Here is a 115,343-nt window from a genome sequence, read left to right as displayed (position 1 = left end):
CAGGCCGCGGACCTGCCGTTCCAGGTGCGCCGGGTCGCGCAGGGCCAGCAGGTCGAGCAACTCGGCCCGCCACATCTCGTGGGTCAGGTACGCATCCGGTAGGGCGGCGAGGATGCGGTCCAGGTCACGCAGCGCGTCCAGCCGGTGCACGGCGGTCCGCAACGCCTCCCGGCCCCGGGCATCCGGCCCGGCGGTCGCCCCGGTCGGCCGGTCGTAGCCGATCAACCGGCGGACCAGCTCGACGGACTTCACCCCGTCCAGGCCGTCCTGCACGATCCGGTGGATGTCGGCGACGAGCCGCTCGGCGTCGACCTGCCCGGCGCTGCGCCGGCGGCGGTCCCACGGCTCGGCGAGGGCGCCCACGCCGGTGTAGCCGCCACCGAGCACATCCTCGGCCGGGATGTTCTCCTCCAACCGGTCGAACCAGCTGCCCTGGTCCAACCGCCGCCACCGGTCCTGCGCGGCCAGCGGGAGACTACGCAGCAGCAGGTACGCGAAACGGGCCTCATGGTCGCGGATCGCCCAGTCGAACACCCCGTACGACAGCAGTCCCTCCACCCGGGACAGGTTGCGGTGCTCCGGGCGGGCGGCGAGCACGACCAGCAGCCGGGGGCCGAGCGGCGCGTCGACCCGCTTCTCCTCCCACGGCAACTGGTCGAGCAGGGTGTCGAGGTGACCGCTGTCGTCGAGCTGGCGGACCGCGTACCGCAGCCTCGGACCCGGCTCGGGCGGCCCGGCGGCGGCCGACGCGGCCGTGGCCGGGGCACCGGCGGTGGGTGCGGCGGGGGCCAGGTCGGCGAGCTGGCGCAGCGCCTCGTCGGCCCGACGGTCACCGATCGACCGTTGCACCCGCCGCAGCAGGGCGGCCAGATCGGCGTCCCGGTCGAGGCGGGCGTCGTCGGCCGACGCCCCACCCAGGATGGTGACCTGCTCGCGCAGGGCGTCGGCGTCGTTGCCCGCCGGGGGCCGCTCGGCCAGCAACGCCCGGAACTGCGCCTTGCGGTCACCGCCCAGCAGCTCCCGCAACACACTGGTCCGCAGGGCCCGCAGCACGTTCAGCGCGGTGCGCCGCTGCACCGGGTCGAGCCCCTCGGCGCTCAACCCGTGCACGTTGTCGGCTTCCAGCACCCGCAGCAGGTAGGGGGTCTGCCCACCGAGGGCGGCCAGCGCGGCACGCGGGTACGCCCGGTGGTGGTCGTCGTCGAGGTTGCCGGCCAGGTCGGTGCGCCGGGGCGCGGGCAGGCTGTGCACCAGGCTGCGGGCGACCACGAACGGCAGGGTGTCCAGGATCCGCAGGCAGCCCCGCACGTCGTCGCCGGAGACCCAGAGGCCGTCGAGCAGGTCGACCATGCGGGCCCGTTCCGCCCGGTACCGGCGCTCCACCAGCGCGCCCAGCTCCGCCTCCAACGGGCCGGTCCCGGCCTCGTCGGCCGGCGCCCGGTCGGGGGCCGGCGGGCTGGCCGGGCGCGGCGGGGTGGCGACCGCACCGGTGTCGGCGGCGACCACACCTGCCGGCAACCGGGCCACCGGCGTCCACAGTGCCCGCCCGGCCGAGGCGGCGTCGGCCAACGCCCGCGCCTCGCCCTCCGGGTCGGTCGCCCGCTGCCCCGGGTACGCCGTGCCGGCTGTCGCCTGCGCCAGGTGCCCCAACTCGTGCACCAGCAGGGCCCGCCCGGCCGCCCGGGACGGGTCGAAGCCCGGGGCCAGGTGCACCGCGCCGTCGGCGAGCAGCCCGCGCGCGCCGTGGTTGGCGGCCCGTCGACCCGCCGCACCGAGGTGCACCCGTACGGCGTCCGGCCGCAGCCCCAACGACGGGGCGTACCGGTCGACCAGTTCACGGGTCAGCGTGGCGAGGGCGTCGTCGCGGCCCGGTGCGGGTTGCGTCGTCGGTGGGGGAGCCCGGTGGGCGGCAGTCTCCCGGGCGGCTCCCGCGCCGGTGGCCGGGTCGGGGCTGGTCATCGGCCCACCCCCGGCAGACCCAGCCGGGCCCAGATCGTCTCGGCCAGCGCGGTCGGCAGGTCGTCGCCGGCGGATGGGGCGCTGGCCTGGGCACCGGCCGACGGCAGGCCACGGTCGGCGATCAGCCGGCTCAACCGGGCGCCCACCTCGGCTGCGAGGGTGGCGTCGACCGGCCCGTCGACGCCGGTGAGGACCAGCCGGCGGATGTCGACCTCGACGGTCGTGACCTCGATGTTCATGACCACAACCCGGGGTCGGCGGGCCGGTCGTGCTTGGCGTACTCGGCGGCGACCGCGTCGAGCACGTGCCGCATCCCGACCGGGTCACCCTCCCCGGCGGCGACCAGTGCGGCACGCAGCGCCACGGTGTGGATGTCCCCACCGGTGAGGTCCAGCGCGGCGAGGCGGGGCAGGTCCAGATCGGCGGTGGCGACCGCGGCCGGGAAGGCCCGCCGCCACAGGCCGGCCCGCTCGGCGGGACCGGGGTGTCCGAACGGGACCACCACCCGCAGCCGACGCAGGAACGCCGGATCGATGGCGGTGCGCATGTTGGTGGTCAGCACCGCCACGCCCCGGTACTGCTCCATCCGTTGCAGCAGGTACGACACCTCGATGTTGGCGTACCGGTCGTGGCTGTCGCGTACCTCGGAACGGCGGCCGAACAGGGCGTCGGCCTCGTCGAACAGCAGTACGGTGCCGCCCCGCTCGGCGGCGTCGAAGATCCGCCGCAGCTGCTTCTCGGTCTCACCGATCCACTTGCTCACCACGGTCGCCAGGTCGACCCGGTGCAGGTCCAGCCCGAGTGCGCCGGCCACCACCTCGGCGGCGAGGGTCTTGCCGGTGCCGCTGGGCCCGGCGAACAGCGCGGCCACCCCGAGACCCCGGCCGGTCCGACCGGCGAAGCCCTGCTCCGCCAGGAGGGCCCGGCCGGCCGCCGCGGCGGTCAACTGACGTAGCTGGGTCAGGGCGGGGGCGGGCAGCACCAGGTCGTCCCACCCGGCCCGTACGTCGATCCGTTCGGCCAACCCGTCCAGGTCCCGCCGGACCCGCTCACGGACCAGCCCTCGCGCCACCGCCACCGGGTCGACGGTCGGACCGGGGACGGCGGGGGCGGCGGAGTCGAGGATCTCCCGGTGTCCCAGGTCGAACTCCCGGGCCAGGACGGCGGCGGCTGCCGCGGCGCGACCGGGCAGCGACTCCCGCCACAGCGCCCGCTGTTCGGCCCGGGACGGCCGGTCCACCGTCGGCCCGGGGGCGACCCCGTCGAGGGCGACGGCGCGGGGGACGCTGACCACCACGTCACCGACGAGCCGGGCCAGCAACTGCGCCACGGCGGCGCCCACCTCGGGTGGCTCGTCGCCGGTCAGCTCGACGACCAGCACCGGATCGGCGAGCACCACCTCCCGGTTCCACAGCCGGGCGAACGCGTCCCGGTCGGTCACCGCGCGGGGCAGGTCGGCTGCGGCCACCCGGTGCCCGACCCGGCCCACCGTCGCGCACGCCGCCGCCAGCACGTCGACCCGGTCGGCGGGGTCGGGCCCGCAGACCCGCAGCGGGCGACGGCCGCCCTGCCAGGCGGCGCAGAGCTGCTGCGCGGCCCGGCGACGGCTGGCCGGCAGGACGGCCGGCGGCGGGGGCAACGGCACCAGGTAGGGCCGCAACCGTTCGTCGAGCCGCCCGACGCCGCGCAGCTCGTGCAGGACCCGCTCGTCGACCCGCAGCGGGGCGTGCGGCAGTGGCCCCTCACCCAACTCCACCAGCCGCGCCGCGCGCAGCGGACGGTCGGCGGCGAGGGCGTCCCAGTGCCCGCCGGGCAGGGCGTCCAGGCACCAGGCGAAGGTCGGCGGTCGGTCGAGCAGACCCAGCTCCCCGGCGACCGAGGCGACCAGCACGTCACGTTCGAAGGCGGTCAGCCCGAATCCGGTGGCGATCCGGTGCGGGGTCGACCCGTCGGCCGCGCCGTCCGGGGCCGGTTCGCCCTTGAGGAGCAGGTGGATCCGCTCCACCTCGGCGGCCAGCCCGCCGTCGTGCCCGGCGGCCGGCGGTGGGCCGGGCCAGCGGGCGGCCGGGCGTGGGGCGGGCATCACAGCACCACGGCGGGGCCGTCGTACCGGCCGGTCGGGTCGGCGTGCAGCGGACTGTCCACCCCGTCCACCCGCAACCGGGCCAGGTAGGTGCCGGCGGGCAGGTCCTGGAAGGCGAAGCTGATCCGCCCGGTGTGCTGCCCACCGGACGGCACCCCGTTGTCGGCCGGCGCGGCGAGCACCGTGCCACCCGCCCCGGTCAGCCCGAGGGTGACCTGCTGGCCGGCCTCGACCTCCGGCACGACGTCGACGGTGACCGTGCCGGTACGCAGCACCACCCCGTCGACCGTCCGGCTGGACCCGACCACCACGTCGCCGGGGGCGACGGTGATCGTCGGCCGGTAGCTGACCGGTACCGCGTCGGAGCTGATCGCCGGCCGGGGCGTGGGTGGGTCGCCCAACGCCACCGAGTGGGTGACGACCAGGCCACGGACCCCGGCCGCGACGGGCCGGTCGAAGGCGGACATCGGCAGCCGCAACTCACCGGCCGAGGCGGTGGCCGGGCTGGCCGAGGCCGTCCCGATCCGGACCCGGACGTCCGGCCCGGCCAGGTTACGGCCGGTCACCACCAGCGTCGCACCGGCCGTGACCGGGGTGCCGGTCGGCCCGTCGGCGCGGACCAGGTCCACCTCGGGGCCGTCGACGTCGACGGTGCCGGCGGTGACCGCGCGGACCGGCAGGGGCTCCCGGGCACCGCGCAGCGGGTCGATCAGCACCACCGACACGTCGAAGAAGACACTGCTGCGGTACGGCGCGCTGAACGCCGACCAGAGCCGGAAGCTCTCCTCCCCGCCCGGGCTGTTGGTGACGCTGACCCGGAGCAGCTCAACCTGCTCGGCGAGGCGGGAGTCGGCCACCGCGGCGGGCAGCGTCGGGTCGGGCGGGTCGGGGGCGAGTGACCGGCGGATCGTCGCCCGGGTCAGCACCGGCGTCTCGTGCAGCATCGCCAGCAGGTGGCCGAGCAGGATCTCCCCGGTCAACGGGTCGTGGCCGTAGACGCTGGCCACGTAGTGCAGGTCGACGCCGAGCGGCGGCGCGGCGACGTCGTCCCCGCCGGTGCTGCGCGGGGGCGGGCCGAGGTTGGCCCAGGTCGGGTTCCGGGTCACCCGGCTGAGGAACAGGTTGACCTGGTTGCCCTCCTGGTTGCCGACGGTCACCCGGTCCGGTGGGCCCGCCGAGACGGAGACCCCGCCGACCGCCGACGAGGCGCCGGTGGCCCGCAGGTAGGCCATCAGCTGCCCGCGCAGCACGGCGGTGACGGCGGCCAGGGCGTACCCGGTGCTCATCGCGGCACCCCCGCCCCGCGCAGGTACGACTCCAACTCCGGTGCCGGCCCCGCAGCGACGGCTGGGGCGGCGGTGGCCGGTGTGGTGGCCGCCGGTGCGGTCGCGGGCCGCCGGTTGCCGGCGAGGCGTACCTCGATCCGGTCGATGTGCACGTGCACGGTGACCGGCTCCGGGCTCCGGGCGGTGGCCCGGGTGACCGGAGGGCGGTGCCCGGGAGCGGCGGGCGGTGCGGGAGGCGGCACGGTGCCGGCGCGCACCGGCGCGACGGCCGGGGGCGGGACGACGGGGTGCGGGGCGGGGGTGTGGGCCGGCGGCCGGTCCGGGTGGTGGTCCCGGCGGGATGGCTGCGGGGACCGCTCCGCGGCGGCGGGGGTGGCCGGCGGCCGGGGCGGCGTGGCCCGGCCCGTCGGCACGCCGACAGGCGGGGTGGAGCCGGAACCTGTCGCCGGAGCGGGCAGGGGTGCGGGTGCGGGTGGGCGGGTCGCCGCCGCCGGGGTCGGCCCGGCCACCTGGCGTTGCCGCCCTGCGGCGTTGCTGCCCTGCGGTGGCACCGGGTGCGGTGGTTCGGGGGCCGGCATCCGTGCGGCCGGTGGGGCGGGTGTCCCCACCGGGCCGGGCGGTGCCACCGCGACGTGGGGGTGGGGCGTCGGCGACGGGTCCGGCACCGGCGGGGTGACCGGCCGGCTGGCCGGCGGGGGTGCCGTCGACTCCTGCTCGTCGGCCAGGAACCCGCCCACCTGCGGGGTGTCCGGTTCGAAACGCCCGTGGCCGCGCGGGCGCAGCCGGGGGGCGGTGCCGACGGCCAGCGCCGCCAGCGCGGCCAGGTAGCCGGTCACGGGACCCGCTCCAGGTACGCGGCCCGCCGGTGCGGGCCCAGCCCCAGCACCTGCGCCTCCGACCAGCCGTAGGCCCGGGCGAGTCGGTGCACCTCGTCGAGCAGCCGGCGGACCCGGGTGTCGGCGGCCTGCCACGCCCAGGCCGGCACGTCCAGCAGTGCCTCGGTGCTGCCGCCACAGCCGGGACAGGTAAGCGTGACCGCGACGACGCCGAGCGGGTCGCGTTCGGCCATCGCCTCGGACACCGCCGGCAGCGCGGCGGACGGGTCGGCCAGCGGCGGGGTGGCGTCGAGCAGGCAGGCGTCGAACAACCACCGTTCGGCCGCCGCCGCGTCGCCGGCCCGGGCCGCCCCGGCCAGGTCGGCGGTGGTGGGCAGCCGCAGGCTCAGCAGGTGCCCCCGCCAGGTGAGGGTGAACGGCCCGGCGGCCCGGTCCGCGTCGGTGCGGTCCGGCGCGGCGGCCAGCAGGTCGGCGACGCTGAGGGCCACCTCCAGGTGCTCCGGGCAGGCCCGGCAGTCCACCGTGGCCGCCACCCGGCCGCCCGTCCAGTCACCGGCGGCGGCCAGCAGCAGCGCCGTCACCTCGCCCACCGGCAGCCGGTCGGCGTCGGCCCGGCCGAGCAGCAGCAACCCCCGGACCGGCGCGGGCCGACCGAGCGCGCTGTCCCAGGCGTCGACCAGCGCCACCTCGGTCAGCGGCGGCCCCCCGGTCACGACCCGAGCCGGGGTTCGGCCGGTTCGGGCACCGCCTCGTCGCGTTCCCAGCCCTCGTTCTCCAGTTTGATGTGCTCGATCGCCACCGCGTTGGCGTTGGCGTCCAGCTCCGGCAGCGCCTGGTATTCCGAGACCCAGCAGCGGAACAGCCGGTACGACTGGGCGACCTGGCCGGCCTCGTTGAGCAGCTCGATGGTGATGTCCCGGCGGAAGTCGGCCAGGGACACCTCCGAGCCGAGCCCGGCGTGCAGCGCCCAGATCCGTCCGGCCCACTGGGCGAATTCGGCGTCGTGGGTCAGCCCCCGCTCCAGGGTGACCGCCTCGAACTCGGTACGCCCCGGCGACTTGTGGCTGGTCGAGGCGTTGCCGCCGTCGCGGTGCTTGACCACCTCGGTGGTCCGTTTCAGCGCGCTGACCTTGCTGACCCCGGCTACGTAGCGGCCGTCCCACTTCACCCGGAACTTGAAGTTCTTGTACGGGTCGAAGCGCGTCGGGTTGACCGCGAACTGCACCATGACTCACACCTCTCAGGACGGGCTCTGGCCGGCGAGCTGCTGGATCCGCACGATCACGAACTCGGCGGGTTTGAGCGGGGCGAACCCGACGACCACGTTGACCACGCCGCGGTCCCGGTCGTCGCTGGTGGTGGTCTCCGCGTCGCACCGCACCAGGTACGCCTCGCGCGGCGTGCGCCCGGCGAACGCGCCCTTGCGGAACAGGTCCTGCATGAACGACGTCAGGTTCAGCCGCAGCTGTGACCACAACGGCTCGTCGTTGGGCTCGAAGACGGCCCACTGGGTGCCCCGGAAGACGCTCTCCTCGACATAGAGCGCGAGCCGTCGGACCGGGGTGTACTTCCACTGGCTGGCCAGCACGTCCGCGCCGGCGGTGGTGCGGGCGCCCCAGTTGACGGTGCCGGTCACCGGGAAGGTGCGCAGGCAGTTGAGCCCCAACGGGTTGAGCACACCGTTCTCGGCGTCGGTCAGCGGATAGACCAGGCTGGTCACCCCCCGCAGCTGTGCCTCGGTGCCGGCCGGTGCCTTCCACACGCCCCGTTCGGTGTCCTGGCGGGCGTACAGGCCGGCGAGGGTGCCGCCGGGGGCGACGGTGCGGGGTCGGAAGCCGTCGGTGGGGTCGGGAATGCGCAGCCGGGGGAAGTGGGCCACCGCGTTGGGGCCCTTGACCCCGAGTTGGTTGATCCAGTCCAGGGCGCGGTCCGGGTCGTCCACTCCCGGCGGCGGGTCGACCAGCAGGACCGCCCGCCGCCGTTCGCAGACGTCGTAGGCGGCCGACCAGACCGCCTCCGGGTCCAGCCCGCTGTCGACGACGCCGGGGTCGCCGTGCTTGGCGCGGGTGGCGTCGGGGATGCAGAGCAGGTTGAACAGGTCGGTTTTGAGCAGCGCGTAGATGCCGGTGTAGGCGGCCTCGCTGCCGATCAGCGCGCCGGTGCCGGGCAGGGTGGTGCCGTCGGAACCGGTGACCAGGTCGCCCTGCCCGAGCCGCTTGACGCCGACCGGGCTGATCCGGCCGACGTTGGTGGCAGCACCTGACAGGCCCAGCAGGGCCGCGCCGTCGGCCACGTCACCGGCGGGGGTGACCCCCGCGACGGTGAAGGCGGCGTCCACGGCCGCCGGGGCGACCAACGCGTCCACGTCGCCGAGGACGCGCAGCCCACCGGCGGCGGTGGGTACCACCCGGACCCGCAGGCCGGCCGCGCCGTCGGCGGCGCCGAGCGCCGTGTTGACCTTCCGCTGCAGCAGCGCGGCCACCCCGGCCGGGGAGGACGGCAGCCGCTCGCCCTTGGTCAGCACGGTGACGGTCACCGGGGCGACCGCCGGCACGGTCTTGGCGGGGTCGTTCGGGTCCGGTTTGGTGGGCCGGTCGGGCTGCACGGTGAGCCGGTAGTTCTTGGCGGCGTCCACCGTGGGCGTGCCGAGCGCCGCGCCGACCGTGCCGCTGGGTACCGGTCGTCCCGCCCCGGCGGCCCCGGCCCGTGCCCGGACCAGCGCCGAACCCCGGTCCGGGTCGTTGAGCAGGGCCACCGCGTACGCGGCGCTGGTCGGGTCGGCGGACAGACCGGTGAACCGTTCGGTGTCGCCGGTGGCGGTGTCGGTGACGGTCAGGTTGAACGACGTGGCGTCGGCGGCCCCGTCGTGGTCGACGTCGACGAGTAGTCCGCTGCCCCACGCTCCGGTGCTCGTCGCGTCCAGCAGCAGCGCGGACTTCGCCCCGGCGCCGACCTTGTCCAGCAGGGTCACCGAGGCGGCCCGGGCGTCGACGCGGGGCACCCGCACGACCAGGGCGGCGGCCCCGCCGTTGCGGAAGAACTGCTGCACGGCCAGGCTGAGTTCGGAGTCCCGGTCGGCCCCGCCGAACCGGCGTTCGAACTCGCCGAAGGTGTTCACCCGGACGGCCCGGTGCTCCGGTCCGGTCCGGACGTATCCCACGAAGGCGGTCACCCCGGTCGCCACGCCGATGACGGGGCGGACGGAACTCGCGACTTCCTCGATGTACACGCCGGGATAGCTCGGAGTGACGGGCATGACTACCTCGTCTCGCAGTGGCGGGTCGGCTGTTGTCACCCTCCGCTCATGCCGTACCCACCTCTAGCGGGCACCCGACTACGTCGCGTCAGCTACCCGACACCCGGTGCCGTCACCGGTTCACGGAGACGAGTTGTCGGTGCGCCGGCCTCCGGTCCCCTCCGGCACGTGTCCCGCCGGTCACCGGTAGAGCTGAAAGTTGTCGAATTCGAAGACGCCGGTGCTCGTCGCGATGACGCCGCTCTGCCCGTCGGTCAGTTCCTCCGCCGGCACCGTCTTGACCCGGGTGTCGTCGAGGTAGAGGTCGAGCCGGTCGCCGTGGCCGACGATCCCGATCCGGTTCCAGCCGCCGGGCCGGATCCGGTCCGAGGCCTCGGTGAACCGGTAGGACAGTCCGCCGCCGCTCGGCCGACGGACGGCGAACGAGTAGGTGCCGTCGGGCGAGACCAGGAAGGCGTAGTACGCCCGGGGTTGCTCGGTGGTCCGGTAGAGCAGGCCCGCCGAGCTTGCCGGGGTGCCGTGCTCGGGAATCCGGACGTCGACGGTGACCGGTCGGTCGGCGGCGTCGAGCGCCGTGCCGGTGCGGTGGTCCCGGACGCTGACCCAGTGGTAGCGCACGGCGTTGCGGTCGGCCCGGTTGGTGAGCCGGAACAGGCCGTTGCCGGTGTCCACCTGGGTGGTCCAGGCGTCGTCCGGATCGCGGTCGCCGTCGGGGTCGGTCCAACTCGCGTAGTACCGGTCGGCTTCCTGCGGGTCGGCCAGCGGCGAGTTGAACGACTCGGAGAAGGCCGACTCGGCGAAAGGCGAGGACGGGGGCCGGTGCGGGATCAACGTCACGACACCGCCCACCACCCCCACCGCCCCGGCGAGGACGGCGACGACGGTCGGAATGGACCGGACCAGTCGTTGTCGGCGCGTCGGTCGGGCGTCGACCGGCGGCTCGTCCGCGCTGCTGCCAGGGGGACCGGAGTTGCCGTCCCGGTCGTCGGGGCGGGCGGGTTCGGCGTCGACTGCCCGTTGCTGTTGCGCGCTGCGCTCCTGTCCGGCGGGGCGCTCCTGTCCGGCGGGGTGCTCTTGGTCGGCGGGGCGCTTCTGGTCGGCGGGGCGGTCCTGCGTGCGACGCGCCGGGTCGACGGCGGCGTCTTCGGTGTGGTCAGACGCTGACATGGAGTAATCATGTCAGGCGTGCGCAGCCGTTCACCCCGGGCGACCGTCGGCTACTCGACACCGGCCGTCGGGAGTGGATGAGCATGCGGCGAGATGACCGGCGGGGCTGGCCGCTGCCAGGATGCAGTGAAAGACGTCAATCCCGTGGGGCAGGGTGGTGGGTCATGGGTTCCGGGTTGTCGCTCGCCCTCTTTCCGGTCGCCCTCGGCATCGTCATGCTGGGCATCGGTCTCAGCCTGACCGTCGAGGACTTCCGCCTGGTGGCCCGCCAGCCCCGGGTGGTGCTGATCTGCCTGGGTTGCCAGATGCTGGTCCTGCCGGCGATCTGCCTGGGCCTGGTGGCCGCCTTCGGTCTGCGCCCGGAGCTGGCGGTGGGGATGATGCTGCTCGCCGCCTCGCCGGGCGGCAGCACCGCCGGTCTCTACAGCCACCTGTTCCGGGGCAACGTCGCGCTCAACGTGTCGTTGACCGCGATCAACTCGGTGCTGGCCCTGTTCACCCTCCCGTTGATCGTCAACCTGTCGGTGGCCGGTTTCGTCGGTGCGGACAGCACGATCGGCCTCCAGTTCGGCAAGGTGGTGCAGGTCTTCGCGCTGGTCCTGATCCCGATCGCCATCGGGATGTTACTGCGGCGTCGGTTCACCGCCTTCGCCCTGCGGATGGAGCGCCCGGTGAAGATCATTTCCGTGCTCGTCCTGGCGGTGATCATCGTGGGGGCGGTGGCCGGCATCAAGGACGACGTGCTGGCCACCCTCGGGGAGCTCATCGGGGTCGTGGTGCTGTTCAACCTGACCAGCCTCGCCGTCGGCTACCTCGCGCCCCGGCTGCTGCGGGCCGGGCACCGGGACTCGGTCGCCTCATCCTTCGAGATCGGCCTGCACAACGCCACCCTGGCCATCACCATCGGGATGAGTCCGACCCTGCTCGACAACGCCACGATGGCCATGCCGTCGGTGGTCTACGGCAGCCTCATGTTCTTCACCGCCGCCGCCTTCGGGCTCGTCGTCGCCCGTCGCTCCGCCGCCCCCTCGTCCACCGTCGCCGGGCAGACGGGCCGACGGACCCTCCGCTGACCCGTCCCACCGGCCGGGGCGGTGGAGCAGGATGGGTGCGTGCAGATCGAACCGGTCGTCCCCGCACCCGTCCAGACGTTCCCCCGTACGCTGCTGCGCCAGCGGTGGGCGGACCTGACCTTCCTGCACTGGGCGGTCGCCCCGGAACTCGTCGCGCCGCTGCTGCCGGCCGGTACCCGTCCGGACACCGTCGACGGAACCACCCACGTCGGACTGATCGGCTTCCGAATGGTCGGCCTCGGTTTCGGCCGGGGGCCCGCCGTGCCGTACCTGGGGACCTTCCGGGAGACCAACGTGCGGCTCTACTCGGTGGACCAGGCCGGTCGGCGGGCCGTGGTGTTCCGGTCCCTCGACGCGTCCCGGCTGATCCCGGTGCTGGTCGCCCGGGTCACCCTGGGGCTGCCGTACCTGTGGTCGGCGATGCGCCTGGACCACGACGGTGACCTGCGCAGCTACCGGTGTCGTCGGCGCTGGCCAGGGCCGGCCGGGACGACCAGCCGGATGGTGGTCCGGGTGGGTGCGCCGATCCACCGGCCGACCCCGCTGGAGCACTTCCTCACCGCCCGGTGGGGCCTGCACACCCGGGCGTACGGGCGCACCCTGCACCTGCCGAACTGGCATCCGCAGTGGCCGTTGCACCGGGCCGAGCTGCTGCACCTGGACGACGAACTGGTCACCGCCGCCGGACTGCCGGCGCCGACCGGACCGCCGGTCAGCATGCTGTACTCACCCGGCGTGCCGGTCCGGTTCGGTCCACCGGTCGTCCTGCGCCGGCCCCGGTGACCCGGCGGACACCCGTCGGATCGGGCGGACGCAGCGGGACTCCGGTTGACCCTGACACGGTGTCAGGGTCGACACTGCGTCGGGGAGGTGGTCCGGATGACCAGATCGGAAGTGGACCCGACGCGGGCGCTGCGGGGGCTGGCGAGTGGTGACCCGTCGGTGCGGCTGCGGGCCGCGCTGGCGGTCGGCACCACCCCCGACCCGGCTTTCGTCGACCCGCTCGTCGCCCGCTGCGGGACCGAACCGGACTTCTCCGTCCGCGAGATGTTGACCTGGGCGCTCACCCGTCACCCGCCGGAGGCGACGGTGCCCCGGCTCGTCGCCGCCCTGGGGTCGACCCGGGCGCAGACCCGCAGTCAGGCGTTGCACACGCTGTCCAAGATCGGGGACCGGCGGGCCTGGCCGGCGATCACCCGGGCCCTGCTGACCGACCCCGACGACGAGGTGGCACGCAGCGCCTGGCGGGCGGCGGTCGCCCTGGTGCCCGACGGCGCGGGGTCCGGACTGGCCGAGGTGCTGGCCACCCAGCTCGGGCGGGGCGACCGGGCGACGTGGCTGAGCCTCAGCCGGGCGTTGTCCGCGCTCGGCGAGGTCGTCCCGCCGGTCCTGCACGCCGCCGGGACGCATCCGGATCCCCGGGTACGCGCGCACGCGGCCGCCACGCAGCGGCTGTTGCGCGACCCGGACGCCGGATTCGAGTTCTCCCTCGGGGAGGCGACGCGCATCGTGGCGCTCGGCGGGACCGGCGGGCCGGGGTGAGGCGGTGCTGATCGGTGACGTGTCGCGACGCTGCGGGGTCAGCGCCCGGATGCTCAGGCACTACGAGTCGCTCGGACTGCTGCGACCGACCGGTCGTAGCGGCGTCGGTTACCGCGAGTACTCCGGCGCGGACCTTCGCCGGATCTTCCACATCGAGAGCCTGCGCTCGCTGGGGTTGTCACTGCGGGCGGTGGGACGGGCGCTCGACGACCCCGCCTTCACCCCTGCGGAACTCGTCGACGACCTCATCCGGCAGACCCGGGCGCGCATCACCGCGGAGCGGGAGCTGCTCACCCGCCTCCGGCGGATCGACGCCGCCGGGCCCGCCGACTGGCAGGACGTCCTGCAGGTCGTCGCGCTCCTGCGCGACCTGGGCTCACCGCGCGCGGAGCAGCGTCAACGCGCGGCGCTGGCCTCGGTCGGTGAGGTACCGGTGCCGGTGGAGGCACTGGTCACGGCGGTGCTGGACGAGTCCGACCCGAACGTCGCCGGGGCGCTGCGCTGGGCGCTCGCCCACCTGGGCGTCGACGGGTTGCCCCTGCTGGCGGAGGGGCTCGACGCACCCGAGGCCGGGGTGCGGGAACGTGCCGTCCGGGCCATCGTCGAGATCCCGGGTGGGGACGCCACCGCGTTGCTCCGCGACGCCCTGCGCCACCCGGACCCCGTGGTCGGCAGGTACGCGGCGCTGGCGCTCGGCGTCCGTGGCGAGCCCGACGCCGTGCCGACGCTCGTCGACATGGTCGTCGCCGAGGTGAACGACGTCGACGCCGCCGACGCGCTGAGCGCGCTGGCGACCGATCCCGCCACGGCGGAGCGGATCGCCGCGCGCCTGATCGGCCTGCTCACCCAGGCAGATCTCGGGGCGTCGGCACGGCGTCGGCTGATCCAGGCGCTCGCGGACATCCCGGGGGACACGACGTCGGGGGCCCTGGCCGGGCTGACCGGGGACGACGACCGGGTCGTCGCGCTCACCGCGAGCTACGTGCTCACCCTCCGCGCCGCCCCCGACGGCCGCTGAGCGCCGGCCGGCGGAGGCGGCCGGCCCATCCCCTGCCCCGTGGCCGGGGAGGGGCGGGCCCGCGTCCCGTGCGCCGGTCACCGGGCGCGGCGGTGCCGGGCGAGCAGCGTCCCGGCGCAGAGCACCGCCAGCAGGCCGCAGGCGGAGCCGGCCCACTGGTTGTCGAACACGGTCGTCAGCGCCGCGTTGGCGGCGAGGCTGACGACCAGCACCAGCCACAGCAGCGGGCGGAGCAGGTCGGCTTCCGGCTTGGTCGGGGCGTCGGCGATGCGGTACGGATCGGTCATGGCTGCCTCCTCGGGCGGCGGGTGTTCGACCAGGTTGACGCTAGGCGTGGCGGTGGGTCGGGCACGATCCCGCCAGCGCGACCGGCGGCGGTACAGCAGGCGCTACTTTCCGCGCCGACGGTGCCGGGCCGCCCGCCCGGTGGCCTATGTTGGCGCGGGAGGTCTTCCGATGACACACCTGCGGGACCGGGCTCGTGCCTCGGTCGACGCCCTCGAACACCTCGTCGGCGGGTTGGCCACCGCACTGTTGGCGTTGGCTGCGCTGCTGTGGGTGTTGCTCGTCGCGACGGCCTGCCTGGTCTGGGTGGGGCTGCCGGCGGCACCCGGCGCGCTGCGGGCGGTACGCTCGGTGGCCGACCGCGAGCGTGTCCGGCTGTCCCGCTGGGGCACGCAGCTCCCCGCCCCGGGCCCGGTGCCGGCCGAGCTGCGGGTGGCGGTGCGCGACCCGTTCGTCCGGCGGGAACTCGGCTGGGTCGCGCTGCACGCGGTCACCGGCCTGGCCAGCGGGCTGCTCGGCCTCGCTCTGCCGCTCTACGCCGTGCAGGACCTCACGTTCCCGCTGTGGTACCGGCTGCTGCCGCCCGGGGCGGGGGCGCCGGGGATCGTCTGGTGGCGCATCGACGGGCCGGCCGAGGCACTCCTGGTCGGGTTGCTCGGGTTGGGCTGGCTGGTCGCCGTGGTCGCGCTCGGTCCGCCGTTGGCCCGCCTCCAGGCCCGGCCGGGACGGTGGTTGCTGCCTCCGCCGCCGGGCATCGACCTGTCGTTGCGGGTCGCCGAGTTGACCGCCACCCGGGCTGCGGCGCTGGACGCCCACGCGGTGGAACTGCGTCGCATCGAACGTGCCCTGCACGACGGCACCCAGAACCGGCTGGTCGCGGTCAACGTGCTGCTGGGGGCGGCCCGCCGGGCGGTGCGGCGGGACCCGGACCGGGCCGACGAGATCCTCGGGCGGGCGCAGGACGCGGCGGAACAGGCGCTCGGCGAGTTGCGTACCGTGGTGCGGGGCATCCTGCCGCCCGTGCTGGACGACCGGGGCCTCGCCGGTGCCCTGGCCGGGCTGGCCGGCAGTTGCGCGGTGCCCTGCCGGCTCACGGTCGACGTGCCGGTACGCTGCGCCGTCTCGGTGGAGGCCACCGCCTACTTCGTGGTGGCCGAGGCGTTGACCAACGTGGTCCGGCACAGCGGCGCGGGTCGGGTCGACGTGACCGTACGCCGCGAGCAGGGCCGGTTGTCGGTGACCGTCGAGGACGACGGGCGCGGCGACGTCGACGAGACGCGCGGCTCGGGGTTGACCGGCATCCGTCGGCGGGTCGGGGCGTACGACGGCCGGATGACCCTGACCAGCACCAAGGGTGGGCCGACGAGACTGGAGGTGGAGTTGCCGTGCGGATCGTGATCGCCGAGGACGACCCGCTGCTGCGGGAGGGGCTGGCGCTGCTGCTGCGGGCGGAGGACCTGGACGTGGTCGCCACGGCGGGCAACCCGGGTGAGTTCCTGGCCGCGGTCGACGCGTACGCGCCGGACGTGGCGATCGTGGACGTGCGGATGCCGCCGACGCACACCAACGAGGGCATCGTGGCCGCGGTGGAGGCCCGTCGCCGGCAGCCCGGCCTCGCGGTGCTGGTCCTTTCGGCGTACGTGGAGCAGGCGTTCGCCACCGACCTGTTCTCGGTCGGTGCGGTCGGGCTCGGCTACCTGTTGAAGGAGCGGGTGGGTCGGGTCGAGGAGTTCCTCGCCGCGCTGCACCGGGTCGCCGACGGCGGCAGTGTGATCGACCCGGAGGTGGTGGGGCAGTTTCTGGCCCGCCACCGCAGGCCGGACGCGGCACTGGGAGAGCTGTCGCCGCGTGAGCGCGAGGTGCTGGGGCTGATGGCCGAGGGGCTCGGCAACACGGCGATCGCCGAGCGGTTGTACGTCACCGAGGGCGCGGTGCACAAGCACATCCGCAGCATCTTCGCCAAGCTCCAGCTGCCCCCCGACGACCGGGCCGACCGCCGGGTCACCGCGGTGCTGCGCTACCTCGACGGCGGCCGACGGTAGCGCCTGCGGTGCCCCGGCCCCGGCCGGCACCGAACTGGCGCTGGGCGCCCGGCTGAACCGACTGCTGATCGGCGTGCCGGTGGGCTACGGTGCCGAGTTCTGTCGGGGGTGCCGCCTAGGCTGACCGGATGATCGACCGGCGGCAGGTGCTGCATTTCCGCGCCCGCGCACAGCAACTCGACCGGGCCGAGAGCACGCTGGCGGACACCGCCGTGCTCGACCTCGGGGTGCAGGACACCGGCCCGGACGGCGGCCGGTGGGCCCTCGCGCTGCGCGGGGTCGAGGTGACGGCCCCGGTCGCGGACGACCTGATCCTGCTCTGGACCGCGCGCGGTGCGCCGCACCTCTACCGTCGCGCCGACGTGGCCGAGGTGGCGGGGGCGGTCGCGCCGTACTCCGAAGCGGACGCGGCCAAACGCATCTACGACGCCGCCCGGCCGCTGAAGGCCGCCGGCATCGGCATCCTGGCCGCCCTCGACGAGGTGGCGGCGCGGATGCGGGACGTGGTCACCACCCCGACGGTCAAGGGCGACGTCTCCGGGCGGCTGGCTGCGCTGCTGCCCGAGCCCTACCTGCGGTTCTGCCGCCCCTGCGCCGCCACCCACCTCTACGAGATGCCGTTCCGGCTGGCGGCCGTGCGGGCCGGGCTGGAGCTGCGCCCCGGCACCTCGCCACCGGTCCTGCACCACATCCCCGGGTTCACCCGCCCCGCCCCGCCCGGCGACCGGTTCGACCTGGTCCGCGCCTACCTGCGGCTGCTCGGCCCGGCCACCCCCAAGCAGGTCGCCGACTACCTCGACGCCCCGGTCAGGGACGTGCGGGCCCGCTGGCCGCAGGACGTGGTCGAGGTACGGGTCGACGGGGAGGCCCGCTCGCTGCTCGCCGCCGACGAGCCGGCGCTCGCCGGTGCCGCCGACACCACGGCCGTGCGCCTGCTCGGCCCGTTCGACCTGTTCCTGCAGGCGCGGGACCGGGCGACCCTGGTGCCGGACGCGGCCCACGCCAAGCAGTTGTGGCCGGTGCTGGGCCGCCCCGGCGCCGTCCTGGCCGGTGGTGAGATCGTCGGCACCTGGCGGCCCCGTAAGACCGGCCGGGCGCTGACACTCGCCGTCCAGCCATGGCGGAAGCTGTCCGCCGCCGTCCACGACGCCATCGTCGCGCAGGCGCAACGCCTCGCCGCCCACCGGGACCTCGCCCGCGTCGACGTCGACGTCGACGTGCCGGGCGGAGTTTGACACCGGCCCACGGCAGCGGGGGAGGATGAGGCGTGCGGGTCCCTCTTTCCACACCACCGGCCATCCCCGCCGGGGCCGTCGCCGCCGGTGTGCAGCCGACCCTCACCGCGCCGGGTGGCCTGGTCCTGCGTCCCTGGGAGCCGTCCGACGCCCCGGTGTTCCTGGCCGCCTACCGGGATCCGGAGATCCGGCACTGGCACACCCGTCATCCGGCCTCCGAGAGTCAGGTCCGGCAGTGGTTCGTGGAATACCAGCAGGCCTGGGCGCGGGAGACCGGTGCCAGTTGGGCGGTGACCCGCGACGGCGTCGAGGTGCTCGGCCGGATCGCCCTGACCAGTATGGATCTCGATGACGGTGTCGCCGGGTGCGCGTACTGGGTGCTTCCCGCCGCCCGCCGGGCGGGGGTGGCCTCCCGGGCGTTGACGGCGCTTGGCGACTGGGCGCTGGACGGGGCGGGCTTCCACCGGCTGCACCTGGACCACTCGACCCGTAACGTCGCCTCCTGCCGGACCGCGCTGCGCGCCGGGTTCCTGCTGGAGGGCACCAAGCGCAGCGACGCCGTGCACGCCGACGGTCGGCACGACATGCACCTGCACGCCCGCATCCGGGGCGATCGACCAGCCGGCTGACACCGGCACCCCGGGCCAGGGGCGGTCAGAGCCAGCCGTTGGCGCGGGCGGTGTGGGCCGCCTCGATCCGGTTGCGGGTGCCCGTCTTGCCGATCGCAGCCGACAGGTAGTTGCGGACCGTGCTCTCCGACAGGTGCAGTCGGGCGGCGACGTCAGCCACCGTGGCACCGTCAACGGCGGCGACGAGCACCTCCCGTTCCCGTTCGGTGAGCGGGTTCGGGCCGGTCGCCAGGGCCGCCGCCGCCAGCGCCGGATCGATCACCCGCTCACCGGCGAGCACCCGGCGGACCGCCACCGCCAACTCCTCCACCGGCCCGTCCTTGACCAGGAATCCCCGCGCCCCGGCCTCCATCGCCCGGCGCAGGTAGCCGGGCCGCCCGAACGTGGTGAGGATCAGGACCCGGCAGGAGGGCAGCTGCTGCCGCAACGCCGCCGCGGTGTCCAGCCCGCTGCCGGCGGGCATCTCGATGTCCAACAGGGCCACGTCGGGGCGGACCCGCAGGGCCGCCGCCAACGCGGCGGTGCCGGTGCCGGCCTCGGCCACCACCTCCATGTCGGGTTCGAGGTTGAGCAGCAGGGCCAGTGCGCCGCGCATCATGCCCTGGTCCTCGGCGAGCAGCAGCCGGATCATCCGCGCGCCGCCCCGTGCGTGCCGGTGGGAATCCGGGCGGTGAGCCGCACACCGCCGCCACGGACGGAGGTGACGTGCAGTTCCCCGCCCGCCCGTGCGAGCCGTTCGGTGAGACCCCGCAGGCCGTTGCCCGGCTCGGGCCGGCCGCCGACACCGTCGTCGCCGATGGTCAGCACCGACTCCTCGGCGTCGGCGCGCACCTCGATCTCGCAACGCGACGCACGGCTGTGCCGCAGCACGTTCGTCACTCCTTCCCGCAGCACCCAGCCGAACGCGTCGTCCGCCTCCACCGGCAGCGGCCGGCCGGGTTGCCGCACGGTGACGGTGATTCCGCCGTCGGCGAGGGCGGTCCGGGCACCGTCCAGTTCCCGATCGAAGCTGCGGTCCCGGTAGCCGGTGACCGCCTCGCGTACCTCGGCGAGCGCGGTACGGCCGATGCGCTCGATGTCCCGGGCCTCTGCCGCTGCCCGCCCCGGATCGGTCGGGACGAGCCGGCGCACCACCTCCGCCTTCACCACCACGAGTGACAGTGTGTGGCCGAGGAGATCGTGCAGGTCCCGGGCGAACCGTAGCCGCTCCTGCTCGACCGCCGTCCGGGCCAGCTCCTGCTGGGTGCGGCGCAGCTCCGCCACCAGTCGGGCCGTCCGGGTGAAGGCCAGGGTCATGGTGCCTGCCAGCACCGTGATCAGTGCCGAGGCGGCGATGTCACCGACCGGCACCCGGTGCGCCACCCCGATCATCAGGACGGCAGCGGCACTGCCGCCTACCCAGGCGAACCCCCGGCTCGGCCGGACCAGCCCGACCGCACCGGCCGTCGCGACGTACGTCAGCAGGATCAGCCAGCCCTGCGGGCCACCGGCGTACGCGCCCGCGAGGCCCACCCCGAGCGCCGCGAACACCAGCAGGCCGAGGTGGAACAGCACGGGCGGCACCACCAGGTCGGCCACCGGCACCGCCACCAGCGCGAGGTAGAGCAGCGCGAAGGTGACCAGCCCGACCGCCGCGACCGCCGTCGGGCGTACCTGCCCCTGGACGATCGCGGTGGACGGTGGCAGCAGCAGCCAGAACCAGAGCGTGTGCGACGCCACCAGCAGGAGTCCCCGCCGCCGGCGGCGGCCGGTGGCGGGGGCCGCGATCGTGGCACCGGGCATGGTCGACACCGTAGCGGGAGCTCAGCGACGCGCGGTCGACCGGCGGTACGCCACCGCGGCGAGCACCCCGAAGGCCACCGTCCACCCGGCGAGCACCGCCAGTCCGGTCGGATCGGGGGTCAGGCCGGCCGCCGTACGCCAACCGAGTTCGGCGAACCGGTACGTCGGCAGCGTGTGTGCCAGGTGCCGCAGCAGGTCGGGGAAGTACGCCGCCGGCACCAGCAGTCCGCCGAGCACCGACAGGCTGAGGAAGGCGAGGAAGTTGACCGGCTGGGCGAGCTGCGGGGTGAGGCCGTACCCAATGGCGAGCCCGAGCAGCGCGAACGGCACCGTGCCGACCCACATCAGCACCAGCAGGGCCGCCCACCTGCCGGCGGGTAGCTCGACGTGGTGCTGGAGGCGTCCGGCGATACCCACCGCGACCAGCGACGGCACCCCGCTCACGGTGCTGACCAGGGCCTTCACCGCGACCACCCGGCGGGGGGACAGCGGGGTGACCCGCAGTTGGTGCAGCCAGCGCACCGCGCGTTCCTGGGCCACCGACGAGCCCACCGAGAGCACCCCGGCCATCGCGCCGTAGCCGGCCAGGCCGACCATGAGCGCGGCGGCGGCGGTGACGCCCTCCAGCCGGTCGCCCGCCGGAAGCAGGCCCGAGAAGATCACGTAGGTGACGACCGGGCCCAGCACGGTGAACAGCGCCAGCCGCGGGTCCCGGGCCAGGCGACGTAGCTCGAAGCGCAGATAGGCGCGCATGTCAGTGATTCCCTTCCGCGCCGGTGAGGGTGAGGAAGGCCGCCTCCAGCCCGACGCCGGTGACCTCCAGGCCCCGGAAGCCCCGGTCGGCGGCCAGGGCCAGCACGGTGGCGTCGGCGTCGTCGGTGGTGAGCGCCACCCGACCGCCCCGGACCTGCACCGACCGGACGCCGGGCAGCAGGTCGAGGCCCGCCACCGACCCGTCGGCGAGGTCGAAGGCCACCGTTCGGCCGCCGGCCACCGCCCGGATCTCGGCGGGCGGGCCGTCGGCCACCACCCGACCGCCGGCCAGCAGCACCACCCGGTCGGCGTACTCGTCGGCCTCGTGCAGATGGTGGGTGCTGAACAGGACGGTGTGACCGTCGGCGGCGTACCGGCGGATCGCCGTCCAGAACGCCTGCCGGGCGGCGACGTCCAGCGCCGCGCTGGGCTCGTCCAGGACCAGCAGGTCCGGGTCACCGGCCAACGCGAAGGCGAACCGGGCACGCTGCGTCTCACCGCCGGAGAGCCGGTCCAGCCGGCGGTCGGCCAGGTCGGTCAGCCCGGCCAGCGCGAGCACCCGGGCGGTGTCCAGCGGCCGGGGATACAGCCCCCGGGCGAGTGCGACCAGGTCCCGCACCGTGGCACCGGGGACGAAACCGCCGTCCTGCACCATCGCCCCGACCTGGCCGGCCCGGACCGCCTCGCCCGGTGACCGGCCGAACAGCGTCACCGTTCCGGCGTCGGGTGGGGCGAGTCCGAGCAGGAGCGAGATGGTGGTCGTCTTGCCGGCGCCGTTGGGGCCGAGCAGGGCGACCGTGCTGCCCGACGCGATGGTCAGGTCGATCCCGTCGACGGCCCGGACGGGGCCGAACCGCCGGGTGAGCCCGGTCAGGCGTACCGCGGTGTCATCCATGCCCGTCACGCTAGGCAGCCGGGGCCGCCGAGGGCAGAGCCGGCGATACCCGTCCGGCCAGGACAAATGTCCCGGCCGCGCCCGCGTCGGCGGGCCGGTGTCGCCCCGCCACGGCCAGCGGGCGTCCGACCACGACGCACCGGTCCCTGGTCACCTGCCCACCGCGCCGGGATCCATCAAGGACCGCTTACACCGCCGTGCTTCGCCGCCGCGTCGACTTTACGGATGATGTCTGTCGACAGGGGACCCGTCATAGCGTGTGCTTCTCCGGGACAGCCCGGCGTGGCCCACGAACGCCACGCCATCCGGCCCGTTCCTCTTACCTGGTGAAGTGAGGCCCACTCGATGACGGTTCCACCCCCCGATCCCGCTGGTCGCGGCCGCCGCCGACTGGCCGGGCTCCTCGCCGCGGTGCTGGTCGCCACCGCGCTGCCGCTGACCGGCGGCACCGCGGCGGTCGCCGCGCCGGCCGGCTCCGGCCCCTGGCGGCAGCTGCCGAGCGAGCCGTCGGCCAACGCCCGGGACGGGCGTACCCCCGACATCCGCGCGGAGCGGTTCACCGCGTACACCCTGGACCGGGCCGCGTTGGCCGACACCCTGGCCGACGTGCCGGCCGAGCGGGCCGGTACGGCCCGACGGTCGCAGTCGGCGCTGACCGTCGCGTTGCCCACCCCCACCGGGGGCTTCCAGCGGTTCGCCCTGGTCGACTCGCCGGTGATGGAGCCGGGGCTCGCCGCCCGGCATCCCGAGATCAGCACGTACGTCGGCCGGGGCCTGGACGACCCGACGGCGACCATCCGCGCCGACCTGACCCCGCTGGGCTTCCACGCCTCGGTCCGGTCGACCGGCGGCAGCTGGTACCTCGACCCGTACTACCACGGCGACCAGAGCGTCTACGCCAGCTACTACGCCCGCGACCTGCTCGACACCGACCCGGCCATGGTGGAGCGGGAGGACGTCGCGGCGGCGGCCGGGGCGCTGACGCCGGAGGTTACCGCGGACGAGCCGGTAGGTCCGCCGGTCACCCTGCGCACCTACCGGCTGGCCCTGGTCACCGACCCGTCGTACGCCACCTTCTTCGGCGCGGAGAACGTCACCGCGGCGAAGGTGACCCTGATCAACCGGGTCACCCAGATCTATGAGGACGAGACGGCGATCCGGTTGGTGCTGGTCAACGACACCGACAAGACCAACCTGAACACCGCAGCCCTGGCCACCGAGGCGAACGGGCCCTGTGGCACGGCGGCCTGCTACACCCCCACGCAGATCTCGTCGTGCACCAGCTCGCTGCTCAACCGCAACCGGATCGTGCTGGGCCAGCTCGTCGGCGCGGGCAACTACGACGTCGGGCACATCGGCCTGGGCCTGCCCGGTGGCGGCGTCGCCGGCCTCGGCGTGGTCGGCCTGGACGGCAAGGCGCGCGGCTGCACGGGCCTGCCCACCCCGGTCGGTGACTTCTACGCCGTCGACTACGTGGCACACGAGATCGGCCACCAGTTCGCCGGCAACCACACCTTCAACGGCACCCAGTACAACTGCTCCGGCGGCAACCGTAGCGCCGCCAACTCCTACGAGCCGGGCAGCGGTTCGTCGATCATGGCGTACGCGGGCATCTGCCAGCAGGACAACCTCCAGCCGCACAGCGACCCGTACTGGTCGCAGCGCAGCTACACCGAGATCAGCACGTTCGTCACCGGCACCCGGGCGGCGCTCAACGAGGTGCAGACCGTCTCGCTGTCCGGCTTCGACACCGACGGTGACGCGTTCAGCATCAGCTACGCGGGGCAGTCGTCGGTGCCGGTGGTGCGCGGCGGCAACTACACCGCGGCCGGGATCAAGGCCGCCATCGAGGCGATCACCGGTTGGCCGGCCGGGGCCACCGTCAGCGTGACGGCCTTCGGTGGGCTGGGCGCGCCGAACGACACCGGCTTCCAGGTCACCTTCGGTGCGGGCCCGCTGGCCGGGGTCGACGTGTCGTCGCTCGGTCTCACCGACACCGTCGGGATGACCGGCTTCGTCGGTGAGACCGCCCGGGGCGGTGCGGCCGGCAACAACGGTTTCCAGACCGCGCAGACCGGCAACCGGGCCCCCGTGGTCACCGTGCCGGCGGCGGCGCACACCATTCCGGCGCGGACCCCGTTCGCGCTGACCGGTAGCGCCACCGACGTCGACGGGGACACCGTCAGCTACCTGTGGGAGCAGAACGACCGGGGTGGCAGCACCGGCACCGCGCTGGTCAACAACACCAAGACCAACGGGCCGCTGTTCCGCCAGTTCGGCGTGGCGGCGGCGGTCAGCCCGACCGACACCCTGGAGTACCACTCGCCGGGGGAGAACGCGGTGAGCACCGACCCGACCCGGCACTTCCCCGACCTGACCCAGATCGCCGCGAACAACACCAACGCCGCCACCGGGGCCTGCCCGGCCGCGCCGGCCCCACCGGCCACCGGCGGGGCGAGCAACGTGCCCGCCGCGACGGTGGACTGCTACTCGGAGTTCCTGCCCACCGCCGACTGGGTCGGCGTGACCAACGACCGGACCCTGCACTTCCGGCTCACCGGCCGGGACCACCACCCCGGTGGCGGTGGCATCGGCAGCGCCGACGTGGCGTTGACCCTCGCCCCGGCGGCCGGCCCGTTCCTGGTCACCTCGCAGGCCACGCCGGCGGCCCACCTGGGCGGCGGCACCATGCCCGTCACCTGGGACGTGGCCGGCACGGACACCGCCCCGATCAACGTGAGCGAGGTGCGGATCTCGCTGTCCACCGACGGCGGGGCGACCTTCCCGCACGTGCTGGCGGAGAGCGTGCCGAACACCGGCGCCGCGACGGTGACCCTGCCGAACGTGGACACCGCCCGGGGCCGGCTGAAGATCGAGGCGGTCGGCAACGTCTTCTTCGACCTGAGCGACGCCGACCTCGCCATCACCCAGGTCCGCGCGGCCACCGTCACCTACACCGGTGACGCCCTGGCCGCCCCGGTGGACGACGCCGACACCACCGGCGTGCTGCTGCGGGCCACCGTGCGGGGTGGCGGCGGTGACGTCCGCAACGCCACGGTGACCTTCACCGAGGGCGACGAGACCCTCTGCACGGCGGTCGCGACGCCGTTCGGCGCGGCGGCGGACGACGGCTCGGCCAGTTGCCGCGCCGTGCTGCCGCACGGCGCGCACCCGGTCACCGCCACGGTGTCGGGGGCGTACACCGGCAGCGCGACGGCCATCGTCACGGTGGCCGGCGGGTACGGCCGGTCGGTCGCCGGTTCGGGCTACCTGAAGGGCGGGGCCACCGCCGGTGGTTACCCGCTCGACGACGACCGGCGCATCGAGGTGACCCTGGACGGCCGGATCAACAACGGCAAGAAGTTGGTCGGCAGCGCGAAGGTCGGCTACAAGTCGGGCGGCAAGCGGTACAAGTTCCAGAGCACCGCGCTGGAGTCGTTCGGTGTCACGGTGGCCGGGGAACCGGTCGCCGACCTGCGCTACCAGGTCACCCTGTACGACATCTCCACCGCGCAGGACCCGGTGGCGGTGGCGACCGGGCTGACCATGCGGGTGACCGCCACCGACCGGGGCGAGCCGGGCCGCCGCGACGGGATCGGCATCACCGTCTGGGACGGTGACCGGTTGCTCTTCTCCTCGGACTGGACCGGCGCGTCGACCCGGGAGGGCACCCTGACCGCCTCCGGTGGCAACCTCACCATCGGCTGACCAGGCGCACCGCGACACCCGGCGTCCTTCCCCGCCCACCCGGCGGGGGAGGACGCTGGTGTTCGTCCGGGCGGTGGGTGGGGCGCGTCGGGCACCCGGCACGATGAGGGGGTGACCGCCCCCGCCCGCGCACCGCTCGCCACCCTGGACGCGGTCCTCGAACGGCTTACCTACGTCAACGAGGAGACCGGCTACACCGTCGCCCGGGTCGCCACCGACCGGGGCTCCGACCTGCTGACCGTGGTCGGCGCGTTGCTGGGTGCGCAGCCCGGGGAGAGCCTGCGGCTGTCGGGACGTTGGTCGTCGCACCCGAAGTACGGCCGGCAGTTCGAGGTCGACTCCTACACCACCGTGCTGCCGGCGACCGTCCAGGGCATCCAGCGTTACCTGGGTTCCGGCCTGGTCAAGGGGATCGGGCCGGTGTTCGCCGAGCGGATCGTGGCGCACTTCGGCCTGGACACCCTGCGGATCATCGAGGAGGAACCGGCCCGGCTGGTCGAGGTCGCCGGCCTGGGGCCGAAACGCACCGCGAAGATCACCGCCGCGTGGGAGGAGCAGAAGGCCATCAAGGAGGTGATGGTCTTCCTCCAGGGCGTCGGGGTGTCCACGTCGCTGGCGGTACGCATCTTCAAGCAGTACGGCGACGCGTCGATCGAGGTGGTGACGAAGGAGCCGTACCGGCTGGCGGCCGACGTGTGGGGCATCGGCTTCAAGACCGCCGACACCATCGCCCAGGCGGTCGGCATCCCGCACGACAGCCCGCAGCGGGTGATGGCGGGCCTGCGGTTCACCCTGTCCGAGGCCACCGACTCGGGCCACTGCTACCTGCCCGCCCCGGCGCTCGTCGCCGACGCCACGACGATCCTCGACGTCCCCGGCGACCTCGTCACCCGCTGCCTGGACGACCTGATCGCCGAGGAGGGTGTGGTCCGGGAGCTGTTGCCCGGCGACGACGGCGAGCCGGTGCCGGCGGTCTACCTGGTGCCGTTCCACCGCGCCGAGCAGTCGCTGGCCACCTCGTTGCTGCGGCTGCTGCACGACCGGGCCGACCGGCTGCCCCACTTCACCGACGTCGACTGGCCCCGGGCGCTGGCCTGGCTGCGGGCGGTCACCGGCAACGATCTCGCCCCCGAACAGGAGCACGCGGTCCGGCTGGCGCTCACCTCGAAGGTCGCGGTGCTCACCGGCGGGCCGGGCTGCGGCAAGAGCTTCACCGTGCGGTCCATCGTCGCGCTTGCCGCCGCGAAGAAGGCCCGGATCACCCTGGTCGCGCCGACCGGGCGGGCCGCGAAGCGGTTGTCGGAGCTGACCGGGCACCCCGCCGCCACCGTGCACCGGCTGCTGCAGCTGCGTCCCGGCGGGGAGGCCGTCCACGACCGGGACAATCCCCTCGACGTCGACCTGCTCGTCGTCGACGAGGCGTCCATGCTCGACCTGATCCTGGCCAACAAGCTCGTCAAGGCGGTGCCACCGGGGGCGCACCTGCTCCTGGTCGGCGACGTCGACCAGTTGCCCAGCGTCGGTGCCGGGGAGGTGCTGCGGGACCTGCTCACCGCGTCGGCCGTCCCCCGGGTGCGGCTGACCCGGGTGTTCCGCCAGGCCGCCCAGTCGGGTGTGATCACCAACGCGCACCGGATCAACGCCGGTCGGCCACCCCTGCTCGACGGGCTGCCGGACTTCTTCCTGTTCGCCTGCGACGACACCGAGGCCACCGCCGCGTTGACCGTCGACGTCGCCTGCACCCGGATCCCCACCCGGTTCGGTCTCGACCCGCGCCGCGACGTGCAGGTCCTCGCCCCCATGCACCGGGGGCCGGCCGGTGCCGCCGCCCTCAACACCCTGCTGCAACAGCGGCTCACCCCGCACCGCGAGGGGCAACCGGAGCGGCGGATGGGCGGGCGGGTCTTCCGTGTCGGCGACAAGGTCACCCAGATCCGCAACAACTACGACAAGGGCCAGTCGGGCGTCTTCAACGGCACCCTCGGCATCGTCACCGCGATCACCCCCGAGGAGCAGACCCTCACCGTACGCACCGACGAGGACGAGAACCTCGACTACGAGTTCGACGAGCTCGACGAGTTGGCCCACGCGTACGCGATGACCATCCACCGCTCGCAGGGCTCGGAGTATCCCGCCGTGGTGGTGCCCCTGACCACCAGCGCCTGGATGATGCTGCAACGCAACCTGCTCTACACCGCCGTCACCCGGGCCCGGCAACTCGTCGTCCTGGTCGGTTCCCGTCGTGCGCTGGCCGCCGCCGTGCGTACCGTCGGCGCGGGTCGCCGCCACACCGCGCTGGACCACCGCCTCGGCGGATCGGCCGGATAGCGGGTGTGGCGCGCCGGGGTGTGGGGCACCCCTTCGACGGCCGCGCGCTCACCGCCAGCCGACAGCCGGCTGTCGCGCCGGCCACCGCCCGATGGCGGTGACCGGCGCGACGATCCGGTCAGGTGGTCGGCACCGGGGTCAGCGGTAGCCGGCGGCGGTGATGTTGGCCTGTACCGCGTTCTCGGTGGCGTCCGACGGGTAGCCGGCGACCATCGCGCCCTCGTAGAACGTGCCGGCGCTGAGGTTCGCGCCGCCGTCGGGCTTGCAGCAGTCGCCGCCGCTGCCCAGGATGATCGCGCCCTGCTTCTTCATCGGGCTGTAGCCGGGCGGCAGCGACCCGTCGTAGAGGGTGTAGAGGCTGCCGGACTGGGCGTTGCTGCCCTTGATGGCGAAGCGGGAGGTGCCGTTGTTCTTCAGGGTGGCGGTGACGAACTTGTGCGGGAACGCCCGCTGGTTGGGGTTCCACGAGCTGCTGCCGCCGGGGAACAGTCCCCACTCCAGGTCGGCCTGCACCCACGGGCCGGAGCCGGAGCAGCCGCCGAACCAGCACTGGGTGCTGAAGTTGATCGCGTCCATCGCCCCGGCGGCGTCGGCCTTGCGGGTGGTTTCGCTGTTGCCGTAGTCGAAGCAGCAGCCGTTGTTGACGTGGGTGCCGCTGGTGACCATGTACATGCCCTCGGGGGCCGCGCCGGTCGGGATGCCCGTCAGGTGACCGTCACGCCAGTAGCTGTTGCCCGGGTTGATGTAGAGCGAGTACGCCTTGGCGCCGCCCACCGTCAGCGACTCCGAGGTCGCGACCGCCGGCCGGCTCTGCGGCGACCCGGGAACCACGCTGGAGCCCTGGTACCACAGGTCGTTGCCGCGACCGGACTGGTCGAACACGACGGTCACCACGCAGGTGGTGCCGGTGCAGAACGCGTCCTGGGTCGCGGCGTTGGCGGTGCCGCCGGTGCCGGTCAGCCCGATGTTGCGGGTGGTGTTGTCCGAGGAGCGGCGTACCTGGTAAAGGTTGCCGGTGTACGCGGCGTAGAGCGCCCGGGTGGTGCTGTGCGCGGCCACGCACGGGGTGCCACCGGCGGCGTAGATGTCACACGGCAGGGCGCCTGCGGGCGGGGGAGTGGTCGGCGGCGGCGTGGTCGGCGGGGTGGTGGTGGGCGGGGTGGTCGGCGAGGTCCACTGCTGGTTGGCCTGACCGTTGCAGGTCCACAGCAGGATCTTGGTGCCGTTGGCGGTGCCGTTGCCGTTCGCGTCCAGGCACAGGCCGGACTGCACGCCGACGATGGTGCCGTTGGCGTTGACGTTCCACTGCTGGTTGGTCTGACCGTTGCAGTCCCAGATGATCGCCGCCGTGCCGGCGGTGGTGCCCCGGCCGGAGGCGTCCAGGCACTTGTTGCCGTACACGGTGAGCTGGCGGTTGGTCGTCCAGGTCCAGGTCTGTCCGGCGCCACCCTGGCAGTCCCACAGCTGGGTCTGGGTGCCGTTGGTGGTGCTGGCGTTGGGGACCTCGAGGCAGCGCCCGGAGGCGGTGCCGACGATCCGGGTGCTCTGCCCCGGCTCGATGGCGGCCAGCGCGGGCGCGGCGGCGGCCTCGGCGACCGGCGAGGTGACGCCGGGCACGGCCCCGGCGACGACGAGGACGCCGGCCAGCGCACCGACCAGCATGGTCAGCCGGTGCCGGCGGCGGTGGGGGAGGGGATCGCGGACCGGTCCTGATCCGCTCGGGGACGGGGTACGCACGAGGCGGCTCCTTGGTTCGTCGGCGGCGCGGCCCTGGCGGACCCGCCCTCGGGTGGTGGTGGCGAATCGGTTCGGGACCCCCTCAGGATCACCAAAAGAACGATAGAAATCAATTCGTAGGGTCGTCTGTGGTGGGGCGGGGTCGACGTCCGCGCGACCGGGTGCCGGTCGACCGGTCTCCGACCGTCGCTCTACCGGCCCCAGAGCCGCCAGGTCTGGTTGAGCGGGCTGCTCTGGCCCACCGGCTTGCAGGTCCACTGCAGGATCCGCGCCTGGGCGGCGGTGGAGACCCCGTTGACGTCGACGCACTTGTTGCTGTGCCGGGCGACGAGCTGGTAGTCGTGGGAGTCGTTGCCCCCGTAGGTCACCCGGCGCAGGGTGAACTGCTGGCTGGTGCCGTTCTGGCACGTCCACTGCTGCACGGCTGCGCCGTCGGCGGTGGACGCCCCGCTGACGTCCAGGCATTTGCCGCTCTGCTGGTTGACCACGGTGTACGTGTCGGCCACCCCGGCGACCGGGCGGAAGTTCCACAGCTGCTGGTCGCCGCCCTCGCAGGGGAACTGCTGCTGGGGGTTGCCGTCGGCGGTGCCCAGGCCGGTGTTGTCCAGGCACTGCTGGGAGTGCTGGGCCACCGCGACCGAGGTGAAGCCGGTCTCGGCGGGCGGCAGTACGGTGACGGTGTACGTGTCGTTCTGGTTGCCGTACGGCAGGGTCACCGAGACGGCGTTGTTGGTCAGCGTGAGCACGGTGTTCGACACCGTGACCGGCCCCTGCACCGCGCCACCGTTGTTGTACGGGATGCGCTGGGTGAGCACCCGCACCTGGTTGTTCTGCACGATGCCGCTGGTGGCGTCCAGCCGTTGCAGGTTGACGGTCAGGTTGCCGGTGGTCCGGCCGCCGCCGACCAGGACCCTCGCCACCCCGGTCGCCCGGGTGGCGAAGGCGTCGTAGGACTGGCTGGGGGTCACCGCGGCGATCTGCCCGGTCTGCGCGGCGTAGTAGCGGTAGACCCACCACTCGCCCTTGGGCTGGTGCTGGCCGGCCGAGTTGCGGATCAGCAGGTTGCCCAGGTCGTTGTGCAGGTTGCCGGCGCTGGCCCAGTTCGCCCGCAGGCCGTCCGCGCGGGCCCGCTCCAGCCGGGCGACGTACCAGGCCCCGTCCGCCGGGTTCTGCTCGTTGGACGCGCCGTACTCGTTGATCTGGTAGGGCCGGGGGTGGGCGATGCCACGCGCGTCGAGGGTGGCGTTGGCGGCGGCGACGTTGGCGACCGGGTCGCCGGGCAGCGAGTGCCAGCTGACGATGTCCGGCACCGTGTTGGTGGAGCGGACGAAGTCGAGGTACTGGTTCCAGAAGGCGTGGTTGGTCGACGGCACGCAGGCGCAGCTCGGCCCGACGATGAGCTGGGTGGGGAACTCCGCCCGCAGCCGCTGGTAGGTGCGTCGCCACAGTTCGAGGTACTGGGAGATCGGGCGGTTCCAGAAGATGGTGATATTGGGTTCGTTCCAGATGTCCCACTGCACGGTCAGCCCGGCCGCCCGGACGTCGCCGATGAGCCGGGTCAGGAAGTTGTCGTAGTCGGTCCAGTTGCCGTTGTCACCGGGGAAGCGGGAGATCCCCGCGCCGTCGGCGCCCCACAGGTCGTGCGGCAGGATGATGAACTGACCGCCCAGGGCGGCGGTCCGGCGGGCCTGGGCGAGGGTGGAGTTCCACCGGCGGTCGTAGTTGCCGCCGACCCAACCGCTGCCGGGCAGCTGCGCGCCGCCGGCCCGCATGTACTGGAACTTGACGTCGCGGTAGAAGTGGTCGGCCGGGCCGCTGGCGTTCTCGGTCATACCGTAGATCCAGCCGGAGGCGCGGTAGGTCGGCGTGCCGTCGGTGGCGGAGAAGTTGACGCTGATCGACTCGTCGGCGGCCTGGGCCGGGGTGGCGGCGACGGCGGTGGCGGCGACGGCGAGCAGGCAGACGGTGAGTCGGGTGACGATCACGCGGATTCGTCCGGGCCGGCTGCGCAGCGGGGTTTTCACAGGGCGGCTCCTTGGTGGGGCGCGGGGACGCTCTCCGGAGGGCTTCGCATGCGAATCGATTCGCAGGGATCGTAGGGTGAGCCAGTGAAGGATGTCAATAAGATGACAGGGCGGTGAAGTCGACGTTTCCGATGTCGATCACGGCTGTGGTGCCCCCTCTTGACCGTGTCGCCTCGCCAGACCTATGTTCGTCCGAAGGAGGAGCCGAACCGATTCGCCTGACGGTCGGGTCGCGCCCCCACCCGCGCGGCGCTCGTCCCCCCTCGCCACCGGACGTCGCCCGCGAATCGAGGCAGCAGGCGACGGCAACCAGCCGTCGGCGGTGACCGACCGCTGCCAACCTCGTGGCGATCGCCGAGGGGCCGGTTCGCGTCGCCCGGGCCCGGCCGGGACGTCGGATGCGCAAGGACCGACCACCGTACGACAGAGAGGGCGTCACCTGCCATGACCGTCGCACCGTCCGGTCCGGAGTTCTCCCTCCAGGACATCCCGTTCAGCTACCGAGGTTCCTGGCTCAACATCTCCCCGGTGGTGGCCGAGAAGACGTACGCCGACGATCTGCACCTGGTCTCCCACCAGACCGGGCTGCACCCGGTGCTCCGACTCGCCCCGACCGCCGCCAGCACGGTCGTGGCCACGCCCACACTGCTCACCTGGCGCAGCGGCACGGGCCTGGTCGAGGCCGGCTACGAGGGGCCGGACACCCTACGGCTGCGGGGCCGAGGGCTCGGACTGCGGATCGCCGCCGCAGCCGGGACCCTCACCCCGTTCAGCGGCACCTACCTCTACCGCGACCCGGTCGACGGGTCGGCCGTGTTCACCTCGTACGAGACGGGCCGCCGCTACCGGGTCACCGTGTTGTCCGGCCCACCGGGCGGGCTCGGGGGAGCGGAGGCGCTCGGCACCGCCGACCGCTGGCTGCACCTGCCCGCCGACCAGCCCTGGGAGATCGCGATCGAGGAGTACCGCACGGCCCGCCGCCCCTATGCCCGGTCCGGCACGTTCGACCAGCTGTGCCGCGACCGCGGCGTCGAGTTCACCGCGTTCGTCGACGCGGTCGCGCCCTGGCGCGGTGTCGACACCCCCGCCGCCGAGCTGGCCGCGTACGTGCTGTGGTCGGCCACCGTCGAGCCGGCGGGTTTCGTCACCCGGCCGGCCGTGCTGATGTCCAAGCACTGGATGGACAAGGTGTGGAGCTGGGACCACTGCTTCAACGCGATCGCCCTGGCGTCCGGCGAGCCGGAGCTTGCCTGGCACCAGTTCCAGCTGCCCTTCGACCACCAGGACGCCGCCGGTGCCCTGCCGGACTCGGTCACCCACTCGGAGGTGCTGCACAACTACGTCAAGCCACCCGTGCACGGGTGGGCCCTGCGGCAGCTGCGCCGCCGGCTGCCCACGCCGCCGGACCGGGTGGAACTGGCCCGGACGTACGACCGGTTGGGTCGGTGGACCCGGTTCTGGCTGGACGCCCGCCGCGCCCCCGGCCACGACCTGCCGCACTACCAGCACGGTAACGACAGCGGCTGGGACAACGCCACCACCTTCGACCACGACCGGGTGCTGGAGACCGCCGACCTCGCCGCCTTCCTGGTCAGCCAACTGCGCTGCCTGGCCGACCTCGCCACCGAGCTGGGTGAGCCCGCCGACCGGTGGTCCGCCGAGGCCGACCGGGTGCGCGCCGCCCTGCTGCGGGACCTGTGGGACGGCGAGCGTTTCACCGCCCGCAGCCCGCACACCGGTCGGCGACGGGCCAGCCGCAGCCTGCTCGACCTGTTGCCCGTCACCCTCGGCGACGACCTCCCCGAGCCGGTCACCCGGGTGCTGGCCCGGCGGGTCGAGGCCCACCTGACCACCCATGGGCTGGCCACCGAACCGACGGACTCGGCCCACTACCTCGCCGACGGCTACTGGCGTGGCCCGATCTGGGCCCCCTCCACGGTGCTGGTGGAGGACGGCCTGCGCCGGGCCGGGCACACCGTGCTCGCCGACGAGATCAGCCGGCGGTTCCTGGTGCTGTGCGAGAAGTCCGGCTTCGCGGAGAACTTCGACGCCGAGACCGGCGCGGGGCTGCGCGACCGGGCGTACACCTGGACGGCCAGCAGCTACCTCATCCTCGCCGCCGCCCAGCAGGGGCGCACCGGGTCACCGGCGGGGCCGACCCGGTGAACGTCGTGCCGCCGCCCACCCGGTGGTGGCACGGCGCCGCCCCGGGCCGGGGCGGGTCAGCGGGTCCGGGCCGGGCCGGTGCTCTCGCGCAACGAGATGGGCGGCGCGTAGAGCCGGTGGCGGGGGGTGCCGCCGGGTGCGGCGATCAGCTCCAGCAGCAGCGACACCGCCTCGGCGCCCATGTCCCGGGTCGGCACGTCGGCGGCGGTCAACGGGGGGCGGAAATCCTCCGCCCAGTGCTGGGCGGCCACGCCGGTGACGGAGAAGTCACCCGGCACCGACAGGCCGGCGGCGTGCAACGCGCGCTGCATGCCGGGCAGTGCCGCTTCGTTGATGGTGGCCACCGCCGTGACCTGCGGATGCGTCGCCAGCAGCTGCGTCATGCCCGCCTCGCCCGAGGCGGTGTCGTCGCCGCAGCAGACGTCGATGCCGGTCAGGCCCCGCTCGGCGGTGGCCGCTTGGAAGCCGGCCAGGGCACGGTGGCTGGGGCCGTAACCCGCCGCGACCAGCTCGGCGGAGCGGTTCACCAGAGCCACCTGCCGGTGCCCCAGGTCGGCCAGGTGGTGCACGCAACGGGAGATCAGGGCCGCGTAGTCGACGTCGATCCAGCTCATCCCGTGCGGCTCGGCCGTCCGACCGATCGTCACGAACGGCACACCGGCCGTCGCCAGCCGGGTCACCCGGTCGTCGGTCAGCCGGATCTCCATCAGTACCACCCCGTCCACCCGCCGCCCGGTGACGATCCGCTCGAACGACCGGTCGTGGTCGCCGCCGGACGGGGACAGCAGCACGTCCAGGTCGTGTCGGGCCGCCGCCTCGACGACGCTGGCGACGAAGCCCAGCTGCATGTCGGTCAGACGCTGGTTGGCCGGGGGGATCACCAGCCCGAGGGTGCGGGTGCGCCCCTCCTTCAACGCGCGGGCGCTGGCGTTCGGCCGGTAGCCCAGCTCGTCGATGACCGCCTGGATCCGTTGTCGGGTCGTCGCCGACACGGCCCGCTTCCCGCTCAACACATACGACACGGTGCTGCGGGACACTCCGGCCCGCCGGGCGATCTCCCCGATGTTCATGCCCGCCCTCAAGCCGAATTCCGCCACCGGCGCGGGAATGCGCCGTGTTTGCCGTGGAGCATAACCGCCCCGCAATTCCCGATCGGGGCAGGAACAGTTCCGCCGCCGTCCTCCGGGGGCAATCCGCCGATGTCCGGCGTTGCGTGGTGCGCAGGGCGGGGCGGACAGGGATCGCAGGGTGGCGCAATATATCGACAGGGGTTAATGTTAAAGATCTGACGTCTTATGTCAGGAGTGGGCGCGGCTGACGGATCGGTCCCGCAACCCCGTCGTTCGGACATGAGGCACAGCCGCGCCAGAGGCAGCCAGCACCGCACCCGTACCGTTCCGGAGAGGTTTCGATGAATGTGTTGAGAAGGCCCAGTCGTATGACGATCGCCGTGGCGACGATGGCGACCCTGGCCGTCGTCAGCGGCGGCTCCGTGCTGGCGGACGCGCCGGGCGCGCGGGCCGCGACCACCGGCCCGTGTGACATCTACGCCGCGGGCGGTACGCCGTGCGTGGCCGCGCACAGCACCACCCGCGCCCTGTACGGTGCGTACAACGGGCCGTTGTACCAGGTGCGCCGGACGTCGGACAACACCACCCGGGACGTCGGGGTGCTGAGCGTGGGTGGTGTCGTCGACGCCGCGACCCAGGACTCCTTCTGCGCGAACACGAGCTGCGTGATCACGATCATCTACGACCAGTCGGGCCGCAACAACCGCCTCACCCAGGCGCCCGGCGGCTACTGGCCCGGCCCGGCGCCGGGCGGCTGGGACAACCTGGCCGACGCGAAGGCCGCACCGGTCACGATCGGCGGCCGGAAGGCGTACGGCGTCTACGTCTCGCCCGGCACCGGCTACCGCAACAACAACACCAACGGTGTCGCCACCGGCGACCAGCCCGAGGGCATCTACGCCGTCGTCGACGGCACGCACTACAACCAGTGGTGCTGTTTCGACTACGGCAATGCGCAGACCGACGGTCAGGCCGACGCGCCGGCCATCATGGAGACGGTCTACTTCGGTGCCAACAAGCAGTGGGGATACGGTGCCGGCGCCGGCCCGTGGGTCATGGCCGATCTGGAGTGGGGGCTGTTCTCCGGGGTGAACGCGGGGTACAACAACATCGCGTCCATCAACCACCGTTTCGTGACGGCCATGGTCAAAGGTGAGCCGAACCACTGGGCGATCCGCGGTGGCAACGCCCAGTCGGGGGGCCTGACGACCTATTTCGACGGGCGGCGTCCCAACGGATACCACCCGATGAAGAAGGAGGGTGCGATTCTGCTCGGCATCGGCGGCGACAACAGCGTCTCCGGCCGGGGCACCTTCTTCGAGGGCGTGCTGACCTCGGGTTACCCGTCGCCGGCCACCGAGGACGCGGTGCAGGCGAACATCGCCGCGGCGGGATACGCGCCGGCCGGTGGCGGCACCCCCACGCAGAGCGTCCAACTCGTGGGCACCCAGTCCGGTCGCTGCGTCGACGTGCCGAACGGCAGCACCACCAACGGCACGCAGGTCCAGCTGTGGGACTGTACGGGTGGCAGCGCGCAGCGCTTCACCCGGACGGCGGGCCGGCAACTCCAGGTGTCGGGCGGCAAGTGTCTCGACGCCTCCGGGCAGGGCACCGGCAACGGCACCCAGGTGATCATCTGGGACTGTCACGACGGGGCCAACCAGCAGTGGAACGTCAATGCCGACGGCACCATCACCGGCGTGCAGTCGGGTCGCTGCCTGGACGCCACCAACGCGGCCACGGCCAACGGCACCAAACTCGTTCTCTGGGCCTGCAACGGGCAACAGAACCAGCAGTGGAGCCTGCGCAGCTGACCGCCACGTCGTAACCGGCCGGTCGGCCGCCTCGTGTCCTGCGCGGGGCGGCCCGACCGTTCGGTCGTGTCGCGCTGCCCGGCCCGGTCTGCGTCGTCGTCTTTCCTGCCTGTCGTTCCGCGTGTCACCCGGGGTTCCCGCAGCAGCAGATCGAAGGCTACGGTCCGAACTGGAACCAGGTGTCGTTGCGGCCCAACGACGTCGACACCCGCCACGGCTGCGTCGACACCCACGGCAGCGCAGACGCGTACGCCCGGGCGTGCAACTACGGCGGCTACCAGACCTGACGGGTGAACGGTGGGTGATCCGACCATGCGCTACGTCACTCGTCGATGCCTGGAATCTCGGGCGGTGATCTGTGAGGGTGTGCTCGGTGAAGCCGATACCGAGCGTACCCGAACCGCCGACGCTGGGTGCCGTCCTGCGTGGGTGCCGCGTGGCGGCGGGCCTGTCGATCGAGGCGCTCGCCGAGCGCTGCGAAGTCAGCGCCCGGGCGATCAGCGACATCGAACGCGACCGGGTCCGTCGCCCGCAACGGCGCACCCTGACCGTCCTGTTCGACGTTCTCGCCGTGCCGCACGACGAGCGTCGTCGCCTGGTCGAGGCCACCTCCGTGCGGCCGGCCGGCGCGGAACTGCCCGATCCGCCTCGCTACTTCAGCGGCCGGGCAGCGGAGTTGCGGACCCTGGGCGGCATCGCCCGTCGCCCGTCAGGTGACCGGCAGCAGGCCACCGTGCTCGTCGTCACCGGACCGGCCGGGGTGGGCAAGACCAGCCTCGTCCTGCGGGCCTCGGCCGACCTGGCCACGGACTTCCCCGACGGCCGGTTCCTCGTCGACCTGCGCGGCATGGACGACGTCCCGACCACCCCGGGCGAGGCGCTGCACCGGTTGCTGCGGGCGCTCGGCGTGCCGGAACAGCGGATCCCCGCCGGCCGCGACGAGCGGGCGACGGCGTACCGGTCGGTGCTGTGTGAGCGCCGGGCCCTGGTGGTGTGGGACAACGCCGCCGACGAGGCGCAGGTCCGGCCGTTGCTGCCCGGGGCCGGACGCAGTCTCGTGCTGTTCACCAGCCGGCGGCGACTCAGCGGTCTCGACACCGCACAGTGGCTGTCGCTGGAGCCGCTGCCGGCCGAGGACTCCACCGCGATGCTGCGGGCCATCGCCCGGCCGGTCGCCGTCGATCCGACCGAACTCACCGAGCTGGCCCGGCACTGCGGTCACATGCCCCTGGCGTTGCGCGTCACCGGGCAACGCCTGTCGGCCGAGCCGGGGCTGTCCGTCGCGGAGCTGAACCGTCGGTTCACCGGCGAGCAGGCCCGCCTGCGGGTCATCGACGCCGACACCGCCGGCATCCACACCGCGCTGAGCCTGTCGTACCGGCGGCTCGGGGACGACCTGCGGCGGACCTTCCGGCGGTTGTCGCTGATGCCGGGTCCGGACTTCGGCCCGGACCCGGTCGCCGTGGTCACCGACGGCTCCGACGCCGACGCCGAGAAACGGCTGGAAGCCCTGGTGGAGAGCGGCCTGGTGGCTGCCGTGCCGGCGGACCGCTACGGGCTGCACGACCTGGTACGTGACTTCGCCGTCGACCGGCTGACGGCCGAGGAGCCGGACTCGGCCGGCCCGTTGCGGGCGTCCTCGCTGCGTTGGTGGCTGGCGCGGACCACGGCGGCGGGGCGGCACTTCGAGCCGGACGGACCGCCGTCGCTGGCGGAGTTCGGGGATCGCGATGCGGCGACGGCGTGGCTCGACGCCGAACGGGGCAACTGGTTCGCGGCGTTGCGGTCGGCCGCCGCCGAGGGGCTGCACGAGCAGGTGCTCGACACCGTCGACGCGCTGCACTGGTTCTCCGACAGCCGGGTGCACCTCGACCTGTGGCCGGAGGTCTTCCGGTTGTCCGCCGAGTCCGCCGCCCGGCTGGACGACCCCCGCACCGAGGCGGTCCACCTCAACTACCTGTCCTGGGCGCAGGCGATCTGCCAGCGTGAGTACGCCGCCAGCGTGGCCACCGCCACCCGGGCGCTGGACCGGGCGGTCCGTGCGGGCGACCCGGCCCAGCAGGGCTGGGCGCTGCTCTACGCCGCCAGCGGCCACACCGGGTTGGGCGAGCACGCGGCGGCGCTGCGGCAGCGGCAACGGGCCTGGGTGCTGCTGCGACGTGCCGCCGATCCGGAGGGCCTGCCGCAGGCGATGGCCTCGCTCGGCTCATCGCTGCTGGCCCTCGGTAGACCCGTCGAGGCGCTGCGGGTGCACCAGCGGACGAGATGCCTGCTCCGCGATCCGCGCTATCCCATCGCGGCTTTCGCCCGGGCCGCCACCGACGCGTTGAACTGCCGGCGGATCGCCGACGATCTCGCCGTCCTCGGCCGGTGGCCGGACCGTGTCACCGCCCTGCGGGAGGCGGTCGCGCGGTTGCGGGCCAGCGCGATGCCGGCGTTCGAGGCCCTGGTGTCGGTGGAACTGGCCGAGGCGCTGCGCCGCACGGGGGAGACCCGGGACGCCCCGGCGTACCTGCGGCGGGCGATCGAACTGGCCGAGGATTGTGATGATCCGGACCTGGCCGCCCGGGCCGCGACGCTGCTGGCCGAGCTCTCCCGCGACGGCGTGGACCCGGGGTGAGGGTCAGGTGCCGGTGGCGACGCGGGCGAAGGCGCGTACCAGCGGGTGGGGCTCGTAGCGGTGCTCCCGGCCGGCCGTGACCCAGCCCCGTTCGGCCAGGTCGAGGAAGCCCGCCTCGGCGGGGACCGGACCGGCCGGCCGGGTCAGCAGCCGGACGGCCCGGCGGGCCCGGGCCGGCAGCCCCGCGTACGTGCGCTCGAACGCGTCGCGCACCGACAGGTCACCGGCGACCAGCGCGTCCAGGACCCGCTCCGGCCTGGCCAACCGGTCGATCAGCCACTGCGCGCTCCACTGCGGCCGGGTCAGCAGCCGGTTCGCGGTCACCCGCAGGGCAAGGGGCAGTCCGCCGCAGCCGGCGGCGAGCGCTGCGACCGCGGGTGCGGGCGCGGTGCCGTCCACCATCGTGTCGAGGGCGGCCCGGGCGTCGGCCGCCGGCAGGGGCGGCACCAGCCACCGGTCGGTCGCCGGGAGGTCCGCCAGCGGGTGCCGGCCGGTGATCAGGGTGACGCCGAGGGCGTCGGGCGGCAGCAACGGCCCGACCTGGCGGTCGTCGCGCACGTCGTCCAGTACGACCAGGATCCGCCGGCTGCGCAGCAGCTCCCGGTACGCCCCGATGACCACCGGGTCGGGCCCGTGCGTGGACAGGGCGGACGGTGGCAGCAACCGGCGGGCGATCGTCGCGGCGGTGGCGTCCGCGACCGGTCCGAGGAACCGCACCCCGTCGGGGAACCGCCCGGCGAGGTCGGTGGCGGCCTGCACCGCCAACGCCGTCTTGCCCGCCCCGGGCAGGCCGATCAGCTGCACCGCGTGGCGGTGTTCCAGCCGGGTGGCCAGCCAGGAGAGGTCGTCGTGGCGGCCGGTGAAGTGGGCGGTCACCCCGGGCAGACCGGTGAGCCCGGCGACCTGTCCGGCGGCCGGGCGCAGTTGGCCGGCATCCACCCCGTCCAGGCCCAGGGCCGCGCCGAGCGCCTGCAGGGTGCCGTGGTGCGGGCGGCGGATCCGGTGCCGTTCGATCCCGCCGATCGTCCGGGCGCTCACCCCGGAGCGGGCGGCGAGTTCGTCGATGGTCAGTCCGGCGGCCATCCGCAGTGACCTGAGCCGGTGGAGCTGTTCCTGCGTGTTGTCCCGCACCCCGTACCCCCGCCAGGACGACTGCTGTCCGGTCCAGTAGACGTCGCCGGGGCGGCACGTGGGGTGAGGTCATCGTCACACCGCGTTCCGGGGCTGGTGGGACGCGCGGTGGTGGCCGTCCGCCGTCCCGGCCTGCGGGAGGCGGGACGGCGGACGGGGCCGATCAGGAGGTGCCGACCCGCTGCCACTGCTGGTTGGCGGCGCTGCCGCAGGCGTACTGGATCACCCGCGCGCCGTCGGCGGTGGAGTAGCCGGTGACGTCCAGGCACCTGCCGCTGTGCCGGGCGACGAGCTGGGTGTAGTCGGAGCCCGCGTCGCGCAGCTGCCACTGCTGGTCGGTGCGCCCCGACTGGCAGCCGAACTGCTGCACCGGTGCGTTGTCGGCGGTGGAGCCGCCGGCCACGGTGAGGCACTTGTCGCTGTGCCGGGCGACGATCTGCACGTACCCCGAGCCCGCGTCGCGCAGCTGCCACTGCTGGTTGGTGCCGTTGTTGCAGGCGTACTGGGCCACGGCGGCGGCGTCGGCGGTGGACCGGTCGAGCACGTCCAGGCACTTGCCGCTGTGCCGGGCGCGCAGCGTGTCGAAGGTGTAACCGCCGTTGACCCCGGAGACCACGCCGGTGGCGGTGTCGATGGTCAGCTGCGGATACCAGCTCATGGTCAACGAGGTGGCGGTGGGGAAGTTCAGCGGCAACCAGACGTAGCGGGACTGGTTGACCGGGCCGCCCGTCGCGCCGGCCCACCGGTCGCCGAGATAGAGGTACGAGGTGGCGGCGCTGCCCTGCACCGGCAGCACGTACGCCGACTGGGAGTCGTAGGTGGTGCCGTCGGCGAAGTTCGTCGGGTTGGTCCAGGTGCCGCCGACGCTGCTGGCGGTGGCGTACCGGGCCTGGTTGGGCGACCAGCCGGTGGCGCCCGAGGTGACCAGGAAGTAGACCCCGTTGCGTTTGAACATCGCCGGGGCCTCCCGGTAGTTGTCCGGCCACAGCGTCCGCACCAGCGACGCGACCCCGGTGTAGTCGGCGGTGAGGCGGTAGATGTTCAGGTCCGCGTTGTTGCGGGTGGCGGAGATCAGGTACGCGGTGCCGTCGTCGTCGCGGAACACCGTCTGGTCCCGGGAGTCGTGGCCGAGCGGCCGGAAGCTGCCCAGGTAGCGGTAGTTGCCGTCGACCGTGCTGGAGGTGGCCACCGCGACCCGGGCCTGGTTGTAGTCGACGCCGTTCTCCCAGTGCATCCAGAGCACGTACTGGCCGGTGCCGGCGTTGTAGATCACCTTGGGGCGTTCGATGTTGGCCGTCGCCAGCTCACCGGCGGAGGACTGGGTGAGCACGTTGTTGCGGAACTCCCAGGTGCGCAGGTCGGTGGAGCGGTAGACCGACACGTACCGGAAGGTGTTGTTGGCGTTGCGGTTCTCGCCGAACCAGTAGTAGTAGTCGCCCACCTTGATCATGCCGCCACCGTGGGCGTGCACGCCGGCGCCGCTGGTGTCGGTGAACTGGGTGCCGTTGGCCACGGTGACGGGTGCGGCCCGCGCGGCCGGGGTGGTGAGGGTGAGTGGGGCGAGCAGGACCGCGCAGGCGGCGAGGGTGAGGGCGGTGACGATCCGGCGGAGGGTGGTGGGGTGGGGCGCGGCAGGCATGGCCGCCTCCTCTTGCGGTGGGCGCGAGGTGCCGCAGGGACGCGCGGGACCTTTTCTCGACCCTCACGATAAGCCGATCCACCGCTACATGCCCATACTTCGATGCGATTGCCGTCGATGTGTTGCGACCCGGGGTGGGGGCGCGGCCCGGATGGTCCATGGGTCCGGTCGTCGCGGTTGTCGAGATCGTGACGAATGATCTACGTCACATTGTGAAGCCTTTTCGCAGTGTCGGGCACGGAAGGCGCGTTCCGGGCCGAATCCCTTTCCCGCACCGCACATTTCGCCGCCGAACGCACTCGCAGCGGGCTGGTGGGGCCGTCGTCGGACTCCGATTCGCCACTCAGCGTAGTCGCGGCTCACCCGCGCGTGGTCGGGCGGTGTTGCTTGCCGTCCGACAATCAGCGCCTCGGTTTGTGCCGCTCACTACCCTGACCGATGATCCAGTGCCTGGGTACCGTCGACAGCGATAAGGGCTTCAGATGAGCAACAGTCACCCTCCGTACGGAGAACAGCCGGATCCGAACGTCACCCCGTGGAGCGGGCCGCCGGCGCCGGCCGCCGGCTACCCGGCGTACGGCCAGCCCGGTCAGGCCCCGCAGTACGGCCAGGCCCCGCAGTACGGGCAGGCCCCGCAGTTCGGTGTTCCCGTGCCCCCGCAGAAGTCGAACCGGGGCCTGGTCATCGGCCTCATCGTCGGCGCGGTGGTCCTCATCCTCGCGCTCTGCGGCGCCGGGATCGGGCTCGCCCTGGTCGGCGACGACGAGGCCGACCCGACGCCGGGCCCGGTCGCGACCACCGCTCCCGGACCCGGGACCGGCAGCGGCACGGACACCCCGCCGACCGCGCAGCCGTCCGAGTCGTCGCCGGAGCAGCCGAACAACAACAACGCGGTGACCGCGCGCTACTCCAGCGACCTGTCGTCGGTCTGCGACGGCAGCCCGATCCTCAACGCCGCCACCTACAGCGGCCCGACCACCGCCAAGGCGTACGTCTTCTCGAACAACCCGGAGCGGCCGACGTTCTGGTCGTCGAAGCTGGTCGGCTCCGACAAGCGGTACTACGCCAAGTCGGCCGACTTCACCACCGTGTCGGTGGTCGGCTGCATGTCGATGGTCCCGGGCAGCGAGGGCGCGCCCAAGAAGTGCGACTACAAGGCGAGCGACGGCAAGAACGTCAGCGTCTCCTACATCTCCTCGCGCTACCAGCTGACCTTCTTCGCCGCGAAGACGGCCGAGAAGATCGGCGACGGCGGGGTCGTCAACGCCCCGGCCACCCGGTGCCCGAGCTTCATCTCGTACAACAAGACGACGATGAAGGCGTACGCGGCGCCCGACAGCGGCACCATCGAGGCGGCCCTGGACAAGTTCCTGTCCTGACCGGCTCCTGACGGCGGTGCCGGGGGCGGGGGATTTCCCCCCCCGCCCCCGGCCTTCCGTCTCCCGCCGGATCAGGTGTTGACCGGCCGGCGGGCGACCAGCAGCACGTGCGTCACCGGCCAGTCCAGCGGGCTGCCGTCCAGCGCGGACAGCTCGGCGGTCGGCGCGAGCCGGTGGGTGACGATCCAGTCGTTGCGGTACGGGCCACTGGCGGGGTCGACCTCGAAGCCCACGTCGGCCAGCAGCGCCTTCCAGTCGGCCCACTCCAGCCCGCAGAACTCCTCCTGCGTCTCCGACAGCCAGTTGTCGGTGTAGTCCTTGCGGGTGAGGAAGTCCATCGCCGAGCCGAGCGGCAGCTCGACCACCGCCCCGGTGCCGTCGTCGACCGGGCGGAACCCGAACGGGAACCGGTAGTCGACGGCGAACTGGTCCAACCGGGCCCGCGTCGACAGCCCGGCGAGCCGCTCGGCCACCTGGTCGGCCGGCAGCGCCGCGAGGTCGGGGTGGGGCCGGGCCGGGTTCGCCCCGTCGGTCGTCGACAGCCGCAGCCGTACCGTCCGGTCCCGGCCGTCCGGTCCGCACACGTCACTGTTGATCCACACCCCGCCGGGCACCGTGTGGTCGTAGATGGCCTGCACGAACCGGCGCAGCGACGCCATCTGATCGCCGTACGACCAGATCTCGTGGGTCAGCGCGAAGGTCATCGTGGTGTCCACCGAGCGGGGTGCGAACACCGCCCCGCCGAGCACGTTGCGGCGGTAGAAGAACACGTTCGGGTTGGCGAAGAAGCCCTGCGCCTTCTTGTGCACGCACTCCTCGTAGAGGTGCCGGGCCACCTCGACCCCGATCAGGTCGCTCTCGCGCAGCGTCGGCTCCCGGTCGGCCAGCTCCAGCACCGCGCCCGCGCCGCAGCCGACGTCGACGATCCGGCCGGGCCGTACGTGCTCGCGCACCGCCGCCCACTTACGCTGCGCCGCGTCGGCGAACGCCTCGGCGTACGTGCGGTAGTCGCGGGTGGCGGTCAACCCGCCCTCGTCCCCGACCACCGGGTCGTTGACCACCGAGCGGACCAGGTCGTCGAGCCGGTAGCGGGCGTAGACGTCGAGGGTCGCCGGGTGGGCCAGCTCCCGCCACGACGGGTCGTCGGCGGCCAGCCCCAGCAGCACGTCCCAGGGCCGGGCGGGGGTCGGGTCGACGTCGGCCTCCACCCCGGCGATCGGGTACCCCAGCCGGGCGTACATGGCGGCCACCTGCGGGGTCGAGCAGGCGACCACGGTGTTCGCCGGCGTCAGCTCCAGGCCGGCGGTGGCCGCGACGTTCTTCAGGGTCACCTCGGCGAACCTGTCGGTCTCGGCGGTGTCGAAGACCGGCACCACCACCGACCGCAGCCCGGCCAGCACGCTGAACCGTTCGATCGCCGCCTCCCGCCGGTGGTAGGGGACCGGGTTGCGGCGGGTGTTCTCGTGGTTGGCGGAGGTGACCGCCCAGACCACGGTGACGCCGTCGTCGGTCAGCTGAGCGTTGCCGTCGGTGGCGGACGGTGCGCCGCCGCCCCCGGCGTGGTCGCCGTCGGCAGCCTCGTGGTGACCGCCGGTGGCGAGCCGGTGCAGATAGTCGGCCTGGAACCGGGTCAGCAGGTGATGTCGGCCGGGAAACAGCAGGTAGCGGGGCATGCACCGTTCCTAGCCGACGTCGGATCACCGGCTCCGCGCGGGGTGCCCGGGGGCGAGTGACCGGCCCGGGCATCCCGCGGAGTGCCCCGGGGCAGGTGGCCGGCCCGCCACCGTGCCGGATCGCCCGGGATGCCCGGGCGGGTGGGGGCGACGCCGCACGGCGTCGCTCCCACCCTGACGGGTGCTAACCCACCACGGAACGCAGCGGGACCTGTTCGGCCCGCAGGGTCCGCACCAGGTCACCCAGGAACGGGTGCTCGTCGACCTGGAGACCCGCCGGGTTGGGGATCACCAGGTACGCCGAGCCGCCCGCCACGGTGACCCGGGCGGTGTCGGTGTACCGCTCGACGACCGCCTCGGCGCGGGTCAGGTCACCGGCGGCCACCTGGAGGGTGAACGGCCGCCACTCGCCGCCCAGGTTCTCCGCCACCGGCGCCGCCGCCGCGGCGGCGCGGGCGGGGTCGACCGGGACCGGCGACGCGGTCCGGGCCGCCGGGCCGCCGCCCGGGTAGAGCAGCGCGTTGGCCACCAGGTGCAGACCACTCTCGTTGTACGCCCGGAACAACGGGTTGAACGCGAACAGCACCGCCCGACCGGCGCCGGTCGGCTCGTCCACCACCGCGACGGTGCCCTTGAGCGCGTCACCCTGCACGGTGTAGCCGTTGGCCCAGAAGGTGTCCCCGCTGGGGTAACGCAGCACGTTGCGGCCGGTGCTGCTCGGGGTGAGGATCGGGTCGTTGTTGTTGAACTCGAAGTCCTCCGCCGGCCGGCCCAGCCCGACCGGGCTGTCCGGGTCCACGTCGACCCGCAGGTGCGAGCCGATCACCGTGTAGCCGGTCGGCTTCGGCTTCTCGGTGGTGGAGGTGAGACCGGCGGCACGGGCCAGCCGGGTGCCCTCGTTGCGCAGGCCCAGGTAGGTGTGACCCTGGGCGATCCAGGCGCGCAGGTTGGCCTGCCCGGTCGCGGTCAGCCCACCTGTCGCGTTGCTGCCGTCCGGCACCAGCAGCACCGTGCGGCCGGTGAAGGCGGGGGTGTTGTCGTTGATGTCGGCGGTGGTGACCGGGGTCAGGTCGAGGCCCCACCGCTTGCCCAGCACGTACCGGGCCTCGCCGTGCGAGCCGGAGGTGGTGGAGATGCCGGTGCCCTGGAACAGGCCGACGTCCGGCCGGCTGATCGGGGTGCCGACCGCCGCCGTGGTGTACGGGGTGAGCGTGACGCCCAGCTTCTTGGCCGTGGTGTTCAGCTCCGGCGTCAACGCGCCGGCCGGCATCCCCACCTCGCCGCTGTCCAGGTCCCGGACCAGCTGCACGCCCTGACCCAGCAGGGTGAAGGTGAACTCGGCCGCGGCGGCGGAGTCCAGCGCGTAGGTGTAGGAGCCCTTCAACGGCGGCGCGGCGAGGATCTTGCCGCCACCGGTGTTCTGGATCTTGTCGATCAGCTCCGCGTTGGGCTTGACGTCCGCGCCGGTGTAGACGGCGTTGAGACCCATCAGCAGCGGGTTGCTCCACGACGACACGTCGTAGAAGTACGGGAACGGCGTGTACGGGTCCTCACCCATGATCGCCTGGATCCAGTGCTTCTGCGGCTGGTTCATCGGGATCCAGTACGACCCGACAGGCACGGTCAGGTTGGTCGCCGAACGGCCACCGAAGAGCTTCGCGGTGGGCAGCTTGACGGCCTTGCGGACCTGGTAGACCTCGACGTCCATCCGGCGCAGCCGCTCGACGAGCTGGCGGGCGTCGGCGAGCTGCCGGTCGGGCAGCAGGAAGTACGACCGGACGGTCTGCGCCGGCACCGGGAACTGCACGGTGTTGGTCGGCTGGACCACCTCGTTGGGCTCCAACGCGCCGGCCCGGCCCTGGGCGAGGGCGTCCTTCCAGACCTTGAACCAGCCGGTGAGCACCTCGACCTTGTGTGCCGCCGCCCAGCCCAGCGTCGACCACTGGGTGTGGAACTGCTGCTGCACCCGGTCGGCCACCGCCGACGAGCTGCCCTTCTCGAAGGTCATGCCGGCGGCCCCGAAGCCGGCGGCCGGCACCGTGTCGCCGTACCCCATGAAGAACAGGTCGTAGGTGGAGTAGTTGAAGTAGCACTCGGTGGTCACCGTGGCGTCACACGCGCCGTTGTAGCCGAAGCCGGCCTTGTTGGCCTCGCCGATCCGGTTGATCCAGTCGACCGCCTCGCCGGAGATCTCGTGGTGGATCGGGTCGGCGTTGGGCGGGAAGAAGTACTGCCGGCCACCCATCTCGTGCGCGTCGATGAAGACCTGCGGCGGGTACCTGCGCATCAGTTCGAGCTTGCCGTCGGTCTCCTGCTGGGTGCGGGCGAACCAGTCCCGGTTCATGTCGAAGCCGTACTCGTTCTGCCGGCGGCTGGCGTCGCGGCCGTCCGGGTTCTGCGTCGGCACGATGATCGTGACCAGGTTGTCGTTGCGCTGCTGGACCTCGCAGGACAGGCCGGCGGCCAGCTCGTACAGTGTCTTGAGGGCGGCGTCGGTGCCGCTCTTCTCACCGCCGTGCACGTTGGCCGTCACCCAGACGATGGCCGGCGCCGCCTCGGCGATCTCACCGGCCTGCTGCTGGTCGAGTACCCGGGGGTCGCGCAGCGAGCGGACGTCCTCGGCGATGCCCTTGAGCACGGCCGGCCGCACGTTGCGCTCGTTGGACACGATCGCGTACGGCAGCGGCTGGCCGAGCACACTGGTGCCCATCACGCCGGTGACGACCCGCTTCGACGCGGTGTCCACGGCGGTGAGGTAACCCCGCACCTCCTCGTTGGTGACCACCCGTTCCTGGCCGGTGCCGAGCGGGAAGCCGAGGAAGCTCTCCGGGCTGGGCACCGAGGCCAGCCGGTCGGTGGGATCGGTACTACAGGTCGTCGGGGGTGCCGCCGCGGCGGGCGGGCCGACCACCAGGGGGGTGATGCCGGCCAGCAGGACGATGGCGGCGGCGCTGGCCAACCGTGGGGAGGAGAGCAATGTGGAGCGGATGAGCGGAGTTCGCATGAGGCGTCCCGATTCCCTTCCCGGGAAATGAATCAAGGGCGCCCGGAGCGTATGACCTGCGCTTTCGGGTGGTCAAGATTCACAACCGGGCGGCGGTACGCGATCTGCCAATTGCGGCACGGCCGGCGCGACCCGGACGATCGGCGATCCACACTGGATCAGCCCTGGGCCGGCCGGCGGGCGGGCGTGGTGATCCCGGCGGGGGGACCGGCTGCCGGGCCCGTCGACACCGCGACGGTGTCGACGGGCCCGGTGGGTCAGCGCACCCGGACGAACACCGGGTTGGAGTAGAACCACAGGTCGCTCCACGGGCTCTCCAGCCCGTCGGCGAGCGGCTCGGCCTCGTCGGTGCTGGTGCCGCGTACCCGCAGGTAGCTGTCGGTCCCGACGTCGCGCAGGGTGTGCCGGATGACGTACTGCGCGCCCTGCTGCTGCCAGTCGCGCGGGCCGAACCGGGCCACCACGGCGGTGGTGGGGTTGGTGTCGGCGTCCCGGTCGACGCTCGGTCCGGTGACCTGTCCGACGATCAGGTCCACCCGCCGGACCTGCGGGCGGTCCCCGTTGCCGTTCGTCCCGGCCGGCGGCCGGAACCGGATCACGACGTCCACGTCGGTACGGTTGCGCCGGCTGACGGTGATGGTCTCGCCCGTTGCGGCCGAGTGCCCCTGGCTGCTGGCGGTGACGTCGAGCCGGTTGATCAGGTCGCCGGTGGTGACGAAGATCCGCCCGTGCCGCAGGCCGTCCATGATGTCGTGGTACTCCTGCCGGGCCAGCACGTAGGTCTTGCTGTACTCACCCGGCCAGAAGTCGGTGCCGCCCCGGGTCCAGTGCACGTGCGAGTCGGAGGTCGCGGTGATCCACCAGTGCCGCCCCTCCCCGAGCAGCGCGTCCCACAGCCCACCGACCCGGGCGGTCGCCTGGTCGTAGCCGCCGTAGGTGGGGTGGTTGCCGTAGCCGCCGCGCGCGCTGCCGTTGAGCGGGCCCGCCTGGTGGCCCGGGGCGCCCTCGAAGCCGACGTACACGTCCGGGGCCGCGTCGTTGCCGTTGCGGAACTCGTGCGGCAGGTCCTGGCCGTAGACCCCGAGCCCGGTCGCCGAACGGGAGGTGTGGTGGGCGATCACCAGTGGCTTGTGCGGCATGTTCCGCGCCACCTTGAGGAACTCCACCATCTTGGCCTCGGTGTCCCGGCCCGGGTCGGCCGGGAACGGGTCCCGCTTGGCGAACCGGCTCTCCAGCTCGAAGAGCTGCTTCGCCTCGTCGGCGTGCCGCGGGATCATCAGGGTGTGGTGGTCCATCGCCGGGGCGTCGAACTCCATCCCCCAGAACTGCAACACCTCGGGCACCAGGCGGCGCGACCGCAGCAGATCGGGGTACGCCTGCTCCAGGTTCACCTTGGAGTGTGTCGGTCCGCCGTGGTCGGTGCACATCGCCCAGGTCAGCCCGAAGTTCTTCGCCATGATCGCGTTGGTGACGATCGGGTAGACCGCGTCGGCGCCCTTGCGGAACGTCGGCGGGTTCGTCGAGGTGTCGAAGTCCCCGCTGTACTCGGAGTGGATGTGGTGGTCGCCGGCCCGCCAGACCCGGTTGTCGGGCCGGCCCGGGTCGGCCTGCGCCTGATCCTGCCGGTCCGGGTCGGCGTGGGCCGCCTCGACCCCCACGAACGGGCCGGCGGCGGCGAGCGTCGCGCCGACGCCCGCGTACTTCACCAGTTGGCGGCGCGACAGCTGACCGCCTGTGGCGTCCTCGGATTCCCTGTGCTGCACTGCGGAGCCTTCCGCTCGATCCGGTGGTAACCGTGTCGATCACGAAGCCTGAGAGAGGGCGGTGAACGGCCGTTGCACGGCGGTCGGGGGCGGCGTGAACGCCGCCCGGCCAGCCGAGGGCCGGGCGGCCGGTCCGCGCCCGAAGGTGGGCGTCCCGTCGCGTAGCGCGATGGGGGCATCCGATCACCGTCCGACCTGCGGCGACGTACCGACGGATCGGCAGCGACCGCGAGGGTCTCGGGTGGGCGTCGGCCGGCCCGTGGGTGCCGGGGCCGTTCGCCGTGGGATCACCAACCCCGCCGGCTGTACAAAGATCGACCGACGCGCGACGGCATCGCTCCGAGCGTCGAGCTGGTAGCCGTCGAGCCAGATCCAGCCGTCGTACGTGGGCCAGTCGAGCACCCGGATCACCCGGAACATGATCGGTTTGATGAACTGCACGCTGGCCGCCCGGGTCACCTGGAGCAGGTCACCGGAGCGGGGTGTGGTCACCGGGCCCACCCGATGAACCGCCGATACCACACGCCCGCCTGCACCCAGGTCAGATCCTCGGCAGCCCAGGTGAGATACGACGCCAGGTAGATCGTGAGGGAGACCGGAGCGCCGTCGAACTCCGCCCGCAGCTCCTGCCGTCGAGTGGCGCAGGGCCACGGGAGCGAGCAGCCCGCGCAACTCCAGATGGGCGGCACCGGGCTGTGGGCGGTCATCGTTCCTCCCTCGGCCAGTGGCCCCGATTGATCGGCACGCGGTGCCGGACCTGACAGGGCAGGTCGTTGCCGCAGCGGCAGACGATCTGCCTGCGGTCGGCGGACCACACCGGCCGATGCCTGCGCCGCAGTGTCAGCGCCACGGCGGTCAGGTACTCGACGTAGGTGACGCGTCCGCCCATCTGCCCCTCCTCATATGTGAGGGGCGTGGTAGCCGGGCCACGCACGGTCATCCGACCACCACACCCAGCGCCATCGTTCACCGCCGAGGATAGGAAATGCAATATTACATCTTGGATGAAACGCTAGAGATGGTTTCAGCTTGATAGGTTCTATTGCTAAGCGTGATGAGCAGGTGTTACATGCCGAGTGCAGATGTCGCCCGGTATGTAGTCAGGGAGGGGAGTGGTCAGTGACGATGGACACCGGCTCGACGGTCCCGAGGCGGCAGCTCGGGCGGTATCTTCGGCAACTCCGCGAGGAAGCTCGCATGACGGTGAAGGCGTCAGCCGATGCGCTGGAGTGGTCGACGCCGAAGATCTGGCGCATCGAGACCGGTGCAACGTCGATGCGGTCGCTCGACGTGGAGGCGATGTGCAAGGTCTACGGAGCGTCACCGCAGATCACCGAGGCGTTGATGGGCCTCGCCAAGGAGACGAAGGGACGCGGCTGGTGGCACTCCTACGGTGACGCCATCCCCGAGTGGTTCGAGTTGTACGTGGGACTGGAAGCCGCAGCCGCACGGCTCCGCAGCTACGAAACGCAGCTCGTTCCCGGCCTCTTGCAGACCGAGGCGTATGCGACCCGCGTCTTCGAGGTGGCCCGCCCGGATATGACCCGTGCGGAGATCGAGCGCGGTGTTGCAGTACGCCTCGGAAGGCAGGCGCTGTTGACCCGGACCACACCGCGCGCTCCGCAATTCGACGTCCTGCTCGACGAGGCTGTTCTGCGGCGAGGGGTGGACGCGGAACAGCTACAGCACCTGATCACGGTGAGCAGACAACCAAACATCGCCCTCCGGGTGATCCCGTTCACTGCGGGCCTGCATCGAGGCAACATGACCAGCGGCACGTTCACGGTTCTCGACTTCGCAAAGGGAGCTGAGCCGTCGATCGTCTACTCCGACAGCCTCACGGGTGCGCTCTACCTCGACAAGCCTGGTGAGGTCGCCGTGTACGGAGAGGCGTGGGCCATCATGGAGAAGCCGGCGCTGACCGAGGCGCAATCCCGCAAGCTGATGGCATCGATCGCAGAGGAACAGACATGACCCCGCTCACCTGGAAAAAGTCCACGCGTAGCAACGGAGGTGGAAACTGCGTCGAGGTGGCTACCCCGCCCCAGGTCGTTCTGGTCCGGGACAGCAAGGACCGGCAGGGGTCGGCGCTGACGTTCGGCGCGGATCAGTGGGGCGGCTTCATCGAGGGCGTCAAGACCGGCAGGTTCGACGCCTGAGCGATGGCCCCGGGTGTGGTCGTCGCCCGTACCCGGGGCCATCGCCTGCCGACCGCCGTGCGTCCCGGTCGCTCCCCGCCGCGCGGCGGCGACCACCGCGCCGCCGAATGTGCATACAGGTCGGAGATCGCCGATAGAGTAGCCAATCCGACAGTCTGCGGCAAAGTTCGCCATATAGGGTCTGAGCAGGGAAAACGCATCCAAGCGTCTCCCTTTGGGGTGGTCCGGGCCGCCGCCCCTGCCGAGCAACTCGCTCGCCTCCTACCCGAAAGGTTCTCCCATGCGCCATCTCCTCCATCGAGGGCTGCTGACCGGAGTGGCCGTCGTCGTCGGACTGTCGGCCATCCCGGCCCCGGCCGCCGCCGTGCCGGCCGGCCCGTCGTCAGGTGCTGCATCCGCCGGCCGTCCGTCGCTGGCCGCCGGCACCTGCTCGATCCTGTGGGACCTGCTCAACCTGGGTGGCCGCAACGGCCTCGTCGGGGTCGGCCTGACCGGGGACCAGCAACTCGTCAAGTTTGCGGCCAACCGGCCGAACCTGACCTGCACCATCGGCACGGTCGATCTACCCGGTGCCGAGACCCTGGTCGGCATCGACTACCGGGTCCAGGACGGCCGGCTCTACGGCGTCGGCGACGCCGGCGGCATCTACACCCTGTCCACCCGCGACGCCACCGCGACGCAGGTCAGCCAGTTGACCGTCGCCCTCAGCGGAACGTACTTCGGCGTCGACTTCAACCCGGCCGCCGACCGGCTGCGGATCATCAGCGACACGGGCCAGAACCTGCGGCACAACGTCAACTTCGGCGGGACCACCCTCGTCGACGGAACGCTCACCTTCCCGCCCGCAGTCGGCACCGCCCTCGGGGTGACCGGTGCGGCCTACACCAACAACGACCTCAACCCGAACACCGCCACCACCCTGTTCGACATCGACACCACCGGTGACCAGGTCGCCGTCCAGTCCCCGGCCAACTCCGGCCAGCTCGCCGCCACCGGCAAACTCGGAGTCGACGCCGATCAGCGGGCCGGCTTCGACATCTACAGCACGATCCGCGGCGGCCGGGCCGTCGGCAACACCGGCTACGCCGTGCTCAACGGCACCGGCCCCAGCCGGCTGTACGCGATCGACCCGCTCACCGGCGAGGCCAGCACCACGGGCGCATTCGCCCAGGTGGTCGTAGACCTCGCCCTGCAACTCAAGCAGCCGTAACCACCCGCCCCGGCGGGCACCCGCACAGCGGACGGCGACGGCGGTGAGCCTCCGGCGTCGCCGTCCGCCCGGATCGGCCATGCGCTGCCGTGTCCCGTCCCACACCCGGCAGCGCATGGCAGGCCGTCACAACCGGACCAGCACCACCCCGCCGGTACGGTAGCCCACGGCGACCCGGTCACCCGCCGCCGAGCAGTGCCGCGACCGCCTCGACGGTGTCCGGATGTGCGGCCATCAGCGCCGACCCCGGCGACCCGGCCGGCGTCGCCTGCGGCTCCGACCATCCGCCGTCGCAGCCGAGCAGCCCGGCGACCGCGTCCACCGCCGCCGGATGTGCGCCGAGCAGGGTGTGCACCTGCCCCACCGGTCCGGCCCGCACCGCCGTCGGCGCGGGCGTCGGGGCCGGGGCCAGCCACGGCGGCACCCAGGCGTCCAGCGCGGGCAGCGTCCCCGGGAAGGTACTCGCCGCTTCCCGGACCAGCATCGGCACCAGCTCCGGCCCGTGCTGGCGCAGGGTGGTGATCAGGGTGGGCAGCCAGGGCAGGAGCACCGGGTCGGGCAACCGGGCGAACGCGGTGGACATCGTCTCCACCACGAACGGCGCGAGCCCCGGCACCGGTTCCAGCGCGTGCACGAAACCGGAGAGGTACTGCGGGAAGGCCGGCACCACCAGCGGGTTGGCCAGCAACTCGGCGCAGCGGCCCCGCAACTCGGCCAGCGGCAGCAGACCGAGCTGGTGGCGGGCCGCCCAGAGCAGGGCGACCTTGGCCGGGCTCTGCGGGTGTGACTGGGCCACCGCGAGTTCGAGCTGGGACCGGTCGCAGCCCAGGGACAGCGCCAGGCTCTCCATGCTGAACAGGAAGCCCAACATCGCCCCAACCTGCCGGACCCCGGTCTCCTCTTCGACGAACGCGGTGGGCAGCAGGGTGCAGTAGTGCGCGTAACCAGTCGTCACGAACGCCGCGCACCAGGCCGGCAGGGTCGGCGCGGTGGCCCGGTGGTGGGCCAACAACCGGCGGATCCGCCGCAGCACCTCCGGGGCGTCGTCCACGGTGCGTTCGGTGGCCAGCAGCTCCACCGCCCGGGTGCCCAGCTCGTCGACCAACCGGGGGCTGTTCAGCAACCGGATGGCGTCCTCCACGGCGGCGAGGGCACCGGCGGCGGTCGCGTCGGTGCCCCGGACCGCCCGGCGCAGCCGCTGCTCCAGCACCTGCTCGACGGTCACCCCCTCGTAGCCCAGCTCGATCAGCGCCCGCTGATGGCGGCCCAGCGCCAGGTCCCAGCTCTCCTGGATCGACCGGTGTCCCAACCGGCGCTCACCCATGATCGGGCGGACGGCGTCGGTGGGGAGCAGGTGCCGCAGCATCCACAGCAGATCCGAGCAGCCGGCCAGGGCGGGGGTGGCGTGCAGGTCCAGCAGGGCCCGCTGAATGGTGCGTTTTTCCAGGTCCAGGCCGAGTGGCTGGAGCCGGTCGAGCACGTCGCGGGCCAGCGGCGGCAGGGCGTCGTAGCCGACCTGCCCGATCCGGTCCCCGCCGAGCAGGATCTCGCAGAGCCGCCGGACGTCCCGCCGGCCCGGCACCACGTCCTTCTCGATGCAGGTCACCGCCGCGTCGGCGAAGTCGTACGGGGTGGGTCGGGCCCGGTTACGCAACCCGGCCAGCAGGATCGAGGTCTCGAACACCGCGATCGCGTCGGCGGTGCTGGCCAGGTAGCCGTTGCGGCGGGCCAGCCGGACGATGTCGACGCACCAGCCGCGCAGCTCCGCCTCGTCGAGCCCGTCCAGGGGCGGCGGCGCGGCGAGGAACCCGGTGAGCCGGTCGGCGACCGGCCCGGCCGGCGTGGTCACCGCCGCGACAGCCTTGCGCCGGCCCCGGGTCTTCCCACCCCGTTGGCCGTCGAGCCGGTACGGGGTCAGGCCCGAGCCGCTCACCGCCTTGGTCCAGGTGGCGGCGGCGATCGACACCGAGCCCGGTGCCAGGCCGAACTGCGCCTCGATGGCCGAGTGGCTCGACGGGATCAGCCCGTACCGCCAGCGGGTGCCGGTCCGGGGGCTGATCTCGAAGTCCGGGGCGGGGGAGTCCATGCCGAACTGAGCGACCCGGCTGGCGGCGTGGAACGCCCCGCACACGTAGAGGCAGTCCGCCGGGTCGACCCCGGACGCGGCGAGGTGCTCCCGCATCCGGGTCCACATGTAGCGCTCCCGGTCCTCGTCGCGCTCGGTACGGTCCGACCCGGCCGGACGCAACCGGCGGAACAGGCTGCCGATCAACACCATCACCTGTCGGTAGGTGTCGTGGTCGGCGTCGGCGAGGGGACGCTCGACGTACTGGTCCCACCACTCCGACCAATGCCGCACCTTGCCGTGGTGCAGCAGGTACGCCTCCAGCTCGGCGAACCGGGGCCGCAGGTCGCCGATCTCCACGCCGACCGCGTCGCCGTGCAGGGCCGCCTGTTCCCCGGCCTCGCCGCCGGCCGCCTCCGGTGCGGTGTCGGCCGGCGCGTCGGTGGCCGCCGGGGCGTCGCCGCGCGGTGACCACTGGAAGACGTGGTCGGTGGAGCGGTCCACCAGCACCAGTTCCACCCCGGGTGTCTCCAACGCGTACGCGATCGCCTGGTACTCGGCGGACGCCTCGGTGACCGGGGCGACGACGCTCAGCGGCCCCCACTCGGCGGGGAAGCCGTCCAGCTCGGAGGCGAACGCCTGCACCGCCACCGGCAGCCGACAGTTGCGCAGCTCGCCCAGGAGCGGCTGGAGATCCTCGCACAGCTCCAGGTAGATCACCTTGGGCTGCTTGTGCCGTAGCCGACGTACCATCGCCAGCGCCGAGGCCGGCGAGTGGTGACAGACCGGGAAGATCTCCAACCGCTCGCCCAGCGCCCGGTCGACGTCGTCGACGATGCCGGCGAGGATGCCGGCCAGCGCGTCGGCGGAGCCGGCGAACGTGGCCGCCGCATCGGTGAGCTGCTCCCGCAACGCCCCGAACGGCCCGGCGGTCACCCCGCCGGTGCCGGCGACGGCGGTCGCGGGCGGCGTGGCGGTGCCGGCGTCGGCGGTGGTCACGACAGCGAGGCGATCGCCTGGCGACCGCCGTCGAGGAAGCCGGCCCAGCCCTCGCCGTCCTTCTTGGCCCGGGGCTCCACCACACCGTGCAGGTACTTGTTGAGGATCGCCAGGTCCTCCGGGCTGCGTCGGGCCAACGACCCCACCAGCGAGGAGGCCAGCGTCTCCACCCGCAGGGACCGGTCGCCGAAGAACTGGCTGTGCAGGATGGCGTCCTCCAGCACGCCGATCTGCTCGGCGGTGGACAGCGCCGACTCCAGCTTCTCGTCGTCGCTGGTCGCCGCAGCGGCGGCGGCCCGCAGGTCGGCGAAGCTCTGCAACAGGATGTCCAGCAGGGTGGGCGGCACGTCCAGTTCGATGCGGTGCCGGCGCAGCAGCTCCTCGGTGCGGAACCGGACGATCTCCGCCTCGCTGCGCTTGTTGGTGACCACCGGGATGCGGACGAAGTTGAACCGGCGCTTCAACGCCGACGACAGGTCGTTGACGCCCCGGTCCCGGCTGTTCGCGGTGGCGATGATCGAGAAACCGGGCTGGGCGAAGACGATGTTGTCGTCGTTCAGCTCGGGGATGGAGACGTACTTCTCCGACAGGATGGAGATCAACGCGTCCTGCACGTCGCTGGTGGAGCGGGTCAGCTCCTCGAAGCGGCCCACCACGCCCTGCTCCATCGCCGTCATGATCGGCGACGGGATCATCGACTCCCGGGACTGCCCCTTGGCGATGACCATCGAGACGTTCCACGAGTACTTGATGTGATCCTCGGTGGTGCCGGCGGTGCCCTGCACCACCAGCGTCGAGTTGCGGCAGATCGCGGCGGACAGCAGCTCGGCAAGCCAGCTCTTGCCGGTGCCGGGGTCGCCGATGAGCAGCAGGCCCCGGTCCGACGCCAGGGTCACGATGCTGCGTTCGACGAAGCTGCGGTCACCGAACCACTTCTGCGGGATCTCCCGCTCCAGACCGTCGGCCCGTTCCGAGCCGAGGACGAACAGCCGCACCATGCGCGGGCTCAACCGCCACGAGAACGGCTTCGGGCCGGTGTCGACCGACTCCAGGTAGTCGAGTTCGTCGGCGTACTTGACCTCGGCGGGGGCACGCAACATCTCGGACATGAGGGGTGATTCTCCTAGGTGAGGAAGCTCTTGAGCTCGAAGACGAGTTTGCGGATGTGACCGGAGAGCACCGGGGTGCCCAGGTCCTTGAGGCGCTGCCGGAACCACGGGTTGACGCTCTGCTGGCCGGAGCTGCTGACCGAGCCGACCGGGATGAACCGCACCCCGGAGCGGTGCACCGCCTCGATGCCGTCGAACAGCGGCTGGGAGCGGTTGAACTCGTAGAAGTCCGAGATCCACACCATGACCGTGTTGCGCGGCTCGACGATCTTCGGACGGGCCATCGCCATCGCCACCGGCCCGTCGTTGCCACCGCCGAGCTTGGTGCGCAGCAGCACCTCGAACGGGTCGTGCACCCACGGGGTCAGGTCCAGCGCCCGGGTGTCGTACGCGATCAGGTGCACGTCCACCTTGGGCAGCCCGGCGAAGATCGAGGCGAGGATGGTGCAGTTGACCATCGAATCGACCATCGACCCGGACTGGTCCACCACCACGATCAGCCGCGACGGGGTGGTCTTGCGGGCGGTCTGCCGGTAATAGAGCCGGTCGACGTAGAGGCGCTCGTCCTCCGGGCTCCAGTTGGTGAGGTTCTGCCAGATGGTGCGGTCGAGGTCGAGGTTGCGGTAGACCCGCTTCGGCGGCACCGACCGGTCGATGGTGCCGACGCTGGTCTGTTCGACCTGGGTACGTAGCACCTCGGCGACCTCGTCGACGTACCGCCGGATCAGCGACTTGGCGTTGGCCAGCGCCACCCCGGACAGGTTGGACTTGTCCCGCAGCAGTTGCTCGATCAGCGACATGCTGGGGGTGAGCTGGGCGGCCAGCTTCGGGTCGGCCAGCACCTCCCGCAGGTGCATCCGGCGGACCAGGTCGCCCTCCAGCCCGGCGAGGGTGCCGCCCAGCCCGGTGCCGCCCTGCCGACGCAGCTCACCCGGGGGGCAGCCGAGCGCCTGCTCGAACCAACCGGCGTCGGCCTGCCAGCGGGCCAACTGGCCGGCGCTGACCGGCCCGGACCCGGTGCCGAAGACGTTGAGCAGCAGCTTCGACACCAGCGCGGCCCGGCGTACCTCGGCCGTGCCGGGCCGGTGTGCGCCGAGGTCGCCGGCCGCCGGGTGACCGCCGTCGGTCGTGGCGTCCCCCTCGGCGGTGACACCGGCTGCCGCCGTCGCCCCGTCAGGCTCCGTCGCCCCGTCGGCCGGCGGGCCCTCGCCGTCGCCACCGGTGGCACGGCCGTCGGCGTCGTCGGCGCCCGCGGCGGGCTCGGCAACGAGCAGGCCGCGCAGTTCGTCGGCGAGCACGGGGAAGCGCTGCAGGACGGTGTCCACCGAGACTGTCGGGTCCAGCAGCGCGGCGGGCAGGCCGAGGTCGTCGACCACGGCCACGCTCGCCGACTCCAGCGTGGGCTGCTCGTCGGGGTCGAAGAGCCGACCCAGCAGCCGCCAGTAGAGCACCTGCCGACGGTTGGCGGCGGCGAGGTCGCCCGGCTGCACGGCGTCACCCGCCGGTACGGTGTCGCTCATCGCTGTGGGCTCGCTCATCGGCGCAGCAACCGTCCCGCGCGTTCGCGCAGTACGGCCACGGCGTCGCCCGCCCGGGACTCGGCCTTGGCCACCTTGGGATCGGTCACCCCGTCGGCCCAGTCACCGTTGTGCGCCTCGACCGGCCGGCGTTTGACGGTGGCCTGCACCGCCAGCGGCTGTAGCAGCCACCGGCCGTCGTCCCAGCGGATCAGGCCCAGGCAGGTCGACGACGCGGCGACCAGTGCGGGAGTGAGTGGCCCGCCGGCCGGCAGCCGGTCGAGGGCGACCGCGAGGCGGTGCCCGTCGAGGTCGATCGCTGCTGCGTCGTCGTGCACGGTGTAGCCCTCCAGCAGCACCGGTTCGGCGATCGCCACCGGGTGCCGGTCCAGCGGCGGGAGCGCCGTCGCCGTCGCCGTGCCCAGCAGGACCCGGGCGGTGGCGAACGGGTCGGCGGGCTCGCCCACCTGCGCCTGCCCGTCGACCCAGTGCAGGTCGCCGTCCTGCGCCGGCAGGTCGGTGACGGTCAGCGCCCGGCGCTGCGCGATCGCGGTGAGCAGCACCGGGTACGCCGACAGCAGCCGCCACACCGCCGGCCCACCGATCGTGGCGACCTTGGCCGCGCCCACCGTCACCCGGACCAGCCGGGGCGGCGTGTCGTCGGCCGGTTCGAGGATCGCGTGCAGTTGCACCTGGACGGCGGTCTCGTGCTCGTGGACGTCGACCCCGAACGGCAGCAGCCGACCGGTGACCCGTTCGATGGCGGTCACCGGGGCGGGCCCGTCCTGGGCGAGCAGCACGGCCCGGGACCACAGGTCCGCCCAGCGGCGTACCGGCACCTGCGCCATGGTCGCCACCGGCAGCCCGGCCCGCAGCTCGGCGGCGAACCCGTCGAGCAGCACCGCCAGCCGGCGCGACTGCGGTTCGGCCAGCGCCGCCTCGACAGGCGTGCCGACGGCGGAGAGCACCTCGTGGTCGATGCCCCGCCAGCCGGCCAGGGCGGTCTCGTGCAGCCAGGACCGGGCTGCGGCGCGGGCGGGGGAGGGGTCACCCGCTGCGCCGGTCGGGGTCCACGGGGCCCGGTGCCGCCCGAGGGCGGTGTCGAGCTGGTCGAGCAGGGCGTCGTGGGCCGCGCCGAGCAGGGCCGACCGCGCCCCGGCCAGCGCGGCCAGGTGTTCCTGCCCGACCGACCCGGCGGTCACCTTGCCGACCGCCTCGGCCACCCGTTCGCCCAGCGGGGTGCCCGCCACCGCGTCGGCCAGGGCGGTCAACGCGGCGGCGTCCTGCTCGCCGACCCGGGCGAAGCCCCGCAGCAGGGCGTCGTCGAATCCGGCGACCACGTCGTCGGCGTCGGTCAGCCCGGTGGGGGTGCCGTCGCGCAGCTGCGCCAGTTGCGTGCCGAGCATCAGCGACCCGCCCCGGTGGACGGGAACCAGTGCAGCTCGGGCAGCACGGTCGTGCTGGCCGGGAGCTCCAGGTAGGCCAGGTGGCGCAGGAAGCGGCTGAACACCACCGCGGCCGAGGTCGGCTCGTGCCGGGCGTCGAGCCGCGACAGCAGCTCGACGCCGGTCTGCGTGCCCTCACCGGCGTCGACCCGCAGGTAGCGGGCCACCCGGTCGACGCCGTACTGGAGCACGGCCTCGTCGGCGAGGGACTCCAGGTGCTTGCAGGGTGCGCCGCGCAGCCCGCCGCAGGGCCGGTTGTTGTTGGTGCTGCAGTGGTAGGCGTGGCTGCCGGCGGTCACCGAGGAGACGTAGACCCGCTCGATGTCGGACCCGCTGGACACCACTCCCTGCAACCGCCCGTCGGCCAGCTCGACGAAGGGCACCTTGGCCAGCTTGCGGGGCCGGGCCGGCGGCACCACCGCCAGCACGCTCCGCCGCCGCGCGGCCCCGTCAGTGTCCGTCACCGCACGTCCTCCCACCCGCCGCAACACGGCGTCGACCATGGTTGATGGCGTGCGCCGGCCGGGGCCGGCGTCGCCGTGACCACAAGATCATGGGTCACGGGTACGACAGTTCCCGGGGTTCCGACCACCCGGCGCGAAGCGGCATCCGGCGCTCCCGGACGAGCCCGGGCCGGTGGCCGGCATCCGGGCCGGACGCGGTGCCACCGGCGTGCACCCGCGTCGCGCACCCCCATCGCCGCGGGCGTATCTGGAATGCTGCTCCCATGCCTGCCTTCCCGCCCACCTTCGCCGACCAGGTGGTCGCCCAGCCGCTCCGGGCCCAGTTCGAGGCGTTCCTCGACGAGCATCGCGGTGCGCTCGACAGGTGCCTGGACGGGCTGACCGAGGAACAGGCACGGCGGTCGTTGGTGGCCTCCCCGACCACGCTGCTGGGTCTGGTGAAGCACGCGACCTTCGTGGAGAAGGTCTGGTTCGACGAGGCCGTCACGGGTCGCTCGCGCGCCGAGATCGGTCTCCCCGCGACGTCGGACGAGTCGTTCGTCCTCGCCGACGACGACACGATCACCACCGTGCGGCAGGCCCACCGGGAGGCCTGTGCCGCGTCGCGGCGGGCGACGGCCACGCTGGGTCTGGACGACATCCTGTCCGGGCACCGGCGGGGCCCGTTACCCCTACGGTGGGTGTACCTGCACGTGCTGCGGGAGTTGGCCCAGCACTGCGGGCACGCGGACATCCTGCGCGAGCAGCTCCTCGACGGCTAGCCCACGGGGTCGGTCCGCCCTCGGGGCACCCGTGCCGACCGGAGCGGGATGCGATGCCACCTGACCGTGGGGCGGTGCTAGCGGTCCCGGTTGCGGGGGTGCCGCTTGGCCGTGCGCTCGTTGCCGTGCTTGTAGTTGCCGGTGAGGCGGGCCATCAGCTCCTGCGGATCGTCGCTGTCCACGTCGACCAGGAACCGGGCTGCGGCGGCGCCGCGGAGCACCGAGGCGGGGCGGCCGTGGTGCAGCACTTCCACGTCTCCGTTCTTGCGGAGACGGTAGGTGAATCCCTCAGGGGTGCCGGACATCGCCTCATCGTCCTCGCGGACCGGTCCGTTCGCGACCGGATTAGTCGTTCCGACGAGTCGTCGTTCCGCTCACCGGTCTACCTGCCACCGGGGTCGACGGCCGGACCCGGTGCGGCACCCCGAAAACTCCGGCGGGGCGCTAGACCTCCAGTCGCAGCCTGGCCCACCGGCCGCACCATCCCTTGGCCGTCACGCGCTCGCGCACCTTCGCGCGGCCTGCGGCGTGGTCGAAGGCCGGCGAGGGCCGGACGACCATGCCGACCAGGTCGGCCGCGCCGTGGCAGCACACCAGGTGGACCGAGTCGCCACGCAGGGTGACCGCGATGCAGGTTGCCGTCTCGGGCCAGCGCGAGATCGCGTCCAGGGTGTCGAGGTAGGGACCGTCGCGGTTGCGCAGGTGCATCCGTGCCTGGTTGCGGATCTCCCACGGCACCCCGGGCAGCACCGTCGCGGCCCAGGCCTCGGTGCGGACGTCCACACCGGGGTCCCGCTCCTGCGGGTCGAAGTAGGCGACGTCCACGTCGCGCGGCGGCAGGGCCGGCAGCTCGCTGATCGCGTCCCAGACCAGGTTGCGGACGAAGCCGGCACCGATCCACCAGTCCGGCAGGCCGAGGCCGGCAGTGGCCCGGAGGACTCTCATCGCCGCCGGGTCGGACTCGATGAGCCCCACCACGTCCTGTGCGCTCATGACCATCCGGGGAGCCTAGGGCAGCGCCCACCCGGCCGGGGTCACCGCGGTCGGGACGGGTCGTCGCCGAAGGCCGCCGCGAGCGCCGCCGCGATCAGGTCGGCCAGGTCGGTGCGTCCGTCGTCCTGGGCCCACCGCACCAGCGCGGTGTGCATGACGGCCAGGCAGGCGCTGGCCGCCGCCGAGGCGCGGAAGGCCGCCTCCGGGTCGTCGGCCTCGTCGCCGAGTCCCGCCACGATGGCCTGTTGCAGCAGGTGGTGGTTGTCCAGGTGGCGGGCCCGCAGGGCGGGCGTGGAGATCATCAGCCGCAGGCGGGCCAGCAGGAACCGGTCGTCACCGGCGGTGAGCATACGTGCCGCGTCGACGAGCGCGGTGCCGATCCGACGGACGAGGGGCTGGCCGGCCGGTGTCGCGGCGACCCGTTCGGCGACCAGTGGCCCGTTCTGGTCGGCCAGCACGAGGTCCTCCTTGGTCGGGAAGTGCCGGTAGACAGTCATCGGGGACACCCCCGCCGCCGCCGCGACGTCGTTCACCGTCGTGCCGTCGTAGCCGCGCCGGACGAACAACCGCACCGCGTGCGCCTGGATCAGGCGCTGCGTCTCGGCCCGTCGCTGGTCCCGCAGGGTTGAGTGCCGCTCGTCCATCTGATAGACACTACCGTCGTGATAGTTACTACCAAGTTGGGAGCGACTCACGTCATGGGGGATCTGAGTGGCAGGACCGCACTGGTGACCGGCGCGTCGCGGGGCATCGGACAGGCGATCGCGATCCGGCTGGCCGGGCAGGGAGCGGCAGTCATCGCGCACTACGGTGCCGACGAGCACGGCGCGCGGGAGACGGTCGACCGGATCGGGCGCGACGGCGCGACGGCGTACGCCGTCCGCGCGGAACTCGGCGTCGACGGAGATGTCGAGACGCTGTTCGCCGGGGTGACGGCGAGCCTGGCCGGGCGGCCACTGGACATCCTCGTCAACAACGCGGCGGCGCCGCCCGCCGGCCCGCTCGGCGGCACCACCCGGGCCGCCTTCGACCGGCTGTTCGCGGTCAACGTGCGCGCGCCGTACTTCATCATCGAACGGGCGTTGCCGCTGCTGCGCGACGGTGGTCGGATCATCACGATCTCGTCGGTGGCGACCCGGATGGCCAACCCCGGCCAGACGTCGTTCGCCATGACCAAGGGGGCGGTGGAGACGATGACCCTGGCCCTGGCCAACCAGCTCGGGCCCCGGGGCGTCACGGTGAACGCGGTCGCGCCGGGCGCCACCCGGACCGCGACCAACGGACCGGCCTTCGCCACACCGGGCCTGGCCGACCTGATCACCTCGATGACGGCCCTCGACCGGCTGGGCGCTCCCGGTGACGTCGCCGACGTGGTCGCGTTCCTCGCCTCCGACGCCGCACGCTGGGTCACCGGGCAGGTCCTCGACGCCAGCGGCGGCCTCTTCCTGGGCCCGCGCAGCTGACCACCGCGTGGTCCCGGTGCGCCCGCATCCCTGACCCACCGCGCGACCACGATGCGCCCGCGTTCCTGACCACGGTGGCGGTCGCGGCATTGCCCGCGTGCCTCACCACCGCGCGGTCGTGGCCCGTCCGCCAGCCGGTTCAGGCCGGGACGGGATGGTCCGCCTCGAACCGCTCCCGGGTGAGGAACGCCAGTTGGGCCCGCTTGTCGGGCATGTCGATCTCGTCGGCGAAGGTGAACCCCTCCCGTTGCAGCCGCAGCAGCGCGAACCGGTTGCGCACGTCGGGCTCGACCACGATCCGCAGTAGGCCCGGGTCGCGGAACAGGAACCGGGCCAGCGCCGGGCCGATCGCGGTGGTGAGCCCGCGCGGCGGTCGGCGTCCCGGGGCGAGCAGCAGGTGCATCCCGATGTCGCCGGGGCGGACCCGGTAGCGCTCCCCGACCGGGTCGGCCTCCGGCTGGTAGGTCTGGAACAGGCCCACCGGCGTGCCGTCCAATCCGATCAGGTACGCGTGGTGGGTGCTCAGCCCGTCGACGTACGTGTAGACCTCGCGTACCTCCTCGACGGTGTACGACCCCATCCCCCAGAACGTCGCGCGGGGCTCGGTCACCCAGCCGTGCAGCAGCGTGGCGTGGGCGGCCGGGTCGACCACGGTGAGGCTCAACTCACCGAAGCCGGGGATCTGCTCCTGGTAGGTCACGGGGTCCTCGTCTCGGGGTGCGGGGGTGAGGGTGTGCCAGTCGGTGCCGACGGGGATCAGCCCACCGGCGGCCCACAGCGGCAACTGGTCGGCGAAGTGCGGGTCGTCGGGGCGGCCCGAGACACCGAAGGGGACGATCCAGCGGCTCGCCGCCCGGTCGGTGAGGTCCCACACGTACCGGGCGACCGGCCCGCGCCAGCACGCGTCGGAGACCCCCGGCACGCTGGAGGTGGACAGCACGCAGTTGGTGTCGCCACCGAGCGCGGTGCCGTCACGCATCGCGGCCACCCGGTTGGCGACCACCTCGGACACCCCGAGGTGCAGCGGGTGCAGCAGGTGCCGCCGCCCCCAGGGGCCGGGTGGGTCGCCGGCCGCGACCTCCTCCAGCGCGGCGACGGCGAGCGGTTCGACCGCACCGCCGAGGCGGGGCAGCCCGGCGACGACCCCTTCCACGGCGTGCCCGATCCGGGCCAGCGGGTCGGTCCACGGGGCGAAGAGCGGGTCGTAGCCGCCGGGGGAGTGCAACGGGGCCAGGGCGGGGTGCGCGGACAGGCCCCGGACCAGCGCGGCCCGCCAGGCGGCGAACGCCCCGGCGTCGGTGCTGTCGGCGGCCATCCGACCGTCCCAGCCGGTCAGCCGGTCGCGCAGCCGTCGGGCCGGCCCGCTGAGTGACCCCGGGTCGAGCCGGGCGAGCAGGCCCCGCAGCACCGTCGACCCCAGCAGCGTGTCGGTGTGGACGGTGGGCACGTCGACGCCGTCGGCGAGCAGTTCACCGATCCGGTGGGCCCGGTGCGGCGGGGCGAAGTCGACGCCGAGGTGGGCGGTGTCGTCGCGGCGGTCGTTGGCGCAGACCGTCGGCCCGCCGACCTCGACGGGCTTGGCCGTGGCGTGGTCGCCGCGCCACCGGTAGCGGGGCTCCCAGCCGGGCACCGGTTCCCGTCGGCACCGGTCGTCGCGCTGCGGCACCAGGCCGGCGACGAGTTGGAGCACCGTGCCGTGCCGGTCGGCGACGAGCACGCTGTTGACCGGTTCGACCCAGCCACGCAGCGCGTCGGCGACGTCGTCGGCGGTGCGGGCCCGCAGCAGCGGCAGCAGCGCCTCGAAGCCGAGGCTCTCCGTCACCCGGGCCGGGGTGCGCAGGCTGAGCGCCTCCCCGGTGTGCCGGTCGTGGTCGACCACCGGCCCGCGCGGGGTCTCGATCACCTCGACGGTCTCGGTCGCGCCGCCGCGTACCTCGATCCGCTCGACGTGCCGGTGGGCCGGCACCCAACCGTCGGCGTCGCGGACCAGCACCCGGTCGCCGTCGCGGCGCAACTGTTCGCGGTAGAGGTCCTGGTAGTCGGCCATCGCGTTGGTGACCGCCCAGGCGACGTCACCGGCGTGGCCGAAGTGCGGCAGCCCCGGCACGCCGGGGAAGGCCAGCCCGACCACGTCGAACTCGGGGCAGGCCAGCCGGATCTGCTGGTAGATGCCGGGCAGTTCGAGCAGCCGGTGCGGGTCACCGGCGATGACCGGCCCGCGACCGGTCGTCGGGTCGGCGGGCAGCGCCCAGGCGTTGCTGCCGGAGCCGCCGGGCCCCTCGACGGCGAACAGCTCGCGGGCGTGCGGGCCGAGGGTGGCGGCGACGTGGGCGTGCCACAGCTTCTGCGGGAAGGTGCCGAACAGGATGTGCTGGACCAGGAAGACGCCCAGCGGCGTCCAGGGTCGCCACCGGCCGGGGGTGCTGCCGGTGGCGGCGAACTCCGGGGCCGCCACCGCGCCGGCCGGCAACGCGTCGTTGACCCCGTCGGCGTACGCGGTGACCCAGCGCCGGGTGGCCGGGGTGAGCCGGTCGAAGCAGCGTCGGGCGGTGTCGTCGAGGCGGGCCCGCCGGGCGAACCGGTCCCAGTCGAGTTCGGTGGGGCCGACGTGGGCGGCGAGTCGGCCCTCGGCCCGCCAGCGTTCGACCTCGAGCTGCCAGGCCCGGTCGGTGGCGGCCACCCGGCCCTGCCATCGGGCCAGCTCGTCGGCGGTGTCGGCCCACAGGTGCGGTACGCCCCACCGGTCGCGGTGCACGCCGCTGGTCGGACGGTCGCCCGGCGGCATGCCGGTCCCACTCTCCACAGGACTCCTCGTTTAAGTTACCCTCGCCTAACTTAGGCGGACCTTACCTGGAGGGCGTGTGAAACGGAACTGGGAGGCCCTGGTGCTCAAGGCCATGGGCGGCCGGGACTTCCGGCTGACCGTGCGGGGCACCGAGTCGGTCGGCGGGCACTATCAGCGTCTGCTGATGGACGACGGCGGTCTGCTGGCGGCGGGCAAGGTGCACCCCACCATGTGGATCCGGCTCTGGTTCGACGACGCCGGCCGGGCGCACCAGCGGGCGTACACGCTGGTCGACCCGGAGCCCGAGGCCGGCCGGTTCACCCTGGAGTTCGCCCTGCACGACGGGTGCGCGGCCCGCTGGGCGAGCGCCGCGCAGGTCGGTGACACCATCGTCGCCACCCTCCAGGGCAGCGCCTTCGCCCTGCCCGATCCGGCACCCGCCCACCTCTACCTGGTCGGTGACGCCGCTTCGCTGCCGGCGGTGAACAGCCTGCTCGACGCCGCGCCCGACACCCCCGCCACGATCTGGTTGGAGTACGCCCACGACGGGGAGCGGGCGCTGGCCCTGCGTACCCGTGAACAGCACCGGGTCACCTGGGTGCCGCGCGGCGACGACGGGCAGCAACTCGTCGACACCGTCCGCGACGCGCTCCCGGCCGCGCCGGACGCCCACTACTGGGTGGCGTGCGAGGCGGCCACCACCCGTGCCCTCACCCGGCACGTGCGGCGCACCCTCGGGGTGGGCAAGCAGCAGCTGACCTCGCTGGGCTACTGGAGCGCCCGGTGAAGGGACGGCTCGGCACGCTCACCGCGCTCTACGTCACGCAGTACCTCGGCATCGGGTTCATCACCGTCGGACTGACCGCCATCCTGCGCGACGGCGGCACCTCGCTGGACACCCTGGCGTTGCTGCAGTTCGTCGGCCTGGTCTGGCCGTTGAAGTTCCTCTGGGCCCCGCTGCTCGACAGGTACGGCTCCCGCCGGCACGGGCACTACCGGTCCTGGCTGCTGCCGTTGCAGGCGGGTCTGGTGCTGAGCCTGCTGGCGCTGCTGCCGTTCGCCGATCCGACCCGGCAGCTGGGCCCGGTGGTGGCGATCTGCGCGGCCTACGTCTTCCTCTCCGCCACCCAGGACATCGCCGTGGACGCGGTCGCCGTCCGGGTGCTGTCCGAGGGGACCCGGGGGGCCGGCAACGGCATCCAGGTCGCCGCGAGCTACCTGGGCAACCTGCTCGGCGGGGGCGCGTGCGTGCTGGTCTACGACCGGTACGGCTGGGTGCCGGCGATCGGGCTGCTGGCCGCGCTGACCGCCGTCGGGCTGGTGGTGGTGTGGCGGCTGCGGGAACCGGAGCGGGTCGCCCGGGTGGCCGGTGCCGGGCAGGCGTACCGGGCGTTGCTGTCGGTGTTCGGGCAGCCCGGCTGCCGCTGGTGGACCTTCGGCGTGGTGCCGCTGGTCTACACCGGAGCCGGCGCGGCCTATGCCCTGGTCACCCCGGCGCTGGTCGACGCGGGCTGGTCGCTGGCCCGCATCGGCGTGGTCACCGGCGTGGTGATCAGCGCCCCGGCGATCGTGGCGGGCCTGCTCGCCGGGGTCGGCGTCGACCGGTTCGGCCGGGGTCGGCTGCTCGTCGTCGGGGGAGCGGCCCTCGCGGTCTCCACGGCGCTGCTGCTGCCCCTGATGAACGGGCGGGCCCCGCTGGGGACGACGGTCGCCGCGCTGTGCTGCTTCATGGCGGCGTACACCGTGGCCAACGTGGTGCTCTACGTGGTCAACATGGACTACTCGCGGCCGGAGACCGGGGGGACCGACTTCACCGTGCTGTCGTCGTTCGGGTTGGTCTGTTCGTTCGTCGCGGCCTCGATCGGCCTCGCCGCGGCCGACCGGGTCGGCTATCCCGCCGTGGCGGTCGCCTCGGTCGTGCTGGTCGCCCTCGGCGTGGTGGTGGGGTTGGGTCACCAGCGTCGGTTCCGGGTCGCGCCGACCCGGACGGCCGAGCCGGCGGCGCAGTCGGTCGGGGTGCCCGGCTGACCCTCCACCCGGCTGCCCCCGTCGCCTGCCGGCCGATCCGCCCTCCGGCGGGTGTCGGCGTTGACAAGAGGTTAGGTTAGGGTAGCCTAACTCGCGAGATCAACTGGGCCGCCGGGACGACCTGCCCCCGCCCCACCGTCCCTGCCAGTGCGCCCGTCACCGACCGTCGAGGACTGCCCATGAGCCTGCCCGGATCCACCGTCGAGGCCCCCGTGACCGGGACGTACCCCCTTCCGCCCCGCGCCCACCTGCTCAACGCCGGCACCGTCGCGGACTACCGACGGGCCGTCGCCCAGGGCATCGAACGGGTGGCCGCCCGGGTGACCGAGGTGGACCGACCCGCCACCGGCGTCACCCCCGACGAGTTGGCCCCCCGGATCGCTGGCATCGACCTGGACCGGCCGCTCGGCGACACCACCGCCGCCCTCGACGAACTGCACGACGTCTACCTGCGTGACGCCGTCTACTTCCACCACCCCCGCTACCTGGCCCACCTCAACTGCCCGGTGGTCATCCCCGCCCTGCTCGGCGAGGCGGTGCTCAGCGCGGTCAACTCCTCCCTGGACACCTGGGACCAGAGCGCCGGCGGCACCCTGATCGAACGCCGGCTGATCGACTGGACCGCCGAGCGGATCGGCCTCGGCCCGGCCGCCGACGGCGTCTTCACCAGCGGCGGCACCCAGTCCAACCTGCACGCGTTGCTGCTCGCCCGGGAGGAGGCGTACGCCCGGATCGTCGGCGGCGGCACCGACCGGCCCAGCCGGCCCGAGGTGCTGTCCCGGCTGCGGATCATCACCTCCACCGCCGGGCACTTCAGCGTCCAGAAAGCCGCCAAGCTGCTCGGGCTCGGCGCCGACGCGGTGCTCACCGTCGCCACCGACGCCGGCCGGCGGATGCGCACCGACGAACTCGCCGAGACCCTCGACCGGTGCCGCCGCGACGGCCAGACCGTGCTGGCCGTGGTCGCCACCGCCGGCACCACCGACTTCGGCACCATCGACCCGCTGGACCGGATCGCCGAGATCTGCACCGCCGCCGGGGTCTGGCTGCACGTCGACGCCGCGTACGGCTGCGGGCTGCTGGTCTCGCCCACCCGGCGGCACCTGCTCGCCGGCATCGAACGGGCCGACTCGGTCACCGTGGACTACCACAAGTCGTTCTTCCAGCCGGTCAGCTCCAGCGCCCTGCTCGTGCGCGACCGGCGGGTGCTGCGCCACGCCACCTGGCACGCCGACTACCTCAACCCGGCCCGGATGGCCGAGCGGCGTATCCCCAACCAGGTCGACAAGAGCCTGCAGACCACCCGCCGCTTCGACGCCCTCAAGCTCTGGCTCACCCTGCGGATCATGGGCGCGGACGCGGTCGGCGCGCTCTTCGACGAGGTGGTCGACCTCGCCGCCGCCGCCTGGCGGCTGCTCGCCGACGACCCCCGCTTCGAGGTGGTCACCCGCTCACAACTGAGCACGGTGGTGTTCCGCTACCTGCCGCCGGGCGCCGGCCGCGACGTCGTCGACGACGCCAACCTGTACGCCCGCGAGGCGCTGGCCGCCTCCGGCACGGCCCTCGTCGCCGGCACCAAGGTCGACGGCGCCCACCACCTCAAAATCACCCTGCTCAACCCCGAGACCACCCTCGACGACATCGCCCACGTGCTCGACCTGATCGCCGAACACGCCGGCTGGTACGCCCGCACCCGGGCCACCGCCGAGCTGTCCAGCCCCGTCGGCTGACCACCCGCCATGGAGAAAACCCCTGTGTCGACCCACGACTTCATCGCCATCGGGCTGGGCCCGTACAACCTCGGGCTGGCCTGCCTGACCGCGCCGCTCGACGACCTCGACGGCCTGTTCCTCGAAGCCCGCGACGAGTTCGACTGGCACCCCGGCATGCTGCTGGACGCCACCCGGTTGCAGACGCCGTTCATCGCCGACCTGGTCACCCTGGCCGACCCGACCTCCCCGTACTCCTTCCTCAACTACCTGAAGGAATCCGGACGGCTCTACCCGTTCTACATCCGGGAGAGCTTCTTCCCGCTGCGCCACGAGTACAACGACTACTGCCGGTGGGCCGCTGCGAAACTGCCCTCGGTCCGTTTCGGTCACCGGGTCACCTCGGTGGAGTACAACCCCGCCGACGAGCGGTACGTGGTGCACGCCGTGGTCGACGGCGAACGCGTCACCCACCGGGCCCGGCACCTGGTGCTCGGCACCGGCACCCCGCCGCACGTCCCGGACGCCTGCCGGGGCCTCGGCGGCGACGTCATCCACAACTCCCGCTACCGCGAACACCGGGCGGCGCTGCGCACCAAGCGCAGCATCACCATCGTCGGCAGCGGCCAGAGCGCCGCCGAGATCTACCACGACCTGCTCACCGACCTCGGCACCCACGGCTACCAACTCAACTGGGTCACCCGGTCGCCGCGCTTCTTCCCCCTCGAATACACCAAGCTCACCCTGGAGATGACCTCACCGGACTACGTGGACTACTTCCACGCCCTGCCCGAGGAGACCCGCTACCGGCTGGAGGGCACCCAGAAGAACCTCTTCAAGGGGATCAACGCCGACCTGATCAACGACATCTTCGACCTGCTCTACGCCCACCGGGTGCACGGGCCGGTGCCGACCCGGCTGCTGACCAACACCGAACTCACCAGCGCCCGGTACGACGAGAGCACCGGCCGCTACACCCTCGGGCTGCGCAACATCGAACAGGAGCACGACCTGACCCTCGACACCGAGGGGTTGGTGCTGGCCACCGGCTACCATTACCGGCTGCCGGAGTTCCTCGCCCCGATCCACGACCGGCTGCGCTGGGACTCCCACGGCCGGTTCGACGTGGCCCGCAACTACAGCATCGACCACACCGGCCGGAGGGTGTTCCTCCAGAACGCCGGCACCCACACCCACAGCATCACCTCACCCGACCTGGGCATGGGCCCGTACCGCAACTCCTGGATCATCCGGGAGTTGACCGGGCGCGAGCACTACCCGATCGAGCAGCGGATCGCCTTCCAGGAGTTCGGCGTCCCGGCGGGCGGCGCCTCGTGACCCCCGTCGTCCACCACCGGCACGACCCCGCGCTCGGCGAGTTCGCGCTGCGCACCCTCGACCCGGAGGGCGACGCCAGGCTGCTGCACCGCTGGGTGACCCACCCGAAGTCGGCGTTCTGGCTGATGCAGGACGCCGACGTCGACCGGGTCGCCCGGGAGTACCGGGGCATCGCCGACCACCCGCATCACGACGCGTACCTCGGGCTGTGGCGCGGCGAACCGGCGTTCCTCGCCGAACGCTACGACCCGGCCCGGGTCGACCTGGTCGGCCTCTACCCCGCGCAGTCCGGCGACGTCGGCATGCACTTCCTCTGCGCCCCCACCGACCAGCCGGTGCACGGCTTCACCCGGGCCGTCATCACCACCGTCCTGGACTGGCTCTTCGCCGACCCGGCCACCCGACGGGTCGTCGTCGAACCCGACGTGCGCAACACCGCCGTGCACGCCCTCAACGCGGCCGTCGGGTTCACCGTCGTCGGCCCGATCCGCAAACCGGAGAAGGACGCCCTGCTCAGCGTCTGCACCCGCGACCAGTTCCTGGCCGCCACCCGAGGAGACCTGCCCGCGTGAACCCCGCCGCCGCCGTGGCCCACCTGACCCCCGCCACCTGGGCCCGCGCCAACCGGCTGCTGGTCGCCAAAGCGCTTGCCGAGTTCACCCACGAACGCCTGGTCGAGCCCGCCGCCACCGGAGACGGCCGGTGGGCCGTCCGCACCGACGACGGCACGGTCGAGTACCGCTTCACCGCCCGCCGCTTCGCCCTCGACCACTGGCAGGTCGACCCGGACAGCATCACCCGGCGACGCGGCGACGAGGACCTGCCGCCCGACGCCGTCGACCTCTGCCTCGAACTGCGCGGCGCGCTCGGCCTCACCGACCAGGTGCTCCCCGTCTACCTGGAGGAGATCACCTCCACCCTGGCCGGCACCGCGTTCAAGCTGGACCGGCCGGCGGTGGGCGCGGCCGAACTGGCCCGCGCCGACTTCCAGGCCATCGAGACCGGGATGACCGAGGGCCACCCGTGCTTCGTGGCCAACAACGGCCGGATCGGCTTCGGCGTGCACGAATACCACGCGTACGCCCCGGAGACCGGCCGGCCGGTGCGGTTGGTCTGGGTCGCCGCGCACCGCGACCACGCCACCTTCAGCAGCGCCGCCGACCTCGACTACCCGACCCTGCTGCGCACCGAACTCGGCCCGGACACCCTGGCCCGGTTCACCACCACCCTGACCGACGCCGGCCTCGACCCCGACGACTACCTGCTCATCCCGGTGCACCCGTGGCAGTGGTGGAACCGGCTCGCCGTCACCTTCGCCGGTGAGGTCGCCCGGCAGCGCCTGGTCTGCCTCGGCGAGGGCCCCGACGAGTACCTGCCGCAGCAGTCCATCCGCACCTTCTTCAACGTCACCGACCCGCACCGGCACTACGTCAAGACCGCCCTGTCCGTGCTCAACATGGGCTTCCTGCGGGGCCTGTCGGCCGCCTACATGGAGGCCACCCCGGCGATCAACGACTGGCTCGTCGACCTGGTCACCGGCGACCTGGTGCTCGCCGGCACCGGACTGACGGTCATCCGGGAACGGGCCGCCGTCGGCTACCGCCACCCGCAGTACGAGGCGGCCACCGACCGCTACTCGCCGTACCGCAAGATGCTGGCGGCGCTGTGGCGGGAGAGCCCGGTGCCCGGCCTGGCCCCCGGCCGGCGGCTGTCCACCATGGCCGCCCTGCTGCACACCGACCGCGACGGAGGGTCGCTCGCCGCCGCCCTGATCGCCGAGTCCGGCCTGCCCCCACGGGAGTGGCTGCGTCGCTACCTCGACGCCTACCTGGTGCCGCTGCTGCACAGCTTCTACGCGCACCGGCTGGCCTTCATGCCGCACGGCGAGAACGTGATCCTGGTGCTGCACGACGGCGCGGTCGAGCGGGTGATCTTCAAGGACATCGCCGAGGAGATCGTGGTGATGGACCCCGACGTCGACCTGCCACCGCTGGTGCAGCGGGTCCGTGCCGCCATCCCCGACGACGAGCAGCTGCTGACCATCTTCACCGACGTCTTCGACTGCTTCTTCCGCCACCTCAACGCCGTGCTGGCCGGGGCCGGGGTCCTCGACGAGGACGACTTCTGGCGCACCGTCGCCGACTGCGTGACCGACTACGCCGCCCGGGTGCCGCACCTGGCCGACCGGCTGCGCCGGCACGACCTGTTCGCCCCGGAGTTCACCCTGTCCTGCCTCAACCGGCTGCAACTGCGCAACAACCAGCAGATGGTCGACCTCGCCGACCCGTCGGCGGCGCTCCAGTTCGCCGGCACCCTGACCAACCCGCTCGCCCGGCACGCCCCGCCCCGATGAGCACCGTGTTGTCCGCCGCCCGGCCCGGCCCGGCGACCCCGTTGCGGTCGCGTTGGTTGATCCTGGCGGTGCTCTGCCTCGCCCAGTTGACCGTGGTGCTGGACAACACGGTGCTCACCGTGGCGGTGCCGGTGCTCACCACCGAACTGGACGCCAGCACCACCGACATCCAGTGGATGATCAACGCGTACGCGCTGGTGCAGTGCGGGCTGCTGCTCACCGCCGGCAGCGCCGCCGACCGCTACGGCCGCCGCCGGATGCTCGTCGCCGGCCTGGTGCTGTTCGGCGTCGGTTCGCTGGCCGCCGGGTTGGCCCGCTCCGGCGACCAGCTGATCGCCGCCCGCGCCGGCATGGGCGTCGGCGGGGCACTGCTGGTCACCGCCACCCTCGCCGTCGCCATGCAGGTCTTCGACGGCGCCGAACGCTCCCGGGCGATCGGCCTCTGGGCGGCCACCAGTGCCCTCGGGTACGCCGCCGGACCGCCCATCGGCGGCATCATCCTCGCCCACCTGCCGTGGGGGGCGATCTTCCTGGTCAACGTGCCCATCGTGCTGCTCTGCCTGGTGGCCGGCCTCGCGCTGGTGCCGGAGTCCCGCGACCCGGTGGGTGGGCGGCCCGACGTCGGTGGGGTGCTGCTGTCCACCGCCGGCCTCACCGGCGTGGTCTGGGCGATCATCGACGGTCCCGAGCGTGGCTGGACGGCACCGGCGGTGCTCGTCGCGGCCGGCGGCGGTGTGCTGCTGCTGGCCACGTTCGTCTGGTGGGAACGACGGATCACCGCACCCATGCTGGACATGCACTTCTTCACCGACCGCCGGTTCGTCGGCGCGGTCACCGGGGTCGTCCTGATCACCTTCGGCTCCACCGGCGCGCTGTTCCTGCTCACCCAGGACCTCCAGTTCGTCCGCGGCTACCCGGCCTGGGAGGCGGGGCTGCGGATGGTGCCGTTCGCGCTGTCCATCGTGCTGCTCAACCTCGGTGGGGTCGCCACCCGGCTGATCCGCCGGCTCGGCGTGCCCGGGGCCATCGCGCTGGGCATGGTGCTGCTCTCCGCCGGCCTGACGCTGATCACCCACGTGCGCACCGACGGCTACGGCGTGCTGCTGACCGGGTTGCTGGTGATGGGCTTCGGCTGCGCCCTGGCCAACCCCGCGATCGTCGAGGCGGTGATGAGCGCCATCCCGCCGTCGAAGGCCGGCGTCGGCGCGGGGATCGACGGCACCATGGCCGAGGTGGGGGGCAGTCTCGGCATCGCCGTGCTCGGGGCGGTGCTCAACGCCCGGTTCGCCGCGTTGGTGCCGGTCGCGGTGGCCGGCGTCGGGTCGTACCCGGCCGCGCTGGCCGCCGCCGGGAGCGAGACCGAACGCGCCCAGGTCACCGACGCCTTCTCGTCGGCGCTGGTCACCGGGCAGACCGCCGGGGCGGTGGCGGTGCTGGCCGGCGGGCTGCTCGCCGCCGGGCTGCTGCGCCGCGCCGAACGCACCCGCTGAGCGTGTCCGCCGTCGGGCGCACCCACCGAGCACGCCTGCCGGGTGTCGGCAGCTCAGCGGGTGCGCCCAGCTGCCGGTTTTCGCCCCGCTCAGCGGGCCGCCCCGCTGCCTACCGGCCAGGCGGCCGGGATCCGTTCCAGCAGCCCACCGGCGAACACGTCGCGTAACCCGAGCGGCTTGAGGTGGACGTACCCGATGTGGCAGTCGCAGAGGGCGGCGTCGCACGCCCGGGGCTTCAGGGCGGCCCGCCACGACCCGTCGTAGAGGTTGCCGATCGGCGCGGGCCGGAAGTGGCAGCGGCGCACGGTGCCGTCACCCGCGACGGAGATCGCCGTCTCCCCGGCGTGGCAGGGCCGGTCGAGCGACGGATGCGCACGCACACTCCAGCCGAACAGCGGGTCCAGCGCCGTCCAGGCCGCCTCCTGTTCGGCGGGGTAGTGGTGCCCGTCGGCGGCGTTCACCCACAGGTACACCTCCGGGGGCAGGACGGCCCGTAGCGCCCGCGCCTCGGCCAGGTGCTCGGGCAGGCCGACCACCCCCACCGAGTAGCGCACGCCCAGCTCGGACAGCCGGGCGCAGCGGGCGAGGAACCGGTCCCGGGTGACCTGCCCCGGGTGGTACGTCGTCCACAGTGCCGCCGTGGCCCGGTCGGCGTCGGCCAGCCAGTCCACCCGGGCGGCCAGGTTGGTCTGGATGACCACCCGGTCGACGTGCGGCAGGTGCGACAGCGTCACCATGGCCTCGCGGTACCAGCTGCGGGTCAGCCCCTCGCCCCACGGGGTGAACAGCACCGACAGCCGCCGGTCGGTGGTGGCCGCCACCCAGCCGGTGAACCGGTCCAGCGCTGCCCGGTCGGCGCGCAGCAGCTCCGGCGGGTCGACCCGCTTGGCGAACGGGCAGTACGGGCAGTCGTAGTTGCAGCTCGCCAACGGCCCCCGGTAGAGCACCGCCAGCTCCGCCCCGACGTCGGCCGCCCCGGCCCCGGAACACCCCGGCTGCGCAGCCCGGGACGTGACAGGGTGCAGCGGCAGCACCGCCCGGGGCGTGACGGGGTGTGGCAACGACGGCGGCCGGCCGGTCACCGGGGCACGTACCCGGTCATCGCCTGCCTCACCCGGGCGGAGGTCAGCCACGGGCCGATCGCGTCGGAGCGGGCCAACCCGGCCGGGGTGAGCCGCAGCCCGTCGGCGCTGGCCCACCCACGGGCGACCAGTTGCCCCAGCTCAGGGAAGTCCTCGCCCGGCGGCCGGCCGAACCGGGCGGTGTAGGCCGCCGCATCGACCCCCTCGGCGCGCAGCAGCGACTTGAGCAGCCACCGGCGGCGCTGCTCGGCGCCGTCGAGGGCGAAACCGAACTCGGCGTGGCGGAAGTCGTCGGCGGGGCGGGCCAGGTAGTCGTCCAACACCATCCGGACCTGCGACACGGAGACCGCGTAGTCGAACGAGTAGTGCAGCGCGGTGGTGTAGGAGCGCGCCCCGCACCCGAGGCCCACCATGCCGTCGTCCTGGCAGCAGTAGTCCGGCCCGTCCGGGGCGGACATGTCGGCGCGGCGGAACTGCCGCATCGACTCCTGCCGGTAGCCGGCCGCGCCGAGGACCTGCACCGCCTGCTCGTAGAGGGCCAGCCGGTGGGCGTCCCAGTCGGCCCGGCCGTGCGCCCGCCGACCCAGCCCGGTCAACGGCCGCACGTAGAGCGGGTAGAGGTACAGCTCCTCCGGCCGCCAGGCCAGCGCCGCGTCCAGGCTCTCCTGCCAGGTCGCCGCCGTCTGCCCGTCGATGCCGTAGATCAGGTCGATGTTGAGCACCGGGACCGCCGCGGCCCGGATCGCGCCGAGCGCCGTCTCCACCTCCGCGCGCCGCTGCGGCCGGCCGGCGGCCCGCGCCTCGACGTCGAGGAAGCTCTGCACGCCGATGCTCACCCGGTGCACCCCGTGTGCCGCCAGCACCGCCAGCCGCTCCGGCGTCGCGGTGGCCGGCGAGGTCTCCACCGCCAGCGGTACGCCCGGCAGCCGCGCCCCGGAGGTGCCGGTGACGATGTCGAACAGGTCGGTCAGCTCGTCGGCGGTCAGGTAGGTGGGGGTGCCCCCGCCGAACGCCACCCGGGCGTACCCGGCGTCGTCGCCGAGCGCGTCGGCGACCCGTTCCGCCTGCCGGCGCAGTTGCCGCAGGTAGGCCGTCACCTGCTCCTGCGGGGCGTTGGCCCGGGTGAACAGGTTGCAGAAGCCGCAGCGCATCTCGCAGAACGGCAGGTGCACGTAGAGGAACAACGCGTCGCGGGCCTCGGCCCGCCACACGTCGGCCAGCAGCGGCCGGGGCCGCAACGCCCGGTAGGAGGTCTTGTGCGGGTACGCGTAGAGGTACTGCTGGTACGGCGAGCCGTCGAGGCCCGTGTCGGTGCTGGTCACCATTCCCCCGGTCGCAGAGTGAAGTGGGCGTACGGCACGGTCCACACCACGTCGTGGCCGACCCGGTGGCCGGTGTGCCCGTCCTCGCCGTACGCCGTGCCGTGGTCGGAGCAGATGATCGTGAACACCGGCCGCCCCCGCCCGGTGAGCAGGGCGAACAACCGGTCGACCCGGGAGTCGACGTACTCCAGGGCGGCGGCGTGACTGTCCCGGCTGTCCTGCGCCGCGCCGGGCAGGTGGTGCCGGTTGGGTTGGTGCAGGGCGGCGACGTTGAGGAAGGTGAACACCGGCCGGTCGGCGGGCTGGCCGGGCAGCACCTCGGCCAGCCGGTCGAGTTGCGCGTCGAGGCAGGTGGGGGAGGTGACCCCGAACGCCGGCTCCCAGTGCGCCTCGGCGAACAGGCCCGGCAGCACCGACCCGAGCGGGCTGCGCCGGTTGAAGAAGCCCACCCCGCCCAGGCAGAGCGTGTGGTAACCCGCCCCGGTCAGCGCGGTCGGCAGGTCGGGGGCGTCGAAGACCCAGGTGTCGGCCCCGGCGGTCTCGCTGCCCGGGAACGCCGCCGCGTACAGCCGCTCGTGCCGACCCGGCCCCACCGGGGTGGGCAGGAAGCCGGCGAAGAAGGCGTGGTGTGCGGCGTAGGTGAAGCTCGCGGGGGAGTGCCGTCGCTCCCACCGCCCGCCCGGCAACACCCGGGTCAGCCGGGGTGTCCGACCGGCTTCGGCCAGCTCGTCGGCCACGTCGAAACGCAGCGTGTCCAGGGTGACCAGGCAGATGTCGTGACTGCCGATCAGCGCGCGCATCCCGCCTCCTCCCGTCGCGTCGTCGCCGGCCCGCCGACCGCCGGGTCGGGCCCGGCCGTTGCCGGGCCGTCGCCGGCCACCGTCGCGGTCGCCTGCCACCGGTCCCACCGGCCGCTGGTCAGCGCGTGCACCTGCTCGGCGTAGGTGTCCCGCCCGTCGGCCAGCACCCCCGGCAGCAGGTCGCCGAACGCGTTGACCTCGGCGACCGCGTGCCGTCGCCAGCCCACCAGGAACATCAGGTCGACCCCGACGTGCAGCGACCGGGGGAAGCACGCCGCCGCCCGCTCGCAGGTCCGCATCGCCGCCGCCCAGGACTCCGGGCCGGCCGCCGCCCGCAGCGCGGCCAGGTCGCCACGGGCGTTGCCCAGGTGCAGGTTGGTCAGCGGTCCCCGGGCGGCCCGGACCACGGCGTGGGTGGCCCGGCCGGCGACCACCACCACCCGCAGGTCGACCACCCGGTCGGCCAGCCCGGCCTTGGGCAGCCACTGCTCCACGTGCAGGCCCTCCGGGGCGAGCCGGTCGACCAGCGCCGCGACGGTCGCCTCGTCGTCGTAGCGGCGCAGCCGCAGCGAGTTGAACAGCCCGTCCGGGGTGATCTCGATCGGGGTGACCGCCTGCACCCGGCGTGGCCCGACCGCGAGCGCGATCACCCCGGCCGCCGACGAGCCGTGCGCCGGCTTGACGAACACCCGGTGCCAGCCGGCCGCCGCCATCGCCGCCCGCAACTGCGGATAGCCGTCGACCGGCGGGAGCGCCGCCGGCACCGGCACCTTGGCGGCCGACAGCAGCGCGTGGCAGCGGCGCTTGTCGCACAGCGCCGCCACGTCGTCGGGGTGGTTGAGCAGCGTCGCGCCCCCGGCGGCCACCCGGCCCATTGCGGCCACCAGCCCGGCGTACGTGTCGGCGAGGCCGATCAACTCCCCGTGCCGGGCGGGGGTGGCCGCGTCGCGTAGCAGCCGGTCCACCTCCGCGTCCTCGCCGGGGGAGTCGACCCGGACCAGGGCGTCGGCGTCCGGCGGGGCCGCCCCGGTGAGCACCCGTGCCCAGGGCAGCACCGCCGGGTCGGGCAACCCCGCCTCGCGTACGGCCCGCCGGAACAGCGCGACCCGCCGGTTGTCGGGGTTGCCCACCACGGTCAGTCGCATGTCACTCCGACACCGCCGTGTAGCGGTAGGTCTCCCCGTCGTCCTCGTCGGCTTCCTGCGGTTCGGAGACGTCCACCTCGACCCCGGGCAACGCGGCGACCACCCGGTCGGCGGCGTCCTCCGACAGGTAGTGGTGGTGCAGGTCGAGCGCGGACAGGTGGGTCAGGGGCTGCCCGCCGAGCAGTGCGGCGAGCCCGTCGTCGGACAGGGTGCCCAGCGACAGGTCGAGCCGCTCCAACCGGGGCACCACGGCGGCGGTGGCCAGCGCGGCGGCCAACTCGTCGGTGATCACGGAGTTGCGCAGCCCGAGCCGGCGCAGCGCCGGGAAGAGCTTGCCGGCCAGCAACGCGTCCAGGTCGGCCACGGTGGTGTCCCCGCCGTAGTCGTCGGTGCCCAGCCACAGGTCCAGGTGGTGCAGTGCGGGCAGCTCCGAGCCGAGCACCGCGGCGACGAACTCCCGGGGCAGCCCGCCGCTCTGCACCGACAGCGTCCGCAGCCGGTCGTGGCGCACCGGGGAGAAGCTGAAGTCCTCGCCGCCGCGTACCCGCAGCACCTCCAGCTGCGGGTAGGCGGTCAGCAACGGGCTGACGTCGCCGACCCGCATCCAGGAGACCTCGCACTCCTCGGTGACCATGTCGCCGAGGAACAGGGCCCGCAGCCGGGGCAGCCGGGGGGCCGCCGCGCAGAGCTGGGCGATCGGGGCGTGGTGGAACGCCGCGTATCCCCAGGCCCCGACGACCAGCGCCTCGGCCTGGTCACCGACCTGCTCGACGAACCTGTCGAACCGGTCCCGGAACTGTTCCGACAGGGTGTCCTGCCGGGTGTTGCCGTCGAAGTGCCAGTCGGCGACCCGCCAGCAGACCGGGCCGTCCACGGTGGGCAGCGGACCGTCGGCAGGGAACTCGACCACCGGCCGGCCGGCGAACGTCTGCGCGTGGGAACCGAACGTCATCGTCGCTCACTCCCCGACCGCGGTGAACCGGTAGACGGTGCCGTCGTACTCGTCGGGCGTCTGCGGGTCGTCCAGGTCGACCTGGACACCGGGCAGCGCGTCGGTCAGCCGCTGTGCGACCTCGCGGGAGAGGAAGTGGTGGTGCAGGTCGAGGCGGCGCAGGTGGGTCAGCGGCTGCCCGGCCAGCAGCGCCTCGGCGCCGGGGTCGGTGAGCACGCCCATCGACAGGTCGAGCACCTCCAGCCGGGCCACCACCGGGGCGGTGGCCACCGCCTGCGCGACGTGGTCGGCGAACTCGGCGTTGCAGACCGCCAGGTGCCGCAGCGCGGGCAGCCGGTCGCCGGCCAGGATCGCGGCCAGGTCGTCGACGCCGGTGTCGCCGCCGTAGTCCTGCCGGCCGAGCCACAGGTCGAGCCGGTGCAGGGCGGGCAGGTCGCTGTCGCCCACCGCCCGGGTCACCTCGGCCGGCAGGCCGCCGGTCTGGAAGCCCAGTTCCCGTAGCCCGGTGTGGCGTACCGGTTGCAGGGTCAGCTCGTTGGCCCCGCGTACCCACAGCGTCTCCAGCTGCGGGTAGGCGGTGAGCAGCGGGGTGAGGTCACCGTGGGTCAGCCAGGAGATCTCGCACTGCTCGCTGACCAGGTCGGCCAGGAACACCGCGCGCAGGGCGGTCCAGTCCTTCGCGGCGTCGGCCAGCAGGTCGACCGGGAGGGCCCGCTCGTACGCCGAGCCCCACTCGCCGATCACCAGGGCGCGGACCGCCTCGCCGGGCACCTCCGCCCGCAGCGCCGCGACCAGGCCGGCGAACTCCTCCGGCTCGGCCTCGAAGTCCTCGACCTCCAGCCGCCAGGCGACGGCCGACGGGTCGTCGGGCAGGGTCATCCCCGGTGTGAAGGGGACCACCGGCATTCCGGCGAACGACGACATGTGCGAACGGATCACGCCTACCTCCGGCTCGACTGGTGTGACAGCGGCGCGACCGTAACAGGGCCGACCGACAGGATGATCAGCCGCCGGGTGACCGGACCCGTCCGCGCCAACCGGTGGTGTCCGGCCGGTGACGCTTTACAGCGGAAGCAGGGTGTGCGAGGCTCGTGTGAGCGCTCCCACGGCGGTCCGTGTTCGGATACCCCGGGGAGTTCGCTCGTGAGAAATCGCACCCGGCGGGCGGCGTCGATCGTCGCCACTGCCGTCACCACCACCCTCGTCGCCGGTGTCGTCACCGCCGTCTCGGCGCAGGCCGCCGCCGGCTGTCAGGTCACCTACCAGGTCGGCGCCCAGTGGACCGGTGGCTTCACCGCCGCCATCTCGATCAAAAACCTGGGTGACCCCGTCAACGGCTGGCGGCTCGGCTGGACCTTCCCCGCCGGGCAGACCATCACCAGCGCGTGGGGCTTCACCGCCAGCCCGGCCAGCGGCGCCGTCGTCGCCACCAACCTCGACTACAACGCCGCCATCGGCACCGGTGGTGTGGTGGACGTCGGGTTCAACGGCACCTGGACCGGCAGTAACCCCGACCCCGCCGGCTTCACGCTCAATGGCACGGCCTGCACCGGGACGACCACCCCCACCACCGCCGCGCCGACCACCCCGCCCCCGACGACCACCCCGCCCCCCACCACCCCGCCCCCCACCACCCCGCCCCCCACCACCCCGCCTCCGCCGACCACCCCACCGCCGACCACGCCGCCGCCGACCAGCGGGACGCCGACGGTCGCCTCGGACGGCACCGGCAGGTACCGCACGGTGCAGGCCGCCATCGACGCGGTGCCGGCGAACAGTTCCAGCCGGACCACGATCACCATCAAGCCCGGCACCTACCGCGAGGTCGTCCGGGTGGCGTCGAACAAGACCAACGTCACCCTGCGGGGCCTCGGCTCGGCACCGTCGAACGTGGTGCTCGTCTACAACAACTCCGCCGGCACCCGTAAGCCGGACGGCACCACCTACGGCACCTTCAACAGCGCGAGCATGTTCGTCGACGGGGCGAACTTCGTCGCCGAGAACCTGACCATCGCCAACGACTTCGTGGAGAACTCCTCGGGCGTCGACCAGCAGGCGGTGGCGCTGCACCTGAACGCCGACCGGGCGGTGCTGCGCAACGTCCGGCTCCTCGGTGACCAGGACACCTTCCTGGTCAACGACAAGACCCGCGCGTACGTGGTCGGCTCCTACGTCGAGGGCACCGTCGACTTCATCTTCGGCGGCGGCACGATCGTCGTCGACAGCAGCTCGATCTACGAGAAGCGGTCGACCGGTGGACCGATCACCGCCGCCCGGACGCCGGCCAGCAAGACGTACGGGATGCTGATCTACCGCTCGACGATCACCGGGGCGACGAACAACACCACCCAGCTCGGTCGTCCGTGGGGGCCGGACGCCCAGGTCCTCTACCGCGAGTCGACGCTCGGCGCGACCATGAAGACCGCCCAGCCCTGGATCGACATGTCCGGCAACGTGTGGCAGAACGCCCGGTTCCGCGAGTACCGCAACACCGGGCCCGGTGCCGGCACCAACGGCAACCGTCCCCAGCTCAGCGACGCCCAGGCGGCCACCTACACGCCGCAGCGCTACCTGGCCGGCAGCGACGGCTGGAACCCGATGTGAGCGTCCGACCGACGGCGGATGAGCCTCACCCGAGGTGACCCCGGTCCCCGCGTCGGGTTCCGACGCGGGGACCGGACGGTCCGCAGCACGGGCCGGTCAGTCGGCCGACCGGCCTGGCCCGTGCTGCGCAGGTGCCCTCGCGCTCCTCGATGAGGGCGCGACGCAGTCGTTGCCGCTCGCGGCGGCTGACCAGGAACTCGGTGCCGGCCTCCCCGACGAGGGTGGGCATGTGCTTGAACCCCAGGGCCAGCAGCATGATGCCGGCGATCATCGGCAGGTGCAGGTGCCCGCCACCACCACCGCGAGGGCGGAGGCGACCAGCAGGCCGACCGAGTTGGTCAGCCGGGAGCCGGCGATGCCGACCGCGGTCAGCACCTCCCCGAGGGCGGCGATGACGATCAGGTCGTGCCGTTCGGTCCAGTGCCGGGCGGGGAAGATCATGCGCGGCGGCAGTGGCAGGGCCTGGCCGACGACGTAGTCGACGATGCCGGCCAGCACCCACAGCAGCACCTGCGCGGCGATTGTCCGGTCGGTGGGCAGCGCGGTGCGCGGCAGCAGCGCCGCGCCGGTCAGCAGGCCGGCGGCCAGGACCGGGGGCACGGTGAGCGCCAGGACGTCGCGGGCCCGCAGCTGCGGCGACGAGTACAGGCGCAGGCCCAGGTAGCAGCAGCGTACGGCGAGATGGCAGCCCGACGCGGGTATTGGCGACGCAGGGTGAGCCCGCCGCGCCCAAGGGTGCAATGTTTTGCGGATCATTGCCGGCAGATGTCGAAAACTTTGCCGCAAGGTCTTGCAAAACCTTTCATCGATGCCGCATCGTCTTCTCCACCGGACGGCCGTCCCACCGCCCAGCGCCTCTTCGACCCCCGGAAGTAGGTCCACTCCCGATGTCCGCACCCCGCGTTTCCCGGGGAACCCGTCTGCGACGGGGCCTCCTCGCCCTCGCTGTCACCGCCTCCTCCCTCGCCGCGCTGAGCGCGCTGCCGGCCACCGCCCCCGCGACCGCCGCCGTAGCCCTCAACGACAGCGAGGTCACCGCCAACCTCTGGGAATGGAACTGGCGCTCCGTCGCCGCCGCGTGCACCGACCACCTTGGTCCGGCCGGGTACGGCGCGGTGCAGGTCGCCCCGCCGCAGGAGTCGGTCAGCCTGCCGAGCAGCGCCGACGGCGTCCACCCCTGGTACGAGGTGTACCAGCCGGTCTCCTACCGGCTGGAGAGCCGGTTCGGCACCCGGCAGCAGTTCGCCGACATGGTCACCACCTGCCACAACGCCGGCGTGCGGGTGTACGTCGACGCGGTGGTCAACCACATGGCCGGCGCCAACAACCCCGAGTCGGTCGTCGGGTACGCCGGCACCGACTTCTCCGGCCCCGGTTACAGCTTCCCCGCCGTGCCCTACGGCACCGGCGACTTCCACCGCCCGGGTGACAACTGCCCGACCTCCGGTGCGATCAACGACTGGAACAACGAGGCCCAGGTGACCAGCTGCGAGCTGCTGTCCCTGACCGACCTCTACACCGAGAAGGACAGCGTCCGCACCAAGGTCGCCGGCTTCCTCAACGACCTGGTCGGCCTCGGGGTCGACGGGTTCCGGGTGGACGCGGTCAAGCACGTCAAGAAGGACGACTTCGCCGCGATCCTCGGCAAGGTGCGCAACACCACCGCCGAGAACAAGCGCCCGTACGTCGCCCAGGAGATCTTCGACGGGGCCAGCAACGACGCCCTCAAGGCCCGCGCCTTCACCGGCAACGGCGACGTGCTCGACTTCGGGTACGCCAAGGGCCTGAAGTCGGCGTTCCAGGGCTCGATCGCCAACCTGGCCAACGTCGGCAGCTGGAACCTCGACGCGCCGAGCGCCAACGTGTTCGCCATGGTCACCAACCACGACCTGGAGCGCGACGGGGTGGTGCTGTCCTACCGCGACGGCAGCGACTACGTCCTGGCCAACTACTTCGCGCTGGCCTACCCGCACGGCAAGCCGTCGGTCTACGACAGCTTCACCTGGTCCAACCGCAACCAGTCGCCGCCCGCCGACGGCAACGGCTACGTCACCGACACCGTCTGCGGCAACAGCTGGAACTGCCTGACCCGGTCCACCGGGATCAAGGGCATGGTCGGCTGGGCGAACACCGCGAAGTCGGTCCGGACCGTCTCCGACTTCACCGTGGTCAACAGCAACGTCATCGGCTTCCACCGGGGCGACCGGGCCTGGATCGGGATCAACGACTCCGGTTCCGCCAGCACCGCCACCTTCACCACCGGCCTGGCCGACGGGTCGTACTGCGACGTGATCTCCGGGGCGCGGGGCGGGTCCGGCTGCACCGGCACGACGGTGACCGTCAGCGGTGGCCGGGCCACCGTGCAGATCCCCGCCAACGGCGCGGTGGCGCTGCACGTCAACGCGAAGAGCGGCCCGGCGACCACGCCCACCGCCACCCCGACGCCCACGGCCAGCGCCACGCCGACGCCGACCGCGCCGGCCGGCACGGTCGCCACCACCTTCACCGTCACCGCGTCCCTCGCCGGTGGTCAGGACGCCTACGTGGTCGGCAGTGTGCCGGCGCTGGGTTCGTGGGCCCCGGCCGCCGCGGTCAAGCTGACCGCGCTGGGCGGGGGGACGTACCGGGCGGTGGTCAACCTGCCGGCGGCCACGGCGGTGGAGTTCAAGTTCCTCAAGAAGACCACGGCCGGCGTGGTGACCTGGGAGTCGGGGAGCAACCGGACGTTGACCACGCCGGGCGGCGGCACCGCGTCGGTCACCGACACCTTCCGGGGTGACCCGGCCGGCACGCAGGGGGCGTCGTTCACGGTCAACGCCACCACCTCGTACGGGCAGAACGTCTTCGTGGTGGGCAGTGTCGCGGCGCTGGGCTCGTGGAACCCGGCGAACGCGGTGGCGCTCTCCTCGGCGGCGTACCCGCTGTGGCGGGCCACGGTCGCCCTGCCGGCGAACACGACGTTCGAGTACAAGTACCTGAAGAAGAACCCCGACGGCACGGTGACCTGGGAGTCCGGGGGCAACCGCAGCGCCACCGTCGGGTCGACCGGCTCGTGGAGCGCCAACGACACCTGGCGGTGACGCCGGGCGGGTGCGGCGGCCGGTCCCCTTCCCGGGGGTCGGCCGCCGCGCCGTCGGTGCCGGGTGCACCGCCCGGCGGTGGGGTGCAACGGGAGAGTCGCGGGCGACATGTTGACGACAGTCGATGCATGCTCGTATCGTCCGGGAAAGCGCTTTCTCTGAGCCGCCACCTCGTCCGCCCACCGTCGGAGGTACGCCTCATGCGACCGTCCCGCCAGCGTCGGCTGGCCCTGCTGTTCGCCGCGGTGCTCGTCCCCGTGGTCGCCCTCCTAGGTCGGACCGGTCACCACCGCCTCCGCCGCCACCGCGTTCAGCGACGACTTCACCGACGGCGACACCGCCGGCTGGTCGAAGTCGGGTGGCACCTGGACGGTCGTCACCGACGGCTCCCCGGCCGTCCGGCAGTCCAACGCCGGCAGCGAGAACGCCCGGCTCTTCGCCGGCAGCAGCGGCTGGACCGACTACCTCGTCCAGGCCAGGGTGAAACCGCTCAGCCTCGGCACCGGCGGCCAGGTCGGCCTGCTGGCCCGCGCGTTCGGGTCGACGCGCTACTACCGGCTGGCGCTGCTGCCCGGCAACCAGGTGCAGTTGCAGGCGGTGAACGGCGGCGCGGTCACCGTGCTGGCCGGCATCGTCCACCCCGTGACCACCGGCACCTGGCACACCCTCGTCGTCGAGGTCGTCGGCAGCACCGTGCGGGGCCGGGTCGACGGGGTCTTCGTCGGCGAGGTCACCAGCTCGCTGATCGGAGCCGGCCGGATCGGGTTGCAGACCGCGTACTCGTCGGCGTCCTTCGACGACGTCCTGGTCAGGGACAACGACGTTCCGCCGACCACCCCGCCCGCCCCCACCCACACCCCGCCGCCGAGCCCGACCACACCCCCGGTGACCCCGCCGGCCACCACGCCGCCCACCAGCCCGCCCACCGTCCCGCCGCCCGGGACCGTCGTGCTGGTGGTGGCCACCGACGGCGACGACGCCAACCCCGGGACGCTGGCCCGGCCGTTGCGCACCATCCAGCGCGCGCACGACCTGGCCGAGCCCGGCACCACCATCGCGGTACGCGGCGGCACCTACGCGCCGACCAGCACCATCAAGATCCTCAAGGACGGTACGTCGTACCAACCGATCACCCTGATGAACTACCAGGGTGAGAAGGTGGTCATCGACGGTGAGAACATGCCGTACACGCCGGGCGCGGTGGGTTCCAGCATCCCCCGGGCCGACCGGGGCGCGCTGCACGTCGAGGCCGACTGGTGGCGGTTCGTCGGCCTGGAGATCGTCCACGGCCCGTACGGCATCTTCGGCGTCGACACCAACTACGGCAGGTACGAGCGCCTGGTCACCCGGGACAACTACGAGTCCGGGCTGCACCTGCAGGGCGCGTCCAGCGGCAACCGGATCATCAACCTGGACAGTTACGGCAACCGGGACCCCCGCAAGAACGGCGAGAGCGCCGACGGGCTGGCCATCAAGGAGGGCTCGGGCCTCGACAACCGGGTGAGCGGTGCGCGGCTGTGGCGCAACTCCGACGACGGGTTCGACGCCTGGCTGTTCCAGTCGCCGATCCTGATCGAGGACAGCGCCTCCTACGACAACGGCTTCAACTACTGGAACCTGCCCGACTACGCCGGGGACGGCAACGGCTTCAAGCACGGTGGCGGCAACGACCCGCGCCCCGCCGTCGACCACGTCACCCGCAACAGCATGGCCTGGGGCAACTCGGCCGGCGGCTTCATCGACAACGGCAACCCCGGCACGCTGCTGTTCGACCGCAACACCGCGTGGCGCAACGGCAAGGCCGGTTTCGACGTGTCCCGTTCCACCTCCCGGCTCAGCCGCAACCTCGCGGTCGGCAACACCCCCGACGTGTCGCCCGGCTCCTCGACCGGGGCCGACAACTCCTGGAACCTGGGCGGCGACTGGCCGCTGGTCAGCACCGACCCGTCGACCATCACCGGCCCCCGGGCCGCCGACGGGTCCATCCCGCCGTCTCATTTCCTGCGCCCGGTCGACGCTGCCGACGTGGGTGCCCGGCTCTGAGCCACCCGACCGGGTCGTGCTCCCGCCCGCACCGGCGGGAGCACGACCGACCCGTCCGGGCGGCCCGGCCCGGCGGCCCCCGACCGGCGTGGTCGGGGCCGGCCGGGCGGTGCGGCGTCGCCCGACGGGGACTCAGCGGCCCTGGAGGGCGCGTACGTTGTCGCCGAAGGTCCAGCCCTTGGACCCGTCCCAGTTCACCGACCAGGTCATCATCCCCTTCAGGCCGCCCCGGTAGGTGTTCCACGCCTGCGCCACCGAGGCCGGTGCCAGGTAGCCGCCGCCGGCGCCGGGCTGCGCGGGCAGGCCGGGGACCTGCTTGTCGTACGGGACGCGGATGGTGGTGCCCTGGATGACCAGGCCGGCGTTGAGGCAGTCGGTCTGGGCGGTGAAGCCCGCCACCGTCCCGGCCGGGTACGAGTCACCGACGCAGCCGTACATGCTGCCGTTGTAGTACTGCATGTTCAGCCACCAGAGCCGCCCGTTGTCGACGTACCGCTTGATGACCGGCAGGTACGCGCCCCAGATGGAGCCGTAGGTGACGCTGCCGCCGGTGACGTACGCGGTCTCCGGTGCCATGGTCAGGCCGAAGCCGGCCGGCATCTGGGCCAGCACGCCGTCGATGATGCGGATCAGGTTGGCCTGCGAGGTGGACGGCCGGGTGATGTCGCCGCTGCCGGTCAGCCCGGTCTCGATGTCGATGTCGATGCCGTCGAAGTGGTACCGCTTGAGGATCGGCACGACGGTGGCGACGAACCGGTCGGCGACGGCGGCCGAGCCGAGGTCGATGCCGGCGGTGGCGCCGCCGATCGACAGCAGCACAGTCAGCCCGGCGGCCTTGGCCTGGCACATCTCGGTCGGGGTGGGCACCCGGACGGTGGCGTCCATGCCGTCCTCCCAGAGCACCGTGCCGTCGGCGCGGATCACCGGGAAGGCGGCGGTGACCACGTTGTAGCCGTGCCCGGTGATCCGGGGGTCGGTGATCGGGATCCAGCCCAGCGGCGGGTGGACGCCGTTGGCCGCGCCGTCCCAGTTCTCCCAGTAGCCCTGGAGCACCTTGCCGGTCGGCCGGGGCTTCAGCGCGCAGCCCGTGCCGTCGGGCGGCGGCGTCGTCGTGCCGGGGGTGGCGGTGGGCGTGGGTGTCGGGTGACTGGTGGGAGTGGCGCTCGGCGTGGGTGTCGGGGTTGGCGGGCGGGTGGGCGTGGCGGTGGGTGTCGGCGACGCGGTGGGGGAGGGGGTGCCGGTGCAGACGCCCAGGTCACGCCAGAGCGCCGGGACGGCGGCCGGGTTCCAGCCGGCGCCGGCCGGCGGGGTGTGGGTCACCAGCGACTCGTAGAGGCGGCCGAGGTAGCTGACCCGGGTGCCGGCCGGGTAGGTGACGCCCTCGGCCCAGGCCGGTGCGGAGCAGGCCGCCATGGTGGCGGCGTTGCCCGTTGCCGTGGTCGGCGCGGCGAAGCCGTTCGCGGTGGGCAGTGCGGCGGCGAGCACTACCACCCCGGCCAGGATGGCCGTCGTCCCCGGTCGAAGTCGCATGGCATACCTCCTCGTCGATGGCGGGGAGGCTAGCAGTTAACTTTGTTAAATGTAAATGCCTGCGCGTAGGTGCGCCGCCCGGCAGGGGTGGGGTCGGGCGGCGCACCCGGTCGGCGTTGCGGCCGTAGCCGACCACCTCCTGACCGGCGGCCCTACGGGACCAGGCGGGCGGTGCCGTCGGGCAGCGGGGCGGGGTCGCGGGGAAGGGTCGCCGTCAGGGGGCCGGGTTCCAGCCGTCCGTGCCGGCCAGGTACCGCTGCGGGGTGTAGGTCGACGCCTGCGCGTCGGTCAACTGTGGCCGGTCGACGGTGACCGTCGACCCGGGACCGTCGTTGCGGTACTCGGAGAACCGGGCGTCACGCCAGGAGAAGCCGGACATGTCGCTCCACGGGGAGTCCTTCACGTGCGCACCGAGCACGCTGTCGCGGAACACCACCTGCCCGATCGCGTTGACGTCCCCGCTCGGGTGCCACGGTCGGCCCAGGTGCACGCTCTGCGCCGCCGCCGAGTCGGTGGTCAGGGTGCAGTCGGTGAAGAGCAGCCCGTACGGGTTGCCGATCATGGTGGACGGTGCGGTGACGTACCCGTTGTTGCTGGTCGAGCCCCGGCTGAGTGACCGGATCTCGCAGTGGTCGAAGACCCCGGTGCCCCGGCCGAAGACGAAGTCGACGTCGCCCTCGACGTAGCAGTCCCGGAAGTACGCCCGGCCGACCGCGTCGACGGAGGCGCTGTTGTGGTAGAGGGTGTCCTGGTTGCCGAGGAACCGCACGTCGTCGAAGACCAGCCGGTCGGCCCGGGTCAGCACGGCCACCGCCTGCTCGGCGCTGTAGTCGTGCGCCGCCTCGTCGAAGTCGTTGGCGAAGGTCAGGTGCCGGGCGGTGAAGTCGTTGCCGTCGATGGTCACCGAGGCGCTGCCCGACGTGCCGTACGTGCCACCGCCCGGCTTCGGGGTGCCCGAGGCGTTGTCATAGACGATCACCACGTCCCGGGCGTCCCCGGTCGACCCGACGAACGACACGTACGGCTTGCCGGCCGGGACCGTCACCCGTTCCCGGTAGGTGCCCGGCCGGATGGTGATGGTGTACCGGCTCGTGTTGCCCACCGGCACCGCGTCCACCGCCGCCTGCACGCTGGTGAAGTCCCCGCTGCCGTCCCGGGCGACCAGCGAGGACCCCTCGGCCGGCCCGGTGGGCGTGGGCGTCGGGCCGGTGGGCGGCGGGGTGTCCGACGGGGTGGCGGTGGGGGTGCCACCGGGGGTCGGCGTCGCGCCGGTCGGGGTGGTCGTGGGGCTCGGTGGCGCACTGGTCGGGGCGGGTTCGCCCCGGGTCACCAGCACGTCGTCGAAGCGGGCGGTGGCGTTGCCGGTCTGCACGCCGATCCGGCCGGTCGCGGTCAGGGTGCCGGTGCCGGAGCCGACCGGGACGCCGTCGACCCAGCCGCGTACCACCGTCCCGGCGACCTCGATCCGCAGGGTGTGCCAGCCGCCCGCCGTCACCGGGTGGGACACCGTGCCCAGCGGGGTGACCCGGCCGCTGCGTACCGCCTCCAGCCGGAACTGGTCGCCGGCCGACAGGGCGAGCCGGTAGTAGCTGGTCGCGCCACTGGCGCGGGCCAGCAGCGCGACCATGCCGTTGCCGGGCAGGGTCAGCGGCTTCACCCGGGCCTGCACGACCTGGTTGGCCCACGACGCGCTGCCGGCGAACAGCCGGGCGTCGCCGGTGTCGGCCCTGGCCTGCTGCAACGCCGGGCTGTCGTCGGCGGCCACCGACCAGGTGCCGCCGGACCTCGACCAGCCGGCCAGGTCGCCGTCGGTGAAGTCGTCGCTGAACAACGGCGCGGCGTGGGCCACCCGCGCGCCGCCGAACTGGGTGAGGGCGAGCAGTACGGCGGTGAGCGCCGCGACGGTGACGGCGAGCGGGCGGAGGCGCTTCGTGCGCATGGCGGATGAACCTCCGGGGACGGGGATGGAGGTGGGAGACAGTACGTGAAAGCGCTTTCCTGGCGCACCGTAACTCCGCCCATACGCGACTGTCAATGCGCAGCGACCGCCGGAAACGGGTGTCCGTCCCGGCTGCGCGGACCCCTCAGCCCATCCCGAGGGCGGCGGCGAGTTGGCGGAGGGTCGGCGGGGCGTCAGGCTCACGGGTCACCCGGGCGAGCACGTCCCGGCCCGCCGGGCGGTGCCGGATCTCGGCGGGCGCGATCCGGTCCGCGTCGACCAGGATCCGGCCGGCCCCGGCCGGATCCGCGTGGTGCAGATGGGCGCGGGCCGCATCGACCAGGTACGCGGCCCGGTGCTCGACGGGCAGCCACCGCCAGCCGTCCCGCCGGGTGACCGCCTCGTGTCGGGCCAGCGCGCCGTGGGCGTCGCCCAGTTCGACGGCCGTGGCGGCGCGCGCCACCGCCACGGCCGTCGGTCCGAAACCGGTCCGGTGGTGGTCGTGCCCGTCACCGACGAACGTGGCCAGGTCGTCGGCCTCGTCGAGCAGGTCGGCCACCGCCGCGTCGTCGCCGTGGGTGGCGGCGGCCAGGGCCGCCTGGAGGAGCAGCGTCCCGCACAGGGACAGCTCCGGGGACACGTCGCACCCGATCACCGGCGGGGCGATCCGGTACGCGGCGGCCAGCATCGCCGACTTCGCCACCCGCACCTCACCGGAGGCGCGCAACACCTGGCCGAGCTGCACCGCTGCGGCGGCGACCAGAACGGAATCGTCGGTCGCGGTGCCCATCGCCCGATCGACCGCCAGCCACGCCAGCTCCGGCGCGGCCAGCTTGACCAGCAGCGACGCCGTGACCCGGTACGTCTCCACCAGCGGCCCCCGGCCCGCCACCGGATCGGCGGCGTGGGCGCGTTCCGCGTCGGCCAGCAGTTCCGGCAGCAGCGCCACCACCTGGGGATAGCTGGCGTGCTGGAAGGTCGTCCAGGCGTGGGCCACCCGCCGGGCCACCTGGCCGGCGGGTGGCACCGGCCGACTGCCCGCCGGGCGGGCCAGCGGGATGTCGTAACCGGGAGAGGGCCACCCGGATCCGCGCGACGTCCGCCGTCCACCCGGTCACCTCGGCCGACCGGGCGTCCCGACCGAGCAGCACCCCCGGGTCGATGCGCAGCACGGCGGCGATGTGCTGGAGCGTCGACACCTTGTCCAGCGTGCGGACACCCCGTTCGATCTTGTCCACCCAGCTCTTCGACTTGCCCAACCGGTCGGCGAACACCTGCTGCGACAACCTGCGCCGGCCCCGCCAGTACGCCACCCGCCGCCCCACCGGCAACAACTCACTACTGTCCACGACGCCACCGCCGGTCGGGTACGGCCCGGGTGGTCTCCTCGGCCGGTATCCGTTCGGCGTCGGCCTGGGCGAGAAGCCGTTGCCTCGCCTCCTCGTGCTCCGCCGCCTGGATCTGCTCGCCTCGGCTCGCTGCCGGCTTGTCGCCCTGGTCCCGCATGTCGCCTCCATCGGTAGGGGCGCGGCGGCACGTTCCTGAGATGACATCACGCCGCGTCCTGCGTCGGTCACCAACTTCAACGAGCAGGTCACCCGAACACAGGTTGTCGTGACTCAGGGCGATGACACAGGTGCGAATGGTGCGATTCGATGATCGTGACGCATCAACTCGGACGTGCCGTACCAGCTCAGCGCGCGCCGCCCGTCAGCTCGGCCAGCTCCGCCAGCTCGTCCGTCATCGCTCGACGGCGACCCGTGACGATGGTGTCCACGATGTCCCCCGCGTACCGCTGCTGCCGCAGCCAGGTGGGGGCGGTGTCCCGCAACTGAGTCAGCACCGCCGTGGCCTTCCCGTACCGCCGCAACTGCGCATAAGCCCATGCCAGGTCCAGTCGATGCCGCCGCCACGCCGACGCGCTGATGGTGGGCACCGGGGGCACCAGCGCGGACAGCTCCAGCACCCGGCCCGCATCCCCGGCCACGGCTGCCGCCTCCACCCGTTGCATCTGCACCTTGGCGTCGTCGAACCCGCCCACCAGCATCAGGTGATCCGATGCCGGCACCCGCTCGCCGATCCGGGCTGCCGCCGCGGCGGCGACGCCGATGAGATCGGCCACCTCGTCCGGCCGGTTGTCTCGGGCGTGCGCGGCGGCGGCGCTCAGCAGCAGCCACCCCCAGGCGGCCAGCTCTTCCGGGGCTGCCCGAGACAGTCGCGGCTCCACCTCGTCGGCGGTCACCACCGCCAACCCGGCCGACTCGCCAATTCGTCCCTGCCGCATCAGCAGCCAGCACATCGTCCGAATGACGGTGGCCGCCACCACCCGGTTCGCGGACCGCTGGGCGGCGTCGAGCGCTGCCGACAGTGCGGTCTGCGCCAGGTCATCGGCCCGCAGTTGGATCAGCAGACCACCCGCCAGGTGCTGGGCGCGGGCCAGTAGGTCGTACGCTTCGTGCTGCCGGTCACTCCCCACGAGCCCGACGGCGGCACGTACGTTCACCAGCAGCGGCGGCACCACCCGCAGCGCGACCGCGTAGTCACCGGCATGGTAGACGTGGTCGGCGGCGTGCAGATTCCGTCTGAGCGTGTCGAGGCCGGGGGGTTCGTCCGCCGGCACGACGAGCGGAGCGCCGTCGATCCCCCGCACCGGGGCCACCACTCGGCGGATCTCCGCCAGTGACAACTGTCGGTGACCCGGCTCCCCGCGCGCGGCGGCCTGCGACGCGTCGCCCAACAGCGCGGACGTCGAGACTCCCAGGGCGCGGGCGAGCGCGTGCAGCGTATCGAGGCGAGCCGCGCCCCGGCTGCCCTGCTCCAGCTTCCGAATCACCTCGACGCTGATGCCCGACCGTTCGGCAAGCTGCTCCTGCGTCAGCCTCGCCTCACGACGGATCTCCGCGAGACGATCACCCACTGTCGGTATAGCCATGCCGTCTCCTGCCAGCGCGAGGAGCAACCGCCGCCGGCTCGCCCGGGAGGCTGCCACTTCGGACGGTACACCTCGCACCGATCGCATGAGGTGTCCGGGTGGTTACCGTACGCGTTGTCCTCGGTGGATGCCTCGGCGCGGTGTGATCAGTCCTCGGTCTGGGGGCCGAGCAGGCGGATCTCCTCGATGTCCAACGTCGCCTGCACCTCCCGCAGCACGCTGTCGTCGATCTCGTTGTTGTCGCGCAACCGGGTCACCTCGCGGCGCTTGTGTTCCAGCACCCCCAGCCGCAGCCGGGTGTCCAGCTCCTGGGCCCGGTCGGCCTCCGGCCCACCACCGGTCGCCGTCACCAGGTCCAGGTGCCGCTGGTAGTCGGCGCGCAACCGGTCCACGGCCGCCGCGTCGACAGCGAGGTCGGCGGCGACGTCCGGCAGCGCCGCCAACGCCACCTCGGTGGTCCGGCGGCGGGCGTGCCGGACCTCGTCGCCACGCGCCTCGTCGCCGCGCAGGCCGGCCCAGCGGGCCACCGCCGGCAGGGTGGTGCCCTGCACCAACATGATCGACACGATCGCCACGGCGGTGCAGAAAATGATCAGATCCCGTTCCGGCACCGGCGTGTGCGTGGTGGCCGTGGTCACCGGCACCGCGAGGGCGGCGGCCAGCGACACCGCCCCCCGGAACCCCGCCCAGCCGGCCGCCACCCGCACCCGCCGGCTCACCGTGGCACCCCGGCCCACCACCGGCAGGCCGTAGGAGAACAGCTGCAACCACACCAGCCGGACCACCACCACCATCAGGGTGACCGAGGCGGCGATCGCCACCGACCGCATCAGCGAGGTGCTGGTCACGTGGTTCACCGCCCGCGGGATCTGCATCCCCAGCAGCACGAACAACGCCCCGTTGATCAGGAAGGTGGACAGGTCCCAGAAGGCGTACGCCAACACCCGGGACCGGGCCCGGATGATCCTCGGGCTGGCGTACGACAGCAGCAGCCCGGCGACCACGACGGCGAGCACCCCGCTGGCGTGCACCACCTCGGCGAGCAGGAACGCGGCGAACGGGGTGAGTACGCTCAGCGCGCCCTCGCGCAGCGGGTCGTCCAGCCGGCGGCGGATCAGCACCACGACCAGGCCGACGACCAGCCCGGCGGCGACGCCTCCGCCGGCCGAGCCGACGAACCGGCCCAGGAAACCGAACACCCCCGGCGCGGTGCCACCGACGATCAACCCGACCGTCACCGAGAACAGCACCAGCGCGGTGCCGTCGTTGACCAGGCTCTCCGCCCGCAGGGTGGTCAGGATCCGGCGGGGCATCCGCTTCGCCAGGCCGGCCACCGCCGCCGCGTCGGTGGGGGCGAGCACCGCGCCGAGCACCCAGGCCGCCTGCGGGCTCATCCCCAGCCCTTTGGCGACCAGCGCCACCGCCACCATGGTCACCACCACCAGCGCCACCGCCAGCGAGGTGATCACCAGCAGGTTCGCCCGGATCTCCCGCAGGCTGATCACCAGGCTCTCCCGGTAGAGCACGGCCGGCAGGAAGAGCAGCAGCACCACGTCCGGTTGGAGCACCACGTCCGACAACGGCGGCAGCAGCGCCAGCAGCCCGCCCATGGTGATCAGCAGCACCGGCGGGGCCACCCGGTACCGGCCGCCGATGGTGGTGCCGACCAGCACGGTGGCGGCCAGCACCACGATCAGGACCAGGACCTCCACGGCACCCCCCGCCTCCACCCGACATGCTGGTACGAAGTCGGCGGCGAGGCGGGGAGAATCCGGGATCTGCCCGGACCGGGTCAGGTGACCCGGGACGGCTCCGCCGGCACCTCGGTCCAGGCCCGCCGCTCGGCGAGGTCCCGCAGCCGGTCCATCGCGTCCCACACGTCGACGTGCCGGGTGTAGAGCGCCGCCGGGCCGAGCCGTAGCCGGTCGGGCACCCGGTAGTCGCCGACCACCCCGGCGTCGACCAGGGCCCGGGAGATCCGCAGCGCCTCCGGGTGGTACAGCGACACGTGTCCGCCGCGCCGCCGCGGGTCGCGCGGGGAGGCGAGCTGGAAACCGTGCGGGACGAGCCAGGCGTCGGCCAGTTCGATGATCAGCTCGCCGAGGCGTAGCGACTTCTCCCGCACCCGGTCCATCCCGGCGTCGGCCAGCACGTCCAGGGCCGGGTCGAGGGCGGCCATCCCGAGCACCGGCGGGGTGCCCGCCAGGAACCGCTCCGGGCCGGGCGCGGGATCGTAGCCGGCCCCCATCCGGAACTGGTCGCGCTGGCCGAACCAGCCCCAGATCGGCTGGCGCAGCGACTCCTGCAACTCCCGCCGGACATAGAGGAAGGCCGGTGCGCCGGGGCCGCCGTTGAGGTACTTGTAGGTGCAGCCGACCGCGAGGTCGACCCCGGCGGCGGTCAGCTCCAGCGGCACCGAGCCGACCGCGTGCGACAGGTCCCACAGCACCAGCGCGCCGACCCGGCGGGCCGCGTCGGTCACCGCCGCGACGTCCAGCAAGGCCCCGCAGCGGTACGACACCGCCGAGAGCACCACCAGCGCCACGTCCTCGGTCAGCGCCGCCGCCAGGGTGTCCGGGTCCAGCCCCTCGTCGAGGTCGGAGGGGAGTAGCCGCAGGGTGTGCCCGCGCTGGGCGGCCAGCCCCTCGAGCAGGTACCGGTCGGTGGGGAACTCCTCGGCGTCGGCCAGGATCGTGCCCCGGCCCGGCCGGGCGTCGAGGGCGGCGGCGGCCAACTTGTAGAGGTTGACCGAGGTCGAGTCGGAGACGATCACCTCGCCGTCGCGGGCGCCCAGCGCGTGGGCGGCGATCCGGTCACCGATGCGGCGTGGCCACTCGATCCAGGTCGGCCAGCTGCGGACCAGCTCGGTGCCCCAGCCGTCGCGGACCAGGCCGGCCAGGTGGTCGCCGGTGGCGGCGGGCAGCCGGCCCAGCGAGTTGCCGTCGAGATAGAGCAGGTCGTCCACCACGAACCGGTCCCGCAGGCCGGCCAGCGGATCGGCGGCGTCCCGTTCCTGCGCGTCGTGCCGGGATGTCGGTGCGGTCATGGTGTCCTCCCTCCGCCCGGGGACACCCGGGCCGATGCAGGCTAGCCGATCGCCTGGTCGGCCCACCCCGGCCGGTGCCCCAGGCACCGCAGGCCAGCGCCCCGGCGTCGGGGAAGCGCCCGGCCGCCCCCGGGCTGTGCCGCGTACCCCGGGCGGGTCGGCGGTCGGTCAGCGGACCGGGACGGTGGCGGTGACGGTGGCCTGGTCGATGTCGCTGGTGCGGACGGTGAACCGGATCGTCCAGTCCCCGCGCGCCGGCAGGCTGATCTCGGCGCTGCCGTGGTGCGGCTCCGGGGTGTCCACCGGCACGGCCATCGGTTCGATCCCGGCCGCCGGCAGGGCGAGGCTGACCGTCCACTGGACCACCGGCAGCGGCTGCCCCTGCGGGGTGTAGACGTAGGCGTGCAGCGAGTTCGGCACCCCCACCCGTACCGGATAGATGTCGAACTGGAGGGTGTAGGTGCCGCTGGTCAGGGTCTGCGCGACGCCCTCGCGGGTGGCGCGGGCGGCCTCGGTGTCGGCGGTCCGACCGGGCGGGGTCTGCACCAGCACGGCGGTCAGTGCCAGCACCACCGCCGTGGCGGCGAGTTCCACCCCGGCGGCCCGCGCGACCCGGCCCGGCCGGTCGGCGGCCCGGCCGTCGCGCACCGCCCGGCGTTGCCAGGCGGCGACGCCGAGCACGGCGGCGAGCAGGGCCGCCTTGGCGCACAGCAGCCGACCGTAGGTGGTGCCGACCAGCGCGCCGGGCCGGCCGAGTTCGATCGCGGCCTGCCCGACGCCGGAGGCGACCAGCCAGCCCACCGCGACGGTCGCCCACCGCGACCAGGCCGGCAGGATGCGGCCCAGCACCCGCCGGTGCGTGCCGCGCAGCACGAACACCGCCAGGGTGACCAGCCCGCCCAGCCAGACGCTCATCCCGGCCAGGTGCACCACGTCGGCGAGGATGCTCACCGGCGGCAGGGGCGTGGCCACCGGGTGCCCGGCCAGCGGCCAGGTCACCAGCCCGGCCAGACCCACCACCGCGAGCGCCGTCCGCCGTCCGCGCCCGGCCCGCCCGCCGGCCACCGCCGCCAGCAGCCCGGCGGCGATCGCGGCGAGCGCCAGCCGGGCCCCGAGCACCGGCCCGACGTCGCTGCCCGCCACCGCCGTCAGGTCACCACGCGACAGACCGCCCACCGGAACCCCGACCATGTCGGCGGCCTGCGCCACCCACGTCCCGGCGGTGCCGACGGCCACCAGCGCCAGGCCGACGTACCCGGTGACGGTCACCGCGCGACGGCGGCGACGGCGCGGCCAGCGCACCGCGCCGAACAGGGTGGGGCCGACCGCCAGCACCAGGCCCAGGTAGCCGACGTACCGGGCGGCGGGGGTCCACCCGCCGGAGGGGCGCTCGTCCACGCTGACCGGCTCCGGGGGCGTCGCCGACGGCGCACCGGCCGAGTAGGCGAAGCTGCCGGCGACCGGGTGGCTGTCCGCCGAGATCACCCGGTAGCTGACCAGGTACGTGCCGAGCGGCCGGTCCGGCACCCGCACCGGGATGCGCAGCGTGGCCCCGTCCGCGACCGGCTCCCCGGCGGTGACCCGCCGCCCGTCCGGGCCGAGCACCTGCACCCGGCCGATGACCGGGGAGACCGACTCGCTGAAGACCAGCACCACCTCCCCGGGCGGGGCACCGATCACCGCGTCCCGGACCGGGCTGGTGGCGACCAGCGCGGCATGGGCGGCGGCCGGGGTCGCCGGGGTCAGCGGTACGGACAGCAGCGCGAGGAGCAACCCCAGCAGCACGGCGGAACGGGTGGTACGCACGCACAATGGTTCGTATTTCGTGATCACATGGTTCAACCGTCGCCGGAACGATTCGGCTCACCGGTCGGGTGCTGGTGCAGGGCGAGGGTCAGCAGGAGGCGGGCGTCCGGGTCGTCGAGGGCCGGGCCGAACAGGCCGCGCAGCTGCCGCATCCGGTAGCGGACCGTCTGCGGGTGGGTGTGCAGGTCCTCGGCGACGGCGACCACCTGACCCTGCCGGCGCAGCCAGCCGTGCAGCGTTTCGGCCAGGGCCCGGCGGGTGGTGGGCCGCAGCCCGGCCAGCGGGGCCAGCACCGTGCCGGCGAGGTGCCCGGCCAGGCCCGGCTCCCAGGCGGTGAGCAGGGTGAGCAGGTGGTCGTCGCAGGACACCACCGGGTCCGGGCCGAGCGCGCCCTGCTGGTGCAGGGCCAGCGCCCGGCGGGACAGCCGGTACGACAGCCGCGCCCGCTGCCGCTGCACCGTCGGCCCGAGCGCGGCCCGTCGCCCGACCAGCGCCTGCCGGGCCCGGTCCAACCGTCCCGGCGTACCGGGATCGGGCAGCACCACCCGGATGGCGTCGCCGACGACGGCGGCCAGCGCCCCCGCGCCGATGCCCCGGGCCACGTGTTCGGCGTCGGTGCCGTCGACGCTGCACACGGCCACGGTCGCCGGCAACGGCCAGCGGGCCGCGTCGGCGGCGGCGTGCAGCACCGCCCCGGTCGGCGGGTCGGGCTGCACGAGGAGGGTGACCAGCCGGCGTCGGGTGGTGGCCCAGTCCTGGGCGGTGTCCCGCTGCTCGGCGAGGAACCCCTCGGCGGCGGCCCCGGCCAGCGCGTCGACGTAGCCGAACAACGCCCCGGCGATCACGTACAGGTCGGCCGGGGCCGGGCCGGCCGGTGCGGTGGCGGGCCAGCCGGGCGTGGCCGGCGCGGTGGCGTGTTCCACCAGGAAGGCCCAGATGTCGCGGGCCCCGAGGGTGAGTACGGTCCGCAGCGCGTCCACCCGGTGCCCCTCGCGGTACTCGGTGCGCCCCAGGGCGTGGAACACCTCCCGGGTGCCGGTCAGCTCCCGGGCCGGGTCGGCGACCGCGTCGACGAAGGTGTCGACGGCGGTCTGTACGCCCAGGGCCAGGCCCTGCCCCTGCCCACCGGTCAGCGACCGGCCCTGGGCGGCCATCGCGGCCCGGACGGTGGCGAGGATCCGCTCGTGCAGCGGCCCGCGCAGCCCTCGCAGGTGGTCGCCGACCGACGGCGCGAGACCGGCGAGACCGGGCTCGATGTCGAGCAGGGCGTCGGACACGATCGGCCATCCTTTGTCATCCGGGTGACAATTCCGCTGGTGAATCCTGCACCCCGGCACGGATCATTTTGGCACCACGCTACGTAGGGTCGGCGCATGGAGACGGATGTCATCGTGATCGGCGCCGGCCTGGCCGGTCTGGTCGCCGCCGCCGAGGCCGCCGACGCGGGCCGTCGGGTGCTGCTGCTCGACCAGGAGTCGGAGCACAACCTCGGCGGGCAGGCGTTCTGGTCGTTCGGCGGGCTGTTCTTCGTCGACTCGCCCGAGCAGCGGCGGATGGGCATCCGCGACTCGGTCGAGCTGGCCTGGCAGGACTGGACCGGCAGCGCCGCCTTCGACCGGCCCGAGGACCACTGGCCGCGCCAGTGGGCGCAGGCGTACGTGCACTTCGCCGCCGGGGAGAAGCGGGCCTGGCTGCGGTCGATGGGCCACCGGGTCTTTCCCGTGGTGAGCTGGGCCGAGCGGGGCGGGGGAGCGGCCCACGGGCACGGCAACTCGGTGCCCCGGTTCCACGTCACCTGGGGCACCGGCCCCGGCGTGGTCGAGCCGTTCGCCAGGCGGGTCCGGCAGGCCGTCGAGCAGGGCCGGGTGACGCTGCTGTTCCGGCACCGGGTCGACGAGCTCGTCACCACCGCGGGAGCCGTCACCGGGGTACGCGGCGCGCTGCTCGCCCCCGACGACGCGCCCCGGGGGCGCAGCAGCTCCCGGGAGGTCGTCGGCGACTTCCAGCACGACGCCCAGGCCGTGATCATCACCTCGGGCGGCATCGGCGGCAACCACGACCTCGTCCGGCGGGCCTGGCCGGCCCGGCTCGGAACCCCGCCCACCCGGATGGTCACCGGCGTACCCGCCCACGTCGACGGCCGGATGCTCGCCATCACCGAGACCGCCGGCGGGCAGGTGATCAACCCGGACCGGATGTGGCACTACACCGAGGGGCTGCGCAACTGGGACCCGATCTGGCCCCAGCACGGCATCCGCATCCTGCCCGGCCCGTCCTCGCTCTGGCTCGACGCCACCGGGGCCCGGCTGCCGGCGCCGCTGTTCCCCGGCTTCGACACCCTGGCCACCCTGCGGCACCTGCGCGCCACCGGCCACGACTACAGCTGGTTCCTGCTCACCCAGAAGATCATCGAGAAGGAGTTCGCGCTGTCGGGCTCCGAGCAGAACCCGGACCTGACCAACCGCAGCGTGCGGCAGGTGCTGCAACGCGTCCGGCCCGGCGCACCCGGGCCGGTGGAGGCGTTCAAGCGGCACGGGGCCGACTTCGTCGTCGCTGACACCCTGCCCGAGCTGGTGGCCGGGATGAACAAGCTGGCCGCCGAGACCGACGGGCCGCAGCTCGACACCGCCGCGCTGACCGCCCTGGTCGAGGCCCGCGACCGGGAGATCGCCCACCCGTTCGGCAAGGACGCCCAGCTCGCCGCGATCCGGGGGGCCCGCCGCTACCGGGGTGACCGGCTGATCCGGGTCGCCACCCCGCACCGGCTGCTCGACCCGGCGGCCGGCCCGCTGATCGCGGTGCAACTGCACGTGCTGACCCGCAAGAGCCTCGGCGGGCTGCACACCGACCTGTCCGCCCGGGTGCTGCGCCCCGACGGCGAACCGCTGGCCGGGGTGTACGCGGCCGGTGAGGTCGCCGGCTTCGGCGGCGGGGGCATGCACGGCTACAGCGCCCTGGAGGGCACCTTCCTCGGCGGCTGCCTCTTCTCCGGCCGCACCGCCGGCCGTGCCGCAGCGGCAGCCGTCAGCTGACCGGCACCGACACCCGGCCGGCACCGTGAGCCGACCGGCCCGGGCTGTGCCCCCGGTAGGCTCTGCGGCCGTGGACGACGACGCGCTGACCGCGCTGGTGACCGTCGCGGCGGGGCAGGTGACCCTGTCCGACAGGCGTACCGAGCGCCGCTGGTCGGTCGGGGTGGCGGCGTACCGGCTCGGCGTGGTACCGGTCACCCAGGGGTGGTACGCCCGGGTGACCGGGGAACGGCCGGGCGCCATCCGGGGCGACCGGCTGCCCGTGGAAGGGGTGTCCTGGCTGGACGCGGTGCGCTTCTGCAACGCGCTGTCCCGCCAGGAGGGGCTGACCCCGGCGTACCGGCTGCACGACGACGGTGCGGGCGTGGACTGGGACCGGGGCGCCGACGGCTACCGGCTGCCCACCGAGGCCGAGTGGGAGTACGCCTGCCGCGCCGGCACCCCGGGCCCGCGCTACGGCCCACTCGACGAGATCGCCTGGTACCGGGGCAACTCCGGTGAGCGGCCGCACCCGGTCGGCGGACGCGCCCCCAACCCGTGGGGCCTGTACGACACCCTCGGCAACGTCTGGGAGTGGTGCTGGGACGTCTACGACGCCGAGGTGTACGGCAGCTACCGGGTGCTGCGTGGGGGCGGCTGGTTCGACGAGCACTGGAGCTGCCGGGCCTCGGTGCGCCGTCGCAGCCACCCGACGTTGCGCATCGACGACGTCGGTTTCCGGGTGGCGCGTTCCCTGCCGCGCTGACCATGACCCGGCACGGACCCTCCGGTCGGCCCGGGGTCAGGGCACGCGTCGGGTGCTGTGCCGCGCGATCAGCGGGGTGGCCAGCTCGATCCGGTGGCTGTCCAGCCCCTCCCCGGCGATCAGGGACAGCAGCATCCGGGTCGCCATCCCGGCCATCTCGGCGAGCGGCTGACGGACGGTGGTCAGCGGCGGGGCGGCCCAGCGGGCGGAGTCGAGGTCGTCGAAGCCGACGATGCTGATGTCGTCGGGGACCCGGGCCCCGCGTTCGTAGAGCGCCTCGTAGGCGCCCAGGGCCATCTCGTCGGCGCAGGCGAACACGGCGGTGGGCGGCTGGGCGAGGTCCAGCAGGGCGTTCATCTCCCGGTAGCCCGACGGGGAGGTGAAGTCGCCGTGGCGGACGTACCCGGCGGGGATCTTGCGGTTTGCCGCGTTCATCGCGGCCCGGTACCCGTCGACCCGGGCCCGGCTGCACGGCACGTTCGGCGGCCCGCCGATCACCGCGATCCGATGGTGACCCAGGTCGAGCAGGTGCTCGGCGGCGGCCACCCCGCCGGACCAGTTCGTCGCGCCCACCGACGGGATGCCCGCGCCGGGCTGGCCCGCCGGGTCGATGATCACCACCGGGATGCCCAGCTCGTCGAGCTGGCCCTGCTGGCTGGGGGACAGGTCGGACAGGACGAGCAGCACCCCGTCGCACCGGCGCTTGGACAGCTGCTCGATCCACCGCCGGTCGGGGCGGGTGCGGCTGCGGCCGTGCACGGCGGAGACGACCACCCCGACGCCCGCCCGGTAGGCCAGCTCCTCGACGCCGTCGAGGATCTGCATCGCCCACGGGCTGCCGAGGTCCCGGAAGACCAGGTCGATGAGGCCGGCGGCCCCGGGCATCGAGGGCGCCCGGCGGGCGGTGTACGACCGCCGGTCGAGCAGGTCCTGGATGCGCCGCCGGGTCGCCGGGGCGACGTCGGGTCGACCGTTGAGCACCTTCGAGACGGTGGGGACGGACACCCCCGCGGCGGTCGCGATCTCCGACAGCGTCGCCCGGTCCTCCGCCATGCCCATCTCCTTCGGTCGTGCGCCCGTCGGCAGCATAGCCCGAAAGTTTCGGAGGTCGGGGGTCGGGCCGGCCGGCGCGGCGGTCGGACCGCTCGTCATCGACGGTCGCCGCCGACCCGTGTCGAGGGCCGCCGTCGCTCGACAGGGACTCGAAACTTTCTCGAAACGGAAGTATCCGGTACGTCCTGTCCCCGGCCGGCGGACCGGTCCGTCGAAATCGGGCCGGGGCGAACCGCCCACCCGGCCCGATTTCGACTCGGGCCGCCCATGCGGCATGCTGGTGCCCGGCGGCAGGAACCTCTGTCGGCGGCCGGCGACGACCCGCGGACACGCGGTCGTCCCTGCGCGGGACGTGCGGGAGGACAGGGCGGCGATGGCCGAGGCTCAGGCGAGGCGTTCCGTGTTCACCGGCACCGGTGAGATGGCCGGGCGGATGCGCGCCCTCGACTGGTCCGCCACCTCCCTCGGCGCGGTCGAGAGCTGGCCGGCGAGCCTGCGTACCGCCACCCGGATCTGCCTGACCTCCCGCTTCCCCATGATCGTGTGGTGGGGGCCGGAGCTGCGGTTCCTCTACAACGACGCCTACGGCCCGCTGCTCGGCAGCAAACACCCCGCCCTCGGCAAGCCGGGCGACCAGGTGTGGGCCGAGATCTGGCACATCATCGGTCCGATGCTGCGGGGCGTGGTGGAGACCGGCGAGGCGACCTGGTCGGAGGACCTCCTGCTGCCGATGAACCGGCACGACTACTGGGAGGAGACGTACTGGACGTACTCCTACAGCCCGCTACACGACGACGACGGCGTGGTACGCGGCGTCTTCACCGCGGTCAGCGACACCACCGAGCGGGTGATCGGTGAGCGCCGGCTCGCCGCGTTGCAGGACCTGGGCGCCCAGGCCGGCACCGCCCGTACCGTGGGCGAGGCCTGTGACCTGGTCGTCGGCTCGCTCGGCCGGTCCGCGGTCGATGTGCCGTACGCGGCCGTGCACCTGCGGACCCGCGGCGGTGAGCTGCGCCCGGCCGCCAGCACCCTGGCCGGTGAGGTCGACCGGTCCGACCCGACCGCACCGCCGGTGTGGCCGGTCGCCGAGGTGCTCGCCACCGGCCGGCCCGCCCACGTCACCGACGTCGTCGCCCGCATCGGTGACCTGCCCACCGGCGGTTGGCAGACCGCGCCGACCGAGGCGGTGGTGCTGCCCCTGCACGGCGAGACCGGCGCCGAGGACATCGGTGTCATCGTCCTGGCCGCCAGCGCCGGACGGGCCCTCGACGACGGCTACCGCACCTTCCTCGACCTGGTCGCCCGGCAGGCCGCCGCCCTGATCAACGGTGCGGTGGCCTACGAGGTGCAGCAGCAGCGGGCCGAGGAACTGGTCGAGTTGGACCGGGCCAAGACGGCGTTCTTCTCCAACATCAGCCACGAGTTCCGCACCCCGCTCACCCTGATCAGCGGGCCGTTGCAGGAGTTGCGGGCCCGCCTCGGCGACCAGGACGAGCAGGTCCGCGACGAGCTGGAGGTGATGCACCGCAACGCGTTGCGGCTGGGCAAGCTGGTCACCGCACTGCTCGACTTCTCCCGCATCGAGGCCGGCCGGATGCAGGCGAGCTACGAACCCGTCGACCTGGCCCGGTTTACCGCCGAACTGGCCAGTGTCTTCCGGGCGGCGGTCGAACGCGCCGGCCTCACCCTGGACGTCGACTGCCCGCCGCTGTCCCGGCCGGTCCACGTCGACCGGACGATGTGGGAGAAGGTGCTCCTCAACCTGCTCAGCAACGCGCTGAAGTTCACCTTCCAGGGCGGTATCCGGGTGTCCGTCGCCGAGCGCGACGGCATGCCGACCGTGCAGGTCGCCGACACCGGCGTCGGGGTGCCGGCCGACGAGATCCCCCGGCTGTTCGAGCGCTTCCACCGGGTCCCGCAGGCCCGGTCCCGGTCCCACGAGGGCAGCGGCATCGGACTGGCCCTGGTGCAGGAGCTGGTCGGCCTGCACGGCGGCACCATCACCGTCGACAGCACCCCGGACGTCGGGACCGCCTTCACCGTGCGGTTGTCGTACGGCGTGGCCCACCTGCCCGCCGAGCACGTCGTCACCGGCATCGGCACGGCGACGCCGTCGGACACCGCCGAGCCGTTCGTCCAGGAGGCGCTGCGCTGGCTGCCCGCCGGCGACACCGACGACCGGCCGGCCGGACGACCACCGCCGGCTGACCGTCCCGGCCCGGACCGTCCCCGGGTGCTCGTCGCCGACGACAACGCCGACATGCGCGAGTACCTGCACCGGCTGCTGCGTTCCCGGTACGACGTCACCGCCGTGGGTGACGGGCTCGCCGCCCTGGCGCGGGCCCGAACCGACCTGCCCGACCTGATCGTCAGCGACGTGATGATGCCCGGCCTGGACGGCCTCGAACTGGTCGCCGCGCTGCGCGCCGAACCCCGCACCATGGGGGTGCCGGTGCTGCTGTTGTCGGCCCGCGCCGGTCAGGAGGCCGCCGTCGAGGGGCTGGAGGCCGGCGCCGACGACTACCTGGTCAAGCCCTTCTCCGCCGAGGAGCTGTTGGCCCGGGTCCGGGCCAACGTCGACCTGGCCCGGTTGCGCAACCACCACGCCAACTGGCGGGCTGCGATGATCAACTCGCTGCAGGAGGGCTTCTTCGTCCTCGACGCCGACGGCGCGTTGGTGGAGATGAACACCGCCTTCGCCGACCTGTTCGGCTACGGCCCGGAGGGCCTGCCCTACCGTCCGCGCTATCCATGGTGGCCCGACGAGACCACCGACCCGTCGGCACACCGGCTGGTGGCCGACACGTTCTCCCAGGCCATGACGGTGACCCACGGCTCGTTCGTGGTGCCGCAGCGGCACCGCGACGGTCACCGGCTCTGGACGGCGGTCGCCTTCAACGCGGTCACCGACGACCACGGCCGGCGGCTGGTGGTCGGCACCATCCGCGACGTCACCGCCGAACGGTACGCGGTGCAGCGGGAGACCGCCCTCAGCGCGCTCAACCAGCGGTTGTCCCGGGCCGCCAGCACCACCGAGGTGTTGCGCGCCGGAGTGGAGGAACTGCGCCAGCTGTGGCAGGCGCACCGGGTGCTCGCCACCCACTGGCCGGCGGCCGGCACCCCGACGGTGACCGGCACGCCGACCACCGACTGGGCGCAGCTGCCCGACCCGGTGCGCGACACCGTCACCGCGCTGCGGTCGCAGCCACCCCTGCGGATCACCATCGACCCGGCCACCAGTGTCCGGCCGGCCGGGGCCGGCACCACTGTCGACTCGCCGCAGGGTCCGCTGGTGATCTGGCTCGAACTCGACCCGGCGCGGGGTTTCGGCACCGAGGACCAGATGCTGCTGCTGCTCCTGTGCGGTGCCCTCGGGCAGGCGTTGCACCGGGCGCACGCCGCCGACCAGCAACGCGAGGTGGCGGTCGCGCTGCAACGGTCCATCCTCGGCCCGGCCGAGCTGCCCGCCGGCTTCGCCGTACGCTACGAGCCGGCGACCCGCCCCCTGGAGGTCGGCGGCGACTGGTACGACGCGGTGAGCCTGCCCGACGGCCGGATCGGCATCGTCGTCGGGGACTGCGTCGGCCGGGGCCTGCCCGCCGCCGCGGTGATGGGGCAACTGCGCAGTGCCTGCCGGGCCCTGCTGCTGGAGGCGTCCGGCCCGGCCCAGGTGCTCACCGCCCTGGACCGGTTCGCCCGGATGCTGCCCGGGGCGTCCTGCACCACGGTGTTCTGCGGCATCCTCGACCCGGAGACCGGCGAGCTGACCTACAGCAGCGCCGGGCACCCCCCGGCGATCCTCACCCACCCGGACGGCCGCACCGAGCTGCTGGCCGCCGGTCGGGGCAGCCCGCTGGGCATCCCGTCCCCCGGTGGACGCCCCGACGCGACAAGCGTCGTACCGCCCCGGGCCGTGCTGCTGCTCTACACCGACGGACTGGTGGAACGCCGTCGCCAGTCGCTCGACAGCGGGATCGCCCAGGCCGCCTCCGCCGTGCGGGAGCACCACACCGCCGGGGTGCAGCAGCTCGCCGACCGGGTGATGGACCGGATGACCCCGCAGGGCGGCTACGACGACATCGCCCTGCTGCTCTACCGCCACCCGGCACCGCTGGAGTTGTCGTTTCCCGCCGACCGGTTGCAGATGGCCCCGGTGCGCTCCACGCTGCGGCAGTGGCTGCGGCGTACCGGCGCCGACCCGCACGTGGCCCAGGACGTACTCGTCGCCACCGGGGAGGCCTGCGCCAACGCGGTCGAGCACGGCCACCGCGACGCCCGCCCCGGGCTGATCCGGCTGCACGCGGTGGCCGCCGGTGCGGACCTGTTCGTCACGGTGGCCGACTCGGGGCGGTGGAAGGTGCCCGAGATCGACCATGACCGGGGGCGCGGCATCAACCTGATGCGCGCGCTGATGGCACACGTCGACATCCGGACCACCGATGCCGGCACCACCGTCGAGCTGCACACGAGGATCCCCGCATGAACACGCCCCTGGGCCTGTCCACCGGCCTGCGGGCCGACGGCGCACCGGTGCTGACCGTCACCGGCGAGATCGACATGAGCAACGCCGACGAGTTCCGGGCGGCGATCGTCGACGCCGTCGTAGACGGGCACCGGCTGACCGTCGACCTGACCGCCGTGGAATACCTGGACAGCGCCGCCCTCGCCGCGTTGTTCGCCCACGTCGACCGCCTGTCGGTGGTGGCGAACCCGCTGCTGGACAGCGTCCTGACCATCTCCGGTCTGAGTCGACTCACCACGGTCACGATCCGCGACTGAGCCGCCCGGCCGGCGGGTGACCCGGCGCCCCGGGTGATCAGCTCGCCGTCACGCAGAACTCGTTGCCGTCCGGATCGGCCAGCACGATGTCGCCGTCCGCGCCGGCATCCAGCCGGGTGGCCCCGAGGGCGACCAGTCGGTCGACCTCCGCCTGCTGGTCGCCCTCGGGGGCGAGGTCCAGTCGCTGCCGGTTGCGGCCCTGCCTGGGAGCCACGGGCGGACCACCCCAGGCGATCTTCGTGCCGCCGTGCGGTGACTGGACGGCGGTCTCCTGGTCCTGGTCCCAGACCAGCGGCCAGCCCAACGCCGCGCTCCAGAAGAGACCGACCGCCCGGGTGCCGTCGCAGGCGATCTCCCCGAGTGGACCGCAACCGGCGAGGAAGTTGTTGTCCGCCTCGATGACGCAGAACTCGTTGCCCTCGGGGTCGGCCAGCACGATGTGCCCCTCCTCGGGTCGCTGCCCGACGTCGAGGTGGGCGCCGCCGAGGTCCAGCGCGGTCGCCACCTGCCGCTGCTGGTCGTCGGGGCTGGTGCTGGTCAGGTGCAGGTGCATCCGGTTCGGACCGGCCTTGCGGGTGGGGCTCGGGACGAACCGGAGGCCGAGCTGGGTGTCCGTGCCGGGCAGGAGCGCCCCACCGGTGGCGTCCTCGACGACCTCCCGGTCGAGCAGGCCGGCCCAGAAGCGCGCCAGTCGGGTCGGATGTCGGGCGTCGAGGGTCAACGTCAGGGGTCCCGAGAGCATCACCGCACCGTAGACACCGGCCGGTGCGGCGACAAGGCAATATCGCCGGGCCCCGACCGGAGCGCGCGGCGGGCCCGATCCCCGCCCGCCGCGCCGGTCTCGCCCCAGCCGTGCCCGCCGCGCCGGTCTCGCGCCCCCAGCTGCCCGCCCCAGCCGCCGGCGGCACCCGGCGGGTGCCCGGTCAGTGGCCGTGCCAGGAACGCCACAGGGACGCGTAGACGCCGTCGCTGGCGACCAGGTCGTCGTGCCGGCCGATCTCGGTGATCCGGCCGTCCTCCAGCACCGCCACCCGGTCGGCGTCGTGCGCGGTGTTGAGCCGGTGCGCGATGGCGATCACCGTCCGGCCGGCCAGCACCGCACCGAGCGCCCGCTCGGTGCGCCGGGCGGTCGTCGGGTCCAGCGCGGCGGTCGCCTCGTCGAGGATCAGGATGTCCGGGTCGGCCAGGACGAGCCGGGCCAACGCCAACTGCTGGGCCTCGGCCGGGCCCAGGTCGCGCACCCCGGCCCCGAGCGGGGTGTCGAGGCCGTCCGGCAGATCGGCGTGCCAGTCGGCCCCCACCGCCGCCAGGGCGGCCCGCAACTGCGCGTCGGTGCCGCCCGGCGCGGCGAACACCAGGTTGTCCCGCAGCGTACCGAGGAAGACGTGGTGCTCCTGGGTGACCAGGGCGATCCGGCGGCGGCGTTCGGCCGGGTCGAGGTCGGTGACCGGGACCCCGCCGAGGCTCACCATCCCCCGGGCGGGCACGTCGATGCCGGCGAGCAACCGGGCCAGGGTGGACTTGCCCGCCCCGGACGGGCCGACCACGGCCAGCCGTTCGCCCGCCGCGACCGTCAGGTCGATGCCGTGCAGCACCTGCGGGCCGCCCGCGTACCGGAACGTCGCCCCGCGCACCTGCACCACGCGCCCGGTGGGCAGGGCCGCCCGGCCCCGGGGCTCCGGCGGCACCTGCCCCACCCCGAGCACCCGGGCGTACGAGGCGACGCCGCGCTGCGCCTGCTCCACCCACAGCAACAGCCGGTCCAGCGGGTCGATCGCCTGTTGCAGGTAGAGCGCGGCGGCGACCACCTCACCCAGGCTGACCCGTCCCCGCGACAGCAGGACACCCCCGGTGAGCAGCACGGCGGCGATCGGGAGCGGATAGCTGCCCTCCACCACCGGAAAGAACGCCGACCGCAGGGCGAGGGTGGCCCGTCGGGTGGTCCACACCGCGCCGATGCGGGCGGTGCCGTGGGCGACCCGGTCACGGCCCAGCCGCAACGCCTCGACGGTGCGGGCGCCCTCGGCTGTCGTGGTCAGCGCCTCGGTCAGCTCCGCCGTCGCCGCCCCCTCGGCCAGGTAGGCGGGGGTGGCCCGGCGCAGATACCGGTGGACCGCCAACCCGATCGACGGGAACCCGGCGAGCGCGACCAGGCCGAGCAGCGGGTCCAGCAGGAACACCGCGCCGAACAGCAGCGTCAACTGGGTGCCCGCGATGACCAGCACCGGCACCACGTCACGCAGCATGGTGCCCACCGTGGACACGTCCACCGAGCTGCGGGTGGCCAGGTCACCGGTGCCGGCGTGCTCGACCACCGAGACGGGCAGGCCGAGCAGGCGGGTCACGAAGTCCTCGCGCAGCCGCGCCACGGCCCGCTCACCGAACCGGTGCCCGGCGTACTGGGCGTAGCGGGCGAGCAGCCCCTGCACCAGCACGCAGCCCCCGATGGCCAGCGCCAGCCGGTCCACCGCGCCCGCCCCGGCCCCGGCGGTGACCTGGTCGACGATCCGCCCGATCAGCCACGGCGCGGCCAGCCCGGCGAGGGCGGCGGCGCTGTGTAACGCCAGCACCCCGACGACCGCCCACCGGTCACCGGCGAGCACGTCGCGGGCGGCCCGCCGGACCACCGCCGCACTCGCGACCGGGAGCTTCGTCATCGTCCGGCCCGCCCCACCGGCGTGTCGTCGGTGCCGCTGGTCCGCCAGACCAGCCGCCGGTAGTCCGGGTCGGCGGCCAGCAGCGCGGTGTGCGTCCCGGTGCCGGTGATCCGGCCGTCGCGCAGGTGGGCGACCGTGTCGGCGTGCCCGAGCAGCACCGGTGAGGTGCTCAGCAGCACCGTCGTGCGGCCTGTACGGGCCAGCCGCAGGCGCTGCGCCACCCGGGCCTCGGTGTGTGCGTCCACCGCCGACGTCGGGTCGACCAGGATCAGCACCTCCGGGTCGGCGAGCAGGGCGCGGGCCAGCCGGACCCGCTGCCGCTGACCGCCGGAGAGGGTACGGGCCCGGTCGCCGACCGGGGCGTCGAGACCGTCGGGCAGCCCTTCGACGACGTCGCGGGCCGACGCCACGTGCAACGCCGCGTCGATCCGGGCGTCGTCGACGGTGCCCTGTGGACCGGCGAGGATCTGCCGCAGCGTCCCGGCGAAGAGGTACCCGTCGTGGTCGGCGACCAGGATGCGGGAGCGCACCTCGTCGAGGTCGACGGCCGTCAGCGGGACCCCGCCCCAGGTGGCCGCGCCGGTGACGTACCGCCCCAGCCGGTCGGCCAGGGCCGCCGCGTCGCCCGGGTCGTCGGCGGCGACGCCGATCAACCGGCCCACCGGGACCGTCAGCCCGCTGTCGGGGTCGTGCAGCGGGGCCGGGCCGGCCGGGGCGGGACAGGTCGCCGGGCCGCCCACCGGGTCGGGGGCGAGCCGGAGCAGGTCGACGATCCGCCGGGCGGCGACCCGGCCCTGGATCAACTGGTAGCTGCCCTCCAGCAGGAACCAGACCGGCACGATGAGCACCGCCACGTAGCCGTAGACGGCCACCAGTTGCCCGACGGTGATCTCGCCCGCCGCGGCCGTGCGGGCGGCCAGCCACACCACCACGGCGAGGAACAGCCCGGGGATGACGGCGGTCAGCGCGTCGACCCAGCTGAGCACCGCACCGACCCGGTAGCCCTCGGCCCGCAGCCGTTGCGACCGGGCGGCGTACCGGCGGGCGAACAGGTGCCGGCCGCCCACCCCGGCGAGCACCCGCAGGCCGGCGACGATGTCGTCGGCCCGGGTGGTCAGCTCGCCCTGCTGTTGCCGGTAGACCGCCTCGGCCCGCTCCAGCCGGCGCAGCAGCGGGCCCACGACCAGCGCGATCACCGGCACCCCGAGCAGCGTCACCAGCGCCAGCACCGGGTCGATCGACCAGAGCACCACGGCCGCGACCGCGTACGCCAGTACCGCGCCCACCCCGGGGCCGGTCAGCGTGAGCACCTGCGAGGTGCGCACGATGTCGTACCCGCCGACGGTGGCGACGTCCCCGGCGGCGAGCCGGCGGGGCAGCACCGCCCCGACCCGGGCGAGTTGCCGCAGCAGCACGGCCGCCGAGCGGGCGCTGGCGTCCTCGCGGATGAACGTCATGGTCCGGTGCCGCATGATGCCCGCCCAGGCCAGCGCGGCCCCGGCGACGACGATCGCGGCGACCCAGCCGAGCAGCGCCCCGGTGTCGCCGGTGCGCAGCCCGTCGTCGACGGCACGGGCGACCAGGAACGGCCGCACCGACAACCCCACCATCCAGACCGTGCCGAACAGTGACCCGCGCAGCACCCGCCACGGTTGGCTGCGGACCAGCCACCAGATGTACCGCAGCGGCCCCGCCGTGTCCGGGGTGCCCGGGTCCGGGTGGGGCAGGCGTGGAGGCACCGACCCAGGCTAGTCACCGGCCGTCGGCCGCACCGGCCCGTACGCGGCCACGGCGCGGTGGCGTACACCTCAGTGCCCGGCGGGGTGGCGGCATTGACGCGGCGTACGGCGACCGGCAAGCTCCTGTGCTCGGATCGTCGGCGGGGGGTCGCCGGCCACGGCGGGGGAGGGGCGATGACGCGGCGGCCGGCAACCCGCTTGTCGTCGCTGCTCACCACGCTGCTCGTCGTCGGCACGGCGACGGTGGCCGTCCCCGACCCGGCGCGTGCGGCGGCACCGGCCACGGTGTGCCGGGTCCGCGACGGGCGGCTGACCGAGATCTCCGGCATGGTCGCCACCGACTCCGGGTTCGTGATGGTCAACGACGGCGCCGACGAGGCGTCCCGGCGGCGCATCTTCTTCCTCGACACCCGGTGTGCGGTGGTGCGCACGGTGGCCTACCCGTCGCGGCCCCGCGACACCGAGGACCTGGCGGTCGGCGCGGACGGCACGGTCTGGGTCGCCGACACCGGCGACAACGACCGGACCCGGTCGACGGTGGCGCTGTGGAAGCTCGCGCCCGGGGCCCGCCGGCCGGTGCTGCACCGCCTGGCGTACCCCGACGGGGCGCACGACGCGGAGGCGCTGCTGCTCGACGGGGCCGGCCGGCCGGTGCTGGTGACCAAGCAGGGCGGCAGCGCCGGCGTCTACCTGCCGGCCGGGCCGCTGAGGGCCGGCGCGACGGTGCCGTTGACGCTGGCCGGGCAGGTCCGGTTGCCACTCACCACGACCCCGAACCCGTACTCGTTCTTCGGCCGTCGGCTGGTCACCGGCGGGGCCGTCGCCCCGGACGGCCGCCGGGTCGTGCTGCGCACCTACGCCGACGCCTTCGAGTACGAGGTGACCGACGGCGACGTGGTGGCCGCGCTGACCGGCGGCACGCCCCGGACCGTGGCGCTGCCCGACGAGCCGCAGGGCGAGTCGGTCAGTTACAGCCGCGACGGCCGCTGGCTGCTCACCGTCTCCGAGACCGCCGGTCAGCCACCCGGCACCCGGCCGACGGTGCTGCGTTACGCCCGCCCGGCGGCCCCCACGCCGGCCGTGTCGTCCCCACCCGCCCCGACGGCGTCCGACGCAGCCCCGACAGCAGCGTCCAGTGGTGCCCCGACAGCAGCGTCCCCGGGCGCGACCGCCACCGCCGTTGCCCGGTCCGGCGTCGACGGGACCCGGTCGCTGCTGCTGGGGGTCGGGGTGATCGTCGCCGGCCTGCTGCTGGCGGCGCTGGTCGGGGTC

General features: G+C 73.5%; 88 protein-coding genes and 3 pseudogenes (2 of these 91 only partly in view). 35 read left to right on the top strand and 56 right to left on the bottom strand.

All coding sequences use genetic code 11. The annotated features are described in order from the left end of the window. The 9 genes from AB0C22_RS05140 to AB0C22_RS05100 all read right to left on the bottom strand — a co-directional run. A protein-coding gene (locus AB0C22_RS05140; protein ID WP_357533589.1) for a DUF4157 domain-containing protein crosses the window boundary here: on the bottom strand, positions 1-1,959 show its 5' portion. Its footprint begins 5,595 nt before the window's first position; the window shows 1,959 of its 7,554 coding nt (coding positions 1-1,959); its start codon is at positions 1,957-1,959; its stop codon lies off the left edge, out of view. Continuing rightward, on the bottom strand, positions 1,956-2,198 hold the full coding sequence (locus tag AB0C22_RS05135) for a hypothetical protein (RefSeq protein WP_219461731.1): 243 nt from the start codon (positions 2,196-2,198) through the stop codon (positions 1,956-1,958). The genes AB0C22_RS05140 and AB0C22_RS05135 overlap by 4 nt, the downstream gene beginning before the upstream one ends. After that, positions 2,195-4,042: an ATP-binding protein gene (locus AB0C22_RS05130; protein WP_357533587.1), complete on the bottom strand. Its 1,848-nt coding sequence runs from the start codon at positions 4,040-4,042 to the stop codon at positions 2,195-2,197. Before AB0C22_RS05130 ends, AB0C22_RS05135 begins: the two co-directional genes overlap by 4 nt. Then, on the bottom strand, positions 4,042-5,328 hold the full coding sequence (locus AB0C22_RS05125) for a DUF4255 domain-containing protein (protein ID WP_357533585.1): 1,287 nt from the start codon (positions 5,326-5,328) through the stop codon (positions 4,042-4,044). Before AB0C22_RS05125 ends, AB0C22_RS05130 begins: the two co-directional genes overlap by 1 nt. Continuing rightward, positions 5,325-6,164 (bottom strand): hypothetical protein, encoded by an 840-nt coding sequence (locus tag AB0C22_RS05120; RefSeq protein WP_357533583.1) that lies wholly within the window; start codon positions 6,162-6,164, stop codon positions 5,325-5,327. The genes AB0C22_RS05125 and AB0C22_RS05120 overlap by 4 nt, the downstream gene beginning before the upstream one ends. Further along, the gene (locus AB0C22_RS05115) at positions 6,161-6,877 is read right to left on the bottom strand and encodes a hypothetical protein (protein ID WP_208566080.1); all 717 of its coding nucleotides are present in this window, start codon (positions 6,875-6,877) and stop codon (positions 6,161-6,163) included. Before AB0C22_RS05115 ends, AB0C22_RS05120 begins: the two co-directional genes overlap by 4 nt. After that, entirely contained in the window at positions 6,874-7,392 is a 519-nt protein-coding gene (locus AB0C22_RS05110) for a phage tail protein (RefSeq protein ID WP_208566079.1), read from the bottom strand. Before AB0C22_RS05110 ends, AB0C22_RS05115 begins: the two co-directional genes overlap by 4 nt. Before the next feature lie 12 nt (positions 7,393-7,404). Continuing rightward, a complete protein-coding gene (locus tag AB0C22_RS05105) occupies positions 7,405-9,420 on the bottom strand; it encodes a phage tail sheath C-terminal domain-containing protein (protein WP_219461759.1) in 2,016 nt (671 codons plus the stop codon). A 180-nt stretch (positions 9,421-9,600) separates the two neighbouring features. Continuing rightward, positions 9,601-10,587, bottom strand: coding sequence for a hypothetical protein (locus AB0C22_RS05100; protein ID WP_219461763.1), 987 nt, complete (start codon positions 10,585-10,587; stop codon positions 9,601-9,603). A 164-nt stretch (positions 10,588-10,751) separates the two neighbouring features. Here AB0C22_RS05100 and AB0C22_RS05095 point away from each other — a divergent pair, with 164 nt between their 5' ends. The 4 genes from AB0C22_RS05095 (at position 10,752) to AB0C22_RS05080 (ending at position 14,220) form a co-directional block, all read left to right on the top strand. After that, positions 10,752-11,660, top strand: coding sequence for a bile acid:sodium symporter family protein (locus AB0C22_RS05095; RefSeq protein WP_219461766.1), 909 nt, complete (start codon positions 10,752-10,754; stop codon positions 11,658-11,660). A 39-nt stretch (positions 11,661-11,699) separates the two neighbouring features. Beyond that, positions 11,700-12,443 (top strand): DUF2071 domain-containing protein, encoded by a 744-nt coding sequence (locus AB0C22_RS05090; RefSeq protein WP_219461768.1) that lies wholly within the window; start codon positions 11,700-11,702, stop codon positions 12,441-12,443. Between the two features lie 96 nt (positions 12,444-12,539). Continuing rightward, the gene (locus tag AB0C22_RS05085) at positions 12,540-13,202 is read left to right on the top strand and encodes a HEAT repeat domain-containing protein (RefSeq protein ID WP_219461772.1); all 663 of its coding nucleotides are present in this window, start codon (positions 12,540-12,542) and stop codon (positions 13,200-13,202) included. A 4-nt stretch (positions 13,203-13,206) separates the two neighbouring features. After that, positions 13,207-14,220 carry a HEAT repeat domain-containing protein gene (locus tag AB0C22_RS05080; protein ID WP_219461775.1) on the top strand — a complete coding sequence of 338 codons (1,014 nt, stop codon included), beginning with the start codon at positions 13,207-13,209 and terminating at the stop codon, positions 14,218-14,220. 77 nt (positions 14,221-14,297) lie between these two features. On the opposite strand, the gene AB0C22_RS05075 is transcribed toward AB0C22_RS05080, so the two are convergent. Next, a complete protein-coding gene (locus tag AB0C22_RS05075) occupies positions 14,298-14,507 on the bottom strand; it encodes a hypothetical protein (RefSeq protein ID WP_219461776.1) in 210 nt (69 codons plus the stop codon). A 169-nt stretch (positions 14,508-14,676) separates the two neighbouring features. Here AB0C22_RS05075 and AB0C22_RS05070 point away from each other — a divergent pair, with 169 nt between their 5' ends. The 4 genes from AB0C22_RS05070 (at position 14,677) to AB0C22_RS05055 (ending at position 18,411) form a co-directional block, all read left to right on the top strand. Beyond that, positions 14,677-15,903: a sensor histidine kinase gene (locus AB0C22_RS05070; RefSeq protein WP_219461778.1), complete on the top strand. Its 1,227-nt coding sequence runs from the start codon at positions 14,677-14,679 to the stop codon at positions 15,901-15,903. Then, positions 15,891-16,547: a response regulator transcription factor gene (locus AB0C22_RS05065; RefSeq protein ID WP_208566070.1), complete on the top strand. Its 657-nt coding sequence runs from the start codon at positions 15,891-15,893 to the stop codon at positions 16,545-16,547. The genes AB0C22_RS05070 and AB0C22_RS05065 overlap by 13 nt, the downstream gene beginning before the upstream one ends. A gap of 128 nt (positions 16,548-16,675) precedes the next feature. Beyond that, positions 16,676-17,782 carry a winged helix DNA-binding domain-containing protein gene (locus tag AB0C22_RS05060; RefSeq protein ID WP_357533578.1) on the top strand — a complete coding sequence of 369 codons (1,107 nt, stop codon included), beginning with the start codon at positions 16,676-16,678 and terminating at the stop codon, positions 17,780-17,782. Between the two features lie 32 nt (positions 17,783-17,814). Beyond that, complete coding sequence (locus AB0C22_RS05055; protein WP_219461782.1) at positions 17,815-18,411, top strand: GNAT family N-acetyltransferase; 597 nt, start codon at positions 17,815-17,817, stop codon at positions 18,409-18,411. 25 nt (positions 18,412-18,436) lie between these two features. Here the strand turns inward: AB0C22_RS05055 and AB0C22_RS05050 are convergent, their stop codons facing one another. The 4 genes from AB0C22_RS05050 to AB0C22_RS05035 are packed head-to-tail and all read right to left on the bottom strand — an operon-like array spanning position 18,437 to position 21,841. Beyond that, on the bottom strand, positions 18,437-19,042 hold the full coding sequence (locus AB0C22_RS05050) for a response regulator transcription factor (RefSeq protein ID WP_219461784.1): 606 nt from the start codon (positions 19,040-19,042) through the stop codon (positions 18,437-18,439). After that, a complete protein-coding gene (locus tag AB0C22_RS05045) occupies positions 19,039-20,193 on the bottom strand; it encodes a sensor histidine kinase (RefSeq protein ID WP_357533576.1) in 1,155 nt (384 codons plus the stop codon). The genes AB0C22_RS05050 and AB0C22_RS05045 overlap by 4 nt, the downstream gene beginning before the upstream one ends. A 21-nt stretch (positions 20,194-20,214) precedes the next feature. Beyond that, the gene (locus AB0C22_RS05040) at positions 20,215-20,946 is read right to left on the bottom strand and encodes an ABC transporter permease (RefSeq protein WP_219461788.1); all 732 of its coding nucleotides are present in this window, start codon (positions 20,944-20,946) and stop codon (positions 20,215-20,217) included. Position 20,947: 1 nt separating this feature from the next. Next, positions 20,948-21,841 carry an ABC transporter ATP-binding protein gene (locus AB0C22_RS05035; RefSeq protein ID WP_357533574.1) on the bottom strand — a complete coding sequence of 298 codons (894 nt, stop codon included), beginning with the start codon at positions 21,839-21,841 and terminating at the stop codon, positions 20,948-20,950. Positions 21,842-22,186: 345 nt separating this feature from the next. Here AB0C22_RS05035 and AB0C22_RS05030 point away from each other — a divergent pair, with 345 nt between their 5' ends. Further along, a complete protein-coding gene (locus AB0C22_RS05030; protein ID WP_357533572.1) occupies positions 22,187-25,549 on the top strand; it encodes a M12 family metallo-peptidase in 3,363 nt (1,120 codons plus the stop codon). A gap of 111 nt (positions 25,550-25,660) precedes the next feature. Further along, the gene (locus AB0C22_RS05025) at positions 25,661-27,877 is read left to right on the top strand and encodes an ATP-dependent RecD-like DNA helicase (protein ID WP_219461793.1); all 2,217 of its coding nucleotides are present in this window, start codon (positions 25,661-25,663) and stop codon (positions 27,875-27,877) included. A gap of 138 nt (positions 27,878-28,015) precedes the next feature. On the opposite strand, the gene AB0C22_RS05020 is transcribed toward AB0C22_RS05025, so the two are convergent. Both AB0C22_RS05020 and AB0C22_RS05015 read right to left on the bottom strand, forming a co-directional pair. After that, positions 28,016-29,614 carry an arabinofuranosidase catalytic domain-containing protein gene (locus tag AB0C22_RS05020; protein ID WP_357533570.1) on the bottom strand — a complete coding sequence of 533 codons (1,599 nt, stop codon included), beginning with the start codon at positions 29,612-29,614 and terminating at the stop codon, positions 28,016-28,018. Positions 29,615-29,805: 191 nt separating this feature from the next. After that, entirely contained in the window at positions 29,806-31,638 is a 1,833-nt protein-coding gene (locus AB0C22_RS05015) for an RICIN domain-containing protein (RefSeq protein WP_219461798.1), read from the bottom strand. 444 nt (positions 31,639-32,082) lie between these two features. On the opposite strand from AB0C22_RS05015, the gene AB0C22_RS05010 reads away from it, so the two are divergent. Next, positions 32,083-33,804, top strand: a complete 1,722-nt coding sequence (locus AB0C22_RS05010) for a trehalase family glycosidase (protein WP_357533568.1) — start codon at positions 32,083-32,085, stop codon at positions 33,802-33,804. A gap of 56 nt (positions 33,805-33,860) precedes the next feature. Here AB0C22_RS05010 and AB0C22_RS05005 read toward each other — a convergent pair whose 3' ends face one another. Next, complete coding sequence (locus tag AB0C22_RS05005; RefSeq protein WP_357533566.1) at positions 33,861-34,874, bottom strand: LacI family DNA-binding transcriptional regulator; 1,014 nt, start codon at positions 34,872-34,874, stop codon at positions 33,861-33,863. Between the two features lie 368 nt (positions 34,875-35,242). Here AB0C22_RS05005 and AB0C22_RS05000 point away from each other — a divergent pair, with 368 nt between their 5' ends. Together AB0C22_RS05000 and AB0C22_RS04995 are read left to right on the top strand one after the other, a co-directional pair. After that, complete coding sequence (locus tag AB0C22_RS05000; protein ID WP_255597568.1) at positions 35,243-36,688, top strand: arabinofuranosidase catalytic domain-containing protein; 1,446 nt, start codon at positions 35,243-35,245, stop codon at positions 36,686-36,688. Positions 36,689-37,061: 373 nt separating this feature from the next. After that, a complete protein-coding gene (locus tag AB0C22_RS04995; RefSeq protein ID WP_357533563.1) occupies positions 37,062-39,308 on the top strand; it encodes a helix-turn-helix domain-containing protein in 2,247 nt (748 codons plus the stop codon). Between the two features lie 3 nt (positions 39,309-39,311). Here AB0C22_RS04995 and AB0C22_RS04990 read toward each other — a convergent pair whose 3' ends face one another. After that, entirely contained in the window at positions 39,312-40,439 is a 1,128-nt protein-coding gene (locus tag AB0C22_RS04990) for a helix-turn-helix domain-containing protein (protein ID WP_308290724.1), read from the bottom strand. Between the two features lie 163 nt (positions 40,440-40,602). Beyond that, positions 40,603-42,078 carry an RICIN domain-containing protein gene (locus AB0C22_RS04985; protein WP_357533561.1) on the bottom strand — a complete coding sequence of 492 codons (1,476 nt, stop codon included), beginning with the start codon at positions 42,076-42,078 and terminating at the stop codon, positions 40,603-40,605. 482 nt (positions 42,079-42,560) lie between these two features. Between AB0C22_RS04985 and AB0C22_RS04980 the strand changes: the two genes are divergently transcribed. Beyond that, positions 42,561-43,457 carry a hypothetical protein gene (locus AB0C22_RS04980; RefSeq protein WP_357533559.1) on the top strand — a complete coding sequence of 299 codons (897 nt, stop codon included), beginning with the start codon at positions 42,561-42,563 and terminating at the stop codon, positions 43,455-43,457. A 71-nt stretch (positions 43,458-43,528) separates the two neighbouring features. On the opposite strand, the gene AB0C22_RS04975 is transcribed toward AB0C22_RS04980, so the two are convergent. The 6 genes from AB0C22_RS04975 to AB0C22_RS04950 form a co-directional block, all read right to left on the bottom strand. Then, a complete protein-coding gene (locus tag AB0C22_RS04975; protein ID WP_357533557.1) occupies positions 43,529-45,130 on the bottom strand; it encodes a class I SAM-dependent methyltransferase in 1,602 nt (533 codons plus the stop codon). Between the two features lie 184 nt (positions 45,131-45,314). After that, positions 45,315-48,134: a M14 family zinc carboxypeptidase gene (locus AB0C22_RS04970; protein WP_357533555.1), complete on the bottom strand. Its 2,820-nt coding sequence runs from the start codon at positions 48,132-48,134 to the stop codon at positions 45,315-45,317. A 257-nt stretch (positions 48,135-48,391) separates the two neighbouring features. After that, complete coding sequence (locus AB0C22_RS04965) at positions 48,392-49,897, bottom strand: phosphoesterase (protein ID WP_219461822.1); 1,506 nt, start codon at positions 49,895-49,897, stop codon at positions 48,392-48,394. Positions 49,898-50,080: 183 nt separating this feature from the next. Next, positions 50,081-50,389 carry a hypothetical protein gene (locus AB0C22_RS04960; RefSeq protein WP_308290726.1) on the bottom strand — a complete coding sequence of 103 codons (309 nt, stop codon included), beginning with the start codon at positions 50,387-50,389 and terminating at the stop codon, positions 50,081-50,083. Continuing rightward, a complete protein-coding gene (locus tag AB0C22_RS04955; protein WP_219461825.1) occupies positions 50,386-50,604 on the bottom strand; it encodes a hypothetical protein in 219 nt (72 codons plus the stop codon). The genes AB0C22_RS04960 and AB0C22_RS04955 overlap by 4 nt, the downstream gene beginning before the upstream one ends. Further along, complete coding sequence (locus AB0C22_RS04950) at positions 50,601-50,786, bottom strand: hypothetical protein (protein ID WP_219461828.1); 186 nt, start codon at positions 50,784-50,786, stop codon at positions 50,601-50,603. The genes AB0C22_RS04955 and AB0C22_RS04950 overlap by 4 nt, the downstream gene beginning before the upstream one ends. Positions 50,787-51,016: 230 nt before the next feature. On the opposite strand from AB0C22_RS04950, the gene AB0C22_RS04945 reads away from it, so the two are divergent. The 3 genes from AB0C22_RS04945 (at position 51,017) to AB0C22_RS04935 (ending at position 53,266) form a co-directional block, all read left to right on the top strand. Then, positions 51,017-51,871: a helix-turn-helix transcriptional regulator gene (locus AB0C22_RS04945; RefSeq protein ID WP_308290727.1), complete on the top strand. Its 855-nt coding sequence runs from the start codon at positions 51,017-51,019 to the stop codon at positions 51,869-51,871. After that, positions 51,868-52,056, top strand: coding sequence for a DUF397 domain-containing protein (locus tag AB0C22_RS04940; protein WP_219461830.1), 189 nt, complete (start codon positions 51,868-51,870; stop codon positions 52,054-52,056). The genes AB0C22_RS04945 and AB0C22_RS04940 overlap by 4 nt, the downstream gene beginning before the upstream one ends. Before the next feature lie 280 nt (positions 52,057-52,336). Next, complete coding sequence (locus AB0C22_RS04935) at positions 52,337-53,266, top strand: DUF4394 domain-containing protein (RefSeq protein WP_219461832.1); 930 nt, start codon at positions 52,337-52,339, stop codon at positions 53,264-53,266. 178 nt (positions 53,267-53,444) lie between these two features. Here the strand turns inward: AB0C22_RS04935 and AB0C22_RS04930 are convergent, their stop codons facing one another. From AB0C22_RS04930 to AB0C22_RS04905, 6 genes and pseudogenes are all read right to left on the bottom strand, one after another. Further along, on the bottom strand, positions 53,445-56,267 hold the full coding sequence (locus tag AB0C22_RS04930) for a hypothetical protein (protein ID WP_357534025.1): 2,823 nt from the start codon (positions 56,265-56,267) through the stop codon (positions 53,445-53,447). Positions 56,268-56,326: 59 nt separating this feature from the next. Further along, complete coding sequence (locus AB0C22_RS04925; protein ID WP_208566036.1) at positions 56,327-57,439, bottom strand: AAA family ATPase; 1,113 nt, start codon at positions 57,437-57,439, stop codon at positions 56,327-56,329. Positions 57,440-57,453: 14 nt separating this feature from the next. Continuing rightward, positions 57,454-58,521: pseudogene (locus AB0C22_RS04920) on the bottom strand (VWA domain-containing protein); the annotation flags it as partial. A 186-nt stretch (positions 58,522-58,707) separates the two neighbouring features. Beyond that, positions 58,708-58,959: pseudogene (locus tag AB0C22_RS04915) on the bottom strand (VWA containing CoxE family protein); the annotation flags it as partial. A 14-nt stretch (positions 58,960-58,973) separates the two neighbouring features. Then, positions 58,974-60,362 (bottom strand): hypothetical protein, encoded by a 1,389-nt coding sequence (locus tag AB0C22_RS04910; protein WP_357533551.1) that lies wholly within the window; start codon positions 60,360-60,362, stop codon positions 58,974-58,976. Further along, positions 60,362-60,829 (bottom strand): hypothetical protein, encoded by a 468-nt coding sequence (locus AB0C22_RS04905; RefSeq protein ID WP_208566460.1) that lies wholly within the window; start codon positions 60,827-60,829, stop codon positions 60,362-60,364. The genes AB0C22_RS04910 and AB0C22_RS04905 overlap by 1 nt, the downstream gene beginning before the upstream one ends. A 299-nt stretch (positions 60,830-61,128) precedes the next feature. On the opposite strand from AB0C22_RS04905, the gene AB0C22_RS04900 reads away from it, so the two are divergent. Next, positions 61,129-61,626: a DinB family protein gene (locus AB0C22_RS04900; RefSeq protein ID WP_219461838.1), complete on the top strand. Its 498-nt coding sequence runs from the start codon at positions 61,129-61,131 to the stop codon at positions 61,624-61,626. Between the two features lie 77 nt (positions 61,627-61,703). Here the strand turns inward: AB0C22_RS04900 and AB0C22_RS04895 are convergent, their stop codons facing one another. The 3 genes from AB0C22_RS04895 to AB0C22_RS04885 all read right to left on the bottom strand — a co-directional run bounded on the left by AB0C22_RS04895 (position 61,704) and on the right by AB0C22_RS04885 (position 63,263). Next, complete coding sequence (locus AB0C22_RS04895) at positions 61,704-61,931, bottom strand: hypothetical protein (RefSeq protein WP_091240024.1); 228 nt, start codon at positions 61,929-61,931, stop codon at positions 61,704-61,706. 139 nt (positions 61,932-62,070) lie between these two features. Then, positions 62,071-62,619 carry a nucleotidyltransferase family protein gene (locus AB0C22_RS04890; RefSeq protein ID WP_255597569.1) on the bottom strand — a complete coding sequence of 183 codons (549 nt, stop codon included), beginning with the start codon at positions 62,617-62,619 and terminating at the stop codon, positions 62,071-62,073. 41 nt (positions 62,620-62,660) lie between these two features. Next, positions 62,661-63,263, bottom strand: coding sequence for a helix-turn-helix domain-containing protein (locus tag AB0C22_RS04885; RefSeq protein ID WP_357533548.1), 603 nt, complete (start codon positions 63,261-63,263; stop codon positions 62,661-62,663). A 54-nt stretch (positions 63,264-63,317) separates the two neighbouring features. On the opposite strand from AB0C22_RS04885, the gene AB0C22_RS04880 reads away from it, so the two are divergent. Then, the gene (locus tag AB0C22_RS04880; RefSeq protein WP_357533546.1) at positions 63,318-64,082 is read left to right on the top strand and encodes an SDR family oxidoreductase; all 765 of its coding nucleotides are present in this window, start codon (positions 63,318-63,320) and stop codon (positions 64,080-64,082) included. A gap of 139 nt (positions 64,083-64,221) precedes the next feature. Here AB0C22_RS04880 and AB0C22_RS04875 read toward each other — a convergent pair whose 3' ends face one another. Further along, on the bottom strand, positions 64,222-64,782 hold the full coding sequence (locus AB0C22_RS04875; protein ID WP_308291093.1) for a GNAT family N-acetyltransferase: 561 nt from the start codon (positions 64,780-64,782) through the stop codon (positions 64,222-64,224). A gap of 24 nt (positions 64,783-64,806) precedes the next feature. Further along, positions 64,807-66,867: pseudogene (locus tag AB0C22_RS04870) on the bottom strand (penicillin acylase family protein); the annotation flags it as partial. A 76-nt stretch (positions 66,868-66,943) separates the two neighbouring features. Here AB0C22_RS04870 and AB0C22_RS04865 point away from each other — a divergent pair. The 7 genes from AB0C22_RS04865 (at position 66,944) to AB0C22_RS04835 (ending at position 75,785) form a co-directional block, all read left to right on the top strand. Continuing rightward, positions 66,944-67,654 carry a siderophore-interacting protein gene (locus tag AB0C22_RS04865; RefSeq protein WP_357533544.1) on the top strand — a complete coding sequence of 237 codons (711 nt, stop codon included), beginning with the start codon at positions 66,944-66,946 and terminating at the stop codon, positions 67,652-67,654. Further along, entirely contained in the window at positions 67,651-68,895 is a 1,245-nt protein-coding gene (locus AB0C22_RS04860; protein ID WP_208566026.1) for an MFS transporter, read from the top strand. Before AB0C22_RS04865 ends, AB0C22_RS04860 begins: the two co-directional genes overlap by 4 nt. Before the next feature lie 179 nt (positions 68,896-69,074). Beyond that, positions 69,075-70,625: an aspartate aminotransferase family protein gene (locus AB0C22_RS04855; protein WP_357533542.1), complete on the top strand. Its 1,551-nt coding sequence runs from the start codon at positions 69,075-69,077 to the stop codon at positions 70,623-70,625. Between the two features lie 24 nt (positions 70,626-70,649). Further along, positions 70,650-71,942 (top strand): SidA/IucD/PvdA family monooxygenase, encoded by a 1,293-nt coding sequence (locus AB0C22_RS04850; RefSeq protein ID WP_357533540.1) that lies wholly within the window; start codon positions 70,650-70,652, stop codon positions 71,940-71,942. Next, positions 71,939-72,514 carry a GNAT family N-acetyltransferase gene (locus AB0C22_RS04845; protein WP_357533538.1) on the top strand — a complete coding sequence of 192 codons (576 nt, stop codon included), beginning with the start codon at positions 71,939-71,941 and terminating at the stop codon, positions 72,512-72,514. The genes AB0C22_RS04850 and AB0C22_RS04845 overlap by 4 nt, the downstream gene beginning before the upstream one ends. Continuing rightward, positions 72,511-74,295 carry an IucA/IucC family siderophore biosynthesis protein gene (locus AB0C22_RS04840; RefSeq protein WP_357533536.1) on the top strand — a complete coding sequence of 595 codons (1,785 nt, stop codon included), beginning with the start codon at positions 72,511-72,513 and terminating at the stop codon, positions 74,293-74,295. The genes AB0C22_RS04845 and AB0C22_RS04840 overlap by 4 nt, the downstream gene beginning before the upstream one ends. Then, positions 74,292-75,785, top strand: a complete 1,494-nt coding sequence (locus AB0C22_RS04835) for an MFS transporter (RefSeq protein ID WP_357533534.1) — start codon at positions 74,292-74,294, stop codon at positions 75,783-75,785. The genes AB0C22_RS04840 and AB0C22_RS04835 overlap by 4 nt, the downstream gene beginning before the upstream one ends. An 89-nt stretch (positions 75,786-75,874) precedes the next feature. Here the strand turns inward: AB0C22_RS04835 and AB0C22_RS04830 are convergent, their stop codons facing one another. From AB0C22_RS04830 to AB0C22_RS04805, 6 genes are read right to left on the bottom strand one after another with little or no spacing between them, the layout of a single operon-like run. Then, positions 75,875-76,867: an STM4011 family radical SAM protein gene (locus tag AB0C22_RS04830; RefSeq protein WP_357533532.1), complete on the bottom strand. Its 993-nt coding sequence runs from the start codon at positions 76,865-76,867 to the stop codon at positions 75,875-75,877. Next, positions 76,864-78,189 (bottom strand): STM4012 family radical SAM protein, encoded by a 1,326-nt coding sequence (locus tag AB0C22_RS04825; protein WP_357533530.1) that lies wholly within the window; start codon positions 78,187-78,189, stop codon positions 76,864-76,866. The genes AB0C22_RS04830 and AB0C22_RS04825 overlap by 4 nt, the downstream gene beginning before the upstream one ends. After that, entirely contained in the window at positions 78,186-78,989 is an 804-nt protein-coding gene (locus tag AB0C22_RS04820) for an STM4013/SEN3800 family hydrolase (RefSeq protein ID WP_219461863.1), read from the bottom strand. Before AB0C22_RS04820 ends, AB0C22_RS04825 begins: the two co-directional genes overlap by 4 nt. Further along, complete coding sequence (locus AB0C22_RS04815; RefSeq protein ID WP_357533528.1) at positions 78,977-80,134, bottom strand: STM4014 family protein; 1,158 nt, start codon at positions 80,132-80,134, stop codon at positions 78,977-78,979. The genes AB0C22_RS04820 and AB0C22_RS04815 overlap by 13 nt, the downstream gene beginning before the upstream one ends. Before the next feature lies 1 nt (position 80,135). Continuing rightward, positions 80,136-81,086, bottom strand: coding sequence for an STM4015 family protein (locus AB0C22_RS04810; protein WP_219461867.1), 951 nt, complete (start codon positions 81,084-81,086; stop codon positions 80,136-80,138). Positions 81,087-81,092: 6 nt separating this feature from the next. Further along, the gene (locus tag AB0C22_RS04805; RefSeq protein ID WP_357533526.1) at positions 81,093-82,025 is read right to left on the bottom strand and encodes an STM4015 family protein; all 933 of its coding nucleotides are present in this window, start codon (positions 82,023-82,025) and stop codon (positions 81,093-81,095) included. 204 nt (positions 82,026-82,229) lie between these two features. Here AB0C22_RS04805 and AB0C22_RS04800 point away from each other — a divergent pair, with 204 nt between their 5' ends. Next, the gene (locus AB0C22_RS04800) at positions 82,230-83,690 is read left to right on the top strand and encodes a pectinesterase family protein (RefSeq protein WP_357533524.1); all 1,461 of its coding nucleotides are present in this window, start codon (positions 82,230-82,232) and stop codon (positions 83,688-83,690) included. Between the two features lie 25 nt (positions 83,691-83,715). Here AB0C22_RS04800 and AB0C22_RS04795 read toward each other — a convergent pair whose 3' ends face one another. After that, positions 83,716-83,961: a hypothetical protein gene (locus AB0C22_RS04795; protein WP_357533522.1), complete on the bottom strand. Its 246-nt coding sequence runs from the start codon at positions 83,959-83,961 to the stop codon at positions 83,716-83,718. Beyond that, complete coding sequence (locus AB0C22_RS04790) at positions 83,958-84,446, bottom strand: low temperature requirement protein A (protein ID WP_357533520.1); 489 nt, start codon at positions 84,444-84,446, stop codon at positions 83,958-83,960. The genes AB0C22_RS04795 and AB0C22_RS04790 overlap by 4 nt, the downstream gene beginning before the upstream one ends. 131 nt (positions 84,447-84,577) lie before the next feature. On the opposite strand from AB0C22_RS04790, the gene AB0C22_RS04785 reads away from it, so the two are divergent. Together AB0C22_RS04785 and AB0C22_RS04780 are read left to right on the top strand one after the other, a co-directional pair. Continuing rightward, entirely contained in the window at positions 84,578-86,770 is a 2,193-nt protein-coding gene (locus AB0C22_RS04785) for a carbohydrate-binding module family 20 domain-containing protein (RefSeq protein ID WP_219461876.1), read from the top strand. A 480-nt stretch (positions 86,771-87,250) separates the two neighbouring features. Next, complete coding sequence (locus tag AB0C22_RS04780) at positions 87,251-88,813, top strand: DUF1565 domain-containing protein (RefSeq protein ID WP_357533517.1); 1,563 nt, start codon at positions 87,251-87,253, stop codon at positions 88,811-88,813. 132 nt (positions 88,814-88,945) lie between these two features. Here the strand turns inward: AB0C22_RS04780 and AB0C22_RS04775 are convergent, their stop codons facing one another. From AB0C22_RS04775 to AB0C22_RS04765, 3 genes are all read right to left on the bottom strand, one after another. Next, a complete protein-coding gene (locus AB0C22_RS04775) occupies positions 88,946-90,343 on the bottom strand; it encodes a glycosyl hydrolase family 18 protein (RefSeq protein WP_357533516.1) in 1,398 nt (465 codons plus the stop codon). A 214-nt stretch (positions 90,344-90,557) separates the two neighbouring features. After that, positions 90,558-92,282, bottom strand: a complete 1,725-nt coding sequence (locus tag AB0C22_RS04770) for a pectinesterase family protein (protein ID WP_357533514.1) — start codon at positions 92,280-92,282, stop codon at positions 90,558-90,560. A gap of 710 nt (positions 92,283-92,992) precedes the next feature. Continuing rightward, entirely contained in the window at positions 92,993-93,556 is a 564-nt protein-coding gene (locus AB0C22_RS04765; RefSeq protein WP_357534024.1) for a helix-turn-helix domain-containing protein, read from the bottom strand. Between AB0C22_RS04765 and AB0C22_RS04760 the strand changes: the two genes are divergently transcribed. Then, the gene (locus AB0C22_RS04760; RefSeq protein WP_357534045.1) at positions 93,492-93,827 is read left to right on the top strand and encodes a hypothetical protein; all 336 of its coding nucleotides are present in this window, start codon (positions 93,492-93,494) and stop codon (positions 93,825-93,827) included. The two genes, AB0C22_RS04765 and AB0C22_RS04760, sit on opposite strands and share 65 nt — an antisense overlap. Before the next feature lie 148 nt (positions 93,828-93,975). Here AB0C22_RS04760 and AB0C22_RS04755 read toward each other — a convergent pair whose 3' ends face one another. The 5 genes from AB0C22_RS04755 to AB0C22_RS04735 all read right to left on the bottom strand — a co-directional run bounded on the left by AB0C22_RS04755 (position 93,976) and on the right by AB0C22_RS04735 (position 101,343). Beyond that, positions 93,976-95,214, bottom strand: coding sequence for a helix-turn-helix transcriptional regulator (locus tag AB0C22_RS04755; RefSeq protein ID WP_357534022.1), 1,239 nt, complete (start codon positions 95,212-95,214; stop codon positions 93,976-93,978). 146 nt (positions 95,215-95,360) lie between these two features. Then, positions 95,361-96,926, bottom strand: coding sequence for a Na+/H+ antiporter (locus AB0C22_RS04750; protein ID WP_357533512.1), 1,566 nt, complete (start codon positions 96,924-96,926; stop codon positions 95,361-95,363). 80 nt (positions 96,927-97,006) lie between these two features. After that, entirely contained in the window at positions 97,007-98,260 is a 1,254-nt protein-coding gene (kynU, locus tag AB0C22_RS04745; RefSeq protein ID WP_357533510.1) for a kynureninase, read from the bottom strand. A 168-nt stretch (positions 98,261-98,428) separates the two neighbouring features. Next, positions 98,429-100,066 carry a copper resistance protein CopC gene (locus AB0C22_RS04740; protein WP_357533508.1) on the bottom strand — a complete coding sequence of 546 codons (1,638 nt, stop codon included), beginning with the start codon at positions 100,064-100,066 and terminating at the stop codon, positions 98,429-98,431. 32 nt (positions 100,067-100,098) lie between these two features. Further along, positions 100,099-101,343 carry a helix-turn-helix domain-containing protein gene (locus tag AB0C22_RS04735; RefSeq protein ID WP_357533506.1) on the bottom strand — a complete coding sequence of 415 codons (1,245 nt, stop codon included), beginning with the start codon at positions 101,341-101,343 and terminating at the stop codon, positions 100,099-100,101. Positions 101,344-101,439: 96 nt separating this feature from the next. Between AB0C22_RS04735 and AB0C22_RS04730 the strand changes: the two genes are divergently transcribed. Together AB0C22_RS04730 and AB0C22_RS04725 are read left to right on the top strand one after the other, a co-directional pair. Continuing rightward, positions 101,440-103,098 (top strand): FAD-binding dehydrogenase, encoded by a 1,659-nt coding sequence (locus AB0C22_RS04730; RefSeq protein ID WP_219461888.1) that lies wholly within the window; start codon positions 101,440-101,442, stop codon positions 103,096-103,098. Between the two features lie 70 nt (positions 103,099-103,168). Next, the gene (locus AB0C22_RS04725) at positions 103,169-103,843 is read left to right on the top strand and encodes a formylglycine-generating enzyme family protein (RefSeq protein WP_308290735.1); all 675 of its coding nucleotides are present in this window, start codon (positions 103,169-103,171) and stop codon (positions 103,841-103,843) included. A gap of 36 nt (positions 103,844-103,879) precedes the next feature. On the opposite strand, the gene AB0C22_RS04720 is transcribed toward AB0C22_RS04725, so the two are convergent. Then, the gene (locus AB0C22_RS04720; protein WP_208566004.1) at positions 103,880-104,896 is read right to left on the bottom strand and encodes a LacI family DNA-binding transcriptional regulator; all 1,017 of its coding nucleotides are present in this window, start codon (positions 104,894-104,896) and stop codon (positions 103,880-103,882) included. 373 nt (positions 104,897-105,269) lie between these two features. Between AB0C22_RS04720 and AB0C22_RS04715 the strand changes: the two genes are divergently transcribed. Then, positions 105,270-109,379, top strand: coding sequence for a SpoIIE family protein phosphatase (locus AB0C22_RS04715; RefSeq protein WP_357533503.1), 4,110 nt, complete (start codon positions 105,270-105,272; stop codon positions 109,377-109,379). Then, on the top strand, positions 109,376-109,675 hold the full coding sequence (locus AB0C22_RS04710) for an STAS domain-containing protein (RefSeq protein ID WP_357533501.1): 300 nt from the start codon (positions 109,376-109,378) through the stop codon (positions 109,673-109,675). The genes AB0C22_RS04715 and AB0C22_RS04710 overlap by 4 nt, the downstream gene beginning before the upstream one ends. Positions 109,676-109,712: 37 nt before the next feature. Here AB0C22_RS04710 and AB0C22_RS04705 read toward each other — a convergent pair whose 3' ends face one another. The 3 genes from AB0C22_RS04705 to AB0C22_RS04695 form a co-directional block, all read right to left on the bottom strand. Then, on the bottom strand, positions 109,713-110,417 hold the full coding sequence (locus AB0C22_RS04705) for a VOC family protein (protein ID WP_357533499.1): 705 nt from the start codon (positions 110,415-110,417) through the stop codon (positions 109,713-109,715). Between the two features lie 181 nt (positions 110,418-110,598). Next, on the bottom strand, positions 110,599-112,332 hold the full coding sequence (locus AB0C22_RS04700) for an ABC transporter ATP-binding protein (RefSeq protein ID WP_357533497.1): 1,734 nt from the start codon (positions 112,330-112,332) through the stop codon (positions 110,599-110,601). Then, positions 112,329-113,975, bottom strand: a complete 1,647-nt coding sequence (locus AB0C22_RS04695; protein WP_357534020.1) for an ABC transporter ATP-binding protein — start codon at positions 113,973-113,975, stop codon at positions 112,329-112,331. The genes AB0C22_RS04700 and AB0C22_RS04695 overlap by 4 nt, the downstream gene beginning before the upstream one ends. Positions 113,976-114,245: 270 nt before the next feature. Here AB0C22_RS04695 and AB0C22_RS04690 point away from each other — a divergent pair, with 270 nt between their 5' ends. Further along, positions 114,246-115,343, top strand: partial view of a hypothetical protein gene (locus AB0C22_RS04690; RefSeq protein WP_357533495.1) — the 5' portion only. It continues 27 nt past the right edge of the window; the window shows 1,098 of its 1,125 coding nt (coding positions 1-1,098); it begins with the start codon at positions 114,246-114,248; the stop codon falls past the right edge of the window.

Source organism: Micromonospora sp. NPDC048894 (assembly GCF_040649765.1).
In the GTDB taxonomy this organism is placed as follows: domain Bacteria; phylum Actinomycetota; class Actinomycetes; order Mycobacteriales; family Micromonosporaceae; genus Micromonospora; species Micromonospora antibiotica.
The sequence above is the reverse complement of the archived record's forward strand: the minus strand, read 5'-3'. Positions and strand labels throughout refer to the sequence as shown.

What these genes read in the sequence shown, in the direction of transcription:
- AB0C22_RS05135 (WP_219461731.1), bottom strand. Translation starts at nt 2,198, where the DNA reads ATGAACATCGAGGTCACGACCGTCGAGGTCGACATCCGCCGGCTGGTC.
- AB0C22_RS05130 (WP_357533587.1), bottom strand. Translation starts at nt 4,042, where the DNA reads ATGCCCGCCCCACGCCCGGCCGCCCGCTGGCCCGGCCCACCGCCGGCC.
- AB0C22_RS05125 (WP_357533585.1), bottom strand. Translation starts at nt 5,328, where the DNA reads ATGAGCACCGGGTACGCCCTGGCCGCCGTCACCGCCGTGCTGCGCGGG.
- AB0C22_RS05110 (WP_208566079.1), bottom strand. Translation starts at nt 7,392, where the DNA reads ATGGTGCAGTTCGCGGTCAACCCGACGCGCTTCGACCCGTACAAGAAC.
- AB0C22_RS05105 (WP_219461759.1), bottom strand. Translation starts at nt 9,420, where the DNA reads ATGCCCGTCACTCCGAGCTATCCCGGCGTGTACATCGAGGAAGTCGCG.
- AB0C22_RS05100 (WP_219461763.1), bottom strand. Translation starts at nt 10,587, where the DNA reads ATGTCAGCGTCTGACCACACCGAAGACGCCGCCGTCGACCCGGCGCGT.
- AB0C22_RS05095 (WP_219461766.1), top strand. Translation starts at nt 10,752, where the DNA reads ATGGGTTCCGGGTTGTCGCTCGCCCTCTTTCCGGTCGCCCTCGGCATC.
- AB0C22_RS05085 (WP_219461772.1), top strand. Translation starts at nt 12,540, where the DNA reads ATGACCAGATCGGAAGTGGACCCGACGCGGGCGCTGCGGGGGCTGGCG.
- AB0C22_RS05075 (WP_219461776.1), bottom strand. Translation starts at nt 14,507, where the DNA reads ATGACCGATCCGTACCGCATCGCCGACGCCCCGACCAAGCCGGAAGCC.
- AB0C22_RS05070 (WP_219461778.1), top strand. Translation starts at nt 14,677, where the DNA reads ATGACACACCTGCGGGACCGGGCTCGTGCCTCGGTCGACGCCCTCGAA.
- AB0C22_RS05060 (WP_357533578.1), top strand. Translation starts at nt 16,676, where the DNA reads ATGATCGACCGGCGGCAGGTGCTGCATTTCCGCGCCCGCGCACAGCAA.
- AB0C22_RS05050 (WP_219461784.1), bottom strand. Translation starts at nt 19,042, where the DNA reads ATGATCCGGCTGCTGCTCGCCGAGGACCAGGGCATGATGCGCGGCGCA.
- AB0C22_RS05045 (WP_357533576.1), bottom strand. Translation starts at nt 20,193, where the DNA reads ATGCCCGGTGCCACGATCGCGGCCCCCGCCACCGGCCGCCGCCGGCGG.
- AB0C22_RS05040 (WP_219461788.1), bottom strand. Translation starts at nt 20,946, where the DNA reads ATGCGCGCCTATCTGCGCTTCGAGCTACGTCGCCTGGCCCGGGACCCG.
- AB0C22_RS05035 (WP_357533574.1), bottom strand. Translation starts at nt 21,841, where the DNA reads ATGGATGACACCGCGGTACGCCTGACCGGGCTCACCCGGCGGTTCGGC.
- AB0C22_RS05030 (WP_357533572.1), top strand. Translation starts at nt 22,187, where the DNA reads ATGACGGTTCCACCCCCCGATCCCGCTGGTCGCGGCCGCCGCCGACTG.
- AB0C22_RS05010 (WP_357533568.1), top strand. Translation starts at nt 32,083, where the DNA reads ATGACCGTCGCACCGTCCGGTCCGGAGTTCTCCCTCCAGGACATCCCG.
- AB0C22_RS05005 (WP_357533566.1), bottom strand. Translation starts at nt 34,874, where the DNA reads ATGAACATCGGGGAGATCGCCCGGCGGGCCGGAGTGTCCCGCAGCACC.
- AB0C22_RS05000 (WP_255597568.1), top strand. Translation starts at nt 35,243, where the DNA reads ATGACGATCGCCGTGGCGACGATGGCGACCCTGGCCGTCGTCAGCGGC.
- AB0C22_RS04985 (WP_357533561.1), bottom strand. Translation starts at nt 42,078, where the DNA reads ATGCCTGCCGCGCCCCACCCCACCACCCTCCGCCGGATCGTCACCGCC.
- AB0C22_RS04980 (WP_357533559.1), top strand. Translation starts at nt 42,561, where the DNA reads ATGAGCAACAGTCACCCTCCGTACGGAGAACAGCCGGATCCGAACGTC.
- AB0C22_RS04975 (WP_357533557.1), bottom strand. Translation starts at nt 45,130, where the DNA reads ATGCCCCGCTACCTGCTGTTTCCCGGCCGACATCACCTGCTGACCCGG.
- AB0C22_RS04970 (WP_357533555.1), bottom strand. Translation starts at nt 48,134, where the DNA reads ATGCGAACTCCGCTCATCCGCTCCACATTGCTCTCCTCCCCACGGTTG.
- AB0C22_RS04955 (WP_219461825.1), bottom strand. Translation starts at nt 50,604, where the DNA reads ATGACCGCCCACAGCCCGGTGCCGCCCATCTGGAGTTGCGCGGGCTGC.
- AB0C22_RS04950 (WP_219461828.1), bottom strand. Translation starts at nt 50,786, where the DNA reads ATGGGCGGACGCGTCACCTACGTCGAGTACCTGACCGCCGTGGCGCTG.
- AB0C22_RS04940 (WP_219461830.1), top strand. Translation starts at nt 51,868, where the DNA reads ATGACCCCGCTCACCTGGAAAAAGTCCACGCGTAGCAACGGAGGTGGA.
- AB0C22_RS04935 (WP_219461832.1), top strand. Translation starts at nt 52,337, where the DNA reads ATGCGCCATCTCCTCCATCGAGGGCTGCTGACCGGAGTGGCCGTCGTC.
- AB0C22_RS04925 (WP_208566036.1), bottom strand. Translation starts at nt 57,439, where the DNA reads ATGTCCGAGATGTTGCGTGCCCCCGCCGAGGTCAAGTACGCCGACGAA.
- AB0C22_RS04910 (WP_357533551.1), bottom strand. Translation starts at nt 60,362, where the DNA reads ATGCTCGGCACGCAACTGGCGCAGCTGCGCGACGGCACCCCCACCGGG.
- AB0C22_RS04900 (WP_219461838.1), top strand. Translation starts at nt 61,129, where the DNA reads ATGCCTGCCTTCCCGCCCACCTTCGCCGACCAGGTGGTCGCCCAGCCG.
- AB0C22_RS04895 (WP_091240024.1), bottom strand. Translation starts at nt 61,931, where the DNA reads ATGTCCGGCACCCCTGAGGGATTCACCTACCGTCTCCGCAAGAACGGA.
- AB0C22_RS04890 (WP_255597569.1), bottom strand. Translation starts at nt 62,619, where the DNA reads ATGAGCGCACAGGACGTGGTGGGGCTCATCGAGTCCGACCCGGCGGCG.
- AB0C22_RS04885 (WP_357533548.1), bottom strand. Translation starts at nt 63,263, where the DNA reads ATGGACGAGCGGCACTCAACCCTGCGGGACCAGCGACGGGCCGAGACG.
- AB0C22_RS04880 (WP_357533546.1), top strand. Translation starts at nt 63,318, where the DNA reads ATGGGGGATCTGAGTGGCAGGACCGCACTGGTGACCGGCGCGTCGCGG.
- AB0C22_RS04855 (WP_357533542.1), top strand. Translation starts at nt 69,075, where the DNA reads ATGAGCCTGCCCGGATCCACCGTCGAGGCCCCCGTGACCGGGACGTAC.
- AB0C22_RS04835 (WP_357533534.1), top strand. Translation starts at nt 74,292, where the DNA reads ATGAGCACCGTGTTGTCCGCCGCCCGGCCCGGCCCGGCGACCCCGTTG.
- AB0C22_RS04820 (WP_219461863.1), bottom strand. Translation starts at nt 78,989, where the DNA reads ATGCGCGCGCTGATCGGCAGTCACGACATCTGCCTGGTCACCCTGGAC.
- AB0C22_RS04815 (WP_357533528.1), bottom strand. Translation starts at nt 80,134, where the DNA reads ATGCGACTGACCGTGGTGGGCAACCCCGACAACCGGCGGGTCGCGCTG.
- AB0C22_RS04810 (WP_219461867.1), bottom strand. Translation starts at nt 81,086, where the DNA reads ATGACGTTCGGTTCCCACGCGCAGACGTTCGCCGGCCGGCCGGTGGTC.
- AB0C22_RS04795 (WP_357533522.1), bottom strand. Translation starts at nt 83,961, where the DNA reads ATGATCGCCGGCATCATGCTGCTGGCCCTGGGGTTCAAGCACATGCCC.
- AB0C22_RS04790 (WP_357533520.1), bottom strand. Translation starts at nt 84,446, where the DNA reads ATGATCCGCAAAACATTGCACCCTTGGGCGCGGCGGGCTCACCCTGCG.
- AB0C22_RS04785 (WP_219461876.1), top strand. Translation starts at nt 84,578, where the DNA reads ATGTCCGCACCCCGCGTTTCCCGGGGAACCCGTCTGCGACGGGGCCTC.
- AB0C22_RS04775 (WP_357533516.1), bottom strand. Translation starts at nt 90,343, where the DNA reads ATGCGACTTCGACCGGGGACGACGGCCATCCTGGCCGGGGTGGTAGTG.
- AB0C22_RS04770 (WP_357533514.1), bottom strand. Translation starts at nt 92,282, where the DNA reads ATGCGCACGAAGCGCCTCCGCCCGCTCGCCGTCACCGTCGCGGCGCTC.
- AB0C22_RS04755 (WP_357534022.1), bottom strand. Translation starts at nt 95,214, where the DNA reads ATGGCTATACCGACAGTGGGTGATCGTCTCGCGGAGATCCGTCGTGAG.
- kynU (WP_357533510.1), bottom strand. Translation starts at nt 98,260, where the DNA reads ATGACCGCACCGACATCCCGGCACGACGCGCAGGAACGGGACGCCGCC.
- AB0C22_RS04730 (WP_219461888.1), top strand. Translation starts at nt 101,440, where the DNA reads ATGGAGACGGATGTCATCGTGATCGGCGCCGGCCTGGCCGGTCTGGTC.
- AB0C22_RS04720 (WP_208566004.1), bottom strand. Translation starts at nt 104,896, where the DNA reads ATGGCGGAGGACCGGGCGACGCTGTCGGAGATCGCGACCGCCGCGGGG.
- AB0C22_RS04715 (WP_357533503.1), top strand. Translation starts at nt 105,270, where the DNA reads ATGGCCGAGGCTCAGGCGAGGCGTTCCGTGTTCACCGGCACCGGTGAG.
- AB0C22_RS04710 (WP_357533501.1), top strand. Translation starts at nt 109,376, where the DNA reads ATGAACACGCCCCTGGGCCTGTCCACCGGCCTGCGGGCCGACGGCGCA.
- AB0C22_RS04705 (WP_357533499.1), bottom strand. Translation starts at nt 110,417, where the DNA reads ATGCTCTCGGGACCCCTGACGTTGACCCTCGACGCCCGACATCCGACC.
- AB0C22_RS04700 (WP_357533497.1), bottom strand. Translation starts at nt 112,332, where the DNA reads ATGACGAAGCTCCCGGTCGCGAGTGCGGCGGTGGTCCGGCGGGCCGCC.